Raw genomic sequence first — 115,343 nt, 5'->3', positions numbered from 1 at the left:
AGGAGATCCGGGCCGGGGAGTGCTTCCAGATCGTGGTCTCCCAGCGTTTCGAGCGGGCAACCGCCGCCGATTCCCTCGACGTCTACCGGGTGCTGCGCACGACGAACCCGAGCCCGTACATGTACCTGCTGCGGTTCGGCGACCACGACGTCGTCGGCTCCTCGCCGGAGGCGCACGTCAAGGTCACCGGGCGACGGGCGCTGCTGCATCCCATCGCGGGCAGCCGCCCCCGGGGCGCGACGCCGGAACGCGACGCGGAGCTCGCGGCGCAGTTGCTCGCCGATCCGAAGGAGCGCTCGGAGCACGTGATGCTCGTCGATCTGGTCCGAAATGATCTTGGTCGGGTCTGTGTGCCCGGTTCGGTGCGCGTCGTCGAGTTCGCCGCGGTGGAACGGTTCTCGCACATCATGCATATCGTCTCCACGGTGATCGGTGAGGTGGCACCGGAGCGCAGCGCCGTCGACGTGCTCACCGCGACCTTCCCGGCGGGCACGCTCTCCGGGGCGCCGAAGGTGCGCGCGATGGAGGTCATCGACGAGCTGGAGCCCACGCGCCGCGGCCTCTACGGCGGCGTGGTCGGCTATCTGGACTTCGGTGGCGACCTGGACACCGCCATCGCGATCCGCACCACCGTGCTGCGCGACGGCGTGGCCTACGTCCAGGCCGGCGCCGGGATCGTCGCCGACTCCGATCCCGACGCCGAGGACCTGGAGAGCCGCACGAAGGCGGCGGCGGTCCTGCGCGCGATCGAGGTCGCCGAGTCGCTGCGGCCTCCGGCATGAGCGCCGGCCTGCCGGCGGACTCCCCGCCGGCTGCCGTCGACGATGCCGGCGCGGCGCGGGCGGCCCGCCGCGGGCGCCGGGAGCGGGTGCTCGCCGTGCTCGGCTGCCTGCTCGGCGCGGGTCTGGTCCTGGTGTGCGGCGGGGCGACCTGGGTCTCCGCCCGGGTGGGCACCCCCCGCGGCGAGCGGGACGCCACCGCCGTGGCGGCGCCGCTCGCCGTGCACTGGACCGGCGGCGACATCGCCTCGGCGGCGACCGCACTCGCCCTCGTCGGCCTCGCCGCCGCGGTCGCGATCGTCGCAACCCGGCGGATCGGCCGGCCGGTCGTCGGCCTGCTGGCCGTCGCCGCCGGGATCGGCATCGCCTACGTGGCGGGGAACATCGGCTTCGATCCGCTGTCCGCCCTGCGCGACACCGACCAGGTCCGCCAGTTCACCCCCGGCGGGCAGGCAGAGATCAGCGGTGTGCACCGCACGGCCGCGCCCTGGCTGGCGATGCTCGGCGGCGTGCTGCTCACCGCCGCCGGTGTCCTCGCCGTCCTGCGAGGCCGCTCCTGGCCGGGGATGTCCGGCCGCTACCAGGCCCGCGAGGCCCGGCCGGTCGACGCCTGGGACGCGATCGAGCGGGGCCACGACCCCACCTGATCATCACTGGCCGCCGCGGCCGGACACGCCGGCACCGTCCGGCAGATCGGGATACGGGGGGAAGTCGAGATCCGGCGGCATGGCCACGGGTGCAAGCTGCGGAAGCGGGTCGGCCAGCGCGGCGAGAACCCGTGTGTGGCGGTCGAGGTCGGCCTCTACCATCGCCATGAGCGCGTCCATCCGAGCCAGGCAGCGGGCGAGCGCGTCAAGCTGCTCCACCCAGGCCGGTGCCGCGGCACTGGCCTGGGCGCAGTCCCCGGCCTGGGCGGGGGCCGCCGCCGGCCCGGCGCCGGCCACCCGGCGCGGCGGGGCCTGGTCGGGGACCGGGGGGATGCCCTGGATCAGCGGAAAGGAGGTGCGGCGAGTGTCCATGAGAACTCCCTCGATGTCGAACGCGTGTTCGACTATAGGGGATCGAAGGCGACTGGCGCCACTGCGCCGCGTGCACGGCGTGGCGCGGACCGCCGCAACCGCCGGCCGAGAGGCGGGCCGTCGTTGCCCGACTGTTGGCTACGTAGCGTTGCGGGTCGTAGCAAGTTGTGGGGGCCTCGGGTCGGGTCGCCGGGCCTGGCCTACCATCGCGGCATGACCGCGACAGCCGCGAGCGCGGGTCGATGAGCGTCCTCGCCGAGATCCTCGACGGGGTCAGGGCCGACCTGGCCGCCCGCGAGCAGCAGACCCCCCTCGCCGACCTCAAGCAGCGCGTGGAGCGCGTCCCCGATCCCAAGGACGCGCTCGCCGTGTTCCGCAACTCCCCGGTATCGGTGATCGCCGAGGTCAAGCGCAGTTCCCCGTCGAAGGGGAAGCTGGCGGCCATCGCCGATCCCGCGGCCCTCGCCCTCGACTACGAGGCCGGCGGCGCCGCCGCCATCAGCGTTCTCACCGAAGGGCGCCGCTTCGGCGGGTCGCTCGCCGATCTCGACGCCGTGCGCCGCGCGGTGGACGTCCCGCTCCTGCGCAAGGACTTCATCGTCTCGCCCTACCAGGTCTTCGAGGCGCGCGCGCACGGGGCGGACCTCGTGCTGCTCATCGTCGCCGCGCTCGACCAGCCCCGGCTGGTCGGCCTGCGCGAGCGGATCGAGTCGCTGGGCATGACCGCGCTCGTCGAGGTGCACGACGAGGCGGAGCTTGGCCGCGCGCTGGACGCCGACGCCCGGCTGATCGGCGTCAACGCCCGTGATCTGCGCACTCTGGAGGTCGATCGCGCCACGTTCGCCCGGCTCGCGCCGATGGTGCCCGCCGGCGTGCTCGCCGTGGCCGAGTCCGGCGTGCGCGGCCCACGCGACCTGCTCGCCTACGCGGCCGCCGGGGCCGACGCGGTGCTGGTCGGCGAGGCGGCGGTCACCGGCGATCCCCGCCAGACCGTCGCCGACCTCGTGGCCGCCGGGGCGCATCCGGCGGCCAGGGTCGGCCGCTAGCGGCCGGGGGCCGGCGGATCGACCGGCCTGTCGGTGCGGACCGATACAGTCGCACTGTGGCCACCCGAACCGCTGCTCAGCCAGCTCCCGCCGAGACCGCGACCTCGACGCCGTCCGCCGGCGCCGTCCGGGAGCAGGCGGAGAACTGGCAGGTGTTTCCCGATCCCGCGGGGCACTTCGGCCGGTTCGGCGGGCGGTTCGTGCCCGAGGCGCTCATGGCGGCCCTCGAGGAGCTGACCGAGGCCTATGACCAGGCCCGGGCCGACGAGGGCTTCGTCGCCGAGCTCGACGGCCTGCTCGCCACCTACGCCGGCCGGCCCACGCCGCTGACCGACGCTCACCGGCTCACCGAGCACGTCGGCGGCGCCCGCATCCTGCTCAAGCGCGAGGATCTCGCCCACACCGGCTCCCATAAGATCAACAATGTCCTCGGGCAGTGCCTGCTGACCAGGCGGATGGGCAAGTCCCGGGTCATCGCCGAGACCGGCGCCGGTCAGCACGGGGTGGCCACCGCCACCGCCTGCGCCCTGCTCGGCCTGGAGTGCGTGGTCTACATGGGTGAGGAGGACACCCGCCGGCAGGCGCTCAACGTCGCCCGGATGCGCCTGCTCGGCGCCGAGGTCGTCCCGGTCGCCTCCGGCAGCCGCACCCTCAAGGACGCGATCAACGAAGCGATGCGCGACTGGGTCGCCACTGTCGAGCACACCCATTACTGCATCGGTTCGGTGATGGGCCCGCATCCGTTCCCGATGATGGTCCGGGACTTCCAGCGCATCATCGGCGTGGAGGCTCGGGCCCAGGTGCTCGACCGCACCGGCCGGCTGCCCGACGCGGTCGTCGCCTGCGTCGGCGGCGGCTCCAACGCGATGGGCATCTTCCACCCGTTCATCCCTGACACCGACGTCGCCCTGATCGGTTGTGAGGCCGGCGGGGACGGGGTCGCCACCGGGCGGCACGCCGCGGCGATAGCCGGCGGCTCCTCGGGCGTGCTGCACGGCATGCGGACGTTCCTGCTGCAGGACGAGTTCGGTCAGACGCAGGTGTCCCACTCGATCTCCGCCGGCCTGGACTACCCCGGCATCGGCCCCGAGCACGCGCTGCTGCACGAGACCGGCCGGGCGAGCTATCGCGTCGTCGACGACGCCGCGGCGATGGCGGCGCTCGCGCTGGTCGCCCGCACCGAGGGCATCCTGGTCGCGATCGAGAGCGCGCATGCCTTCGCCGGCGCGTTCGACGTCGCTCGCGAGCTCGGCCCGGACGCGATCGTCGTGGTCAACTGCTCCGGTCGCGGCGACAAGGACGTCGACACGGCGGCCCGCTGGTTCGGCCTGCTCGACGACGCGGGCGGCGCCGCCGCCGACGTGGACCCGCGCGGCTGACGCCGGCGCACAGGCAGCCCTCGGGCCCGACGGAACGGACGCAGTACGGTGCAGAGTCGGTTGGACGAGTGTTTCACGGCCGCCCGCGAGGAGGGCCGATCCCTGCTGGTCGGCTACCTGCCGGCCGGCTACCCGACGGTCGACGGCGCGATCGCGGCCATGCGGGCGATGGTCGCGGCGGGTGTCGACGTCGTCGAGGTGGGCCTGCCCTATTCGGATCCGACCATGGACGGGCCGGTGATCCAGGACGCCGCCGACGCGGCGCTGCGCGGCGGGGTGACGACCGCGGACGTGCTACGCACCGTCGAGGCGGTCGCCGCCACCGGTGCGCCGACCGTGGTCATGACCTACTGGAACCCGATCGACCGTTACGGCCCGGCGCGATTCGCCGCCGATCTTGCCGCGGCCGGCGGGGCAGGGGCGATCACTCCGGACCTGCCGCCCGAGGAGGCGGCCCCGTGGCTCGCGGCGAGCGCGGAGCACGGACTGGACCCGGTGTTCCTCGTCGCGCCGAGCTCCTCGGACGCCAGGATCCGGCTGGTCACCGGGATCTCCCGCGGGTTCGTCTATGCCGCCTCCCTGATGGGCGTCACCGGCACCCGCGCTGCGGTCGGTACCCGGGCCGCCGACCTGGTCGCCCGCGTGCGGGCCACCACCGAGCTACCGGTCGCGGTCGGCCTCGGGGTGAGCACCGGCGCGCAGGCCGCCGAGGTCGCCGGGTTCGCCGACGGGGTGATCGTCGGCTCGGCGTTGGTCAAGGTTCTGGTGGACGCGCAGCGCTCGGGCGCGGGCGACGCCGCCGCCCTCGACGGCATCGGCCGGCTGGCCGCCGAGCTCGCCGAAGGGGTGCGCGCCCCCGTCCCGGCCTCGGCCTGACCGGAGTGGCGCCGCGGCCCCCCACCGGGTCGCCGCGGCCGCCGGGATAGCCTGACGACCGTGGTATTCGCCGCCATCCCCAGCCCCTCCCGCGGTGTGGTGCATCTCGGGCCGGTGCCGCTGCGCGCCTACGCCCTGATGATCATCATTGGCATCGTGGTCGCCGTCGTCGTCACCGGACGCAGATTGCGCGCCCGAGGCATGGACCCGGCGATCGCCGGGGAGATCGCCTACTGGGCCGTCCCCTTCGGGATCGTCGGCGCCCGGATCTACCACGTGCTCAGCACCCCGGACGCCTACTTCGGCGAGCACGGGCACGTCGCCGACGTGGTGAAGATCTGGAACGGCGGGTTGGGGATCTGGGGGGCCATCGCCGGCGGCGCGCTCGGCGCCTGGCTCGCCGCCCGGCGTCTCGGGATCAGCCTCGCCCTGTTCGCCGACGCCGCCGCGCCCGGGATCATCCTCGCCCAGGCCATCGGCCGCTGGGGTAACTGGTTCAACCAGGAGCTCTATGGCAAGCCCACCACGCTGCCCTGGGCGGTGCGCATCGACCCCGAACACCGGGCCGACCCGGGGGTGGCGACGTACCAGCCGACGTTCCTCTACGAGTTCCTGTGGAACCTCGTCGTGGCCGGCATCCTGCTGGTCGTCGACCGGCGCCACCGGCTCGGCCGCGGCCGGCTGTTCGCCCTGTACGTCGCGCTCTACACGTTCGGTCGGCTGTGGATCGAGATGCTGCGCATCGACACCGCGGACGAGATCCTCGGCCTGCGCGTGAACATCTGGACCTCCGCGATCGTGTGCGTCGGCGCGGTGGTGGCGCTGCTGGTCGTGCGCCGGCCGGTCGATCCGGACGTGTCACCTGAGGAGCAGCGGGCGTTGGGTCTCGTCCAGGAGCGTCCCCGGCGCCAGCCGACGGACGCCGGGGGCGAACCCGGCAGCGGAACCCGCACGGCCGGTGCCGCCGATGCCAGTCCCGCCAGTGCGGGCAGTGCCGCCAGTGCGGGCAGTGCCGCCAGTGCGGGCAGTGCCGCCAGCGCGGGCAGTGCCGCGCATGCGGTCCGTGCCCCCGCGAGAGAGGGTGGTGCCGAGGGGGCCGAGGACGCCTCCCGCGCAGAACAGCCGGTCGCGGGGGCCGAGACCGGGGCGGGCGCGGTGCCCTCGGGGCGGGCGCGGGTCGAAAGACCGCCCGCGACCTGAGCGTTTACGCCGCTGCCCCGAGCGGCGCGCACGAGTTCACGGCGCGGGGGCGCCGCACTACTCGGGCCACCCGTGGTCATGCCCGGAAATGTGACGTTATACGGCCGTGATCTCCTGGACATATATGATCACGGCGCATCGACGCGGCGCGTGGCACACTCGACAGGAGGCAGCCGGCGCTGGGCCAGCGCTGTCATGTCTCGTTTCACCTCGGACAGCGTCGTCCGCACCTCCTTCAGCCCTTGAAGATGGACAGGACTTCGCCGGATGCCGAGTGCGCAAGGTCTTTACGACCCCACCTTCGAACACGACGCCTGTGGTGTCGGCTTCGTCGTCGATGTGCGCGGNCGACGTAGCCATGAACTGGTCGACCAGGGCCTGACCGTGCTGCGCAACCTCGATCACCGGGGTGCGTCGGGCAGTGACCCGGACACCGGCGACGGAGCCGGCATCCTGGTCCAGGTCCCTGATCTGTTCCTGCGCGACGTGGTCGATTTCGCCCTGCCCGCACCCGGGCGGTACGCGGTGGGCATCGCCTTCCTGCCGCAGGTTGCGGGGGAGCGCGACGACGCGGTGCGCACGATCAGTCGCATCGTCCGCCAGGAGGGCCTGCGGGTCCTCGGCTGGCGCGAGGTGCCGACGGTCAGCCACATCGTCGGGCACGCGGCCCGCGAGGTGGAGCCGCGGATGCGCCAGCTCTTCCTCGCGCTGCCAGGCAGTCTGCCCGGCGCGGGAGCGAAGGGCGTGGCGAACGCGCAGGGGCCGGCCGAGGGCGGCGCCGACGACGGCTTCGACGTGGGTGACCTGGAGCGCCGGGCGTTCTGCGTGCGCAAGCGGATCCGGCGGGAGACCGGCGTCTACCTGTCCTCGCTGTCGTCACGGACCCTCGTCTACAAGGGCATGCTGACCACGCATCAGCTCTCGGCCTACTTCCCCGACCTCGACGACCCGCGGTTCGCCAGCGCCATCGCGCTCGTGCACAGCCGTTTCTCGACGAACACGTTTCCGAGCTGGCCGCTGGCACACCCGTACCGGTTCGTCGCGCACAACGGCGAGATCAACACGGTCCGTGGCAACCGGAACTGGATGCGGGCCCGCGAGGCGCTGCTGGCCAGCGACCTCATCACCGGCGACCTGGCCCGGTTGTTCCCGATCTGCGCGGACGGCGCGAGCGACTCGGCGAGCTTCGACGAGGTGCTGGAGCTGCTGCACCTCGCTGGGCGCAGCCTGCCGCACTCGGTGCTGATGATGATCCCCGAGGCGTGGGAGAACCACGCCGAGATGGATCCGGCGCTGCGGGCCTTCTACGAGTTCCACTCCACCCTGATGGAGCCCTGGGACGGTCCGGCGTCGATCGCGTTCACCGACGGCACGGTCATCGGCGCGGTCCTCGACCGCAACGGCCTGCGCCCGTCGCGCTACTGGGTGACCGACGACGGGCTGGTCGTGATGGCCTCCGAGGTCGGCGTGCTCGACATCCCGCCGCACAAGATCGTCCAGAAGGGCCGGCTCCAGCCGGGCCGGATGTTCCTCGTCGACACCGCGCAGAAGCGCATCGTCAGCGACGAGGAGATCAAGTCGGAGCTGGCGAACGCCGCCCCCTACGCCGAGTGGCTGCACGCCGGGCTGATCTCGCTGGATGACCTTCCCGACCGCGAGCAGGTCATCTACGGCCACTCCTCGGTGCTGCGCCGCCAGCAGGTGTTCGGCTACACCGAGGAGGAGCTGCGCGTCCTGGTCGCGCCGATGGCGCGCTCGGGCGCCGAGCCGATCGGCTCGATGGGCACCGACACCCCCGTCGCCGTGCTCTCCAGCCGTCCCCGGTTGCTGTTCGACTACTTCACCCAGCTCTTCGCGCAGGTCACCAACCCGCCGCTGGACGCGATCCGGGAGGAGCTGGTCACCAGCCTCGGGCGGACCCTGGGCCCGGAGGGCAACCTGCTCGCGCCGTCGCCGGCGTCGTGCCGGATGGTGCACCTGCCCTACCCGGTGATCTCCAGCGGCCAGCTCTCGAAGATCATCGGTATCAACGACGACGGGGACATGCCCGGCTTCGCTTCCGTGACCGTGCGTGGCCTCTACGACGTCGACGGGGGCGGGGCGGCGCTCGCGGCGCGCCTGGCGGAGATCTGCGCCGGGGTCAGCGAGGCCATCGCCGACGGCGCGCGCATCGTCGTGCTCTCCGACCGTGATTCCGACCAGCGCAAGGCGCCGATCCCGTCGCTGCTGCTCACCGCGGCCGTGCACCACCACCTGATCCGGGAGCGGACCCGGACGAAGGTCGGCCTCATCGTCGAGTGCGGCGACGCCCGCGAGGTGCACCACATCGCCCTGCTCACCGGCTACGGTGCCGCGGCGGTCAACCCGTACCTGGCGTTCGAGTCGATTGACACCCTGATCGCCGAGGGCGAGATCGCCGACGTGTCCCGGGAGCAGGCCGAGAAGAACCTGATCAAGGCGCTCGGCAAGGGCGTGCTGAAGGTGATGTCCAAGATGGGCATCTCCACCGTCGCCAGCTACACCGGCGCCCAGGTCTTCGAGGCGATCGGCCTGTCCCAGGAGCTGGTCGACGCCTACTTCGTCGGCACCCCCTCGCGCCTGGACGGCGTCGGGCTGGACGTCATCGCCGACGAGGTCGCCGCCCGGCACCGCCGCGCGCATCCGCGGGTCGCCTCGGAGCTCGCCCACCGCGGCCTGGAGGTCGGCGGCGAGTACCAGTGGCGGCGCGAGGGCGAGATCCACCTGTTCAACCCGGAGACCGTCTTCCTGCTCCAGCACGCCACCCGGACCCGCCAGTACGACGTTTTCCAGGAGTACACCGGCAAGGTCGACGGCCTGTCCCGGGAGAACTCGACCCTGCGCGGGCTGTTCGAGCTGCGCACCGGGGTGCGCCCGCCGGTGCCGATCGAGGAGGTCGAACCGGTCTCGGAGATCGTCAAGCGGTTCGCGACCGGCGCCATGTCCTACGGGTCGATCAGCGCGGAGGCGCACGAGACCCTGGCGATCGCGATGAACCGGCTCGGCGGCAAATCGAACACCGGCGAGGGGGGCGAGGACGCCCGCCGCTTCGTCCCCGACGCCAACGGCGACCTGCGCCGCTCGGCGGTCAAGCAGGTCGCCAGCGGCCGGTTCGGCGTGACCAGCGAGTACCTGGCCAATGCCGACGACATCCAGATCAAGATGGCGCAGGGGGCGAAGCCCGGCGAGGGCGGCCAGCTGCCCGGGCACAAGGTCTACCCGTGGATCGCGAAGACCCGGCATTCGACGCCGGGTGTGGGCCTGATCTCCCCGCCGCCGCACCACGACATCTACTCGATCGAGGACCTCGCCCAGCTCATCCACGACCTGAAGAACGCGAACCCGAAGGCGCGGGTGCACGTCAAGCTGGTCGCCGAGGTCGGCGTCGGCACGGTCGCCGCCGGCGTCTCCAAGGCACACGCCGACGTGGTGCTGATCTCCGGGCACGACGGTGGCACCGGTGCGTCCCCGCTGACCTCGCTCAAGCACGCCGGCGCCCCCTGGGAGCTGGGGCTGGCCGAGACCCAGCAGACGCTGCTGCTCAACGGGCTACGCGACCGGATCGTCGTGCAGGTCGACGGCCAGCTCAAGACCGGCCGCGACGTCGTCGTCGGCGCGCTGCTCGGCGCCGAGGAGTTCGGTTTCGCCACCGCGCCGCTCGTCGTCGCCGGCTGCGTGATGATGCGCGTCTGTCATCTGGACACCTGTCCGGTCGGAGTGGCCACCCAGAACCCGGCGCTGCGGGAGCGGTTCACCGGCAAGCCGGAGTTCGTCGAGGCGTTCTTCACCTTCATCGCCGAGGAGGTCCGTAGCTACCTCGCGGCCCTGGGCTTCCGGACCCTGCAGGAGGCCGTCGGCCGCGTCGACCTGCTCGACGCCCGCGCGGCGATCGAGCACTGGAAGGCGTCCGGACTGGACATCACCCCGCTGCTGCACAGCCCCGAGCGGCCGTTCGGCGGCTCGCTGAACTGCACCTCCAGCCAGGACCACGGACTGGACAAGGCGCTGGACAACTCGCTGATCCAGCTCTGCGAGGGGGCCCTCGACGACGGTCGGCCGGTCTGGCTGGAGATGCCGATCCGCAACGTCAACCGCACCGTCGGCACCATGCTCGGCTACGAGGTGACGAAGCGGTACGGCGCGGCCGGGCTGCCCGACGACACGATCCAGTTGCGCTTCACCGGGTCCGCCGGGCAGAGCTTCGGGGCCTTCGCCCCCAAGGGCATGACGCTGACGCTCGAGGGCGACGTGAACGACTACACCGGCAAGGGTCTGTCCGGCGGCAAGATCTTCGTGTTCCCGCCGAAGGAGTCGCCGCTGCGCGCCGAGGAGAACATCGTCGCCGGCAACGTCCTGCTCTACGGGGCGACGGCGGGAGAGGCGTTCTTCCGCGGGATCGTCGGCGAGCGGTTCTGCGTGCGCAACTCCGGGGCGACCGCGGTCGTCGAGGGCGTCGGCGACCATGGCTGCGAGTACATGACCGGTGGAACGGTGCTGGTCCTCGGCTCGATCGGGCGTAACTTCGCCGCCGGCATGAGCGGCGGCGTGGCGTACCTGTTCGACCCGGTCGAGGCCCGGATCAACACCGAAATGGTCGACGTCGAGGATCTGGAGGCCGCCGACGAGGCGGTCGTGCGCGACCTGCTCGTCCGCCATCGCCGGGAGACCGGCTCGACGGTGGCCGCGCGGCTCTACGCCGACTGGGAGAACGTGCGCGGCGCATTCCGCAAGGTCATGCCGCGGGACTACAAGCGGGTGCTCACCGCGATCCGCCAGGCCGAGGAGCAGGGCCTCGTGGCCGAAGACGTGATCATGGCGGCGAGTCGTGTCTGAGCGGCGCGCGGTGCGCGGCGGCCGGNCGGCCGCGGAGACGCTGATCGCACCGAAGGTGATCTCGCCGAAGATGATCGCGCAGGGGGCCGGGCGGCCCGGACGGATCCGACAGGAGTGTCATGGCTGACCCGACAGGCTTCCTCAAGCACCGCCGGGAGCTGCCGAAGCGCCGGCCGGTCGACCTCCGCCTCCAGGACTGGCGGGAGGTCTACCAGCCCTTTCCCGAGGAGCACCTGCGCGAGCAGGCCAGCCGGTGCATGGACTGCGGCATCCCGTTCTGCCACAACGGCTGCCCGCTGGGGAACATCATCCCCGAGTGGAACGACCTGACCCGGCGCGGGGACTGGCCTGACGCCATCGAGCGGCTGCACGCGACGAACAACTTCCCCGAGTTCACCGGCCGGCTGTGTCCCGCGCCGTGCGAGGCGGCCTGCGTGTTGGGCATCGGGGACGACCCGGTGACCATCAAGCAGGTCGAGGTCAGCATCATCGACCGGGCCTGGGCGGACGGCACCGTCGTGCCGGTGCCGCCGACGGTGCGCACCGGGAAGCGGGTCGCGGTCGTCGGCTCCGGGCCGGCCGGGCTCGCCGCCGCCCAGCAGCTCACCCGCGCCGGGCACGACGTCGTCGTGTACGAGCGGGCGGACCGGGTCGGCGGGCTGCTGCGCTACGGCATTCCCGAGTTCAAGATGGAGAAGAAGGTCGTCGACCAGCGGCTCGCCCAGATGGAGGCCGAGGGCACCTCGTTCGTGACCTCCTGCAACGTCGGGGTCGACATCTCCGCCGACGAGCTGCGTTCCTCCTACGAGGCGGTCGTGCTGGCGGGTGGCTCGACGGTCGGTCGCGACCTGCCGGTCCCCGGCCGAGAGCTCGGCGGCATCCACCTCGCCATGGAGTTCCTGGTGCCGGCGAACCGGGTCGCCCAGGGTGACCTGGCGACCTCGCCGATCTCGGCGAAGGGCAAGCGGGTCGTCATCATCGGCGGCGGCGACACCGGCGCGGACTGCCTGGGCACCTCACATCGCCAGGGCGCGGCGTCGGTGCACCAGCTCGAGATCATGCCGCGACCGCCGGAGCTACGGGCGCCGGCCAACCCGTGGCCGTCCTACCCGATCGTCTACCGGGTCTCCAGCGCGCACGAGGAGGGCGGCGAGCGGGTGTTCGCCGTCAACACCGAGCGGTTCCTCGGCGACGACGAGGGCAACGTGCGGGCGCTGCGCATGCACGAGGTCCGCTTCGTCGCCGGGAAGTTCGAGAAGGTCGAGGGCACCGACGTCGAGCTGCCCTGCGAGCTGGTGCTGCTGGCCATGGGCTTCACCGGCCCGGAGAAGCCCGGCCTGCTGACCGATCTCGGCGTCGAGCTCGACCCCCGGGGCAACGTCGCCCGCGACGCCGGCTGGTCGTCGTCGGTGCCCGGCGTGTTCGTCGCCGGGGACATGGGCCGAGGCCAGTCGCTGATCGTCTGGGCGATCTCGGAGGGGCGCGCGGCGGCCGCCGCGGTCGACCGCTACCTCATGGGCCGCACCGACCTGCCCGAGCCGATCACCCCGACCCGTCGCTGACGGTGACGGCTGCCTCCCGCGGGAGGCGGCCGTCGCGGCCGGTCCCGGCCGACATCATCGGTGCGGCCGCGTAGGCCGGAGGTTCGCAGCGGGTGACATTTCGCTGTGATGTGCCTTGCTCCGTGCCGGATCTGCCCTGATTGACCGAGATCTGCTGGGGGCATCGGCGCTGGTGGCGGTACCGTCCTGTCATATGAGGCTCGTGCTGCTCGGCCCCCCGGGCTCCGGCAAGGGAACGCAGGGCGCGCGCATCAGCGCCCGCCACGGCATCCCCGCGATCTCCACCGGCCAGCTCTTCGACCGGCAGATCGCCGCGGGCACGCAGCTGGGCCGCCGCGCCGAGCGGTATGTCCGCGCCGGCGAGCTCGTGCCTGACGAGATCGTCCTGGACATGGTCGCCGAACGGCTCGACGGCAGCGTGGACTGCGCCGTCGGCTTCCTGCTCGACGGCTTCCCCCGCACCTACCCGCAGGCGGAGGCGCTGGACCGGATGCTCGCCGCGAGCTGCGGCCCCCTCGACGCGGTCGTCGACCTCGACGTCGACATCGACGAGGTGCTCGACCGCATCCGTCGCCGCGCGCACACCGAGGATCGCGTCGACGACGCCGACGACACCGCTCGCCGCCGGCTGAAGGTCTTCGCGGAGGAGACCGCGCCGCTGCGCCGCTACTACGGTCGCAGCGGCCTGCTACGCACCGTCGACGGCGCGGGCACTCCCGACGAGGTTGCCGCTCGCATCGAGCGCGTGCTGGAGGACACCGCCCACCCCGAGCTGCACCACCCCGAGCTGCACCACCCCGGCTGACCGCTCCGGCGGGGGAGCTCCGATGAGCCCCCGGTTGCTGCCGCCCGCGATGACCGCGTCGGCGCGCGATATCTTGAACGCGGTGAGCCAGGGCGCGGATGAGCGGGAGCCGTCGGTACGGGCCGGGCGGGGCACGGGCGTGGCCGGGCCCTCGAACACGGGCCGCCGCCGCGCCGCGCACGTCGGTCTCGTCGCCCTCGTCGTGTTCTGCGGGCTGCCGCTGGTGGTCATCCTCACCGCGGCGCGGACCGTGCTGAACCCGGCCTTCTACTCCCAGTCGCTGGCCCGGGCGCACGCCTACGACCGCATCTACACCGAGGTCCTGCCCGACCCGGCGGTCGACACCCTGCTCGCCGGGCTGCCGATCGACAGCTCACTGGTCACCGCGAACCTGCGCACGGTGCTGCCGCCGGCGACGGTGCAGGAGATGACCGACGAGCAGATCACCCGGATCGTCGACTACCTGCGCGCCCGTACCGGCGACGTCGAGCTCGCGGTCGACCTGCGGCCGATCTTCGGGAACATCTCCGGCCTTGCCAACCGCTACATCGCCGGCGAGCTCGGCACCGGCACCAGCTACCGGGCCGCCTCCGTGCAGGACTTCACCCACGGCGTGCTGACCGCGCTGGACGACATCGCGGCGGGCCGCCCCCCGGCATCGCTGCCCAGCATCGAGCTGACCCCGCAGGACACCGACCGGATCCTGCCGCTCGTGCTCGACCGGGTGGACCCGGCGACCCGCGCGCGCGTCGGCCCCGAGCTGCGGGCGATGCTGCGCTCCGGTGACGTCGCCGGAGCGCTGGCGCTGATCGGACCGCAGGTCTTCCAGGGCGACGAGCGGGCCACCGCCCGGCTGCAGGCGTCGCTGCACGGCTCCACCCTCGACCTCGGCCTGCGCCTGTCGGACCTGCGCGACTCCCCGGCGATCACCGCGATCGACCGCCTGCACGACGTCGCCGCCACCCTGACCTGGGCGACCGCGCTACTCAGCCTGATCATGGCGGGCGCGCTGGCCGGCATCGTCGTGCTGGCCGGGCGGCGGGGGGTGTCGCGGGTCCGCGCGGCGGCCGGGGCGATGATCGCGGCCGGGCTCGGCGCGGCCCTGCTCGGGGCGGTGCTGCGCCTGACCCTGCCCAATCCGCTGACCTCGCTCGCCGGGCCGCGCTCGCCGCTGCCCCCCGGGGCGAGCAGGGTGCTCGTCGACTTCTCCCGGTACGCCTACGGGACGGTGGAGGGCGACTACCTGCGGGTCGTGGCCTGGACGCTCGTCGTCGGCCTCGCCGCCGCCGGACTGTCGTTGCTGGTCGCGGTGTCGGCCCGGTGGAGCCGGACCGGTCGCCGCCGCCGGGTCGCCACCGCGTTCGTCCTGGCCGTGCCCGTGATGGTCACCGTGACCTGGACCGCGTTCCCCGGCGCCGCCGCCGAGCCGCGCGAGCTGTGCGAGAGCAGCCCGTCGCTGTGCGACCGGCGTTACGACCAGGTGACCTACCTCGCGACCCACAACGCGATGGCGAACAGCGAGGACCGGTTCCTCGGTCCGTCCCAGGACCCGACGATCGTCCATCAGCTCGACTCCGGGGTGCGGACGTTGCTGCTCGACGTCCATCACTGGACGCCACCCGCGCAGGTCGAGACGTACCTGGCCACCCTGCCGCCGGCGACCCGCGCGGCGCTGGCACCGCTGAGCCGGGGCGCCGTGTCGACGCGGCCCGGCGTCTGGCTGTGCCACAACCTGTGTCAGCTCGGTTCGCTGGACTTCGTCGCGGAGCTCGGCCGGGTGCGGGACTGGATGGCCCGCAACCCGACCGAGGTGGTGACGTTGATCATCCAGGACGACGACGTCCCGGCCAGCGAGATCGCCGGCGGGGTCGCGGCGGCGGGGCTCGCCGGAATGGTCGCGACGCCGCCCGACGATCCCCACGGACGCTGGCCGACCCTGCGCACCATGATCGATTCGGGTCGGCGGCTGGTGGTCTTCACCGAGCGCCAGGACCTGCCGGGCACCTTCCTGCGCGGCTTCTACCGGTACGCCGCCGACACGCCGTTCGACGCGAAGCGGCCCGAGGACCTGCGCGACTGTGTGCGCAACCGGGGCGCGGCCGGCGCGGGGCTGCTGCTGATGAACCACTGGCTCACCGATGCCGCGCCCAGCCGGCGGGCCGCGCTGACCTCCAACGCCGCCGACACCATCGTCGGCAGAGCCGAGCGCTGCCGCGCGCAGCAGGGGCGGACGCCGACGTTCGTCGCGGTCGACTTCTCGACGATCGGCACGGCGCAGACCGCGGTGGACCGCCTCAATCGTCTCCCCGCTTCGGCCGCCTCCGCCGCCGGGGGCTGATACGGCGGCGGCGGTGATGGTGGGAGCATGGATCGGCCATCGTGCGTTGCAACCAGCGAGAAGACGCCTTCGTCGACCCACACCCGCGCAAGGGAGCTCAGGTGCCCATCTGGAACCAGCTTCGGCAGTCCGCCCAGACGATGCAGGGCCAGCTCGCCGCGAAGAAGAACGACCTGAAGAGCGGAGCCTTCCGCGATGCCAGTATGGCGATCTGCGCGCTGGTCGCGGCGGCGGACGGGACGATCGATCCGGCCGAGCGTCAGCGGGTCGCGTCGTTGATCATTTCCAACGACGTGCTCAACAACTTTCCGGCCGACGACCTCCAGCGACGCTTCAACGACTACGTCGGCAAGCTCCAGGCGGACTTCGAGTTCGGCAAGGTGTCCGTCCTGCAGGACATCGGCAAGACGAAGAAGAAGCCCGCCGAGGCGCGCGCCGTCATCCAGATCGGGATCGTCATCGGCGGGGCGGACGGCACGTTCGACAAGAGCGAGCAGGCCGTCGTGCGCGAGGCGTGCTACGCGGTCGGGATCAGCCCCGAGGAGTTCGATCTGTAGATCCGCTCCGGGGTGCGGCGGTCGCCGCGCGCCTATCTCGTCACACTTCCTCCCCTGCTCGCCGGCGGAGTTGGATGCTCGGGCACATCGCCCGAACGCGCTGACCTGCAAGTCAGCGGGTTGCCCGGGGAGCCGGCAGGCGGGCGCGGATGGCGGCGCCCACGTCCGCCCGGGTGCATCCCTGACGTGACGGCGCGTGACGAGGAGGATGCGTGGGTCCAGCCGATGCCCTGCTGGCGGCCGGGGCGGGTCTGCTGGCGGGAGCGGTCAACGCCGTCGCCGGCGGGGGTACGCTGATCGCCTTTCCGGCCCTGCTCACCACCGGGCTGCCGGCGCTGACCGCGAACATCACCTCCTCGGTGGGCCTGCTCACCGGCTATGCCGGCGGTGCGCTGGGCTACCGCCGCGAGCTCGCCGACCAGGTTGACCGGCTGCGGGCGCTCGGACCGCCCGCGATGCTCGGCGGGATCGTCGGCGCGGTCGTGCTGCTGGCCACCCCGTCGGACAGCTTTCGGGCCCTGGTCCCGTACCTCGTTCTGGTGTCCTGTCTGCTGCTGGCGGCGCAGACCCGGCTGGCCGCTGTCGTGGCGCGGCGGCGGGCCGCGGCCGCCCCGGCCACGACCGCCCCGCCGGTCCCGGCTGCCTCGGCGGCGGGAATCGGCGGGTCAGGGAACACGGTCACCTGGCCCACCCGGATCGGGATCTTCGTGGCCGGCGTGTACGGCTCCTATTTCGGCGCCGGGCTCGGGGTGCTGCTGCTCGGCGTGCTGGGGATCCTGCTCGTCGACGACCTCCAACGCACCAACGCGCTCAAGACGCTGCTCGCCTTCGGCGTGAACGCCGTGGGAGTCGCGGTCTTCCTCATCACCGCGAAGGTCGCCTGGGGATTCGCGGGCATCCTCGTCGTCGCCTCGCTGCTTGGCGGCCTGCTCGGCGCCCGGATCGCCCGGCGGCTGCGCCCGGCTCTCCTGCGTGCGGCGGTGATCACGCTGGGGGTCGGCGTGGCGATCGTGCTTATCATCCGGAACTGATCAGCGCCACGCGGGCCATCTCACCGCGGGCCATCTCACGGCCGGCCATCTCATCACGGGGCAACCGGCCGGACAACGTCCCGACCCGCGTCGGATAACCTTGCCGGTCCGCTCCTCGAATGACTCTCACGTCACTGTCACAATGGCAGCCCGACGAGCCGGGCCCGGCGGAGCCGTATTCGGCGCCCCCGCATAATCTGTGTACGCAGTGTTCCCGAGGAACGCTCACGTAACGGCAATCCTGTGCGGATGGCGCAACATTATCGCGCCGCTGAGCGTCTATCAGCGGGGCTGCTGCCAGGCGTGATCCGCGCGGGGTCGGTGGGTCCTGTCGCGCCAGGGGGTGGCGCGGTTTTGCGGTACGCCAGCGCGGTCGGTCTGAGTGCCGACGCGACGCGCGTGGCTGGTCCGCTGGGAGGGGTCTTGTGTTCGACGATGAACCGATTGCAGTCGGGCGGGCCGGCGCGGCGCGGCCGGGGGCGCCACGGGTGAGCGGCCGAGGCCCGAGCGGCCCGTCGGCCGGGGTTGCGCGCTGGTCGGACCGGGCGCTGGCGCTGTGCGCCCTCGCCGGGCTGATCGCCGCGGCTTCCGTGCCGCGCACCTGGGCGCGCGCGACCCTGTCGGACCGCGGCTCGGCGCTGCTCGTGGTCTCCAGATCGGGCTGGCAGTTGCGTCCGGCCGGGCCGCTGGTGGTCGCGTTCGGCCTGCTCACGGCCCTGGTCTGCGTGCTGGCGCACCGCCGCGGCCGGGCCGCGCTCGGTGCGCTGCTGGCCCTGCTCGGCGCCGCCGTCACGGGTCTCGCGCTGAGCCGGCTGCACGCCGCCGACCCGCTCGTGCACACGATCGGCCGACTGCGCATCGGTACGTTCCAGACCGACGAGCCGGTCGCGGCGGGCACCGCCGGCGCGGGTCTGTGGGTCGCGGCCGTCGCTGGCATCGTGGTGGTGCTGGCGGCCGCGGGCTGGCTGCAGCTCACCCGCCGGGCCGCGGCGGCGGCTCAGGCGTCGACGGCCGGCGGATGGGCAGGCTCCGTCGGAGCGACGCAGGCCGGCTTCGCCCCTGTCTCCGGGCCCGCGTCCGCCGAGGTGTCCGGTGTGGGTCCGGCGGCTCCCGGTGGGATCCCGGGCGGCAACGGTGCCGCGGAACGCGGGGTCGACCATGGCCTATGACTATGCGTCGTTCTCGACGCTCGCCGGACCGCTCCAGGAGCCCCCCGCCAGCGGGGAGTACCACGTCGCCTACCGCAAGATCATGGTGGGGCGCGCGCTCTACCAGGTGTTGCCGCAGCTCATCGCTACTGTGGGCCTGTCGTCGCTGTTCTTCGTCTGGCTGATCCAGCCGGAGCACTATCCGCACGCGAAGTACCTGCCGACCGCCGTGCAGGTCGGCAATGCCGTGATGTTCTGGCTGATCGTGGTCACGGAGGGTATTCGACTGCTGAACTCGATCACCCTGTGCTGGTCNGCGTACATCATGCGCAATCCGGTACCCGTGCGACCGCCGCGGGGTCTGCGCGTCGCCTTCACGACGACGATCGTGCCGGCGAAGGAGCCCCTCGACGTCGTCCGGGACACCCTCATCGCGGCCCGCAACATCCGCCATGACTCGACGATCGACGTCTGGCTGCTCGATGAAGGCGACGACCCGGCCGTGCGCGCGATGTGCGCCGAGATCGGGGTCAACCACTTTTCCCGCAAGGGTGTGGAGCGCTGGAACACCGCTCGCGGCCGGTTCCGGGCGAAGACCAAGCACGGTAACCACAACTCCTGGCTCGACGCGCACGGCGACACCTACGACGTGGTGCTCTCCGTCGACCCGGACCATATTCCGTTGCCGAACTTCGCGGAACGCATGCTCGGCTATTTCCGGGATCCGAACGTCGCGTTCGTCGTCGGCCCGCAGGTCTACGGAAACTTCCGTCATTACCTGACCCGCGGGGCCGAGGCGCAGAACTACATGTTCCATTCCGTCGTCCAGCGGGCGGCAAACCGGTTCGCCGCCGGGATGTTCGTGGGCACGAACCATGCCTACCGGGTCGAGACCTGGCGGCAGATCGGCGGCTTTCAGGACTCGATCACCGAGGATCTCGCGACGTCCTTCGCCGTCCACGGCGCCCGCAACCCGCAGACGAACCACCGCTGGACCTCGGTCTACACCCCGGACGTCATCGCCGTGGGCGAGGGCCCGGCCACCTGGACGGACTTCTTCAGCCAGCAGCTGCGCTGGGCGCGCGGTGCCAACGAGGTCCTCGTCACCGAGGCCGCCGGTCGGATGCGCAAGCTTGCCTGGGGCCCGCGGCTGCACTACGCCACGCTCATGCTGCACTACCCGACGGTCGCTCTGACCTGGATCCTCGGCATGATCCTCACCACGACGTACATGGCGCTCGGCTCCACCGGGGTGGTCCTGCACGTCTCGGCGTGGCTGGNGCTCTACATCGACGTGTTCGCCGCCCGACTGCTGCTCTACTTCTGGCTGCGCCGGTTCAACACCAGCCCGCACGAGGAGGCGGGCAGCGCCGGGATGTCCGGCATCTTCGTGTCGGTGCTGTGCACGCCGTTCTACTCGACCGCGCTGGTCGGGGCCGTCTTCCGGCGCAAGCTCGGCTTCGTCGTGACGCCGAAGGGCGACCAGGCGAGCCCGGACCGGCTGCTGACCTTCCGCAAGCACCTGTTCTGGGCGGCCTGGTCGGCCGGGTCGATCGCGGCCGCCGCCTCGCTCGGCCACCTGTACCCGGCGAACATGGTCTGGGTCTCGCTGTCGCTGGTGATCTGCCTGCTGCCGATCGGGTTGTGGAGCCTCGAACCGATCCTCGCACCGCGCCGTGCGGCGGCGCCGAACCCGCTGCCCGCCGCGCACGTGCCGGCGCCGCGCCGCGCGCCGCAGACCGTCGGGTCGGCCCGGTCCGCGCCCGTCCGCGCGGCCGCGGCCGGGTACCCGTCGGCCCTCGATCCGATCACCGAGGAGGTGCCGGCCGCCGTCGTCGCGGCGTTCGCCGACCCGGCGACGGAGCACGTGCCGATCCCCGCGGGGCTGGCCGGCGCCGGCGCGGCGGGCATCGGCAACGAGACCCTGACGATCGTCGGGTCGAAGGCCGCGGCCGCCGCGCCGGCGAGGGCGGCCGGCCGGGCGGGCGATTCCACGGGCGTGGACGGTCCCACCATCCTGCTGTCCGCCCCCGCGGCGGCCGCCGCCGCGGCCCGGGTGGCGGCCGGTGCCGGTGCCGGTGGCGTCGGCCTGGGCGGCAGCGGCGGCGCCAGCGCTCGCGCTGGCGGCGTCGATCAGGACACCGTCATCACCCGCACGCTGCCCGCTGCTCCCGAGGAGCGGGCGCCGCGGGGCCAAGACCGGCCCGTGGACGGGCGCGAGCGGCGCCGAGAGCGCCGGGCGGCCGAACTGCCCGCCGACCTGCCCGCCTACGCCGACGACGAGCCCGTCTACGCCGAGCAGGAGACCATGCTGACCCCGCGCAAGGAGCTGGCCGGGGTGTCCGCCGCGGGCGAGCTGCCCGCCTACGTCGAGGACGTCACGATGAGGCTCACCCCGCGCCGCCGCCGCGTCACCCTGGACGGCACGCTTGAGGAGCTGGGCTGATGGCCGACCGTCCAAGGCGGTCCGGATCGTCGCCGGATCCCGACCCGCCGACCGTCTCCGACCTGCACGCGCTCGGCGCACCGGCGCCGGCCGACGATCCGCGGATGGCCCCCGTCGTCGCCCGGCCGACGACCTCCCGGCGGCGTCGGCGGCTCCTGCAGGCGACGATCATCGTGCTCGTCGTCCTCGCCGGCAACTTCCCGTACATGGACTCCTGGGCGTCCGACCGATACGACGAGTGGCGCTCCCATCAGCCCGCGTACATGCGGGACAACGGGCGCTGGGACATCGTCGCGGACAGCGGCTCGCGGTCCATCCATGCCGCACTGCTGCGCACCGGCAAGGTTCTGTTGATGGCCGGCTCCGGCAACGACAAGAACAACTTCGACGCCAAGCGGTTCGAGACCATCCTGTGGGATCCGACGGCGAACAGCTTCCAGAAGATCTACACGCCGTGGGACGTCTTCTGCGCCGGTCACGCGTTCCTGCCCAACGGCGACCTGCTCATCGCCGGCGGGACGAAGGCCTACGAGGTGCTGGCCCAGGACGCCCCCGACGGCAAGAAAAAGGAATACGAGGGGCTGAAGGACTCCTACGTGTTCGATCCGATCAGCCAGCGGTACGTCAAGACCGGATTCCTGCAGCATGCCCGCTGGTACCCGACGCTGGTCACGCTCGCCAACGGTGCCGTCGTCGCCGTCTCCGGACTCAACGAGAACGGCGACATCGACCCGGGCAACACCGAGTCCTTCGACATCGCGAGCTCGGCCTGGATCGAGCATCCGGAGCTGGTCAAGGAATTCCCGACCTACCCGTCGCTGCTGCTCACCGCGGACGGGCGGCTGTTCTTCTCCGGCGCCAACGCCGGCTACGGGCCGGCGTCGCTGGAGGCGCGCCAGTCGGGGCTGTGGAACCTGACGAACAACCAGTTCCAGGCCGTTCCCGGGCTGCCGCTGCCTGAGGTCAACGAGACGGCCGGCACCGTGCTGCTCGCCCCGGCGCAGGACCAGAAGGTGATGTTCATCGGCGGTGGGGGCGTCGGCGACACCCAGGTGGCGACCGATCGCACCGCCATCGTCGACCTGTCCGCGCCGCAACCTGCCTGGCAGCGCGGTCCGGACCTCAGCTCGCCGAAGCGGTACCCGGGCGCCGTGCTGCTTCCCGACGACACCGTGCTGGTCTCCGGCGGGTCGCGGCGCTACCGGGCGAAGGACACCCTCACCGCCGAGATCTACGACCCGGCGACGAAGGCGTTCCGCCCGGTGGCCGACCCGCACGTCGGCCGCGACTACCACTCCGAGTACCTGCTGCTGCCCGACGGCCGGGTCGCGGTCTTCGGCTCCAACCCGCTCAGCGACGACAACACGTTCGACACCCGCGTCGAGGTCTACTCGCCGCCCTACCTGTACGCCGGNGAGCGTCCGGTGATCAGTGGTGCCCCGGGCACGATCACCCGGGGCACCACGATCACGCTGCGTGCCTCGCAGAAGATCGGCAAGGTCCGGCTGATGCGGCCCGGCGCCTACACCCACGTGACCGACACCGAGCAACGGTCGGTGGCGTTGCCGATCACGGCACAGGCGGACGGTACGGTCACCGTGAGCGTGCCGGACAATCCGAACGTTCTGCCGGGTGACTGGTACATGCTCTTCGTCGACAACGGTGCGAACGTGCCGTCGGTCGCGACCTGGGTGCACGTGACCCCCTGACGGCCGCCGCCGCGGCCGGTGGCGCCGGTCAGCCGGTCGGTCGGCAGGTCGGCCGGTCGGTCGGCCAGTCGGTCAGCCGGTCGCGGCGCGGTTGCGGCGGGGTCGCGGCCGGCGGGGGAGTGGGCCCCGCGGCGACCGCCCCACGCCGAGGTCGGCGAGGCCACCGTCGAGAGGAGTGCCTTCGTGCCGACGTCCAGGTCCCGGGCCGCCGTTCCCATGCCGCCGGGCGGCGACCGTGTGTGGCCGGGCTGGCCGCGACGGGCCCCTGCCCCGCGCGGCCAGGGAGTGCGGGGGTGGCGCCCGTGCGCCTGCGGCCGTCCCCGCGGGGTCGCGGCCGTCTTCGCACTGGTCGCGGCGCTGGTCGTCACGCTGGTCGGGTGCGGCCCGGGCGGCGGCGGGAAGTCGGCCGGCGGGGCCGGCGGTGCCGTGGGCGTGGGCGCTGTCACGACCGCGGTGCCCGCCCCGGATCCGACCCGCTGCCCCGCGGGCGGCGGCGCCGGGACGGGTCCCTCCCTCGCCGCTTCCTCCCTCCCCGCCGACGGGGCCGTCGCCCGGGGCCGCGCGCCCCGCGGCCCGTTTCTCGTCGACCTGGCCAGCCAGGCGGCGCAGCAGGCGCAGGCCCATCCGGCCGACGCCGCGGCCATCGCCCCGCTGGTCCAGACCTCGTCCGCCTTCTCGGTCGGCGACTGGATCACCGACGTCGTCGGCGAGGTCCACCGCCGGGCCGCCGCGGCTGCGACGGCCGGAGCCACCGCGGTGTTCATGGTTTACGCCATCCCGCACCGGGACGTGGGAGCCGGTTTCTCCGCCGGCGGGCTGCCCGACGCCGTCGCCTACCGCCAGTTCACCCGCCAGGTCGCCGCGGGCATCGGCGGCGCGGCGGCGGTCATCGTGCTCGAACCCGATGCGCTCGGGCAGATCGACCAGCTCGACGCCGCGCAGGCGGCCGAACGCTACGCGCTGCTGCGCGACGCGGTCGACGTGTATGGCACGCTGCCGGCGACCAGCGTCTACCTGGACGGCGCGAACTGCGGCTGGATCGCCCCGGCGGTCATGGCCGGGCGGTTGGCGCAGGCCGGGATCGCGCACGCCCGCGGCTTCGCCGTCAACGTGGCGAACTATTACCGCACCGAGGACGAGGCCGCTCGCGCCGAGGTCCTCTCCCGCTTCGTCGGAGGGGCGCACTACGTCGTCGACACCTCCCGCAACGGCCGCGGCCCGGCGGTCGGGCTGACGAACGCGTGGTGCAATCCGCCCGGACGCGGCCTCGGCGAGAAACCCACGACCAGCACGGGATATCCGCATGCGGACGCGTTCCTCTGGGTGAAGACGCCCGGCGCGAGCGACGGGGAATGCGGCCGTGGCGATCCGGCAGCGGGCACGTGGTGGCCGGAACAGGCCGCGGAGCTCGTGCGCAACGCCGCGGGCTGAACGCCGGCCGGTTATGCGCTCCCCCCGGACGGGGGAGGGAAGTCTCCCGGTACGGAAGATTGCCCGATACCCGCCGGAGTGTCGCCATTGTGGCCGTCGATATGCTCTTTTCCGACATCGGGGCACTGCGCGTCAACACCGCGCGGTCGCGTGCATTCGGAGGTCGCGTGTCGGACGCCTCGGGTCACCGCCGTCATCGTCGTCCCACCCCGTCGGCGGGGCGGGACGCGGCGGCCGCGGGCGCCCCACGGGGCCATCGTGGCCGGTTCTTCGCGCTGCTCTGGCCGTTGGCGGCGCTCATGGTGTGCGCCGGCTTCGGGCTCGAACAGCTCGTCATCGAGCCGGCCTACGGGTCCTCGGGCGGATCGAGCACGGTCGCCGCGCAGCCGGGCGTCGTCACCCTCACCCCTGCCCCGGCGCCGCCGGATCCGACGCCGGCCTCGCCGGGCACGGTCCAGGTGGCGAAGGCCGGCGTGGCACTCGCGCCGGCGGCCCATGCTACCCGGCCGGTGGCGTCGGCCAGCACGGCGGTCGCGGTGGGCGGGCTCACCGCCGCGGGCACCGGGGGTTCCGGCGCGCCGGCCGACGCCGCAGCGTTGCCGGCGGTCGTCGGTGCGACGGCCGGCGACCCGTTCGCCGCCGCGACCCTCTACGTCGATCCCGCCGGCGACGCGGCCCAGGCGGTGCGCACGCTGCGCCAGACCGATCCCGCCGGGGCACAGACGCTGTCCCGGCTGGCCGGCCGCTCCCACGCCGACTGGTTCGGCGACCCGGATCCCGCCACCGTGCGCACCCGCGTCGCCGACCGGGTTCGGGTGGTGCGGGCGGCCGGCGCGCTGCCCGTGCTCGTCGCCTACGCGATCCCGCAGCGCGACTGCGGCGGCGGCCAGTCGGCGGGCGGGGTCGCCGGCGAGTCCGCCTACCGGGCGTGGATCGCCGCCTTCGCCGCCGGCATCGGCTCCGGTCCCGCCGCGGTCATCCTGGAGCCGGACGCCCTGGCCCAGATCGACTGCCTGGCACCGGCCGCCGCCACCGCCCGGTACGCGATGCTCGGCTACGCCGTCGACCAGCTCGCCGCGGTCGGGGCCGAGGTCTACCTCGACGCCGGCAACGCATCCTGGCATTCGGCCGCCGACACCGCCGCCCGGCTGCGGCAGGCCGGCGTCGCCCGCGCCCGGGGCTTCGCCCTCAACGTGTCGAACTTCGACGAGACCGCCGACGAGACGGCCTACGGCGATGCGGTTGTCGCCGCCCTCGGCGGCACCGCCCACTACGTCGTCGACACCTCTCGCAACGGTCGGGGGCCGGCCGCCGACAACGCCTGGTGCAACCCGCCCGGCCGAGGCCTGGGCGTGGCCCCCACCGACCGGACGGGCAATCCGCGAGCCGACGCCTACCTGTGGATCAAGGTGCCCGGGGAGTCGGACGGCGCGTGCAACGGCGGTCCGGCCGCCGGCGGATGGTGGCTCGACTACGCCATGGGCCTGGCGAGCAGGGCCGCGTGACGACGCGCGGCGGGCCGTCGGGGCGGGGCCGCGCGGCGGTGCTGCTCGGCTGCCTCGTCGCGCTGCTCGGCCTGCTCGCCGCCTGCGGGCCCGCAGGCGGCTCGGGGTCGACGGCCGGGGGACCGGTACACCTCGACGACGTCGGCGGGGCCACCGGGGTGCGGGGCGTGCGCCTCGACCCCCCGGTGCGCCTGCCCGGCGTGACCCTCACCGACACCACCGGCCGGCCGTGGACCCTGCCGGCGGCCGCCGATGGCCGGCTCACCCTGCTGTTCTTCGGCTACAGCTCCTGCCCGGACGTCTGTCCCACGACGGTCGCCGACCTCGCCGCCGCGGTGGGTCTGCTCACCCCCGCGCAGCGCGCCCGGGTCCGGGTGGTCGTCGCGACAACCGACCCGGCCCGCGACACGGGTCCGGTCCTGCGCCACTGGCTCGACCAGTTCGACCGATCGTTCGTCGGCCTGACCGGGCCGGCCACGGCGGTGACCCGACTCGCCGACACGGCCGGCGTCACCTTCAGCACGCCGACGCCGGCCGCGGATGGCACGATCGTGGTGCCGCACGGCAGCCAGGTCACGGCGATCGGCCCGGACGGCGTCGCCCGCGTCGGCTACCTCGCCGGCACCGCCGTCGCCGACTACGCCCACGACATCCCGCTGCTGCTCGCGGGAGAGAGCTGAGCGCGGGGCCCGACCGCCCGGCGCCACGCGACGGTGGCGAGGGGAGCGGCCCGGATGCCGGACAGCACGCAGCCGGATACTTCTCGGCGGTCGGGTGCTTCCTGGCGGTCGGGTGCTTCCTGGTGGTCGGGTGCTTCCCGGCGGCGTGTTCTGCCGAGGTCGGGGACGTCGCCGTGGTCACCGGGGCGCCGGCCGCGACTGGCAGGGGCGCTCGTGGTGCTGGTCCTGGTGCCCGCGCTGGTCGGCTGCGGGTCGGGCGGCCGGACGCCGACCGGTGGCCCGGCCGACCGGCCACGCTATTTCGGCCCGGTGGCCCCGCCGGCGGGAGAGGGGTTCTACCGCCCGCCCGTGCCGCTGCCCGCCGGCCGTGCCGGGGATGTTCTGTGGTCGCGTCCCGTGCCGGCGGCGGGGCCGTTCGCCACGGCCGGCGCGCGGGTGGTCCAGGTGCTGTACCTGTCCAGTGGGGCGCTCGGTAGGCCGATCGCGGTCAGCGGCACCGTGCTCGTCCCCGTCCACCCGGCCGGCGACGCGCCGATCCTCGGCTACGCGCCCGGCACCCAGGGGCTCGGCGACGACTGCGCGGCGTCGAAGGGACTCGCCGTGGGCGTCAACCTCGCCGTCGGGGCGATCACCGAGGCGCTGGGCCGGGGGTGGATCGTCGCCGTGCCCGACTACGAGGGCCTCGGCACCCCGGGCGAGCACACCTACGTCGTCGGGCCGGCCGAGGGGCACGCCCTGCTCGACATCGTGCGGGCCACCCCGCGGGTCGCGGGGCTCACCGGCGCGGCACATCGGCGGGTCGGGCTGACCGGCTACTCGCAGGGCGGGGGAGCCGCGGTGTGGGCGGCGCAGCTCGCCCCCGCCTACGCGCCGGACCTGGACCTACGCGGGGTCGCCGCCGGTGGCGTGCCGGCCGACCTGGGGGCTGTCGGGCGCGCCCTGGACGGAAAGGGGGCTGCCGGGCTCGGTCTGGCGGCCGCGGTCGGCCTCGACGCGGCCTATCCGGACCTGCGGCTGAACGCGCTGCTGACCCCGTCCGGCCGCAGCGTGTTCGCCGCCGTTCGCACCGCCTGCTCGCTGGCCCTGGTCACCGGGTTCGCCGGCAGGCGGATCGCCGACCTGACGACCACCGATCCGATGACGCTGCCGCGCTGGCGGGCGCGGCTGGCCGAGAACACCCTGGGACGGGTGGCGCCCCGCATTCCGCTCTACCTCTACCACGCCACGTCGGACAGCCTGGTCGCCTTCGGCCAGGCGGCGCGCCTGCGGACGGAGTACTGCACCCGGCGGGTCGCGGTGACCTGGGCTCCCTTCCCCGGCGACCACATCGACGGGGTGGGGCGCACGCAGGAGGCGCTGCGGTTCCTCGCCGACCGCTTCGCCGGCCTCCCGACGCACGGGAACTGCTGACCCGCACACCGCCGCGCCGCGCCAGTTGCCGGATGCCATTCCCCGACCATTTCTTCGAATAGGGAGGCGGCGAATACGGGAAATGGTTGTCACTGTTCGGGGGATTCGTGATCTGCTCGCCGTCCACCGCCGCGATGGTTATCCACAGCTTTCATGTTGCCTCTGGCTGGCGGGTCGATTCTGTTGGATTCTCGGTTCATGACCTTTTCCCGCTCGGCCTCGACCCCGCCGACCCGACCCGTCGTCCGCCGCTACCCCGGTCTCGACCCCGCCGTCGCGCNGGCCCGCCGGCAGGGCGGGGTGATCACGTTCCGGCAGGCGATGTCCGTCGGCCTGACTCGCGGTCAGCTCCGCCAGCTCGTCCAGTCCGATCAGTGGAGCCACCCCGTCCGCGGTGCCTTCGTCGTCCCGGTCGTCCCCCTGAACGAGGACGTCGCCGGGCCCGGCGACGAGCGGCGGGGCTCGGGCTGGGCGCCGGAGCCGGCGCCGTTCGCCGACGAGCCTCCTGCGGTCGCCGAGAATGGATGGCACTGCGGGCACCTCGCCGCTCGTGGCGGCCCGCTCCTCCCGGTGCTCCCCGGTGGTGCGGTCCCCGCCGCCGCGGTCCCCGGTGACGCGGCCCCCGCTGGCGTCTGCCCGGGGGTGTTCGCGCCGCCTCCCTTTCCCCTGTCGGCGCGCGTGCGGGCGGCACTCGTCGGCCGTCCGCACGCGGTCGTCTGCAACATCACCGCCGCCCGGCTGCTCGGGTTTCCCGGTGGGGAGCCGGAGAATCCGGCCGAGCCCGTGCACCTGCTGCTGCCGCCCCGGCTCACGCGGGCGCAGCCGCGGGGAATCCGGCTGCATTTCACCGAGCTCGGCGCCGGCGAACAGGTCGACCTGGCCGGGATTCCCGTCACCTCGCCGGCGCGCACCCTCGCCGATCTCGTGCTCGCGGCGCCCAGCCGGGAGGCCGCCGTCACCGAGATGGACGCCGCCCTGCACAGCGGGGTCGTGCCGAACCTGCGTGCGGCCCGCGAGGCGGCGGCCGGGCGGCGGGGCTTCCGGCCGACGCAGGACTGGTGGGATCTGGCCGACGGGCGGGCGGAGTCGGCGCTCGAGACCCGGCTGCGGCTGCTGCTCGCCGACGCGGGGCTCGCGCCGCCCCAGTTGCAGTGGCCGGTCCAGGACAGCGGCGGCCAGGCGATCGCGAAGCTCGACCTCGCCTGGCCGGAGCACCGGCTCGACGTGGAGGCCGACACGTACACCACGGCGAGCTCCGCCGAGGCGTTCCACCTGGAGCGGCTGCGCGGCAACCTGCTCGCCGCCCGGCGGTGGGCGGTGCTGCGGTTCAGCGCGCTGGACGTCGCCTGGTACCCGGAGCGGATCGTCGCCGCCGTCGACCGGTTCCTCGCCTCCCCCACGGCGTGGGACGAGGCGGAACGGCAGGCCTCGTGAGTATTGCCACCATCCGGACAAAGGCGTGCAAGGACTTGTGACAGGAAGTACATTCCAAGCCGCCCGGGCGTCCCACGCCTACGATCCGGAACATGAGCGTTCCATCGGCCGGGCTGTCGCTGGCCGCAGACTTTCCGGAGGCCACCCGCGCCGAGTGGCAGCAGCTCGTCCTGGGCGTCCTGCGCAAGTCCGGCGTGGCGACCGAGTCGAGTGCCGCCGGCGAAGTCGAGGAGCTGCTGGCCACGCGGACCTATGACGGCCCGCTGATCCGACCGCTCTACACCGCCGACGACCTGCCCGCCGGCGGGGTGGGCCTGCCGGGCCTCGCGCCGTTCGTGCGGGGTGGTCGGCCCCAGGGCGCGGGCCCCACTGGCTGGGACGTCCGCGCCCTGCACGCCGGTCCCGACGCGAAGGCCGCCGCCGATGCCGTTCTCACCGACCTGGAGAACGGCGTCACGTCGCTGTGGCTGCGCCTCGGCTCCGGCGGGCTGCCGATCGGCGCCCTGGCCACGGTGCTCGGCGAGGTCTACCTCGACCTCGCCCCCGTCGTTCTCGACGCGGGCGCGCAGACCCGGTCGGCGGCCGAGGAGCTCTTCCGCCTCGCCGCCGCCCGCGGCGTGCCCGGCTCGCAGCTCGCCGGCAGCCTCGGCGCCGATCCGATCGGCCTGGCCGCGCGGGCGGGTCTGCCGGCGGACGGGCCGGCGGGGCTGACCGAGGCGGCGGCCCTCGCGGCGCGCTGCGTGGCCGAGTTTCCCGGCGTGCGGGCCCTCGTCGTCGACGCCCAGCCCTACCACCGCGCCGGCGGCAGCGACGCCGAGGAGCTCGGTGCGTCGCTGGCCACCGGGGTCGCCTACCTGCGCGCGCTCACCGACGCAGGGCTGAGTCTGCCCGAGGCCCTCGGGCAGCTCGAGTTCCGTTACGCGGTCACCGCCGACCAGTTCTCCTCCATCGCGAAGCTGCGGGCCGCGCGCCGGCTGTGGTCCCGGGTCGCACAGGTGTGTGGGGCCGAGCCGGCCGAGCGCGCCCAGCACCAGCACGCGGTCACCTCGGCGGCGATGATGACGCGGCGCGATCCCTGGGTGAACATGCTGCGCACCACCCTGGCCTGCTTCGGCGCCGGCGTCGGCGGTGCGGACGCGGTGACGGTTCTGCCGTTCGACACCCGCCTCGGCGTGCCCGACGACTTCTCCCGGCGGATCGCCCGCAACACCCAGACCCTCCTGCAGGAGGAGTCGAGCCTGATCCGGGTGATCGATCCGGCCGGTGGTTCGTGGTTCGTGGAGTCGCTCACCGCCGAGCTCGCCGAGGCTGCCTGGGCCTGGTTCACCGAGATCGAGCGGGCCGGCGGGATCGTCGCCGCCCTGCGCTCCGGTCTCGTCGCCGAGCGGATCGCGGCCACCTGGGCCAGGCGCGCCGAGGCGATCGCCCACCGGCGCGATCCCCTCACCGGCGTCAGCGAGTTCCCCAACCTGGCCGAGAGCCTGCCCGAGCGCGTTCCGGCCCCGGCCGAGGAGCGTCCCACCATCGACGGGACGCCCGGCCTGCCCGAGATCCACTACGACGCCGACTTCGAGGCGCTGCGGTCGCGTGCCGACACCCACGCCGAGGCGGCCGCCCGCCCGGTGGTGTTCCTGGCCACCCTCGGCAGTGCCGCGGCGTCGACCGCCCGCGCCACGTTCGCCGCGAACCTGTTCCAGGCGGGCGGGTTCGAGACCCCGACGTCCGGCCCGGGTACCGACCCGGCCGCGATCGCGGCGGCCTTCGCCGCCTCCGGCGCCGCGGTGGCCTGCCTCTGCTCGGGCGACAAGGTGTACGCCGAGCACGCCGCCGCAGTGGCCCGGGCGCTGCGCGACGCGGGCGCCCGCCAGGTGTGGCTCGCCGGTCAGCCGGGCTCGCGCGCCCAGGCCGACGCCGAGGCGGGCATCGACGGGTACGTCTTCACAGGATGCAATGCGGTCGCCGTGCTCCAGGCGACGCAGGCCGAGGCGGGAGTGCGCTGATGTCCGTGGACAGCTCGAACCGGCCCTCCGCCGCCATCCCGGACTTCTCCCAGGTGGAGCTCGGCGGCCCGCCGGCCGGCGCGGACACGCCCGAGGCCGCGTGGCGCACCGCGCTGGAGGCGGCGACCGGCAAGGACGTCGACGCCCTGACCTGGGACACCCCCGAGGGCATCGCGGTCAAGCCGCTCTACACTGCCACCGACACCGCCGGGCTCGACTTCCTGCGCACCTACCCGGGGATCGCGCCGTTCCTGCGCGGCCCCTATCCGGCGATGTACGTCACCCAGCCGTGGACGATCCGTCAGTACGCCGGGTTCTCCACCGCCGCGGCGTCCAACGCCTTCTACCGGCGCAACCTCGCCGCCGGCCAGAAGGGCCTGTCGGTCGCCTTCGACCTGCCGACCCACCGCGGCTACGACTCGGACCACCCGCGGGTCACCGGGGACGTCGGGATGGCCGGGGTGGCCATCGACTCCATCCTCGACATGCGCCAGCTCTTCGACGGCATCCCGCTGGACCGGATGAGCGTGTCGATGACCATGAACGGCGCGGTGCTGCCGGTGCTCGCGCTCTACATCGTGGCGGCCGAGGAGCAGGGGGTGGCTCCGGAGCAGCTCGCCGGGACCATCCAGAACGACATCCTCAAAGAATTCATGGTCCGCAACACCTACATCTACCCGCCGCAGCCGTCGATGCAGATCATCTCGGACATCTTCTCGTACACCTCGCAGAAGATGCCGAAGTTTAACTCGATCTCCATCTCCGGCTACCACATGCAGGAGGCCGGCGCGACGGCCGACCTGGAGCTCGCCTACACCCTCGCCGACGGCGTCGAGTACATCCGCGCCGGCCTGGGCGCAGGGTTGGCGATCGACGCATTCGCCCCGCGGCTGTCGTTCTTCTGGGCGATCGGGATGAACTTCTTCATGGAGGTCGCCAAGCTGCGCGCGGCCCGGCTGCTGTGGGCGCGGCTGGTCAACCAGTTCTCGCCGACGAGCTCGAAGTCACTGTCGCTGCGCACCCACTCGCAGACGTCCGGCTGGTCGCTGACCGCCCAGGACGTGTTCAACAACGTGGTGCGGACCTGCGTCGAGGCGATGGCCGCCACCCAGGGTCACACCCAGTCGCTGCACACCAACGCCCTCGACGAGGCGCTGGCGCTGCCCACCGATTTCTCCGCCCGCATCGCCCGCAACACCCAGCTGCTGCTGCAGCAGGAGTCCGGCACCACCCGGGTCATCGACCCGTGGGGTGGCAGCCACTACGTCGAGCGGCTCACCTACGACCTGGCCCGCAAGGCGTGGGGTCACATCAGCGAGGTCGAGGCGTCCGGCGGCATGGCGCAGGCCATCGACGCCGGCATCCCCAAGATGCGCATCGAGGAGGCCGCGGCGCGTACCCAGGCGCGCATCGACGCCGGCCGCCAGCCGCTCATCGGCGTGAACAAGTACCGGGTGGCCGCCGACGAGGCGATCGAGGTCCTCAAGGTTGACAACTCGGCGGTGCGTACCGAACAGATCGACAAGCTGCGCCGCCTGCGCGCCGAGCGTGACCCGGCCGCGGTCGAGGTGGCGCTGCACGCGCTCACCGCGGCCGCGGACGCCGCCCGCGACGGCCGTCGCGGTCCCGGCCTGGAGCAGAACCTGCTGGCGCTGNCCGTCGACGCGGCCCGCGCCAAGGCGACGGTCGGCGAGATCTCGGACGCGTTGGAGAAGGTCTACGGGCGCCATTCCGGCCAGATCCGTACCATCTCCGGGGTGTACCGGGACGAGGCGGGACCCGCCGGGAACGTCGCCGCCGCCCGCGAGGCCGCCGCCGAGTTCGAGCGCCAGGAGGGCCGCCGGCCGCGCATCCTCGTCGCGAAGATGGGCCAGGACGGCCACGACCGCGGCCAGAAGGTCATCGCCAGCGCCTTCGCCGACATCGGCTTCGACGTCGACGTCGGCCCGCTGTTCCAGACGCCCGCCGAGGTCGCCCGTCAGGCGATCGAGGCGGACGTCCAGATCGTCGGAGTGTCCTCGCTGGCCGCCGGGCACCTCACCCTGGTGCCCGCGCTGCGCGAGGAGCTCGCCGCGCTGGACCGGTCCGACATCCTCATCGTGGTCGGCGGGGTCATCCCCCCGGGCGACTTCGACGAGCTGCGGGCCGCCGGGGCGGCGGCGATCTTCCCGCCGGGTACGGTCATCGCCGACGCGGCGCTGGAGCTGCTCGCCACCCTGTCGGCGCAGCTCGGCCACTCCGCCGCCTGAACCGGTCGAGCTGTGGCATCTCTGGCAACGGCACCGCCGGCTATGGCCTGGCCGGCACCGGCGCCGCCGGCTATGGCGTCGCTGACGTCGTGACCCGGCGCATCGATCTGACCGAGTACGCGGACGGCGTGCTGGCCTCGTCGCGGACCTGGATCGCGCGGGCCATCACGCTGGTCGAGTCCAGCCGGCCCGACCACCGGGAGCTCGCCCAGCAGTTGCTGGTGACCCTGCTCCCGCACGCCGGCAAGGCGCGCCGCGTCGGCATCACCGGGGTGCCGGGCGTGGGCAAGTCGACGTTCATCGACGCGCTGGGCACCATCCTGACCGGGCGAGGCCACCAGGTGGCGGTGCTCGCCGTCGACCCGTCGTCGACGCGGACGGGCGGCAGCATCCTCGGCGACAAGACCCGGATGGCCGCGCTGTCGGTGGACCCCGCGGCCTTCATCCGACCGTCGCCGACCGCGGGCACCCTCGGCGGGGTCGCGAAGGCCACCCGGGAGGCGATGGTGGTCATGGAGGCGGCCGGCTACGACGTCGTCATGGTCGAGACGGTCGGCGTCGGCCAGTCGGAGACGACGGTGGCCGACATGGTCGACACCTTCCTGTTCCTGACCCTGGCCCGCACCGGCGACCAGCTTCAGGGGATCAAGAAGGGCGTGCTGGAACTCGCCGACGTCATCGCGGTGAACAAGGCCGACGGCCCGCACGAGCTCGACGCCCGCCGCGCCGCCCGCGAGCTGGCCGGGGCGCTGCGGATGCTGCAGGGCTCCTCGGGGCCGCGCGACTGGAACACCCCGGTGCTCACCTGCAGCGCCGCCGAGCGCACCGGCCTCGACACCGTCTGGGCGCAGGTGGTCAAGCATCAGGACACCCTCGACGCCTCCGGCGAGCTCGCCGCCCGCCGCCGGCGCCAGCAGGTGGACTGGACCTGGGCGATGGTCCACGACCGGCTGCTCGCCGAGCTGCGGGCGCACCCGCGCGTGCGGGAGATCGCCCCCGACCTCGAACGTCGCGTCCGCGACGGCACGCTCACCCCCGCCCTCGCCGCCGACGCGATCCTCGCCGCCTTCGGCGACCCTGCACCACCCTCCGGCACCGGGCGATAACTCCCACGCCGCCCCGCGGTTCGCTTTGGCTCCAGTTCCTCGCTGTCTTGCACCGGACACGAAGATTGCCTGGTCAAGCGTCTACGATGATCGCACCATCTAGAGGGGCGAGAGCTCCGGCGGTCGGGGGCGGTCCAGGAGCCCCGGGGTGCCTCGGTGATCGTGTGGTTTTCGGGAGTCGCGGTGAGTTATCAGCTCGGTATCGATGTCGGATCCGCGAACACGATCGTTGCGGTCACGGACGGCGGCTGGCCCCGCGTGCTCGAACTCGGCGGGCAGCGGCGGCTGCCGTCGGTGGTGTTCGCGCCACCGGGCGGCGGTCTGCAGTTCGCCCGCGCGGCGGCCCGGCGCGCCCAGGCCGATCCGGCCCGGTCGGCGACCGATCTGCTACGCCGGCTCGGCGACGGCGGCCCGATCCTGCTCGGCGGCGCCGCCTACAGCCGCGAGGGTCTGCTTGGCCGGCTGGTCGCCCATCTCGTCGGCCTGGCCGTTGATCAGCTCGGCGGGCTCCCGGACCAGGTGGTGGTGACCTTCCCGACGTTCTGGTCCCCGGGCCGGCGGGAGACCTTCACCGACGCGATCACCCAGCTCTCCGGGCTGGAGCTGCCGGTCGTGGCCCTGCCCGCGGCCGACGCGATGGGGACGCTGCTCGCCCGCAGCTCGGTGACCCAGACGGTCGACCTCGTCGGCTGGTACGACCTCGGCGCGGGCTTCCTTGACGCCGCGGTCCTGTCCTTCTCGCCGTTCGGGTTCCAGCTCGTCGGCGCGCCGGCGGGGCTGCGTCACGGCGCCGGCCTCGATCTCGACGAGCTGCTGGTGGACCGGGTGCTGGCCGTGGCCGGCATCGCGCCCGCGCACCTCGACCGGGCCGACGCCGCCACCCGTGTCGCGCTCGCCCGCCTGCGCCGCGAGGCCGCGCAGGCCAAGGAGGTCCTCGCCGAGGAGGACGAGGTCGACCTGGCGGTGGAGCTGCCCGGCATCGACGCCTCGGTCACGCTGACCCGCGGCGAGCTGGAGACGCTCGCCGGCCCGACCGTCGACGACACCGTCGAGACCTTCCGGCGGGCGTTGCGCTCGGTGCCGGCGGACCCCGCCGACCTTTCTCGCATCCTGATGTCCGGTGGGGTGGCGCATCTGCCGCTGGTGGCGCGCCGGCTGCGTGCCGCCTTCCCGGAAATCGGCCGGATCGAGCACCGCGCGGACGCGGACGTGGCGATGGGCGCGGCACTGATCGCCGCCGACCTCGCCGATCGTTCCGCCCGGGCCGGTGGGGCGGTGTTCGGTGCCGTGGGAGCGGCGGGCGCCGGGGCCATCGAGGAGCCGTACGACGTCACCGCGGTCATCCGCCCGCCGGACGCCTCCAGCCTCACGTCGCTGCCGCCGTTCCTCTCCGGGGGCGGGACGCCGCCGCCGGGGGCCGGTGCCGGCGGGGCAGCCGGCGAGGGCGGGGCGGCGGTCGCCGCCGGATCGTCGGACGGCGGGACTCCGGGCCCCTACGGGGCGGCGGGCGGTTCACCCGGTTTCGGCGAGGCCACCGTGCTCACACCGGACGCCGGTCGCGGTCATGGCGCCGCCGGCCTGCCGGGTGGGGGCGGCGGTGGTGCGCTCGGCCAGCCGGGCGCGGCCCCCGGTGCCTATGCCGCGGCCGCGAGCGCCGACGAGACCGGACTGCTCCCCGCGGACGCAGCGGGTGCGCCCGTGGGCGCCGCCGCGGACGCCGGGGGGTCGCATCGCGCCACGCAGGGAGGCGGCGGCGGGATCTTCGGGTCCCGTCGGGTCATGGTGGCCGCGGCGATCATCGCCGTCCTGTTCGTCGCCATCGGGACGACCGCCGGAGTCGTGCTCACGGGGCGCGACTCGGGTTCGGGCGGGGACTCCGTGGCCGCCGTCGGGGGAGCCTTCCCGACCACGGATCCGATTCCACCGTCGTCCAGTCCCACCTCCGAGCCGCCGGCCGCCACGAACCTCGTGCGGGTCGCGGGCTCCTCCGAGGTCGCCCCCATCACCGAGACCGCCTACAACGAGTTCCGCCAGACCCAGCGCAACGTCACCGTCAACATCGAGGCGACCAGCACCGAGGACGGTTTCGCGGCCCTGTGCAGCGGCAAGGCCGAACTCGCCGACGCCTCCTTCGAGCTCACCCCGGGAATCGTCAAGGATCCCGGATGCGCGAAGCAGGTCGTCGGGTTCGAGGTCGCGCACCACACCCTGCCGATCGTGGTCAATCCACAGAACACCTGGCTGCACTGCCTCAGCCTCAAGCAGGTCAAGCAGATCTGGGGCGCCGACTCGTCGGTGACCCGCTGGAGCCAGATCGACAGCTCGTTCCCGGACGAACCGATCGCGTTCGTCGGCCCGCCCCACGACTCGGTGCAGGCGGAGGTCTTCAACGCGACCATCAGTGACGCCAGTGACCGCTCCCGCGCCTACCGGCAGGTGGACCTGAGCGGGGTCGCCAACGACGTCGCCGGCGACCGGTCGGCCATCGGTTTCCTGGATTACCCCACCTACGAGACGTTCGGCGCCAGGCTGCGCGGAGTGGAGATCAACAACGGCGAGGGGTGCGTCGCGCCGACCGCGGTGGCCGTCGGCACCGGGCTTTACCTGCCGCTGTGCAAGCCGCTGTTCGTCTACGCCCGCACCGACGCGCTGCGTCGGCCGGCGACCGCCGCCTTCCTGCGCTACTTCCTGGAGAACGGTCGCAAGATCGCCTTCGACGCGCACTACGTGCCGCGCAGCGACGACACGGTCGGGGAGAACGTCGCCAGGCTGGAGAAGCTGACGACGGGGGTGGGACCGGTACCCGCCTGACCAGGCGACCGGCCCGCAGCGTGTGCGGGCCGGTTGATCTGCGTGGCAGGGTGGGGGACGCCGGCCGGGCGGTCGCACGGTGCGGCGAGCCTGCCGGCTCTCAGGTCACGGACTCTCAGATCACGGACTCTCAGGCGACGGAGTGGGTGACGGTGCAGGTGTAGGTGCCGACGATCACGTTCGTGGGAACGGCCACGGTGAGTGTCGGTTCCCACGAGACGGTGCTCGTGTCGAGATCCATCGTGGTGGCGGAGAAGGCGGTGCGGGAGGCGGCCAGCGTCACGGCACTCGTCGCGGTGGGCTGGCCGGGGCTGACCAGGGATGGCAGGCCGGTCGTGGCGGTGGCGGGGCCGGACCAGTAGATCAGCGACGCCCGGGGGATCGTCTCGTCGGACGCGCCGGTCCCGGTCGTGCAGTTCGTCGAGGTCACGGTGGCCGTCCAGGCGCCGACCAGAGCGGTGCTGGTGACGGTCGTCGTCGCCAGTTGGACGCTGAGCGGGTCGTCGCCGATCGCGTGCGAACCGAGGTTCGCCGTAGCGGGAGCGGTGATGGTCAGCGTCGCCTGGGCCGGACTGCCGGACCAGGTGACCAGCAGGATCACGAGGACCGTGAATGCCGAAAGCCTGCCTGTAGTCCGCCCGAGGCCGGGGAGGTTGCACCGCATCTCGACGACTCCTGACCGCATCCGCAGCACGATGCTGGCCTTGCTACCACGACGCACGAGGGTGGGTCTGGACCTCGGGGCCGGACGGGACGAGTCCGGCGGGGGCGGGGGCGAGCGGTGGCCGGGGAAGGCCGTCGAGACACGCGACTGTTGCTGTGTGTGTTCGTTCGCTACCTAGGGTGATAGCTTTCGCTGCGTGCCCGGCGGATCACATCTCTCGATACCGCAGCAGGGGCGCTCCGGCCTCACACAGGGGAGTAGTTACGTTGCGTAAGTCATCGCTGTTTCTTCTGAGCGCAGCCGCCGCGGCGGCCGCCCTTCTCGGCTCGGCGCTACCGGCCAATGCCGCGACCGCCGACACCGTGGTGACCCTGACCCTCACCGGAGGGGCCGTGAACATCACGGCTCCGGCCACCGCCACCCTGACCGGCGCGATCGGGACGACGCCCGTGTCGGGTCCCCTCGGGCTCGTCACGGTCACCGACACCGAGGGCACCGAAGCGCCCTCCTGGGTGGCCAGCGTGTCCACCACCAACTTCAACGCGCCGGTGGGTTCCGGCATCGCCCCGATTCCCGTCGCGAACATCCACTACTCGCCGGGCACGGTCACCCGCGTGAACAACACGGGAACCGCAAACGACGCCAACTTCACCGGCGAATTCGTCGCGGTCCCGACGGTGACGGCCACCGGCGGCCCCGGCATCAACTCGGCGTCATGGAACCCGACGCTGACGGTGGACATTCCGCCCACCGCCGTCGCCGGTACCAACTACACCGCCACGATCACCCACTCCACGGTGCCGTGATCGGGGCTACGGGATGAACAGAGGCACCCTCTTCGGTGCCCTCGCGGTGGTGGCCGGGATGCTCATCCCGGCCACCACCATTCCTGCCGTGTCGGCCGCGCCCCGCAACGGGACCGTCAACTCCGACGGGACGTTCGGGATCAGGCTGGTCGAGGTCACCGCGTCGCTGTGGAAGGATCCCCGGGCCAGGCAGTACATCGTCGATCACCTCAACCCGGGCACCACGATGCGCCGCCAGGTGGAGGTCGTGAACAACACCGAAGCCCCGATGCGGATCGAGCTGTACCCGGGGGCCGCGAGCCTCGGTGAAAGCTCGTTCCACTTCGCCGAGGGGCGCAAGCCCAACGAGCTGACCACCTGGGTCAGCCTGGACCGGAGCGCGATCGAGGTCGGCGCGCACTCCCGGGAGAAGGCCGTGGTGACTGTCGCCGTACCCCGGGACGCCTCGCCGGGCGAGCACTACGGCGTGCTCTGGGCGCAGGCGGGCAGCGCGGCGCCGAAGGGCAGCGGCTTCCAGATGGTCAACCGGGTCGGGATCCGGATGTACCTGGACATCGGCCCCGGCGGCCCGCCCGCCGCCGGCTTCACCATCGCCGCACTCACCGCGAGCCGTCTGCTCGACGGGCGACTGGCAGTCGGTACCGAGATCCACAACACCGGTGGTCGGGCGTTGGACATGTCCGGCGAGCTGACGTTGACCAAGGGTCCGGGTGGCCTGCAGGCCGGACCGTTCCGGGCGAACCTCGGAACGACGATCGCCCCTGGGGAGGTCAGCCCGGTCTCGTTCGCACTCGACGGGCAGATGCCGGCGGGCCCGTGGACCGCGACGGTGACACTGCACAGCGGGCTGGTCGAGCGGACCGCCACGGCGGTGATCCGTTTCCCTGACCGTCGCGGCGCCTCCGAACGGGTCCGAGTGAGTGGCGCCTCCACCCGCCGGGTCGCGGTCACGTCCGCGATCGTCACCGGCGGGTCGCTGTTCGGCGTCGGAATGCTGGTCATGCTCGCGCGCCGGTGGCGCCGACGCCGGTCGGCCTCCTGATCCGCGGTCGGCAGGTGATCAGCTCGCGCAGGCGTCGGACCAGGGGACGCCGGGGACGAATCGGCTCCACTCCGCCCGGCTCGGTGCCGCCCCCGGCTTCGCGCAGGCGCCCTGCCGCAGCCGCTGCGGGTCCAGCGTCCCGAGCAGGATCGTGCCCCTGTCGGTGGTCAGCGCGACGCTCCCCGCGGCGGTCGCGCTCATCGCCCGCACCGGCGAGTCCACGGTGCCCATGGGGATGAGCGCGGGCGCGGAAACGGCGAGATTCGAGTACGCGACGCTGCCTGCGCTGTCCGCGCTCAGCAACTGGTCGCCGGCGGCGAAGGCGACGGTGGTCACGGGCGCGGCGTGGCCGGGCAGGCGCTTCGCGACTCGCGGATGGTTCGGGTCGGCGACGTCGGACACCTGCAGGTTCTGGTCGTCGCCCCCGGTGGCCAGCAGCGTGCCGTCCGGGCTGAACGCCACCGTGTTGACGGCGCCGGTGTGGCCCGGCACCGAGCCCATCTGCGTGGGGTGGCGCGGGTCGCGCACGTTCCAGAGCTGGACGGTGCCGCCCACCCCGGCGATGGCGAGCACGGCCCCGTCGGGGCGCAGCGCCACCCCCGTCACCGGTCCGGACCGCCCGATCAGCAGTTGCAGGGAGGTGGGCCGGGCGGGGTCGGTGATGTCCCACAGCCCGACCGACCAGTCGACGCCGGCCGTGGCGAGCAGATGAGCCTTGGTGGACAGGGCCAGGCGGTGCACCGGAGTCGACTGGGTGCCGAGCGCGCCGAGCGGACGCGGCCTCGCCGGGTCGCTGACGTCCCACAGCCGGCCGGCGTCGGTGGCCCCGCCGGTCGCCAGCGTCCGGCCGCCGTTGTCGAAGATCACCCCGCTCGCGTGGTCGTCGGCCGAGCCCTGCGCGGCGACGGTCGGCCGGCCGGCGTCGTCGAGGCGCCACAGGTGTAGCCGGCCGGCGTCGTCGGTGCCGGCGAGTGTCGTGCCATCCGGGCTGAGCGCGAGGTCGGAGTACGCCGACGCGCCGGCGGGCACCCGTGTCGCGGTCGACTGCGCGAACGAGGCGATCAGCGCGTCCCGGGCCGCGGTGGTCGGGGCGAGCGTGTAGGCCGCGAGGCTGAGCCGTGCGGCGAGCTGCGGATCCTGGGCGCGACGTGCGGCGGCGTCGGTGGCCAGCCGCGTCGACGCGGCCGCTCGCTCGGCCGGGCTCGCGGCGCCCGGCCCGCCGCCGCCGCCCAGGACGATGACCGGAATCGCCACCGCGGCGGCGAGCAGGACCACCAGGGCGCCGGCGAGCACAAGCGCGCGGGGTCGGCGCCGGCGCCGGGTAGGCGGCGCGCTGTCCGGCGGACCACCCGGCGTCGTGGCTGCGCTGCCCGGTCCCTGTGCCGGCAGCGAGACGGATCCGCCTGGTGGGACGGATCCGCCTGGCGGAAGGGACGGCGTCGCCGGCTCACCCGCACCGGTCGCCGGGCCAGGGGAGCCGACCCGAGGTGGTGCCGAGCCCGGCGACCCGCCGGGCGGTGGGGTCCGAGGTGAGACCGGGGGCGGGAAGGCCAGCGGCGCCGGCGACATCTGGGTCGCCGGCATCGCCGCGGCCGGTGGACCACCGCCGGCCGCGTACGGCGGCACCGCCGTGCCGGGGCGGCCGCCCCACGAGGCGGTCGCGGAGACCGTGGCCTCCCCGCCCGGTCCCGTGGCGGGCGGAACCGATCCGCCGGACGCGGGTGCCCCCACCGAGCCGGTGAACCCTGCCCCCGCGATGCGCCCCGTAGCGCCTCCGGGACCCGCTGTGCCGGGTGGTGGCGCTGCCGGGCTCGGGGCTGCGGCGCCACGGCCACGCCGACCCCATCGCCGGGGCTGGGCGGCGGAGTTCTCGGCGGGCTCGTCCGGCGTTGCCTCCGGCGCCGGTCGAGCGGGCAGCGCCCCACCGCCGATCAGTGCCGTGCGCAGCTCCTCCGCGCTCGGGCGCGCCTCGGGGTTCTTCGCCATCGCGACCTCGATGAGGCCACGCAGTTCCCCGCTGACGCCGTCGAGCCGAGGCGGCTCGTTGATGATCCGGTAGAGGATCGCCTCCATCCGGCCGGTGCCGAACGGCGGCTGGCCGGTGGCGGCGAAGACCATGACCGCACCCCAGGAGAAGACGTCGACCGCCGAGGTGATCGGCGCGTCGAGAATCTGCTCGGGCGACATGTAGCCGGGCGTCCCGATGGCCTGGCGCACGTTCCGGCTGAGCTCGGTGTCGGCATTGAACTCGCGGGCCAGCCCGAAGTCGATCACCTTCGGGCCGACCGGGGACAGCAGCACGTTGCCGGGGGTGAGGTCCCGGTGCACGATCCCGGCGGCGTGGATGGCACTCAGCGCGGTGGTGACGCTGACGGCGAGCTGCTCGAGGTCGGCGGGCCGCATCGGCCCCCGGACCGAGACGTGCCGGGACAGCGTCGGGCCCTCGACGAACTCGGTCACGAGATACGGCTGCGGGCCGTGGGGGTCGGCGTCGAGCACGGCCGCTGTGGTGAACCGGCGCACCCGGCGCGCGCTTTCGGCCTCCCGGGCGAACCGGGCACGGAACTCGGGGCGCTGTGCGAGTTCCGGCCGGATCACCTTGATGGCCACCGCGGTGCCGTCGGGGGCCCGGCCGAGGAACACCGTGCCCATCCCACCCTGGCCGAGTCGGCCGATCACCTGGTAGGTGCCGAGGCGGCGGGGATCCTCGGGCTGCAGCGGGCGCGCCGTGTTCCCGGACAACGGCGGTGGTGTCGTCCCCGTCACCGTGCCCCACTCCCGCGGGGCCGCCTCGGCCCCGCATGCCCCGCCCCGCAATCACGGCACGCCGACCTCAGCGTCCGTCTGACTCCATGTTCATACCAGGTGATGATGTAGTGCAGTGTCTCCGGATCAGACCAACATTGACGTGTTCGCGACCGGTGAGCCGCCCTCTGGACGGCTACGCCGGTTTCACGGCCGGAACGCCGGCCGTCAGGTTCTGCACGATGGCGATGTTGTCACGCACCGTGGCGTCGTCGCGGGCGATGTAGTGCGCCTGGGACGTGATCTCCTTCTGGTTCTGCAGGTAGTACCGCAGGAAGGCGGCCACCGCCGGCTTGCGCAGCGATGCCTTGTTCGCGTACAGGTACAGCGGCTTGCACAGCGGCATGTACATGCCGGTGCCGGCGGTGAGCGCGTTCGGCTCGACGCAACCGCGGCCGGAGTCGAGCTTGATGGCGCGCACCGCCCGGTTCGTCGTCAGGAAGTTCGAGTAATCCATGAAGGCGATGGCACCGCGGTCGCCGTCGACCCGGGCTGGGATCTCGTCGAGTTCCCGGGTCTCGTAGGCACGGGTGTTCGTCGAGCTGCCGGTCATGCTGGCGAGGAACACCTTGGCGTGGACGGTCGACGCNGCGGGGCCGATGGGGGACAGCGGAACGTTCGGGAAGCTCGGATCGACCTGGTTCCAGTTGGTCACCGTTGAGTCCCGCGCCCAGATGCGGCCGACCTGGGCCGTGGTCAGGCACTGCGCCCAGGTGTTCTGCCTGCTCACCACGATCGGCAGCAGGTGGTGGGCGATCTCGAAGCCGGCGACCCGGGTCCCGCAGGCCTTGTCGGGCAGCGCGTAGGAGGCCCCGACGATGTCTGCCTGGCCGGCGCAGACCTTCTGGAAGCCGTCGTCCGTGTCGGTGCTGCCGACGCGGACGGTGACGCCCTTCGCCGACTCGCGGAACAGGCTGTACGCCGTTCCGGTGATCGCGGCCACCTCCGCCGAACCCGTCGTGATCACTGCATTGGGATCGACGGCGCCGCCGCCGGCGCCTGCTCCGCCGGCGCCCGCCCCGCCCGCGATCCCGGCCGCCCGTTCGGCCGCGCGCATCGTGTCGGCGGGTAGCTGGGGATGCTGATCAACCGTCGAGCGGGGCGGTGCGGCAGCGGTCACCGAGGTGCCGTCGCCCCCGCCGGTCAGAACCAGGCCGAGAGTGACGCTTCCGGCGATGAACACGACCAGCGCCAGCACGCCCGCCAGGAGCCGGCGCCTCGGCCGACCGCCCGCCGACCAGCGCCGACGTCCGCCGGCCGCGGACGCCTGGGCGCCCTCACCCGACGCCGCGGCCGCGATCCCGCGCGGGCCGGCCGGCGCTGTCGGGGTGCCGGAACCCGCCCGGGCGCCCTGCGCGGCCGGATCCGGCGAACCCGGATCGCCCGCGGCCCCGGCCGCGGCCGCGGCACCCATCAAGGCACCCCCGGCCGCCGACGCACCCCCGGGCATCGACCCGTGGGACGCGCCGCCGGCGGCCCGCCGGTCGGCCGGACCCGACGACTCCGCCCTCGGTGGCGGGGTGTGCCCGACGACGGGCGGCACGCTTGGCGGCGGGGTTGTCGCGAAGGCGGCCGGGCCGAGCAGGACTGTCTCCGAGCTCGCCGGCTCGGCCACGGCGTCGCGCGCGGCGAGCAGCGCCGCCCCGAGGGCGAACTCGCCGTCGTGGCGGATCTCCAGCCGGCCCACGTCCGGAAAGTGCTCGCCGAGCAACCGGCTGACCAGTGGTATTCGCGCACCCGGACCGTAGACCGCGAGCAGGCCGAGCGCGCCGGTGTCGCTCGCCGCGGCGCGCACCGCCCGGGCCAGCACGCGGACCGAGTCATCGAGCAACGGCCGGACGAGCGACTCGTAGTCGTCCCGGCTGACCTGAACGACGGTGGTCGTGTCGCCGGTGGGCACGGCGACGTCGGCGAACGTCTCCTCGGTCAGGACCTCCCGGGCCTCGGCGCAGGCCGCGCCGAGGCGGGCGCCGTCGGCCGACGCCCGCGGGCCGCCGCGCAGACGCTCGCCCGCGTCGCCGACCAGCCCGGCGACGTGGGCGTAGAGCAGGTCGTCAAGCATCGAGGTCGACACGTCGGCGAGCCCGACCGGGGAACCTACGGGCACGTAGCCGCCGGCCGTCGCGGTGAACACCGCCGCCTCGAACCAGTGCGACCCGAGCTGGTAGGTCGCCGCGCCGCGCCCGTCGGCCACGGGAGTGGTCTGCGAGAACAGGGCGGCCATCGCCTCCGTGGAGCTGCGGGCGACGACCGGCGTGGTGGTCTCCAGGCGGGCGATCGCGTCCGCGAGCCCCTCCTGCCGGCGCGCCGGCCAGGTCGCCGGGCTGGTCACGACGACCAGCTCCGGCGGTTCACCGCGCTGGGCGGTGGCTGTGCGGATCATCGCGTCGAGGAAGCGGGCGAGCAGTGCCGAGGCGGTGTAGCCGATCCCGCCGACGAGGATCGGCGTCGAGTCGCCGAGCCAGTGCACGAAGCCGTCGGCGGTCCGCTCCGGCTGGCTGGCTCGCAGCCGGACGGCTGAGCGCCCGACGCGCACCGAGCCGTCGGCGGCGAGATGGAGCACGGTCGGGATCTGCGGTTCGCCCTCGACGGCGATGGCGGACGGCCAGCCGTTCTCCGCGATGGCGGCCGTGGTGACGTCGACGCCGGGACTGATGCCGAGCTGGTATCGCACGCGTTCCCCCGAGGTGCCCGTTCTGCTTACCCCGGCACAATCCCCCGTCTGCGCCGAAGCGTGGCACGATCATAACCGTCCACACTCGGCGGATCGCCGGTAGCGGGGGATTGATCGCTCTACGATACGAATCGGATGCCGGGCCGCACCCGGCGCGCCCTGACCCGGGAGGCCGCGTGCTCCGCCGTGCCGCGAAGTTCGAGGTGACGCTGAACCCGACCGCGCAGTCCCTGCTTGCCCCGATGTCCGCCGAGCCTCGCCAGTTCCTGCTGGACCGGGCCCTGGACGAGTTCGTCGCCGATCTCGGCGCGCTGGACGAGGCGGCCGAAGCCATGGTGCCGGGCGCCGCCCGCCCGCGCATCGACACCGCCATCGACGCGGCCTCGCCCGCGGTGGTCGACGGCACCCTGCTCGTCTCCGGCCAGGAGGTGATGCAGACCTGGGAGGCGCCGCTGATGCGGGCCCTCGCGCAGGCGGTCACGAGGCCGGGGGGAGTGGTGCTGGAGATCGGTTTCGGTCTCGGGCTGTCCGCCGGATTCGTGCAGGAGATCGGGCCCGCCCACCACGTCATCGTGGAGGCGAACCCGCAGACCGCCGCGGTCGCCGAGCAGTGGGCGCGAGCCGACGGCCGGCGTGGCGTGGAGATCGTCATCGGGCGCTGGCAGGACGTGCTCGCCGGGCTCGGCCGGTTCGACGGCATCCTGTTCGACACCTATCCCATGGACGAGACCGAGGTCGACGAGTACGTCATGCGTGACGCGACCTTCGCCGAGCACTTCTTCGCGCCGGCCGCGGCGGCCCTGACCGACGGCGGCGCGTTCACCTACTACTCCAACGAGATCGACTCGGTCTCCCGGCGACACCAGCGCGCGCTGTTGCGCCACTTCCGCACGTTCGCGGTCGAGATCGTCGACGGCCTGCGCCCACCCGCGGACTGCAGCTACTGGTGGGCGCCCTCGATGGCCGTCATCGTGGCCCGTGGCTCACGGCGGTCCTGACCTGCGGCGGGGTCCTGACCTGCGGCGGGGTCCTGACCTGCGGCGGTCCTGACCCGCCCGCGGAGCCTCCCATCAGGCGGGCTGGTGCTCGGGCCGGTGACCGCCGCGGACCGCGTCGTCGCGGATCTTGCCAACCAGTTCCTCGAGGATGTCCTCCAGCGCGACGAGTCCCAGCACCGAGCCCTGGGCGTCGGTGACCCGGGCGAGATGGGCGCCCGACTGCTGCATCGTCGCGAGGGCCGTGCGCAGGCTGTCCTCGGCGCCGACATGCGCCAGCGGCCGGATCCACTTCGCCGCCACCGGGCTCGACCGCCGCTCCGGGCGGGTCTCCAACACGTCCTTCAGATGCAGGTAGCCGGTCATCTCGTCGCCGCCGTCCTGCACGGGGAAACGGGTGAACCCGGTGCGCGCGGCGAGCCGCTCGACCTGCCGCGGAGTGATCGTCGGCGGGACCGTGACCAGCCCGTCCGGCGCGAGCAGCACGGCGCGCGCCGTGCGCTCCTCGAACGACAGGGCTCCCGTCAGCAGCTCGTGCTCGTCCTCGGCGAGCAGGCCCTCCCGGTGCGACTCCTCGATGAGGCCGGCCACCTCGTCGCGGGTGAAGACGCTGGCCACCTCGTCCTTAGGCTCGACGCCGACGACGCGCAGCGACATGCCCGCCACCGCGTTCAGCAGCATGATCACCGGCTTGCCCAGCCGGACGACGCCGACCAGCAGCGGAGCCAGCAGCAGCACGGCCCGATCCGGCATGGCGAGCGCGATGTTCTTGGGCACCATCTCCCCGACGACCACGTGCAGGAAGGTCACCAGGGCCAGCGCGATCGCGAAGGACACCGGGTGCAGCAGCGCCGAGGGCAGCCCGGCCGCCTCGAAGGGGCCGTGCATCAGGTCCGCGATCGCCGGCTCGCCGAGCGCGCCCAGCCCGAGGGTGCAGACGGTGACGCCGAGCTGCGCGCCGGCGAGCATCAGTGACACGTTCTCCATCGCGCCGAGGGTGATCCTCGCCAGCCGGGAACCGGCCTGCGCCATCGGCTCGATGCTCGTCCGCCGGGCGGAGATCAGCGCGAACTCGGCGCCGACGAACAGCGCGTTGAGCACCAGCAGCAGGATCGTGGCGGCGATCGCCAGCAGGCCGCTCATCGTTGCGCCGCCCGCCCGAGCGCCTCGGGCGCGCCGCCCGCGGCCGGCTGGCGTGATCCGTCGCCGTGCGTCCGGGAGCCGGACCCGCCGCCACGCTCGCGCGGGCCGGTGGACCGCTCGCGGTGCCCCCCTGACCGATCGCGATCCCGCGTCCCCGTGGGCCGGTGCGTCGCAGCCGGGTCGTCCGCCATGGTGACCCCTCGCGGGGCCACCGGCTCCAGCCGGATCCGGTCCACCCGCCGGCCGTCCATCCGCTCGACGGTGTAGCGGACCCCCTCGACGGCCGCCGCGTCCCCCGCCCGGGGGATGCGGCCCAGCGCGCGGGCCACCAGACCGCCGAGCGTCTGGTACGTGTCGTCGGTCGGGATCGCGATCCCGGTGACGTTGCTCGCCTCCTCCGGACGAAGCAGGCCGGACAACAGCCAGCTACCGTCGTGACGGCGCAGGGCCCGGGGGGAGACCCGATCGTGTTCGTCGACGACGTCGCCGACGATCTCCTCGATCAGATCCTCGGCGGTGACCAGACCGTCCGTGCCGCCGAACTCGTCGACGACGATGGCCATCTGCAGCCCGCCGGCCCGCAGCGTCTCCAGCAGCGGCTCCAGCAGGAGTGTGGAGGGGACCGTGACCGGCGCGACCATGACGTCACGCACCGGTGTGTCCTCCCGGTCGTCCTCGGGGACGCCGACCGCGTTCTTGATGTGGATCACTCCCACGACGTCGTCGCTGTCCGCGCCGAGCACCGGGAACCGGGAGTGGCCGGTTCGCCGAGTGAGGGTGATGACCTCACTGATCGGCTCATCGGCGTGCACCGTGCGCATCCGCATCCGTGGGGTCATCACGTCCTCGGCGGTCCGGTCACCGAACAGCAACGAGCGCTGCACCAGCGTCGCCGTCTCCTGCGACAGGGTGCCGTGCTCGGCGGACCGCCCCACCAGCGAGAACAGTTCCTGGGCGGAGCGGGCCGAGGCCAGCTCCTCCTGCGGAGAGATGCCAAGCCGGCGCAGCACGGCGTTCGCGGTCGCGTTCAGGAAGCGGATCAGCAGCCCGGTGGCCCGGGTGAACATCCGCTGCGGCCCCTGCACCGCCTTGGCCGTACCAAGCGGATGAGCCAGCGCCAGGTTCTTGGGGACGAGTTCGCCGAACACCATCGTCACGGCGGTGGCGAGCACCATCGCGACCACCACGGACAAGGCGCCGGCCAGCCCGTCGGAGGCACCGAGCGAGGTCAGCGGCCCGCGCAGCAGCTCGGCGATGGCGGGCTCGGTCAGGAAACCGATCGCCAGGTTCGTGACCGTGATCCCGAGCTGGGCGCCGGACAGTTGGGTGGACAGCCCGCGCAGGGCGGCGAGCACACCCCGGGCACCCCGCTCGCCCCGGTCGGCGGCCCGCTGCACCGACGGCCGGTCGGCGGTGACGAGAGCGAACTCTGCGGCCACGAAGACCCCGCAGATGGCGACGAGCGCCAGGCCCAGCACCAGCAGAAGCGCCTCGATCATCGGTCGACCCCCGCGGGCGCTTCTCCACGCGTGGGCCGGCCGGAACTACATCCGGCGTCGTCGGAGTCCTTCATGATCCCTTCCGGTCGGTCCGGGTCGGCCCGGTGCGCTGGCCTTACCCGCGTCACGCGGGTTCAACGCGCCGGGCAGCCCGTCCGTTTCACGATGACCTGTCGTCGCCGGACGGTCCAGACCTCAGGGGGCGTTCGGTAGTAGATCACTGTGTGGTCCCGGGGACCGCGTGTCGACCAAGACCCCATCGCTCGGCCACGATCCGCCACGACCGTCGCCGGGTCCACGGGCGGTCGGCCACGAACGGCGGACTGGAAAGGCCGGTCGCGGGCCCGGGTGATTGCCAGGATGGGAGGAAGTGGCTCGGGTCCGACACGCACGAATTCCTCGAGTGTCACGGAGGGTGACAGCGGGAAGAAGGTGGGTGTCGTCGCCGGGTGCTGCCACCCAGCCGTCGGACTAGGAGGTCGCCATGCATCGGCTTCAGACACGGTCCGTGCCGATACCCGTCCGGCCCGATCGGGCGCCCGCGCTCCCGGCCGACCGCATGGCATCCCGGCCTCCCCGCCCGGGGGAACCAGGTTCGCGGCCGACGCCGGCGCCCGCGTCGCGGGCGGCGCTCCTCGTGGCGGCGGTGACCCTGCTGCTGGCCGCCGGCTGCGCTGGGAGCTCCGCGGGCGGGAAGGCCCCCGCCACGGTGACCGCGCCTCGCGGTGGTCCGCCAGCCGGATGGTCGCCTGCCCTGACGACGCCTGCCCCGACGACGCCTGCCCCGACGATGCCCGCCCCGACGACGCCGGGCACGCGCGGGCCGGCTGCCCAGACCGCGGCTGAGCTGGGCGCTGCGGGGACGACCGGTGCCGGCGCGGCGGCCTCGGCGTCGAGGACGCCGGCCGGGAGTGTCACCGCGCCGGCTGGCGGGCTGTGCCCCACCGCCCGGCTGGCGGTGCGCTCCGCTGACGGTGAGGGCGCGGCCGGCAGCACGTACGAACACCTGGTGCTGACCAACGCCGGCACCACGTCCTGCGTGCTGCGCGGCTTCCCCGGCGTCTCCTACCTCGACGCCGCGGGCCGTCAGGTCGGCGCGGCCGCGGTTCGGTCGGGTCCGGCGGGCCAGGTCGTCCGGCTGGCCCCCGGCGCCTCGGCCAGAGCGACCCTGCGCACCGTGCATCCCGGCATCCAGGAGGGCTGCGACGAGCCGGCGCAGAGGACACCCGTCGCCGCCTTGCGGATCTTCCCTCCGGCGAACACGACGGCCCTGCGGCTGGCGCTGTCCGATGTCTCGGCGTGCAGCAGTCCGGCCGTGCAGCAGTTGTCGGTGACCGCCTTCACCCGCTGACGCGTCATCGGCTGACCGCCGCCGCACCCACCGAGGGCGGTGGTCAGCCGGCGGCCGGGTCGGCCGCTCCCACGGTGCTCAGGGCGATGTCGACATAACGCCTGCTGATCTCCGTCGGCGTGAGTGGCCCGTCCGGGTGGTACCAGCCGGTGATCGAACGCAGCATGCCGAGCAGCGCTCGGGAGGTGTCCGCGGGGCTGGTCATCCGGAACACCCCACTGCTGTTGCCGTCGACGAGGATGTCGAGCAGCAGGGTCTCGAGCTCCTTGCGCTTGGCAGCGTAACCGCGGCGGTTGGCCGGCTCCAGGTAACGCAGCTCGGAGTCGAGGACGGCCATCCGCACCCGGTGCGCCATGAAGAGCGTCATCGACTCGACGAACGCGACGAAGCGGGCACGGGCGGGCGCGCTCTCGCCCACCTCGGCGAGCGCGGCGCGGGCCCGGCCGAGCGCATCCTCGATCCCCAGGTCCAACAGCGCCACGAGGATGCCCTGCTTGTTGGCGTAGTGGTAGTAGAGCGCGGGCACGGTGACGCCGGCACGGCGCGCGATGTCCCGCACCGTCGTGCCGTGGTAGCCGTGCTCGTAGAGGGCCTCCATCGCGCCCTGCAGGATCGGGGTGAGCTGGGGCGGGGCGAACTCGCGCCAGTTCGCCGCCGCCAGCACGGGTCCTGCCGTCACGATGGGCCTCCCGGGTGTGGCTGGTCCTGACCAGTGTGGACCGGCCGTCCCACGCGCGGATCCGGACCGTGCGCAGGGTGACCGAACCGCCGCGAGCCCGCGTCCTCGGGGCGGATCGATCGACGAGCCGGTGCCGTCGACGGGCCAAGCCGCCGACGGCACCGCGTCACCAGGTCGGCCGGAGCCGTTTCGGACGTCCGAGCCGCTCCGGACGTTAGAGCCGTTCGGACGCCCGAGCTGTTTCGGACGTCAGAGCCGTTTCGGACGTCAGAGTCGCTCGATGATGGTGGCGTTGGCCATGCCGCCGCCCTCGCACATCGTCTGCAGGCCGTAGCGGCCGCCGGTCGCCTCCAGGTAGTTGACCATGGTGGTGAGCAGGCGGGTACCCGACCCGCCCAGGGCGTGGCCGAGCGCGATCGCCCCGCCGCGCGGGTTGAGCTTGGCCGGGTCGGCCCCGGTGTCGCGGGCCCAGGCCAGGGGCACCGGCGCGAATGCCTCGTTCACCTCGAAGGCGTCGATGTCGTCGATGGACAGCCCGGACCGCTGGAGGGCCTTGCGGGTCGCCGGGATGGGGGCGGTCAGCATGAGCAGCGGGTCGTCGCCGGCCAGGGCGAAGGTGTGGAACCTGGCCCGCGGCCGCAGGCCGAGCTCGTTGGCCTTCGTCTCGCTCATGATCAGCACTGCGGAGGCGCCGTCGGTCAGCGGCGACGAGTTACCCGGCGTGATGCTCCACGTGATCTCCGGGAAGCGGGCCGCCCACTCCTCGGTGTAGAAGGAGGGCTTGAGCTGCTGCAGGCCCTCGAAGGTGGTCGTGGGTCGGACGGTCTGGTCGGCAAGGTGCTGGGTCTTTGTGCCGTCCGGCAGGGTGATCTCCACCGGGACGATCTCGTTCGCGAAGTCGCCGGCCGCCGCCGAGGCCGCGGCGAGCTGGTGCGAGCGGGCGGAGAAGGCGTCCAGGTCCTCGCGGTTGAGCTTCCAGCGCGCGGCGATCAGTTCGGCACCGATGCCCTGGTTGGCCAGGCCCTCCGGGTAGCGGGCGCGGAAACCCGGGCCGTTGGGGTCCTGGCCGATGACCGCGGAACCCATCGGCACCCGGCTCATCGACTCCACCCCACCGGCGATGACGACGTCGTACGCCCCCGCGATGACGCCCTGCGCGGCGAAGTGGGCGGCCTGCTGGCTTGACCCGCACTGGCGGTCGATGGTCGTGGCGGGCACCGACTCGGGGAAGCCCGCGGACAGCAACGCGGTGCGACCGATGTTCAGCGACTGTTCGCCGACCTGGCCGACACAGCCCGCGATCACGTCGTCGACCAGCGCGGGGTCGAGGTCGTTGCGCGTGACCAGCGCCTTGAGCACGGTGGCCAGCAGCTCCACCGGGTGGGTCTCGGACAGCGCCCCCCCGGGCTTGCCGCGACCCGACGCCGTCCGGACCGCATCGACGATGACTGCGTTTTCCATGGGATCTCCCTCGTCACCAGCGTGGCGGACCGATCCGCCGCGCTGCCCGTGTCGCCCACCCGATGTCCAGCGCTCGCTTGGTTGTCTAGCGCTCGCTAAGTAGACCCTGCCATGGTCCGCTCCGAGGTGCGCGGTCCTGCCGCCCTGGCCAGGATCGCACCGGGCGGGTCGTGCCGGGTTCCGCCTGGCGATCGTTCGAGTCGACGCTACGAGCCTGCTCTTGATGGGTCAACAAGCAGATTGGAGTGACAATTCCATATCTGCCGGCGTGGCGCGAGCGACCGGTCCGCCGCCGGGCCGGGCTGGGCGACCGTGAGCACTGCGTGAGCGTTCAGCGGACCAGCCGCGGCGGACGGTCACCGGTGGCGGTGCCGGGGAACACGTCTCCGCCGGCGGGGATGGCGGCCGAGCCGGGTGGGTCGCCCGTGACACAGGGCGGCTGGGGATGCGCGCGTTCCACGGCGGTGACGCGGTCGGCGATCCACCCGCGCAGGCCGGCGATGTCCACGTCGTGCGGCGGGTGCTCGGCGTAGGGCGCCAGGTTGTCCGACGCGCGAACCAGCACGGCCACGCCACCTCGGACGTTGCCGCGGGCGAGATGAGTCATTCCCACGGCCAGTTGGGTCAGCCCGCGCCACAGACCGCGTTCGTCGTCCGCGGCGGCCTTCCAGGCAGCCTCGAGCGCCTCGTGCGCCTGAAAGGGGCGGCCGGTGTCGAGCAGATGCTGGGCGGCGGCGAGCGCGGCGCCCGGGGGCAGCGGGTTCGGCAGGCTCAGGGGCGCCACGCCCGCCGCTCCGTGCGGTAGGGGCCGGCCGAGAGCGTCGCGGGGGCGCTCGGCGGGTCGGGTCGACGGCGGTTGCGGTTCGGCACCGCCGCGTTCGCCCGCGGCCGCGCCTGGTCCATCCGGGCGGGGCCCCTGGTGCGTGGGCCTGGTGGACTCTGCCTTGGCGGGCACCGGCCCGAGGTCTCGTGGTCTGGTCATCCCCGTCAGTGTGACCAGGCGGTGGGACTCTGTCGCCCGCGATGGTTCCGGGTGGCGCTCACCACTCGTCCGACTGGTGCCGGTGCGGCCGTGGCCCGTCTCGGCGGGAGAGCCGGGACGGGCCACGGGAGGAGTCGTGCTGGTTACGGGTGGGGGTGCGAGGCGCGAAGGATCAGGCGCTCAGCCTCAGCGGCCGGCGGCGGCGCGCAGCGCGTCGGCGCGGTCCGTGCGCTCCCAGGCGAAGTCGGGCAGCGGTCGGCCGAAGTGACCGTAGGCCGCGGTCTGGCGGTAGATCGGCCGCAGCAGGTCGAGGTCGCGGATGATCGCCGCGGGCCGCAGGTCGAAGACCTCGGTGACGGCCCGAGTGATCTCGGCCACCGGCACCGTCTCGGTGCCGAAGGTCTCGATGAACAGGCCCACCGGCTCGGCCTTTCCGATCGCGTAGGCGACCTGCAGCTCCGCCCGGCGGGCCAGGCCCGCCGCGACGACGTTCTTGGCTACCCAGCGCAGCGCGTAGGCGGCCGACCGGTCGACCTTGGATGGGTCCTTGCCGGAGAAGGCGCCGCCGCCGTGGCGGGCGTACCCGCCGTAGGTGTCGATGATGATCTTTCGGCCGGTCAGGCCGGCGTCACCGATCGGCCCGCCGATCTCGAACCGGCCGGTCGGGTTGACGAGCAGCCGGTAGCCGTCCACCTCCAGCCCGAGGTTCTCCTCGGCCAGCCGCTTGAGCTCCGGCGCGATGACCTGATCGCGGATGTCCGGGATGAGGCGGGTCGCGAGGTCGACGTCCGCCGCGTGGTGCGCGGAGACGACGACGGTGTCCAGTCGCACGGGCCGGTCGTCTTCGTCGTACTCGATCGTCACCTGGGTCTTGCCGTCCGGGCGCAGGTAGGGCAGCACGCCCTCGTGACGAACCTGGGACAGCCGCTGAGCGAGCCGGTGGGCCAGGGTGATCGGCAGTGGGAGCAGGTCGGGCGTCTCGTCGCTGGCGTAGCCGAACATGATTCCCTGGTCGCCGGCGCCCTGCTGGGCGAGCGCGTCCTCGCCGCCCTCGACCCGGGCCTCGTAGGCCTGGTCGACGCCCTGGGCGATGTCGGGGGACTGCGCACCGATCGAGACCAGAACGCCGACGGTGGCCCCGTCGAAGCCCGTCGCGGCGTCGTAGCCGATCTCGGTGAGGGTGCGCCGCACCACCGAGGTCACGTCCACGTGGGCAGAGCTGGTGACCTCGCCGGCCACGTGGACGTGCCCCGTGGTCAGCAGCGTCTCGACCGCGACCCGGGAGCTCGGGTCGGCGGCCAGGTAGGCGTCGAGCAGGGCATCGCTGATCTGATCGGCCAGCTTGTCGGGATGACCCTCGGNTACGGACTCCGACGTGAACAGGCGGCGGGACATGCGGGACCTCGTTTCGATGCATCGCGGGAAGAAAGGAGCTGGCCGTGGCTGAGTCGGGCCCGATGGACTGCGGGGCCCGCCACGGGGAGATCGGTGGAGCGTGGCCGGGCCGCTTCGGCCGATCAGCGGCCGGCCCGACCATGTGGATGAACGGACAGCCCGGCGAACCTCGTCCGAGTAGGGCATCCGGCTGGCCCCGGGGACGGTGGGGCGCGGGGGCCGGACGGATCGCGCCCGCGAGAGGACGCTCATGTGAAGCTGGGCTGGCCGAGGGAGTCGCGCGGCGAGGGTGACCGGCCCCGCGCGGCGACGGCGGGGCATCCGGACACCGACGGACCTCAGGAACGCGCTGAGTGCACCGCCCGGGGCGGGGAGACCCCCGCGCGGCTCAGCGCGCGGTACAGATGGCGGAGCTCACGAGGGCGAAGTCGACGTGACCACGCGTGACGAGGACGGCCGAGCACTGCACGCGGTGATCTCATCACGGGCGCCGCAGCGGCGTCAACCGTGCCTGGCCGTGGGCGTGCCTTGTCTCACCGAGGCCGCCATGCCAGAGTGGGATCATGCCGAGCCCGGACGACCCGACGTCCCGGGTCCCGGCCGGCCGGCGGTGACGATGCGCCGCCGGGTCCCGCTCGTGCGCCGGCGGGCGGTCGATCTCATGCGGGTCGCCAGCCGTCTCTGTAACTGACCCGTCGCTGGTTCATGGCGCCGCGCCGCCATCCAGCCGCGATCGGGCGCCCGGCTCTGAGCGGGCCGGCGTCCGTCGCACTCCTACTTACTGTCATGTGGCGTCCCGCCTCGTGGGTCGGTCGTCCCCGTCGGGACCGGGTCGCCGTGCGGAGGTGGCGTGCTCATGTCCCAGGCCGATCGTGTGTCCCAGACCGATCGTGTGCCCTTGTCCGTACTCGATCTGTCGCCCCGGTCGGAGGGCGCGTCCGCGGGTGACGCGTTGCGTAACACCCTCGACCTCGCCCGTCGCACCGAGGAGCTCGGCTTCCACCGATACTGGCTCGCCGAGCATCATCTGGTGCCCGGTGTCGTCTCCTCGGCACCGGCGGTCGTCATCGCGCTCGTGGCCGATGCCACGACCCGGATCCGGGTCGGCTCGGGAGCGGTTCAGATGGGTCATCACACGGCGGTGACCGTCGCCGAGGAGTTCGGGACCCTCGCCCAGATCCATCCGGGCCGGATCGACCTCGGGCTGGGGCGTCCCGCCGTCGACCGGCTGTTCGCCCCGGCGGACGGCGACGGCCCACCATCCGGGTCGGACCAGCCGGCCGCCGTGTCTGGTGGGCCCGTGTCTGGTGGGGCCGTGTCTGGTGGGGCCGCGCCTGGCCGCGCGGCGACCGTCGTCGACGGGCTGTTGGTGCCGGCGCCGCCCCGGATGCGGCTGAACGCCGACCGGCTGCGCCGCCAGTTCGCACTCGTCGGCTACCGGCCGGGCGCGGGGGACGAGTACGGCCAGCAGGTCCGCGACATCCAGGCGTTCCTGCGGGGCGACTACCGGACCGCCGAGGGCGAGCACCTGACGGTGCCGGCTGCTGAGGGTGCCGACCTGCAGATCTGGGTCCTCGGTTCCAGCCCGGGCGCGAGCGCCCGGACGGCCGGCGAGCTGGGACTGCCGTTCGTCGCGAACTACCACGTCTCGCCGTCCTCGGTGCTCGAGGCGGTGCAGGCCTACCGGGACGCCTTCGTCCCGTCGGAGTCGTTCGACCGGCCCTACGTGATGGTCTCGGCGGACGTGGTGGTCGGCCCGGACGAGGACACGGCCGCCGAGCTCGCCTCGCCCTACGGACTGTGGGTGCTGAGCATCCGGTCCGGGCAGGGGGCCCGTCCCTTCCCGAGCCCGGCGCAGGCGGCGGCCTACCCGTGGACCGCGGAGGAACGCACCCTCGTCGCGGACCGGGTCGAGACCCAGTTCGTCGGCGGCCCCGCCACTGTCGCGCGCAAGCTGGAGACGTTGCGGAAGGTGACCGGGGCTGACGAGTTGATTATTACGACGATCGCGCACGATCATGCGGACCGGGTGCGCTCGTATGAGCTCCTCGCCGGCGTGTGGCAGTGATCGTCCGGGGAGCCGCCGGCCGGGGGTCCGGGGTCGGCATCGCTTTGCGTCGTTCCTGACTGCTGGTTAACGTGGACCTCGTCGCGTGGCACCGCTGGCGGTGATCGCAGCCGGTGGATGTCCGGCCCACGCGGGTGACGGAGGAGGCATCGTGTCCGGCGACTGGTCTGGGAGCGTGGTGGCGCCGCGTCCTCGGCCGGGCGGCGGGATGCACGAGCTCACGCACCGTCGGCACATCGACACCTGCCGGGTCAACGCGGCCGCCTGTACCCGCTGACGTCCCCAGCCTCCCTGACCTTCCCGCGCCCCGGGTTCGCCGGCGCCGCCCGCCCCTCGGGCCGCACCGTCGCCGGACCAGAGCCCGGACCCGATCCGTGAACCGGCGGCGGGAGGTCGTCGACACCGGCAGGAACGGCGTTGGTCATGACCGATCCCCTTGCATCATCCGAACACCCGGATCCGCCGGGCCGGCCCGATCTCGCGGGCCAGCCCGAGCCCACGGGACGCCCGGCGGCCGGTCGGGCCGCGGGATCCGTGCGGCTCGCCTCACCGCGGGGGCTCGCGGCGACCAGCTTCACGCTGCGCGAGGCGCACGTCCTCGACGCGACCGGCCGTTTCGGCGAGCCGCTTGACGTGGCGGTGCGCGACGGCGTCGTGCGGGCCCTCGGACCGCGGCTCGCTGTCGACCCGGACGCCGTCGACGTCGACGCCCGCGGGCTGTGGCTGATGCCCGGCGTCGTCGACTGCCACGCGCATGTGACCCAGTCGACCTACGACCAGTTCGAGCTGGTGACGGCCCCGCTCTCCGCGCGATACCTGCAGACGGCCGACGCGCTGCGGGCGTCGTTGCAGGCTGGCGTCACCTATCTGCGCGACGCCGGCGGCGCCGACGCCGGTGTCCGCGACGCGCTGGTGGCGGGCAGTGTGCCGGGTCCGCGGCTCGCGGTCTGCATCGTCGCGCTGAGCCGTTCCGGGCGCCACGGGGACGGCGGCATCCTCGGCCCCGGGCTGGAGTCCGCCGACGACGTCCTCGGACCCGAGTATCCGGGCCGGCCGCCGCACTCGGTCGTCGGGGCCGGTGGCCTGCCCGCTGCGGTGCGTGGCGTCCTGCGCGCCGGCGCCGACTGGGTGATGATCTACGCCAGCGGTGGGGTGATGTCCGCGCGCCCGGGCAGTCCGGACTTCCAGTTCGGCCGCTCGGAACTGACCGCCGCGGTCGCTGAGGCGGCCCGCTACGGCCNTCCGGTGATGATGCACGCCCTGGGCGAGCGGGCGGTCGAGGCGGCGGTCGCCGCCGGCGCACGTTCCGTCGAGCACGGCCTCGGGCTGAGCGAGCGGGCGGCTGCGGCGATGGCCGCCCGCGGGGTCACGCTGGTGCCGACCCTGACGCCCTACCGTGACCTGGCCGCGCTGGCGACCACCGGCCTGCTGCCGGGCTGGGCGGTGGATCGGGCCGAGGCGACCGCGGCCTCGCTCACCGAGACGATCGCCGTGGCCCGCGCGGCGGGGGTTCCCATCGCGCTGGGCAGCGATGCCCGCCATCGCACCCGCCACGGTGCCAACCTTGCCGAGATCAGCCAGTTGCGACGGGCGGGGCTCACCGCCCCCGAGGCGTTGCTCGCGGCGACCGCCACCGGGGCGAGGCTGTGCGGGGTGGGGGATCGGCTGGGGCGGATCGCCGTCGGCTACACGTTCGACGCGATCCTGCTCGACGAGGATCCGGCGGAGCTGAGGATCTTCGAACGCCCGGACGCGGTCAGCGGCGTGTTCCTCGGTGGCCGCCCGGTACTGGCACATCCGCGGCTGCCCGCCTCGATGACGGCCTCGGCTGCGCCGCCCGTGCGCCCGGTGCCGGACGGCGCAGACCGCGCCGCCGCCGGCCCGCGGGTGCTCCCGTCGGGGCCCGCCACCGGCTGACCGGGGTGCGACGGCGCGCCGGGACCGTGTGTGCCAGTCACCTGCACCGGAAAGCCAACCGGCCTTCTTCGGACGTAGTTCCCTGTCAAGTTTCCGACTATTTCCGAAGTATTCGGCGGAGGCTGTCCGCCGAGATGCGGATCCGCTTTCGAAAGCTATCGTCGGAGGAGCCCGGCCAGGCAGAAACAGCCGTCTGCCACGGGCTTCCCGGTATGGCGGATGAGCCGTCGCCCGCACCTCGGAGGTGTCCGATGCAGCACGCCGAAATGATCAACGAGAACATGCGGAAAGCTATCGAGGAGTGTATGTCATGCTCTGCGCTGTGTGAGGAGACAATCTCCTACTGCATGGACATGCCCGGCACGATGATGGACGCTGCGGACATGCGGCTCATGATGGACTGCGCGGCGGTCACCAGGACCTGCGCCGACTTGATGTGTCGGATGTCGCCGTTCCACGCCGAGATGTGTGCCATGTGTGCACGGGTCTGTCGTGCCTGCGCCGAGATGTGTGAAAAGATGCCGCGCGACGCCCAGCTCGCCCGCCTTGCCCGGGCCTGCCGGTCCTGCCTGGACAGCTGCAACGCGATGGCGGGTGCCGCTGCCTGACCTGCCCGCGGGTCCGTCGCCGGCCTGTGGCGTCCTCGCGCCGCGTCGCCCTCACCGTTCCCGCTGAGCCTGTGTGACTTCCGTGTTCTCGCATGGCTGTGGTGGACGCGCCGCCCCTGCGTCTCGGATGTCCATCTCGGAGGTCGGAGTCCGTCTCGAGCACGCGACGTGGCGGACTCCGGCGACCCGGCGGTGTCGGTCGTGGTCCCCGGGGCACCTGCGCCCATGTGCTCCAGGCCGGTCTCGCCGCCGGCGGGAGCCGTTTTCGAGCATCACCCCGTCGTCCTCCGGGGCCCAGGCGGAAGCGCTGGGCCCCGGAGGCGGCCGACGGAAACATTCCGGTAGTCAGCATTAAGTATGTTGACATCCGATCGGAGCGCCGCCAGAATCCGACCATGCCTCATCCGGCGCGACGGCCGACCGCTCTGGTCATCCGTGGCCACATCGACTTCCTGCGTGTCGCTTCCGCGGTCTGTCCGGTCCGGGTGCCTCGCTAATCCATCCTTGCCGGCGCGCCGTCAGCGTTTCCCGGCGCCTCACCAGTGCTTCGCCGTCGCGCCATCGCCGCTGCCTCCACAGCCGCGCGGCCTGGCTGCGCCGGTCGGGCTTCCGCAGCCTCGCACGCGCTATTTTCGCCGTGCTGGAGCGCGCCGCCATCCGCGTCCGGACGGCTCTGATCGGAGCATGTTGTGTCCATTCCCCTCTCGTCGCCTCCCTCCCATCCGCGTCCGCGTGGCTACGTCGGCGGTCCTGGTTCCCGCTACTGGCCGAGCAGCGATCNGACCCGGCGTGCGGGGGCGAACGTGGTCCTCCTTCCCGGCCGTGGGGAATCCGCCGAAATTTTCGAGCACCTTGCCTTTCGGCTGGCACTCGACGGCTACCAGGTGACGTTTCTCGACCATGGGAGGGACAGCGTCCTCGCCCTGGGAGAGGCGCGCGAACCGGGACTTCCGTTCGTTCTACTCGGCTCGGACAGCGGCGCCCTACGTGCGCTGGTCGGGGCCGCGTCGCCCGCCGTTCGCCCGGACGCGCTCATCCTGGTGGACCTGCCGCTGCTGCACCGCGCGGTCGCCGGAGAGCCGCCGGACCAGCCGATCCCACGGTCGCTTCCGGACCTGCCCATCCTGCTGCTGCATGGCGAGGATGACCGGGTGACTCCGTTTCCGCTTGTTCGTATGGCGACGCGGACCGCCCGCGGGGCCAGGCTCGCGTCCCTGCCCGGTGGCCGGGGCGTGCTGTCCGGCCCGGGCCGCCGCGCCGCCGGCGCGCACATCCTGCTCTTCCTGGAGAACCTGCGGACGCGGCGGCCGGCCCCCGCGCCGCGGTCCGCCTCGCCAGCCTGACCGCACCGCACGCGTCCTGACTCGCCGGGCGGCGCGCCGGTTCCCGCGTCGCCCGGTGGCCCCTCGCCCTCTCGTGGCCCCTCGCCCTCTCGTGGCCCCTTGCCGTCCGGTTCGTCGGGTCGTCTCGCCGCCCGTTCACCGCCGAGGTCGTTCGTTTGTCGCCCCGCCGCCGTGAGTCTTGAATCCGGCGCTGCCGGTCCGGCGTCGGCGTGGGTTCCGGTGCTGCCACCGCGGTGCGTCCCACGCGGCGGGTGGTGCCGCGTGGGGTCCTTCCGGCCCTCGGTCCCGGCCTCCTCCTCCGATCGCGTCCCATCTTGCCCGGGGCAGACCGGGGCGTACCTCCGACATCCGATGATCCTTTTCATCGTCCGAAGGTTCGGTTGATGTCCGAGTGTTGCGGTCTCGCAGCACTATGCACGCACGGTGACGGACGCGCGCCGAAATTCGTGCATAACTAGTACTTGTCACTACGGTACGTAGTTCGCTACGGTTGCCGGGCACTAGTTGCTCCGGGCCGACGCCGAGTTCTGCCCACGGTCCGGGGTCCCTCCAAGACAGCTTGGGCAGAAGCGGGGGAACCAGGTTCCTCCGGGTGGCCCCGTCACGGCCGCCCTCGGGGTTAAGTCGCCTCCACGGAGACGACCGGGCTCCCCGGCCCGAACCCGACAGCTAACCTCGCAGGCGTACGGGAAGGATTCGACGTTGCCTGTGTATCGGGAACGCTCGGCTGCGGTCTCGATGACCGCCCTGGCGACCTGCGCTTTCTATGACGCGCCCTCGCCACGATGGGCGCCGTTCTCGCCCTGACGCAGCCGCGGGAACGTGCCATCGGCCGGTGCTCGCGGGCCGAACATGCGCGCGCATGGCATTACCGGCCCGCCTGACGGACCGCACGGGTCGCCGTCGGCGGTCGGCCGCGATCCCCGGACCGCCCGCATCGGGCGGCCAGGCGTGATGCGGCCGTCGCGCTGATCGGGCTGGAACTCTCACCAATCTCGGAGCTCGCCCCCGCCGTTTCTTTGCGCCGTTTGGCCGGGTGCAGCTTCGAAACCAGATAGTCCGTGCTGCCCTTATCTGGTGAGTGAGAACCGCTCCCCTCCGTTGAGCGGAAGCCATCACCGATTCCACACCTGTGTTCGACGACACCGAAATGAGATGTCAAAGAATGGCTAAGGGAAAGCATCGGAAGCGTTCCACCCGGCACCGTGGCGCCGTCATCGCCGCCGCCGGCGTGATCGGTGCCGGAGCCAGCATGCTCGCCACCGCGAGCCCGGCGAGCGCCGCCACCGGCTCCGTCTCGGACGTGACGATCGCCAGCGCGGCGGCGAATGCGGGCCTCGCCGGCTGCCGCGGCGTCCCGCTGTCCACCTGGGTGGCGGTCGCTCTCGCCGAGTCCGGCGGCAACACCTTCGCCCACGCCACGGTCGGTGAGGACTCCCGCGGACTCTGGCAGATCAACATGCGTGCGCACGCCGGCTGGGTGGGCAGCCGCAACCTCTACGACCCCGCCACCAACGCCTGGGCGGCGAAGCGAGTCTGCGACAGCCAGGGCCCCGCGGCCTGGACCACGTACGCCCGCGGCATGCACAACCGGTTCCTGGGGCGTGGCCAGGCCGCGGCGGCCGCCGTCTCCGGCGGCGTGAGCGTCCGCACCGTCTCCTACGCCGCGCCCGCGGCGCCCGCGCCCGCGGCGCCCGCGCCCGCGTCGGCGTTCCCGACCGGGTATCCGTCGCTCGCCACCGGCATCGGCTACCGGCAGGACGTCCAGCAGGTTCAGCGGAAGCTGGCCAACCTCGGTTACCCGATCCAGGTCGACGGCCAGTTTGGCTACCAGACGAACCACATGGTCAAGGACTACCAGCTCAAGCACGGTCTGCTGGTGGATGGCGTCGTCGGGCCCCAGACCCGCGCCAGCCTCGGCATCTGAGGAATCGCAGGGCGGCCGCGGCGCCGCCGGGTGACGCTCCCGAGCCTCACCCGGCGGCGCTGTCGTGTGTGGCAGCCGGGCGTCGTCGCATCCCGCGGCGAGGACGCATCCCGCCGCGAGGACGCATCTCGCCGGAGGAGAGGACTATCCGCCGGTCGAACGGGGTATTCCCTGCACCGGCCCAGACGGGGCCGCCGGTCCCCGGGCGAGGTGTGGAACGGGGCCCGATCAGCGAGGATCTCCGACCGACGAGGATCATCATGGTCGACGAGCTCGGAACCGTTGCGGGCCCGATCGCCCGTCCCGGCGTCCGGACTCCCGGCGAACCAGGTCACGGCTCCCGGTGGTCCGGCTCCGCGGCGGCGGCGCCCGGGCCCGGGTCCGGTGTCGTGTTTGCCGTGCTGGGCCCGCTTGAGGTCTGGCGTGGGCCGGGGGAGCGNGTCCGCATCGACCAGCGCAAGAAGCGGGCGCTGCTGCTCACGCTGCTTCTGCACGCCGGACGGTGGACCTCGGTGGAAGAGATGTGTCTGGCGCTCTGGCAGGACGATGCGCCCAGGTCTGCCCTCGGCAACATCAAGACCTACCTGTCCGAACTGCGGCACACGCTGCCCACGCCGGTCGGGGATCCGGCCGTGCCGGCGTCGATCAGGGCGGTGGGCCCGCGGGCCGCGGTCCTTCGCCGACCGGCCGGCCCCGGACGCATCGAGAGTCGCCCAGGGGAGTATCGCCTGATCGTCGCCCCCGACGAGATCGACGTCGTCCGCTTCGAGCAGGCAGTCGAACGCGGCCGGGTCGCGGCCCGCGCCGACGCGCCTGCCCAGGCCGCCGAGCTGCTGGAGCAGGCGCTCGGATGGTGGCGCGGAAGCGCGTTCGACGAGTTGCCGGCCGAGGTCGGTGGCGCCGAGAGCCTCCGCTTGGAGGAGGCCCGGTGGTCGGCCCGCGAGGCGCTGATAGACGCGCGCCTCGCACTCGGTGAGCACGACCAGGTGCTTCCGGCGTTGCGCGCGCTCGCCGTGGAGTACCCGACCCGCGAGCGTCTCTGGGCGCAGCTCCTCGTCGCCCTGGAGCGCAGCGGTCGCCGGGCCGAGGCGCTGCGTGAGTACCGCGGCCTGTACCGGCGGATGGTCACCGAGCTCGGGATCGAACCCGGTGCGGAGCTGCGCCGGGTCCATCAGGAGGTTCTGGACCCGGAGCGCGGCTGGCCGCGGTCCTCCTCGGAGCCGACGGGCATGCCGGCACCGCTGAACCGCCACTGAACGTCCCGCGGGAATCCCCTTGGGCGTGGGACCGCTCCGTCCGGTCCGCTGATCTGCGGTAGCGCTCGCAGGAGCGGGGCCGGCCCATCCGCCGGGAGGCGGGACACCTTTTGGATGCCGACCGTCGCGCGGCGGACTTTGCCTTCTGCCCGCCACGCGGAGGAACGCGAACAGGGAGGGCACCCATGACGGCGACCTGTCCCAGCGCCTGGCGGCGGCCGGTTGATCTGCGGCAGCGGCCCCGGGCCGGGAGCGCGATCGCGCCGGTGGCGGATTCGATGCTGGCGGGCTTCTCCACTGAGCCCCTGGGGCTGTGGTGACCACGCCCATCACGGCTCGGCGGCCGGGCCACGACGCCCGGCTCGCGTCACCCCGGCCGAGCTGCTGGTTTGTCGCCCTGTCGGACCGGGATCCGGTGGTGCTGCCTGCCGCGGTCCGTCGGGTGCTGCGATACCCCTCGGGGCGGCCGTGGCTCGTCGGCGACTGGCCGGACGACGCGATGGTCAGCGCGGCGACCCATCGTGCCCGGATAGCACTGGTCGGCCGAGTCGAGGCGAATTCCAGCCAGCTCCTACGCCTGCTGATGGCCGCCCGGGATGTGCATTCCCTCGACGTCGCGCGCGCCGTGGCCGGGGACTACCACGTCATCGCCGAGATCAACGGGCAGTGCAGGCTCCAGGGCAGCCCGACCGGCACGCGGCGGATCTTCACCGCGTTGTCCGGGGGGCAGCACGTCGCCGCGGACCGCGCCGACGTCCTGGCCGAGCTGGCCGGCAGTGAGCTGGACCGCACGGCGCTGGCCCTGTCGCTGCTTGATCCATTCCCGCCATATCCGCTTGACGACCTCGTCCCGTGGGAGTCGGTCGAGACCGTGCCACCCGACCACTACCTGTTCCTGGATCGTGATGGACGGGTCGAGCGGATGCGCTGGTGGCGGCAGCCGGCGTCGGTGCGTTCGCGGGCCGAGGGCGCGCCGATCCTGCGAGCGGCCCTCGCCGAGGCGGTGTCCGTGCGGGTGGCAGCGGGACGCACCGTCAGCGCCGACCTGTCCGGCGGGCTGGCTTCGACCGCCGTGTGCTGCCTGGCGGCCCGCGGCCCCGCCGACATCGTCGCGGTCACCCGGATCGCCCAGGACCCCGATGGCAACGATGCACGCTGGTCAGCCGACGCGGCGGTCTCGCTGCCTGGTGTCGCTCGGGAGATTCTGCCCGCAAGCGAGCTCCCGCTTGTCTTCGACGGCATCGCCTCCGCCGATGAGGCGCTCGACCGTCCCTTCGTCGGCCTCGTGGATCGGGCGAGGATGCGGGCGGGCCTCGACCGCGTCGCTCTCTACGGTCCTCGCCTGCACCTGACCGGCTTCGGCGGTGAGCAGGTCGCGCAGGGGGCGCCGAACTACCTGTCTCGACTGGCTCGCCGACGGCCCTGGACCACGTTGCAGCACCTGCGCGGCTTCCGTGCCCGGGAGGGCTGGCCGTGGGCCGCGAGCCTGCGGATGATGCGCCGTCGGGACTACCGCGACTGCCTGTTCGACCTGGCCCGGGCCCTCGACCAGGCTCCGCTCGGGGGAGGCCCCGCGCGGCCCGAGTCCCCCCATGCGGCGGCGGCCCTGGACTGGACGCTGCCGCCGATCGTCCCGGGCTGGCTGACCCGCGCCGCCCTGAGGCTCATCGCCGAGGCCGTCGCCGACGTGGCTCGCCGAGACGCCCCCCTGGCGCCGACGCGGGACGGACACGCCGACCTGTTCGCGATCCGGGCCGCCGCGTCCGCCTTCCGGCTGTTCGATCAGATGGCCAGCCCGGTCGGCCCGCCGCTGAGCGCGCCGTTTCTCGACGACCGGGTCGTCCGCGCCGCGCTCGCCGTCCGGGCGGAGGAGCGCGCCTCTCCCTGGGAAAACGAGCCGCTGCTCAAGGAGGCGATGCGGCAGGTGGTACCGGCGAACTGCCTGCTTCAAAAGATCTCTGGCGGCGCCGACGCCGAGCAGGGCCGGGGGTTGCCTGCGAATCGTGGCGTTCTGGTCGGGCTGTGCGAGGACTCGCCGCTGGCCGACCTCGGACTCATCGAGCCGGAGGCGCTCCGGGAGGCGTGCCGGCAAGGGGCCGCGACGGACCGCCGGCTCCAGGCCCTCCGACCGACCTTCGCGGCCGACGCGTGGCTACGTACCCTCGCCGGCCGCTGCGGCTGAGCGCAGGCGGGTCGCGGGCGCCCCGGCGCCGGCACGGATGGCCTGGGAGATCTGCCGAAGATCGACGGACCAGCGGGAGTGGACATGGTGATGTTGCGATCCGACGTGGTGCGGGCGCCGACCGAGTACGGTGCCGTGCTTCTGCACACCGAAGACGGGCGGTACTGGACGCTCAACCCCTCGGGTGATCTAATTCTCCGCGTCCTGTTGGACGGGGGAGACGTCGCCGCCGCCGTGCGGGAGCTGTGCACGACCGTAGAGGTCGATCCGCAGGTCGCGCGCCGCGATGTCGAGGGTCTGCTGGCCCAGCTCGCCGACGTCGGCCTGATCGAGCCGGAGTCCGAGGCTCGCTGGTCGCCCGAGGTCGAGGCGGGATGCCCCGGCAACGATGCGGGCAGGCCGGAGGCACGGCGGTGACGGCGCCGATGGTGGTCGAACGATCGGAGATCGCACTGCGCCCCGGGCGTCGACTGGGGGCGATGGCCGCGGTCGGGGCGGCACGGCTGCTCGCTACTCAGTCGCCGGCACGCATCCGTCGGGTGCTGGGCCGGCTTGGCGAGGGCGCTCGGCCGGCGGACTACGCCAGCGCGCTCGCCGCACGCCAGGCGGTGATGGCCGTGAGCCTCACCTGTCGGGAGGAACGAGGCTGCGTTCCCCGTTCGATCGCCACCACCCTGCTGTGCCGGATGACAGGCAGCGTGCCGACCTGGTGCGTCGGGGTGCGAACCGTCGCGCCGTTCGCCGCGCATGCGTGGGTCGAAGCGGACGGTGTGATCGTCGGTGAGTCGGTGCCGCCCGGATACCTGCGTGCGCTGCTCGCCGTCGGGCCGGGGACCGAACCGTGGTGAGGGGGCTGGCCGAGCTCTGGGCGTTGTTGCGTGGGCACGGACGGCCCGTGGTGATCGCCACGGTGCTGACCGTGATCGGTACCGGCGTCGGAGTGCTCCAACCACTGCTCGTGATGAGGGTGATCGACGCCGCGCAGGCCGGTGGTATCCCGTTGTGGCTGGTCGGGTCGCTTCTGGGTCTGTTCGTCTGCCAGGCGATCATTGACACCGTCGGGCACTACCTGCTGGAACGAGCCGGTCAGGGGATCCTGCTCGGCCTGCGCCGACGGCTGATCGGCCATCTGCTGGNGCTGCGGGTGCAGATCTTCGACACCCGTCGGATCGGGGACCTCATCTCGCGGGCGAACACGGACACCACTGTGGTTCGGGAGGCGGTGGCCTACAGCTTCACCTCGCTCGTCACCAGCCTGATCGGGGTGGCCGGCGCCGTCGCCCTGATGGTGTGGCTCAATCCGTGGCTGTTCCTGCTCGTCCTCGCAGTGGTCGCGGTGGCCGGGGTGGTGGTCCTCGGTGCGCTGTCTCGCATCCGAGCGGTGTCCGAGCGTGGGCAGGCGAGCGTGGGAGGCATGACCGCGGACCTGGAACGGGCCTTGGTCGCGATCCGTACCGTGCGGGCGAACCGGGCCGAGGCCCGCGAGGCCGAGCGAATAGGCGATCACGCCTCCGCCGCTTACCAGGCAGGTATCCGCATGGCAAAGCTGGACTCGATCATTGCGCCCGCCATGCAACTGGCCGTGCAGGGCAGCGTCCTGGCCGTCCTGCTGGCCGGTGGGGTGCTGGTGGCTCGGGGCTCGGTCTCGCTCGGCAGCCTCGTCGCCTTCCTCCTCTACGCGACCTACCTGGTCATGCCGTTGTCTCAGCTCATCGAATCCGCCGCCACGATCCAGCGCGGGCTCGGGGCGCTCGCGCGGGTCAACGCCGTGTTCGCACTGCCGCGGGAGGACGACGACACCGTGTTGCGCGGTCCGCTGCGCACGATCGCGACCGCCTGGCCCGCCGGGTTGACACCGCCCGCCGTGGCCCTGCTCGCGCAGGGGGCGTCGGGGCAGGCTCAGGTCACGTGCTGCCCCTCGCCGGAGCAGGCGGCCGGAGCGGCTGGAGGGTCTGGAACGGCTGGAGGGGCTGGAGGGGAACGGCCCGCGGTGGCCGCAGCGCGGGGGACGGTGGGTGAGGGCGACCGGGCGGCGGCGATCGAGCTGCGAGAGGTGCATTTTGCCTACACCACGACGCCGGTGCTGCGTGGAGTGTCGTTCCAGGTGCCCCGGCGGGGCCACGTCGCGCTGGTCGGAGCCTCGGGAGCTGGCAAGTCGACCGTTCTCGAACTCGTGGAGCGGTTCTACGATCCGGACGAGGGGCAGATCCTTTTCGCGGGCCGAAATGTCCGTTCCATCTCCCGCAGCAGTGCCCGGACCTGGGTGAACCTGGTTGAACAGAACACGCCGGTGCTGCACGGCACCCTGCGGGACAACATCGTTTACGCGATGCCGGACGCGGCCGAGGACGAGATTGCGCAGGTGGTGGCGACGGCTGGATTGAGGGACCTCGTCAACCGGCTGCCTGATGGGCTGCACACCGCGGTAGGCGATCACGGCGTGCTGCTCTCCGGCGGCGAGCGGCAGCGGGTGGCGATCGCCCGTGCGCTGCTGCCGAACCCCGCCGTACTGCTGTTGGACGAGCCGACCTCGCAGCTCGATGCCGTCAACGAGCGTGTGCTGACCCAGGCGATGCGCCGGATCGCCGCCGAGCGCGCCCTGCTCGTCATCGCGCACCGCATCTCGACGGTCCGGGCGGCCGACCGCATCATCGTGCTGGACGAGGGCCGGGTGATCGCGGAGGGCACCCACGACGAGCTGATGGCGACCAGTGCGTTCTATCGGGGGCTCGCCACAGCCCCGCCGGCGCGGCCTGCGGGAGCGGCGGGAGACCGGACCGCGCGCGACGAGCAGCGGCGGCCGCCGGCAGGTCCGTTCGGACCGCCGCCGACGGAAGGCGGTGACAGCCACCCGGGGTCACTCAGTCCGCTGGGGCGCCGTCGGGCAGGGCGTCGTGCCGTCGTGGGGTGAACGGGCCGGGCATCCCTCCTCGGAACCCCGTCCCTGCTCCACCCGGCCTCGATCTCACCAGTGCCGCTATCGCGCCGCCGGAGGGGCCAGGGCGGACTTGCGGACCTTGCCCATGGGATTGCGAGGTAGCTCGGTGACGAAGTGGATCTCTCGAGGCCGCTTGTGGACGGACAGTTCCCGGGCCACGAAGTCGGTGAGGTCTCCGGCCGCAGACCTGCTGCTCCTCCCGCCATCGAGCAGATCGGGGGCGACAACGAAGGCGGCGATCCGCTGGCCGAGATCGTCGTCGGGGAGGCCGATGACGGCGGCCTCCCGCACCTCCGGATGGGCCAGGAGCGCCGCCTCCACCTCACCCGCGCCTATGCGATATCCCCCGGACTTGATGAGGTCGGTCGACCGCCGTCCGACGATCCGGTGGTGCCCGTCCGGCGCGATCACCGCAGCGTCACCGGTACGGAACCAGCCATCGGTCGTGAAGGTGTCGGCGGTGACCTCCGGGCTGCCCAGGTAGCCCCCGTACAGGGTCGGCCCCTGGACCTGCAACTCGCCGATGCTCTGCCCGTCGGCCGGCAGCGGAGCGCCGGTCTCGTCGTCGACGAGCCTGGTGCGTACGTCCTTCAGCGGCGGGCCTACCCAGCCGGCGCGGCGCTCGCCATCGGCGCGGCTGCTCGTCGTGATCAGCGTCTCGGTCATCCCGTATCGCTCTATGGGTGCCAGGCCGGTGAGCGTGGCGAGCCGATTCAGAATCGGCGTCGGCAGGGGTGCACTGCCGGAGACGAGCAGCCGAGCCGTGGCCAGGGCCCGGGCGCTGACCGGGTCGTCGCAGACCCGGGACCAGACGGTCGGCACGCCGAAGTACAGGCTGCCACCGGCCGCCGCATACGCGGTCGGTGTCGGCCGGACGGTGTGGACCAGTCGGCTGCCGACCCGCAGCGCGCCGAGAACACCCAGGACGAGTCCGTGCACGTGGAACAGCGGCAGCCCGTGCACGAGGGTGTCTTCCGGGGTCCAGGCCCATGCCTCGGCGAGGGCGTCGAGGTCGGCGGCGATGGCCGCGGCGGGCACCATCACGCCTTTGGGTGCTCCGGTCGTGCCGGAGGTGTACAGGATGAGCGCGGGCGGGGCGGTCGTGATCCCGACCGGTTCATCGACGCTCGCTGCGCTCGCGGGCGCCCTGTTCGTGGCGGACGCCCTGTTCGTGGCGGACGGCAACGCCGTGCGGGCGGTGGGATCGACAGGCACCACCGGGATTGCCAGGTCGTCCCAGTCCGGGCTGCCGAGCAGCAGCTCGGCGCGCGAGTCCCGCAGGATGTGGCCGCGCTCCCGCGGCCCGGAATCCGGTGGCACCGGGACCGCGGGCACCCCGGCGAGCAGACATCCGACGACGGACACGACAGTGGCCATCGAGGCCTCGGCGTGCACCGCGACGGTCCCGGCTCCCGCGACGCGACCGGCGACGGTCGCTGCGGCCCCCAGCAGCTCGGCCCGGGAGAGGACCACATCCCCGACCTGCACGGCAGGAGCATCGTGATCGACGTCCAGGGGTGGGAACAGCAGCGTCACGTCCGGATCCTCTCGCCGCATCGGGAACCGCAGTCCGCGTCTCAGAGCTGTGGACATTTGGAGCTGTGGACATTCAGAGCTGTGGGCATTCAGGGCTGCGGGCATCTCTGGGGCTGTGGGCATGGTCCCGGNGGCTTACCGCGATGGCTACCCCCCACGACGGTACGGGCTGTCGCGGTGGCGGAGCCCACGGTTTGTCAGACCTGGAGGCCGGGCCGCAGCCGGTGCTGATCCGGCACACGCAGCCGGCTTCGTGGTCCGGTCGACCCGTGGGCCTGTGGTCCGGCGCGGGACTACGCTGGCGTGCTGTGTCAGATCCAGCGTCGGTGTCGGGTTCGGTGTCGGGTCTGGTGTCGGAGTCCGAGCCCTCGTCCGACCCGAGGTCCGCGGATCCGTGTGTATCAGCGCGGGTGACCGTCGTCGGTGTGGGCGCGGACGGCTGGACCGGCCTGTCCACGGCGGCGCGTGACGCCGTCCGCTGCGCCGACGTTCTGCTAGGGGCGCAGCGACAGCTCGATCTCATCCCGGAACGGGCCGGTGGGCACCGGATCACCGCGCGCAGGGTGACCTGGCCGTCGCCGCTGCTGCCAGCCCTCGCCGACCTGCTCGCGGAGCACGGCATACCGGTGGCCGGGACGAGCGGCGTCGACGCAGACACGGGCGCACAGCCCGGCGGCGATCCCCGGCGTCCCGCGGCGCGAAGCTCGAACCCTGTCGGCGACGTCTGCGTCCTCGCCAGTGGCGATCCGATGTTCCACGGGATCGGCACCACGCTCGTTCGCCTGCTCGGGGCGGATCGGGTACGGGTGTTCACCCATCCCTCGTCGGTGTCCCTGGCCTGCGCCCGTCTGGGTTGGGCCATGGACGGGGTCGACGTCGTGAGCGCGGTGGGCCGCCCGTTGGCTCAGGTACACGCCGCGCTCGCGCCGCATCGCCGACTACTGGTTCTCAGCGCTGACGGGACCACGCCCCTCGCGCTCGCTGATCTGCTGGTCGACCGCGGCTACGGCGCGAGCCCGATGACGGTGCTGGAACGGCTCGGTGCGGCCGACGAGGCTCAGCAGCGGGCGACCGCCCATGAATGGGCGGTCGCGTCTGCCGTCTGGCGCGACGCCGCCTCTTCCCACCAAGGCAGCACGGTAGGCAGCCCACTAGGCAGCAGGGACGACAGCCCGCCGGGGCCGAGCAGCGAGCCGACGGTGCGGGCACTGCGCCCCCCGGCCGACCTCAACGTGGCCGCCGTCGAGCCGTGCCCCGGGCCCGGGGCCGCCCACCGGCCGCGCTCACCCGGGTTGCCCGACGACGCGTTCGAGCACGATGGTCAGATCACCAAACGTGAAATCCGGGCGGTCACCCTGGCCAGGCTCGGTCCTGTTCCCGGCGAGCTGCTGTGGGACGTGGGGGCGGGCTCCGGCAGCATCGCCATCGAGTGGATGCGCGCCCATGCCACCTGCCGGGCGATCGCCATCGAGCCCCGCGTCGATCGAGCGGAGCGTATCCGTCGTAATGCCACGAGTCTGGGAGTGCCCGGGCTGCAGGTCGTCGCGGGCCGGGCCCCGCAGGTCCTGGCGGGGCTGCCGGCACCCGATGCGGTCTTCGTCGGTGGCGGTGTCACGGCTGTTGGGCTGCTCGAAGCCTGCTGGGCGGCGCTGCGAGGCCGCGGCCGGCTCGTCGTCAACGCGGTGACCCTCGAGTCCGAGGCGGTGCTCGCGGCCTGGTACGCACGGCGGGGCGGGGACCTGATCCGTCTGTCGGTAAGCCGAGCGTCACCGGTCGGTGGCTTCACCGGGTGGCGCTCGGCCATGCCGGTCACCCAGTGGACGGTCTGGCCGGGTGACCACGCCGCGGACAGCGGCTGCTGATCAGCCGAGCAGATCCAGGACGCAGCGGTCGGCCGGCCCTCCCGGTATCGCGTGATCGGGTGCAGTCAGGTGCAGCCGCCAGTGGCGGTCGGCGCCCGCCGCATCGCCGATCTCGACGAGGTCGACAAGTGTGGCGTGGATCTGCCGGGTGGCATCGACGCTCAGCCGATTGTCGGTCGCCCGGTCGACGGCCGCCGTCGGCGCGGGCGATGCGTCGGGACTCGCGCCGACGGCCGCGTGCCCGTGCTGGGCGTTGGTCAACTCGACGAGATGTTGCAGCATGCCGGTGACCACGGACAGGGACTTGTTGCCGGTGAGCTCGACCACGGCCAGGTGAAAGGCAGCCTGCGCCGCCGCGAGCGCGGCCGGATCGTCGGCGACCTCGTCGGCCTCGGCGAGGATGCCGCGCAGGACCGACACGTCTGCCGGACTGTGCCGCTCGGCGAGCAGCGCCGCGCACGGTGGCTCGATGACGGCGCTGGCCTGATGAACGTCGCCCAGGGTGGCGCCGCGATGTTCGAGGACGAGGCCGGCATAGCGGGCGGCAACCGTTGGACTCGGGAGGTGAACCCGTGCCCCGCCATGGGCCCCGCGGCGCACCGAGATCAGCGCCTCCGCCTCGAGGACCCGAAAGGCCTCGCGCAGGGTGGGCCGGGAGACGCCGAACTGCGTCATCAGGGTGGGTTCGGGGGGAAGCGCATCACCCTCGGTGAGTTCGCCGCGGATGATCCTCCGTCGTAGTTGGCTGGCAACCAGCTCCGCGGTCTTGGGGACACGGACCCGCCGGCCCACCGGTGCCGCGCTCACCGGGACCGAACCGGTGGGCGGAGGAACTCGCGCGATCGGATCGTCGTCGGCCGGGCGGGAGCCCGGTGGCTCGGTCGCCGCCTGGCCGCCGACCGGTGCGGATGGTGCCTGCGATGAGCCTGGGCGGGATGCCGCCGGGGCGGCTGGCCGGGCCATGAGCGGTCCTCCTGCGAAGGCGCGCGTCGGTCGCCGATCGGTGATCGTCGAGTATCAGTGGACTGTGCGGGCTGTTTATGTTAACAGACGCCTTTCGCCCGGATTGCCGGGCGATCGCCGGCGAGGTTGTGGCTGCGGTTGTCGGAGGGACGTGTCCGGCTTCGGTCTGCAGATGGTCGCCCGGCTGCTCGAAGGTGATATCCCTCTCGCGCGGCGGTGAATACAACGAGCGCCCCGACGAGTCCGGCTGTGGTACGTGTGGTCCATGGGCATCGTCTCGCCGGGCTTTCACGGCCGCCGGCGGTCTGGTCGTCCCCGCCTTCCACCAGGTCAGTACCTGGAAAAAGGGTTCCCGGTCCTCTCCGCGGGGCCGACTCCGCGGGTGGCGCGCGACCAGTGGGAGTTCGTGATCACCAACGAGGTCGGACGCCGGTATTGCTGGAGCTGGCCGGAGTTTCTGGCCCTGCCGAGCGAGACGCCGACGGTCGACATCCACTGTGTCACCCAGTGGTCCAAGCTGGACACGGTGTGGCAGGGCGTCTCGCTGGACGTGTTGCTCGCCGATGTCGAGACCTCGGCGGACTTCGCCGTCGCCTACTCCTACGGTGGCTACACCACCAATCTGCCGCTCGACGATCTGTTGGACGGGCGGGCCTGGATCGTCCATCGCTGTGATGGCGACGACCTGGCCCCCGAGCATGGTGGCCCGGCTCGCCTGCTCGTGCCCCACCTGTATTTCTGGAAGTCCGCCAAGTGGGTCCGCGGCATCCGTCTCCTGCCCGAGGACGAGCCGGGCTTCTGGGAGGCCGCCGGATATCACGAGCGCGGTGATCCCTGGCTCGAACAGAGGTACCGCGGCGACTGACGGATCTGCGGGGGATCGGTCGTCCCGGTGACGGTCGACGGGGGTAGCGCAGGGCAGAAAGGCGGGATGGGGATGTGACGGGGCCGTTGCGGGAGCCGGCGGGTCGGCCGACGGCGGCTGGCCGGATACCCTGGCGCGTCGCCCGCCTGGTCGAGGTACGCGACGAGACGCCGAGCGCGCGGACTCTCGTGCTCGAGGTGCCGCAGTGGCCGGGGCATCTCGCCGGTCAACGGGTTGATGTGCGCCTCACCGCTGAGGACGGCTACACCGCGCGCCGTAGCTACTCGCTGGCGGCTCCCACCGACGGTTCGCGCGTCGTCCTCACAGTTCAGCGGGTCGCGGATGGCGAGGTCTCGCCGTACCTCACGCAGGTTTTCGCCGTCGGCGACCCGGTGGAGATCCGCGGCCCGATCGGCGGCTGGTTCGTCTGGCGTCCGCAGGACCGAGATCCGGTGCTCCTCGTCGCCGGCGGCTCGGGCATCGTTCCCCTGATGGCCATGGTGCGGGCTCGCGCCGCCGCGGCGAGCCGGGCGCCGTTCCGGCTGGCGTACTCGGTGCGCACGCCGGGCGACGCCTACTACTCGGAGGAACTGCGTCACCGCGCCCGAGCCGACCCGGGCCTCGACCTCACGCGGGTCTACACGAGGGCGACGCCGCCGGACTGGCCGAACCCGCCGCATCGCCTCGGTCTCGCCGAGCTGTCCNCGGTCGCGTGGCCCGCCGCGTTCGCGCCGACGTGCTACGTCTGCGGGCCGAACGGCTTCGTCGAGTCCGTCGCGGACATGCTCGTCGCACTCGGCCATGACCCGGCTCGAGTCAGGACCGAACGATTCGGCCCGAGCGGGCGCTGAGGCCGGCCGCAACCCGCTGACGGCCGTGGCGCCGGTCCACCTGGTCGCGTCCGGCGCATCGCGGTACCACGACTGCCGCGGCAGAGGCCGGGGTTCGGCGTCGTTACGCCCGGCGACAGGGAGGCGTCACCCGCCACCGGGCCGGTGCAAATGTGTACCCGGCGAAGTAATTTCCTGACGCTGGGCACCAGTATCTGGGAATATCGTCAGGGATCTGCCTGATTGTGGGGTCCGTCTTGCTTTAGGTACGCGATTCCGTCGTATGGTCTATCGGCATCCCACTGGCCTCATCGGGGTGGGCCGGTTGGCGGCGTTGGCCACTCCGGCTCACGGAGGTGCCCTCGCCGGGCGGATGCGTGGACCACCGGGCAGAGCGGGGGAGCGGTGAGATGAGCGGCAATGCCAGGTGCGATGTGGGGACACCGGATGAGTAGCGGCGACCACGGTCCTGGGTCGTCTGACGGCGAGCCGACGGCGGGCATCCGGACCGGAGCCGACCGCTCGGAGCCGCGTGTCTCCCGTCGACGACTGTTCGCCTGGTCGGCTTCGAGCGCGGCGGGCATCGTGCTGCTCACCGCAGCCGAGCCGGCGCAAGCGGTCGGGGGAGCGTCCCGAGCGGGCCAAGGTGCCGTTCGCCCCGCAGGCCAGCAGACTGCCGGCGGCTCCGGCGCCGCACGCGGATCGGGAATGGCCGGGGGTCCCACTGGTCCCGCTGGCACCGCTGGCACCACAGTCACCCCCCCGGCGGTGGCGGCTTCGAAGGCGCCCGCCTACCGCATCCACGACCTGCGGCCGGATGCGCCGACGGATTCCGTAGCGCTGACTATCGACGATGGTCCGCATCCGGTGTGGACCCCCCGGATCCTCGATGTCCTGCGCCTCAACCGGGTCTCGGCCACCTTCTCGGTGGTGGGCGCGCAGGCGGTGGCGAACCCGGAGCTGGTGCGTCGTATCGTCGCGGAAGGCCATTCGCTGTGTAACCACTCGATGACCCATCCGCAGCCGTTCAGTCGCCGCACACCGGATCAGATCCGTATCGAGATGACCCGTGCCCAGTCGGCGATAGTCGACGCGGGCGCTGAGCCACCTCGGCTGTTTCGCGCGCCGGGGGGAGACTGGTCCCCGGCCGTCCTCGCGGCTGCGGCCGGCCTGGGCATGACCTCCCTGGGCTGGGACGTGGATCCCCGGGACTGGGCGCGTCCGGGAACCGCGTCCATCCGACAGTCCCTGGGCAGCGCCCGTCCCGGCGACATCCTGCTCTGCCACGACGGCGGCGGAAACCGCGCGCAGACCGTGGCGGCCCTGCGACGGGTGCTGCCCCTGCTACGGGCGCGGGGGCTCTCCTTCGTTCCACTTTGACCGGCCGTCGGCCGTCGGCCGCCCGGTCGGCCAGTGCTCCGCAGGGCGCTGACCAGGTGGTTCGGTGACCATCTTCCGGGGCACCCTCCCTGCTGTAGGGCGAGGAGAGGGAGCAACCGATGGCTGACGTCGTCAACGCGGACGCCCGCGGGCTGGGCGCCTGGCACATCCCCCGCAGCCGTGGCGCTGTCACCGGCCTGCTGCTGATGCTCCTGGGTATCTGGGGGGCGCTCATTCCCTTTGTCGGCCCTTACTTTGATTTCGCGTTCACCCAGGATGACGCCTGGACCTGGACCTCCGCGCGGTTCTGGCTCGAGGTACTGCCGGGCATCGCGGCGTTCGTCGGCGGTCTGTTGCTGCTGGCGAGTACCAACAGGGGAACCGCTGCGCTCGGAGCCTGGCTGGCGATCGCCGCCGGAGCCTGGTTCATCATCGGTCCAACCCTTGCGGGACCGTGGCACCTCGGTTCGATCGGGGCGCCTCTCGGCGGGTCCGTGCGGCAGGCTGTCGAGTGGATCAGCTTCTTCTACGGACTGGGCGCCGTAATCCTCTTCCTGGGCTCGACGGCCTGGGGCAGGTTGAGCGTCCGCGGAGTCCGTGATGTCGCCGCGGCCCGTCGGCGCCGCGAGCGCACGACACTGCGCTCGCGTGGCGCCCGCGAGGAGACGCTGGCGCCGCCCGTGTCCGAGCCGCAGGTGTACCCGAGTGACCGTCCGTCAGCTCCCGCGTCCGGGGAAGGAACGCCGGCCGGGGTCGACTCGGCGGGATCGGCCCTTCCGGCGGGCGGACACACTGCCCTTGGGCGCCGTCGACGCCGCGACCACAGCTGAGGCGAGCGATCCGCGCCGGCGCCTCGCGTCGCCGCGGGAACGTCGTCCGGCGCCACGTCGGCACGCGTGCTGGTATGCATGTCAAGGTGACCCGTGACGACATGGTCGACCTGCGAACCAGGGCGACGGCGGCGCTGGCCGGCTTCCCGCGGCAGGGACTGCCTGCCGCGGGGCGCCGCCTCGCCGCCGTCGCGGTGGCTCTCGGCGAGGACGCGCAGGGCCGACCCAGCTTTCTGCTCACCCGCCGGGCCGCCCGCATGCGGACGCACGCGGGGCAGTGGGCGTTGCCCGGCGGTCGGGCGGAGGACGGCGAGGATGCCGCAACCGCCGCACTCCGCGAGCTCGCCGAGGAGGTCGGTGTCGAGCTACCGGCAGAGGAGGTTCTCGGCACCCTCGACGACTACGCGACCCGATCCGGTTTCGTGATGACCCCGGTGGTGCTCTGGGCGGGTTCGAGGTTGCAGGTCACCAGCCCGGAGGCTCGAGAGGTCGCCTCGGTCCACGTCGTACCGCTCGACGAGCTGGACGTGCGGCCGCGCTTTCTCACCATTCCCGAATCCGACCGGCCCGTCATTCAGCTTCCGTTGCTCGGCAGCCTCATCCACGCCCCGACGGGCGCCATCCTCTACCAGTTCGCCGAGCTGGTGCTGCGCGGCCGGCATACCCGGGTCGCCGAGTTCGAACAGCCTGTCTTCGCCTGGCGCTGACCTACCCCGTGAGATTCCGGGTTCCGGACGATGCTCATCCCAGGCAGGTCCTGATCCAGCGAGGTCAGTGGGCGGGCAGGCCGTTCACGGCCCTGCGGGCGGGTCGGAATCGAAGGCGCTGACCGGGCCGGCACTGCGCGGCCAGCGGAAGATCCTCCGCTACGACGACGCCCAGGACGGGGTAACCGCCCGTGACGGGATGATCGGCGAGAAAGATCACCGGCTGGCCGCTCGGGGGAATCTGAATGCCGCCGGCGACGACCGCCTCGGAGGGCAGCTCGGCGGTGATGCGCCGATGCATCGCGGGACCGCGTAGCCGGACACCGACGCGATCGCTGTCGGTCGTGACTTCGTAGGTCTTCGTCCACAACGTCGAAACCGCCTCCGTGGCGAACCAGTCTGCACGCGGACCGGACAGCACCTGAAGCTCGGGCTCGTCGACGTAGCGGGCATGCGGCGCGAGATCGACCGTCGGTGGATCGGACTTCTCCCGGCCGAGCGGAAGGCGAGCACCGGCCACCAGTGGTTCGGGCCCGATGCCGGCGAGGGTGTCTCGGGACCTGGAGCCCAGCACGGCCGGTACGTCCACGCCACCGCGGATTCCCAGATACGTGCGCACGCCCCGGGCGGGGGTGCCGACCCGAAGCAGCGCGCCCGCCTGCACGTCGACCGGCGCGTACATCCCGATCTCCCGGCCCGAGAGCTCGAGCGGGCAGGGCGCGCCGGTGACGGCGATCATTCCGGGGTGGGTGAATCGGGCGATCAGCCCACCATAGGTGAGTTCGATAGCTGCCGCGCCGGTCAGGTTGCCCACCAGCCGGTTCGCCAGGAGCAGGCTGGGGCGGTCGACGGCGCCGGATCGGGTGATTCCCAGGTGCGCGAGTCCGGGCCGGCCAAGGTCCTGCACGGTGGCAAGCGGCCCCGAGGCCACGATCGCGATCTCGCCGGACGGTTCCCCTGATCCCGTCACGCCCCCACCGCCTGGGCTACACCCACCGCGACGAAGCGCACCGGGGTGCCTGGTACGAGCAGAGCGGGCGGATCGCGCGTGAGGTCGAAGACGGCCAGATCCGTCTGGCCGATCAGATGCCACCCGCCGGGCGAGGCGCGGGGGTACACGCCGGAGAACTCGTCGGCGATCGCGACGGCGCCTGCCGGCACCCGCGTGCGTGGGCTGTCCCGGCGGGGAACCCGCAGGCCAGGATCCAGACCGGCGATGTAGGCAAAACCCGGCGCGAAACCGCAGAACGCAACCCGGTGTTGGCCCTGCAGGTGCCGTCCGATGATCTGTGCCGGTGTCAGCCCCGTGAGTCGCGCGAGGTCGTCCAGATCGGGCCCGTCGTAACGCACGGGAATGGTCACGGTCGCCGGTGAGTCCGCCGCCGCCGTGCCGATCGGGTTGGCGGCGGCAGGGTCTCGGCCGTCCCCGCCGGCAACCACCGCGCATGAAGCGGCCGGCGTGTCCCGACCGGGCGCGTCGGGAGCGGGCGCGTCGGGAGCGGGGGCGTCGACGGGCTGCGGCTCCCGGTCAGCCGGCGCGGGTGATAGCCCATGCAGCAGGGCCCGGAGCCGGGCTGGACCGGTGGCCGCCGGGTCGAAGGCGATGAGGACGGTACGCGCTGCGGGCACCAGGTCGGTGACCCCCGGCGGAGGGTCCCGTCGTAGCCGTCCATAGAGGTCTTCGGCCTCCCGCAGGTTCGCAACCTCGACGAGCAGTGCTTCGTCCCCGCAGGGCAGGATGCGCATCACGGTCCCTTCAGCAGAACGGCGACAGCGCGACACCAGCGTCGTGCAGAGCACGGCGCAGCCGCCTGACCACCTCCACGGCGCCGGGGGTGTCGCCGTGGACGCACAGGGATCGGGCAAGTATCCGTACCGGTGTGCCCTGCTCGCTGAGCACAGTTCCCTCGGTGGCCATCCGTACGCCTCGAGCCACCACGGCGTCCGGATCGTCCAGTACGGCCCCGGGGCTACGGCGGGAGACGAGCGTGCCCGCTGGCGTGTAGGCGCGATCCGCGAACGCCTCGCCGACTGTCACGAGGCCGGCGGCGGCGGCCTGCCGCAACCAGACCGAGCCTGGCAGACCGAGGACCGGCAGCGTCGCGTCGTATCCACGGACCGCGTCGACCACCGCCTGCGCCTGGCCCTCGTCGGCGACGATCGTGTTGTAGAGCGCCCCGTGCGGCTTGACGTAGCGCACTCGATCGCCGGCGACCCGGGCGAAGGCGTCGAGCGCGCCGAGCTGGTAGGTGACATCGTCACGCAGGTCGGCCGGATCCATGTCGATGCGTCGCCGACCGAATCCGGCGAGGTCCCGATAGCTGACCTGAGCGCCGATACGTACCCCGAGTCGGACAGCGTGGTCGCAGGTCCGTCGCATGGTCGCCGGATCCCCGGCGTGAAAGCCGCACGCCACGTTGGCGCTTGTCACCAGACCGAGCAGCGCCTCGTCGTCGGTGAGGCGCCAGACGCCGAAGCCCTCACCGAGGTCGGCGTTGAGGTCCAGGTAGCGCCCCGCGGAAGCAGCCGCTCGCTGGCCGGCGGACGGTCTCTCGGCGGCCGGCACCGTCGTGGAGCCCGCCACGTCGGCGGCGACTGCAATACGGTCCCGTGGACCTTCCTCGAGTTGATGGGCAGCTCCCGCGTCGGCCATGCCCTCGATTGTTCACCATGCCGGCCCGCTGTCCCGCGCTGATCACCGGTCTCGGACGGAAGCTCGGACCTGGTGGCCGGTCCTCTGCACCGAACGGTTCGGAGTAGTCGGAGGACGGCGGACTGTCGACCCGATGCGGCGCACGGACGAAGGACGGCTTCCTTCGCCCGCCCTTGAAATCCGTGTCATCGCGCGAGATTTTGGTCGGGTGGCCACTTTAGAAAATACCAAGATCTCCACCTCTTTTTCTTGTTGCAGGTTCACCATCGCAGCCACTTTACCTCGGCCGCTTCCTCGCGTGGCGATCGGACCCGATCGAATCGTGGCGATGGTCGAGACCGCCATGATCTGACGCCTTATTTGAAGGTGTGGCGACCAGAACGCCAAATTACTGAGACGAGATCGACATGGGGGTGTGCGTGAATTACAGTCGGCCGCATGACCTCGATCACTGACTCTTTTGTTTCGCCGCTCGGCTTCGTCGCCGGGATGGCTGCTGTCCATACTTCTGTCGACGGCGTTCTGGACGCGCCGCTGTGGCCGTTGTCCGACACAGAGCTGGCGCTTGCCGTGGATGAGAGTGCCGCCGCGCTCTCGCGGCTGGCCGCCGTGCGACTCCAGCTCGTCCGGGAGGTGCAGGGACGCGGTCTGGCTCTGCGGGTCGGAGCGGAGAGCACGCAGGAGTGGCTGCGGGAGCGACTGCGGGTCCGGCCGGTCGACGCGCGCCACCTGCTCGATCTCGCAGCCGCCTTGGACGGTCCGTTGACGGCGACGGGCTCCGCGTTGGCGGAGGGCAGGATCACCGTCGAGCAGGCACTGGTGATATTCCGAGCGATGCGCTCGGTGCCGGCCCTGACGACCCCCGACGTCGTCGCGGATGCGGAGGCCTGCCTGATCGAACAAGCGGCGATCTTCGATCCCACCGAGCTGACCAGAATCGGTCAGCGCATTCACCAGCGAGTCTCTCAGCCCGCCGCCGGATCCAAGGACGCCGATCCACCTGAGGCCGATCCACCTGAGGCCGATCCACCTGAGGCCGATCCACCTGAGGCCGATCCACCTGAGGCGGGTCCACCTGAGGCGGGTCCTCCCACGTGCACGACCGGCGGCTCTGATGGGGCTGCCCCGGGCGACTCGGCCCCTGCCCCCGGCGCCGGGAGCCGCGACGACGCCGACGACGCCGACGGCTGTGCCGATGGCGACGCAGTGAGCGACGACGCAGTGAACGAGGACGTAACGACGGGCCCGGCCCACAAGAGCGCTGCGGACGGCGCGCCCGACGGCGGTGTGCCGCCGATTCAGGGCAGTGACCATGGTCGGCCCGCCGCCGGCACCACGACAACGGCCCCGCCGGAGCACACGCGCGCCCGACGGGGCCTGTGGCTGACAGATCTACCCGAGGGCATGACCCGGCTCGACGGCGAGCTCGACGCCCAGTCCGCTGCGACGCTCCGTTCGGCGTTGGAGCAGCTCACTGGAGCGGACGCCGCTACGGATGACCACGCTGCCGCACCCCGACGGGTCGATGCCCTGCTTGAGATCGTCCGGCGTGCGCAGATGGCCGCGATGTTGACAGTGACCGGAGGGTCGACTGCCGACCTGGCCGATGCCGTCTCGTGGGCCGTCCTGAGGGCGAGCGGAAACCCGCCACCGGACTCGGGAACCGCTGGCCATTCGATACCCGTTATGCCGCCGAAGCTGGCCATGATGTTTCGGAGTGGGCAGGTCGGGTCGCAGCTGACCGCCGTCCACGCCGATGTCGAGAAGTGGCGCCGGAGCGCCCGTCAGCAGCTTCGCCAGGCAGCGGGCGCAGGCGACAGACTCTGTGTCGCGCCGGGATGCGACCGCTCGGCCAGATGGTGCGACGGGCATCTTCTTCGGGCCTGACGCCACGGCCCCGAGCGTCGCGGCTCTCCCCGGCGGCTGGCCAGGGTCTGCTGTGCCGGCGCCCCGCTGCCCGCTGATCACTGCCGACGCGTTGATGCTCCGATCGTTCGTGGTCCCAGGTATTCGTCTGAAGGACCGGCCGGGCCGGCCGGGAGCGTGACACCTGAAATCGGTTGGCCGACCTTGGCGGAATCCCGGTACACGGCCAATGCCTTCAGCCCCTTACGCCATCCGGCGTACAACAGGGCAGCAACATCGTCGACCGTGGCCGACGCCGGGAGATTGACCGTCTTCGAGATCGCCCCGGACAGGAATGGTTGTACGGCGGCCATCATCCGGACGTGGCCCATCGGATCGATGGCCCGTGGACCGAGGGCGCAGTCGAAGACCGCCTGATGCTCGGGGAGTAGCCCGGGAGCATCCACGGCATGACCGTGCGCCGCGATGAAGCTCACGATGCGGGCCACCGCGGCCCGCGGATACCCGAGGGCGTGCAGTGCCGTCGGCACCGTCGTGTTCACGAGACGCATTGCCGAGCCCGTCGCGCTCTTCCTGACCTTGACGAGAGCGAGATCGGGTTCGATTCCCATCGTGGCGCAGTCCATCGCGAGGCCGGTCGTCCCGGTGGGGGCGATCAAAGTCAGATGGGCGTTGCGCCAGCCGTACCGCTCGCCGAGAAGTATCGCCCGCTTCCACTCCAGTCCTGCCTGCGGGAGGACCTGCTCGTGGATGCTCTCCTCCATGGATCGCCGGGCCGCAGGCGGCTGGCGGATCGCGGCGTGTGCGGCGGCATGACGGGCCACCACCCGGCGATGAGCCGCGGCGTTCGCGGTGAAGCCGGTGTAGGGCCCGAGTACCGCGGCGATCTCCGCCGAGCGTCGATATGCCGTCGCTGACATCAGCGAAGTGATCGCGGCCGCGGTGGTCCGGCCCTCCTCGCTGTCGTAGGCCTGACCGATGGCCATGAGCAGCGCACCGAGGTTGGCGTGGCCGACGCCGAGCTGACGAAAGGAACGGGTGACGCCGCCGATCTGTTGGGACGGTACCTCGGCGAAGCACAGCGAGATGTCCATAGCGAGCACCACCAGTTCGACGGCGGCGGCAAAACTCGTCGCGTCGAAGCGGCGATCCCTGCCCAGGAACCGCAAGAGGTTCAGCGACCCCAGGGTGCACGAGGAATTGTCCAGGTGCATGTATTCGCTGCAGGAGTTGCTGGCACTGATCCGGCCACTCGCGGGACAGGTGTGCCAGCTATTGATCGTGTCGTCGAAGTGCAGTNCCGGATCGGCGCATTCCCAGGCGGCCTGCGCAATCATGCGGAAGATCTTGCGGGCGGAGACCGTTCTTACGGTCTGCCCGTCGCCTCGGGCGCGCAGCTCGATGGTTTGGTCCGCCGCAACGGCGTGCATGAAGGCGTCGCTGACCCGCACCGCGTTGTTGGCGTTCTGGAACTGGACGGAATCGATGTCCCGGCCGCCGACGTCCATGTCGAATCCGGCGTCGCGCAGGGCGCGGATCTTTCGCTCCTCGCGTGCCTTGCACTCGATGAAGTCGACGATGTCGGGATGATCCACGTCGAGGACGACGATCTTCGCGGCTGGCCGAGGGGCTCCCCCCGAGCGGATGCTCCCCGCCGATGCGTCAGCCCCACGCATGATGCTCACCGGACCCGGCGCGGGGCGCCCCGAGGGCAGCAGCTCCGCCGTAGATCGCAACCGAGAGAGGTTCACCCCCGAGCCGGCGCCGCCCCGGAAGAGCAACGCCTCGTCGCGATACCAGCCAAGGACGGAGTCAAGACTGTCGTCGGCGGCGAGGATGAAGCACGAGGCGACCTGTTGGGGCAGGTCGGTACCCACGTTGAACCACACCGGGCTGTTGAAGCTGAACGCCTGATGGAGTAGCAGCCAGATCAGCTCGTGTTCGAAAATTTCCGCGTCGTCGTCGGACGCGAAGTATCCGTGCTCACGGCCGGCGTGAACATAAGGACGCACCACCCTCTCGATGAGCTGCCGCAGGGACCACTCCCGTTCCGTGCTGCCTGGTGCGCCGTGGAAGTACCTGCTGGCTACGATGGTCGCCGCCGCGGCCGACCAGAACGAGGGAAACTCGACTCCGCGCTGCTGGAAGTTGGCCGAACCGTCCCGCCAGTTGGTCGTGACGACGTCCCGCCGGTCCCATCGGACCTCGTCAAAGGGATGAACGCCTGGCGTCGTGCGGATGCGATTGATGCGCAACCCGCGCGCGGCCTCCGATCCCCTGTCGACCGGCGACCCGGGGTCGACGGCCCCCTGCCTTCCGACGTCGGCGCCCAGGCCGAGGCTCGGGGGGGACTGTGGATCGGCGTACAGCGCCGCCGGCGTGTCGAGCATGGTGCTCCTCGCGTCTGATGGGCACGCTGGTGCGAGTCGGTTCGTCTCACCGGCGAGCCGCGCCTGTGGACGGCGGCCTCGACGACGCCAGGCAACGGGGCGATGGTCACATACACCGCAGAGGGTCGAGCAGGGGCCCACGGGTGAATGTGACTCGTGACACAAAAGTCGGTGTCCGGTTCCTGGCTCGGCATCGCCTTTCGCCAGGCAGCGGGGATAATCGCGCCATGGAGGAGGCGCCGACGTCTGGGGGGATGTGGTCCGGCTCAGGGAGCCCGTCGCGGTCCTCCGAGCGCACCAAGCCCACGGGTATGACCGAATCCTGTTCGCTGGCAGAGACCGGGAGGTGGAATCGGTTGCGGTCGCCGGCGGGTCGGGACGGGCGTCAAGTGTCGGCCGCGGTGCCGATAGATCCGTTCCGGCACTCCCGAGGGCCTGCGGACGCGCCCATCGTGGTCGTGGAGTACGCCGACTTCCAGTGTCCCTACTGCGCCCAGGCGGCACCCGTCCTGCATGAGTTCGCCGAGATGTCGGAGGGCCAGGTTCGGCTCGTTTTTCGACACTTCCCCGTCTTCGACATCCATCCCTACGCCCTCACCGCGGCGCTTGCTGCGGAGGCCGCTGGTCTGCAGAGTCGGTTCTGGGAGATGCACGATCTGCTCTTCGCCCGACAGGACCGGCTTGCCGACAAGTTTCTCCACGCCTACGCTGCGTCACTCGGTATCGACGGGGATCGGGTCATCGGGGACGCTGCGCAACCCTTCGGGGATGCTGTGGAGGCCGACTACGCACGCGGGATCGAGCAAGGAGTGCGCGGCACGCCGACGATCTTCATCAACGGCGAGCCCTATCGGGGGCGCACCGAGATCGCCCCGCTGCGCAAGGCGGCGAGTCTGTCACTTCGCCGGCACCGGCGCGCGCCATGGTCGCGGAGGTAGGCGGGGTACGGGTTCGTCGGTCATCGGCGAGCACAGTGGCATCCGCTCGCCGAGCACCCGAAGGATGACGGTTCCGGCGAGGGCAGCCACGAGCGAGCCGGCGAGAATGCCGATCTTGGCTTGTTCCTGCAGGGCCTCGTCGGTGAATGCCAGTTCCGTGATGAACAGCGAGATGGTGAAGCCGATGCCTGCCAGGGTAGCCGCGCCGAGTAGGTGCCCGTACCGCACGCGACCGGGCAGTTGACCAAGACCGGTCCGGATCGCCATCACGCCCGCCACGGAGATCCCGCAGGCATTTCCGGCGATCAAGGCCGCCGCCACGCCCAGCGTCACCGATGACGCCGCCGCCGTCCGCAGGGCCGAGCCGTCCAGGTGAACGCCGGCATTCGCCAGTCCGAACACGGGAACGACGACGAACGCGCTGATGGGGTGTAGCACGCGCTGCAACCGGTCGTTGGCCGGCACCGTTGCCTTCGCCGCCGCCACCGCGAGGCCGACTCTGGTGGCGTTGGAGTCCTCCTGCAGGGCCCGGACGTAGATGGGTACCTCTTCGACCTGGTCGGGGCGGGGTGGGATAGCGGGAACGAGAAGGCCCACGAGAACGCCCGCCAGCGTCGCGTGGACGCCGGAGACGTGGATCGCACCCCAGAGCACAAGCGACGCGAGAATGTACGGGGGAAGCTGCCACACCCGCAGCCAGCGTAGGGCGAGGATCGCCAGCACCGTTGCGCCCGCGACTGCGAGACCGGCGAGATTCACATGGTCCGTGTAGAAGATCCCTACTACGGTGATCGCGCCGATATCGTCGACGATCGCGAGGGTGAGCAGGAACAGCCGAAGTCGGTCGGGACACCGGGGGCCGAACAGGGCGAGGATCCCGATGACGAACGCCGTGTCGGTGGACATCGGGATGCCCCACCCGCTCGATTCCGGCCCGGATCGGTTCAAGGCGAAGTAGATCACTGCTGGTAGGGTCAGTCCACCGATCGCGCCGAGCGCGGGCACGGCGATCGTGCGCCGGTCGCGCAGCTCGCCCGTCGTGAACTCGCGGCTGATCTCCAGGCCCACGACGGCGAAGAAGATCGCCATTGCGCCGTCGTTCACCCAGTGGTGCAGCGTCATGTCGAACCCGGCGTCCCCGAGGCGAAGCTCCGCCGTGGTGCTCCAGAATCTGTCGTAGCTGCCCGACCACGGGGAGTTTGCCCAGGTGAGGGCGGCGACCGCGGCGAGTAGGAGGAGTACGGCCCCGCCGGCTTCGGTCGCGAGGAATTCCCGTACTGATGGGGCGACCTGCGGCAAGCGCACCCGAAGCCCGGGGCCTGGCCGCGGCGGCGCAGTCACAGTCCGGATCCCCGATCGTGCAGGGTGGCCTCCACCGCCGAGCCGTCGACCGTCTCCTGCTCGAGAAGCAGAGCGCTCAGCGCGTCGAGGGCGTAGCGGTGAGTGGACAGCAGGTCGATGGCTCGGGCCTCGGCCTCCCGCAGGAGCCGGGCGACCTCGGAGTCGATCAAACGCTGAGTCTGTTCCGAGTACGGCCGGCTCACCAGTTCCTCGCCGCCGAGGTACTGCGGATTCTGACTGCCGTAGCCGACGGGGCCGATCGCGCTGGACAGGCCGAACTCGCGCACCATCCGGGTGGCGAGCTGCGTCGCGCCGGTCAGGTCCGACGATGCGCCCGTGGAGCCGTGCCCGAACACGACCAGCTCGGCGGCACGGCCTCCCAGCCGCACGGCGAGGCTGTCGAGGAGATAACCCTCCGAGTAGAGATGCCGCTCGGCCTCAGGCAGTTGTTCGGTCACCCCGAGAGACATTCCGGCAGGCAGGATCGTCACTTTCGCCACCGGGTCCGCGTGTNCGCACAGTGCCGCGACCAAGGCGTGCCCGGACTCGTGCACGGCCACGGACTGCTTCTCGTCCGGCAGCAGCGCGTTCGAACCGTCGCGGCGGCCGAGCAGGATGCGGTCCCGAGCCGCATCCAGGTCTCCGGCGGTGACGACCTGCCGGCCGTCTCGCACGGCGTGGATGGCCGCCTCGTTGAGAAGGTTCGCCAGATCCGCGCCGGAAAATCCGGGGGTACCGCGAGCGACGCGGTCGAGGTCGGCATCGGGAGCAAGGGTCTTGCCGCGGGCGTGAACGCCCAGGATCGCCAGGCGTTCGGCCTGGGTAGGCAGCGGAACCGTCACCTGGCGGTCGAATCGGCCGGGACGCAGCAGCGCGGTGTCGAGGGTTTCCGGCCGGTTCGTCGCGGCCAACACCACGACACCCGAATCCTGCTCGAAACCGTCCATCTCCGCCAGCAGCTGGTTGAGGGTCTGTTCCCGTTCGTCGTTGCCGCCGATGGCGTTGCCGCCCCGCCGGCCGCCGATCGCGTCGATCTCATCGATGAACACGATGGAGGGGGCGCGCTTGCGTGCCTCGGCGAACAGGTCACGCACCCGAGATGCGCCGACTCCGACGAACATCTCGACGAACCCGGAACCGGTGATCGACAGAAACGGCACATCCGCCTCGCCTGCAACGGCCCTGGCGAGCAGGGTCTTCCCGGTGCCGGGCGGACCGACCATCAGCACCCCACGGGGGCCATGCGCGCCGACCCGGCTGTAGTGCTCGGGGCTGCGGAGAAAGTCGACAACCTCGCCGATCTCCTGCTTTGCTCCCTCGTAGCCGGCGACGTCGGAGAAGCGGGTCGTCGGCCGCTCCGTCTCGGTGATCTTTGCCTTGGACCGACCGAACATGCCGAGGCCGCCGATGCCGCCGCCGAGCCGGCGTGCCTGCCGGCCTGACCAGACGAAGAAGCCGATCAGGAAGATCAGCGGCAGGAAGCTCAGCACGACCGACCCGAACGAGGTCCCGGTTCGGGTCCCGGTGATCTGCACACCCTTCGCCCGCAACCGACCTTCGAGATCGTCCGTGTTGAGAGCGGTCGGAATCTGGGTGGTGAAGTCCCCGCCGGTCTTCAGAGTGCCATCGATCCCGCCGTGATCATCCACGGATATCGACCGGACCGCCGCCGCGTTCACCCGGTCCACGAACTCCGAGTACTTCAGGGACTCCGGCCGGGTGGCGAACAGGCTAGGTCCGAACAGCAGCAGGAGGGTGATGATGACGCCGAGTGGAAGGAGAACCCGGCGCCAGCTCGGCATTGGCGGCGGCGCGGGTTTGGGCGGAGTATCCTTCGGCGGTCCCGGTCGCGCCTGGGTGGAAGGATGAATGGCCCCGAGGCGGACCGGCGAGATCAACTGGTACTCCTGACGTCGGAATAGGCCTGTTGGGCACTTTGTACCAGCGTTGACTCCCGCGTTCACCGTGATCCGGCCCTCGTCCTCCGCCCGGGATCAGAGTCCGGCGCGCGCGCCGATCCGTTCGCGTTCCCGGTAGCGGCTCGCGCGGTAGACCCCGAGGATGCGGTAGTCCGCGTAGAACGACAGTTCCTCGAACGCGCTGGCGACGGTGGAGTCCTCGGGGCTGCCTTCGATATCGGCGAGGAACTGGGTGGCCACAAACTCACCACCCACCATGTAGCTTTCCAGCTTCGTCATGTTGACGCCGTTGGTGGCGAACCCGCCGAGTGCCTTGTACAGTGCGGCCGGACGGTTGTGGACCTTGAAGACGAACGTGGTCACGATTGGTCCGATCCCGGAGGCGGCACGGAGGTTCTCGCCGGAGAGGATGAGGAAGCGTGTCGTGTTGTGCTCCTCGTCCTCGAGATCCGCACGCAGGATCTGGAGCCCGTACGCCTCGGCCGCGAGCCGGGAGGCGATCGCCGCCCGGGATGGATCGCCCGCTTCGCTGATCTCCCGTGCGGAGCCCGCGGTGTCGGCGGCGGCGACGGCGACGAGTCCCAGCTCGCGCAGCCCCTCGCGACACTGGGCGAGTGCCTGCGGGTGGCTGTGCACCGTCTTCACATCGTCGAGGGACGCGCCGGGTATCCCGAGCAACTGGTGGCGGACGGGGAGAAAGTACTCGCCGATGATGTGCACCGCGGGCCTGGGCAGCAGGTGGTGGATGTCGGCGACCCGACCCGCGGTGGAGTTCTCGACCGGAATCATCGCGAGGTCTACCGCACCGTCCTCCAGCGCGGCGAAGCACTCGTCGAAGGTCTGGTAGGGGACCGCGTCGTAGTCCGGATAGACATCCCGGCAGGCGATGTGCGAGTTGGCTCCCCGCTCACCCTGGAACGCGATCCTCTGTCGTGCGGTCATACCAAGACCGTACCGGGCGGTCAGGGCTGGACAGCAAGCGCTCGCAGGAGCGTGCGCGACTCGGTCTCGGGCGGTAGCAGGCGGATCCCCGCGTGGAGCAGCACCACGCCACGACGGCCGACGAGTACCGGATCGAGCAGGATCTCGCCGATGGCCGGAAGTTCCTCCGCGAGCCGGGCGACCCGGTGCAGGAGATCTGCCAGAGCGTCGGTATCGGCGGCGGGCGCGCCGGACCCCCCGACCAGCAGCACGCTGCCACGGATCTCGTGGATCAGGTCCTCGGCGTCCCGGTCCGTCAAGGGCAGGGTGCGTGCCAGCGGATCGACGAGCAGGTCCGCGACGGCGCCGCCCAGTCGAAGGGAGAGCAGCGGGCCGACGGTCGGATCCTGACGCAACCGTACGACGGTGGATACCCCGGCAGGTGCCATCGGTTGCACGAGCATGTCGCCGGAGCCGACTGCGGCCCGCACGGCCCGCCAGGCACCCGCGAGCTCATCCGGGTCACCCAGGCCGAGTTGGACAGCCCCGACGTCGAGCCTGCTACGGAAGCGTTCATCGGAGATTTTGAGGGCCACCGGCCAGCCGAGTGCCTCCGCCGCCGCCCGCGCCTGCGCCTCGTCGGCGACGCGAATACTGGGCCATGCCCGCAGCCCGACCCCGGCCAGCAACGTGGCCACAGCCGGTTCCGGCAGCCAGGTGCCGTTCTTCGGGTGGCGTTCGACCTCCGCGCGGGCGCCGTCCGGGTCGATGTGGTCCAGCGCGGGCACCCGGCCGTGATCCCGCGCACGCCAGGCAGCATGGTCGGCGGCGCGCGAGAGTGCCAGCGCGGCCGATTCCGGTGAGGAGTACGACGGCACCGAGCCTCGGCCGGCAGAGCCGCTCGGGTCCGCTACCGCGAGCGCGGCGGGCATGCCGTCCTGACCGAGGTAGGAGGCGAGCACCGGCAGGCCGCTGTCGGCCGCAACCTCCCGCACCGCGGCTCCGAGCCGGTCAACCTGAGCGTGTGGGGTCACCAGCGCGATGATCGCATCGACGTCGCCCGAGGCCGCGACCAGGCGCAACGCGGCGTCGAACCGCTCGGGATCGGCCAGCGGACCGAGGTCGACCGGATTGGTGGCGTACCGGTGGCCGACGAGAGCGGCGAGATCGGACCAGGTCTCCTTGGACAGTGAGGGGACCTCGAGTCCGTAGGTACGGCAGGCGTCCGTGGCGAGCGCCGCGAGCGCGCTGCTTGTTCCCACGATGCCGACCCGTCGTCCGGCAGGCAGTGGTTGATGGGCCAGTAGCTGCACGACGTCGAAGAGCTGGTTCAGGGTGTCGGCGCGGACCACTCCGGCACTGGTGAAAAGCGCGTCCACTCCCGTGTCCGCGGACTCCTGACCGCTCTTCAACGCCACGACGGGCTTGTGCCGACCGAGCTGACGAGCAATCCGGGCGAAGCGCCTCGGATTGCCGAAACTCTGCAGATGAAGCATGATCACATCAGTCCGTGGATCGGACTGCCAGTACTCCAGGAGGTCGTTCGTCGAGACGTCGGATCGGTCTCCGGCGGAGACGAAGGTGGAGAATCCCACCGCGCGGCGGGCGGCGTCGGTGAGGAACGTGCCGGCCAGGGCGCCGGACTGGGTGAAGACGCCGACCCGGCCGGCCGGGGGTTCCCCGACGGCGAAGGTGGCATGCAGCCGGGTGGTCGGCGCGGTGTTGATGACACCCATCGCGTTCGGGCCGATCAGGCGCATGCCGCCGTCCCGGGCGATCCGGATGGCGTCCGCCAGCAGGGCCCGGCCCTCGTCCCCGCCGTCCGCGAAGCCGGCCGACACGACGATGACACCGCGGACCCGCTTCTGCGCGCAGGCCCGCAGAACCTCGGTCACCCGTTGCGCCGGCACCGCCACGACGGCCAGGTCGATCTCGGCGGGCACCGCATGCAGATCCTGGTAGGCGTAAACCGAGGCGACATGGCTCGCCGCGGCGTTGACGGGATAGACCGCTCCGGTGAACCCGCTGTGGAGCAGGCGGCGGAAGACCTCGTGACCGACCGTTCCGGGCTCGCGACTTGCCCCGATGACGGCAACCGCCCGAGGGTGCAGCAGCCGGTCGATGCTTCGGGACCCGTCCGGATGGTCCAGACCGCCGCCGACTCGTCCCCGGCGCGACCGAGTACCGCTCGGAGGGCCGTCTCCCGGTTCCACCGGGTAGCTCACGCGGATCTGGGTGTCGTCCGCGGGGGTGAGGTCGAAGCCGATCGAACGCAGAACCTCCAGAACCCGTCGACTACTCACCGGCACGTCCGCGACAAGCCGGCGCACACCGGCCTCCCCGGCGGTGTCGATGAGGATGTCGATGAGCAGCGTGCCGAGCCCTCGTCCCTGATGAGGGTTCTCGACGAGGATTCCGAACCGTGCATCGCCGACGTCGCCGATCTTGCTGTACTCGACCAGCCCGACGATCTCGTCGCCGACGAACGCGCCGAGCACCGCGGACGCCCGGCTGCCGGGCGAGACGACCCGCCCGGCCAGCAGCGCGGGATCCCCCGCGGCGCCGGCGAGATCCGGATCGTGGGGATTCGCCTCGCTCAGGCGCAGGTGGAAGGCACTCAGTCGGCCGGCGTCATCGGGGCCCAGCGGCCGCACCGTGACCGACCCGCCGTCGGCAAGCACGACGTCCTCGACACGGCGGTCCTGCTCCGCCTTCACGCTCGTCGGACTGGGCCCGCCGCCCGGCGGGACCAGGGGAGTCCCCGCCGGCCGTCCGGTCGGCGGGGCTACTGGCCCTGCGGCCCTGTGGGCGGGGGGGAGAGCAGGTGTCGACCGATCTGGCCGGGAAGCTGCCACGATGCGTCCTCCCGGGGCTCAACATCCGCTCGTCGCCAGGCGGTTACGTCTGGCCATGCGCGGCAGGGACCCCACATCTCCAGGCCGGACCGCGAGGAGCGACCGCGGCCACCCGCCCCATTTCATGATCCTCTTTGTGTTCCATCGTAATACCTGGTGGCGACGGCGGCCTCGGTCGGTTCGCATAGAGGCCTGATCGCATAGACCCCGGATCGCGCAGGCGAGGTCCTGCCGCGCAGGACGACCGTGCGCTGCCTGACCCTGAAGCGGCTCCAGAAGGTCCTTGTTGTGCGTGGCGGCATGGCTCCGGAGCGGCTATCGCTGCACTGCGATGTGACGAATGACACGGATGGCTCGATCTCGCATCCGCCCACCCGCGCGGACATGGTGCACCTGATCGAGGTGGCCCGAACGGACGGCCCGCGCCGCGATGGCGAGCTGCGGGACTCGGGCGCCGGTAATCGTCCGTGCCGGCGTTCTGCGTGCTCCGGACCCGGCCGAATGCCGAAGGGGGGACGCGAGACAATATGCGACCGGACCGGACGGATGGTCCGGACGGGATGGTGACGTGCAGAGGTTCGACGATCACTGGGTTGTCTCCGCGGGCGATCTTGTTGACGATCTCGAATGCGGGCACCGGGTCGGGCTTGCGCATGCGCTGGCCACTGGCCTGCTGTCCGTCGGCGACGAGAGTGTCGGCGGCGCGGATGTCGGCAGCCCAGGTCGGCTTGTCGCCACCACCCCCGTCGCCCAGGTGGTGCCCGAGGGCGCGACAGGTGGCCTGAGTGGACGGTTGCGGGTCAGCGCCCCGGATCTGACCGCGGTCCGGCATGGCGAGGCCCACGAACGACGTGTGCTGGCGCATCTCCGCCGGTGTTTCGGAACCGACGGGGTGGTGGAGATCCCTCGTCCGGCGCCGACCCCCGACGCTCTCGCCGAGGCCAGCGAGCGGACGCGCCGCGCGCTCGCCGCCGGAGCTCCGGTGGTCTACCAGGGTGTGCTGTTCGACGGCTCCTTCCAGGGCCGGCCGGACTTCCTCGTCGCGGCGCACCGCGACCCGAGAACCGGCGCACACAGCGGGCCCGCCCAGCCGGGTCACTACGAGCCCTACGATGCCAAGCTCGCCCGGCAGGCCCGGCCCGGGGCTGTCCTGCAGCTCGCCGCGTACGCCGTGGCGATGCCATCGGTCGGTGTGGCAGTGCCGCGCATGATGCACCTCCTGCATCCCGCGCGGGAATCGGGCATGGCTGGCGCCGGCGCGCCGACGGAACCGGGCTGTGCCGGGGGTGGGCGCGGCGGGCGGGATGATCGGGCGGGCGCCGTCGGCATGGTGCGTTCGTTCCGGGTCGATGACGTCGTGCCGATGGTCCGCCATGCTCGCAGCCGCCTCGATGCCCGGCTGGCCGCGCCGGCGGTTGTTTCCGACCCGTCGTGGGCGCAGCCCCGTCCGGAGTGCGCAAGCTGTGCCTTCTCGGAGCATTGCACCGAGGGTCGGGCAGCGGCCCGCGATCTGTCCCTGGTCGCGGGGCTGCGGACCGAGCAGCGGCGCGTGCTGCGCGGGGCGGGCATCACGTCCGTCGAGGAGCTCGCCGCCGCGCGCGACGAGCAACGGCCGGCGGCGATGTCCGCCGCGGCGTTCGCTGGACTGCGCCTTCAGGCCGAATTGCAGGCGGCGCAGGATGCGACCCGCAGCGCGGACGACCCGTTGGGGACGGTGACCGTGCGGATGGTCGATGTGGCGGGCCTTGCGTCACTCCCGGTGGCGGACCCGGCCGACATCTACTTCGACATGGAGGGCGATCCGTATGCGTTGGACGCCGCCGGTCTGGAGTACCTCTTCGGGGCCGTCACGCTGACCGAGCCCCCGAGCGGGTGTAGTCCGGTCGCTGCCGAGGCGGAGGCCTTCCGAGCGTTCTGGGCGCATGACCGGCACGGCGAGCGGCTGGCGTTCGAGTCCTTCGTCGACTGGGCCGCGGCGCGGTTGCGCGAGCATCCTGGCGCCCACATCTACCACTACGCGCCCTACGAGCTCAACGCGTTGCGGCGGCTGGCGGCACGGCATGGCACGCGGGAGCGGCAGGTCGACGAGCTGCTCGCCGGCAACCGGCTGATCGACCTCTACGCGGTGGTCCGGCGCAGCCTGCGGATCTCCCAGCCGTCCTATTCGATCAAGTATCTCGAGCCGCTGTTCTTCCCGGACGCGCGGCAGGCGGCGGTGAAGAACGCCGNGGACAGCATCGTGGCATACGAGTCCTTCCTGGCGTACCGGGCCGCGGGGGAGACGGCCGAGGCCGATCGGGTGCTTGCCGAGATCGCCGAATACAACCAGGTGGACTGCGTGTCGACCCACCGGTTGCACCGCTGGCTGCTCCGGCTGCGCCAGCAAGAGGGGGTTGCGGCCCGGGGGAGCGTCGCGGTGGATCCAGGCGCTCTGGGAGCCGATGTTCCGGGCGCGGTCGAGCCGGCGTCGCTCGCCGGTGACGACGATCCTGACGCCCTCGTCGACGCGCTGGTTGCGGGGCTGCCCCCCGAGCCGTCGGCCTGGTCGGCCGACCAGCGGGCTCGGGCCCTGCTCGCCGCGGCGGTGGGCTATCACCGGCGGGAGAACAAGCCGGCCTGGTGGACCTACTTCGCAGCGTTGATCGCCGATCGGGTGAGCCTGGAGGCGGCTGACGACTGTGCCGTGCCGACCGGGTGGGCCGTGATCGAGGACTGGGAGGAGCCGTCAGGGCGGCGGCGGCGCAGCCGCCGGCTGCTGCAGGCGCGCGTCGACCCGAACCGTCCGCATCCGTTCGACCGGGGCGAGTCCGTGCGGCTGCTGTACCCGGGTCCGCCGGGCGCTGCCGGCGGGACCACCGACGCCGTGGTCGAACGGGCCGAGCCGCACGTGCTGCTCCTGAGGGAGAGCGTGGCACCGGACGCGGTCAGCCGCGCGCTGCCGACGGCCGTGCTGCCCGGCGCGCCGGTGCGGCCGGAACCGAAACCCACCGCGGTCCGTGAGCTTGCCCGCCGGGCCGTCGCCGCGCTGCCCGGCCGCCTGCCCGAGGAGTCGGCGACGGACCTGCTGCGTCGCGAGCCGCCCCGACTCATCGGCCCGACCGCCGGCCTACCGGTGCCCGAGGACGGCGACGACCAGGTCACCGCCGTCCTGGCCGCGGTCAGCGCCCTCGACGGTTCGTATCTGGCCGTGCAGGGGCCGCCCGGTGCCGGCAAGACCTATCTGGCCGGCCGGCTGATCCAGCACCTGATCGCGCAGGGCAAGTCAGTGGGAATCTGCTCGACCAGCCACAAGGCAATTGAAAATGCAATGCTCGCCGCCACCGGTCAGCCCCCGCCGCCCACCGCCCACGCCGAGTCGGACGATGTCAATGGTGCCGAGGGCGCTGGCGGCCTCGAGGGTGCTGATGGCGCCTTGCCGTGGCGTCCGCTGGTCGCCGCGGCCAAGAAGCAGCGCTCCGGCGCGCCGGTTGAACCGGCGCACCGTCCACCCTGGGACACGCCGCGCGACCTGCGGGCGCTGGCGGCGTGGCGGGAGGCCCATCCGGACGGCCACCTCGTCGGCGACACCGCCTGGGCCTTCGCCAACCCGACGCTCGCGGCCGTGCCGTTCGATGTCCTGATCATCGACGAGGCGGGGCAGTTCGCGCTGGCCGACACCCTCGCGGTGGCCCCAGCGGCCCGCAACCTGGTCCTGCTCGGAGATCCGCAGCAGTTGCCGCAGGTCGTGGCGGGCATCCACCCCGAGGGTGCTGACGCCTCTGCCCTGTCACACCTGCTGGGCGACGCCGAGGTGATCCCACCCGCGCTCGGCTACTTCCTCGATCGGACCCGCCGGCTACACCCGGCGGTGTGCGCGCCGGTGTCCGCCCTCGCCTACCGTGGCCTGCTACGGTCCCACCCGATTGCCGCGACCCGCGCCGTCACCGGCGTGCCTGCCGGACTGTATCTGCACGACGTCGTCCACACCGACAACGGCACACGCTCCGACGAGGAGGTGTCTGCGGTGGGTGCAATCGTTCGACACCTGATGGATCGGCTGATCATCGACGGTGAGGGTTCCCGCCCGCTGGCGGGGGCGGACGTGCTCGTGGTCGCCCCGTACAACCGCCAGGTCCGAGCGATCGAACGTGCGCTCGAGGCCGCCGGTCTGCCGGGCGTGCGGGTCGGCACGGTGGACCGGTTCCAGGGTCAGGAGGCGGCGGTGGTGGTCACGTCGTTGACGACCTCCAGCGCCGCCGAGGCGCCACGCGGGCTCGACTTCCTGCTCTCCCGCAACCGGCTCAACGTCGCGTTGTCCCGGGCGCAGGTGGCGGCGGTTCTGGTGATGTCGCCGGCGTTGCTCGACAGCTCTCCACGCAGCGTCGCGGAGCTCCACCTGCTCGCCGGGTTGGCCCGGCTGCGGGCGATGGCCTGCACCGACCTGTTCGCGGTGCCGGCTCATCGTCCCGGCGAGCCGACGGCGGCTGCCGCGGGGGACGGCGCGCGGGACGGCGGTCCCGGGGCCGGCGTCCCCGAGCCGGTGACCGAGGGCGCCCGCGTAGCCGGTGGGCCGCGCACGCAGATGCATCTGCCCTTCTCCTGAGGTTGGGTTCCAGTCGGGAAAATCCGTTACGCGCGAACAGGCCCCGACTCTCGGACAACATTCGGCGTCATGCCGTTTGTGCACTTATTTGTGCTTATCGTAAAACGGGTGCTACGATTCCCTTCGTCTTCTACAGGTCGGGGAAGGGGACGCTCGTGACAGTGGACGTGTCGGCCCCCAGTCGCGTGCAGACAGTCCTGCCGCGGGCGATCGCCCGGCTGCGCGCTTCATCGGGAGCCCATCTCACATTCGGTGGAATGGTCACACCACATTCCGGTCGTTTGACCGTCACTAACGTGGACGGACCCGCACCGAGCGGACTGCTCGGTCACTCCGTCCCACCTGGGACGGGAATCGGCGGGCAGGTGGTTCGGCATTGCCGCCCGGTCGTCATCAACGACCCGGCTGCGGCGAGAAGGGNTTTTCGCTCCACTGCCCCAACGATCGAGAGCAGTGAGCTGGGAGCGATTCTCGCTGTGCCGGTCTGCATGGACAGCGTGGTGGTCGCCGTGCTGTATGGAGCCATGCGGACCGAGGCGCCGTTCACCGAGGCCGCGATTCACGCGGCCATCGCCACGGCTCGACTGATGGAACGCGAGCTGGGCGCAGTCGCAGCGCGTACAGAGCCGCTGTCGACGGCGGTGCCACCAGGGCATCGTGCGCCGGCTACCAGAGCGGTGGGCGCCGTGCCGCTGCCGCGTTCGCCCGGCCAGCCGCAGGAGAGTCTGCGGCTGGCCTACCGGGAGCTTCAGGAGGTCACCGAACATGTGGCCGACCCGTTGCTGCGTGGCCGGATCGGGGGCGTATCGGAGCTGCTGCGCGGGCTGTTGGACCAGGAGGCGAAGGTCGGCGGCCGGTTGGCGTTGACCCCGCGTGAGCTTGAGGTGCTGGCACAGGTCGCACTCGGCCTGTCCAACGTCGAAACCGCGCGGCGTCTCACCGTGTCACCGGAGACGGTGAAGGCATATCTGCGCAGCATCATGCGCAAGCTCGGGGTCCGTAACCGGACCGCGGCGGTGCACGCTGCTCGCCAGCTGGGCATGCTTCCCTGACACGGCGGCGGGGCTCCCGGGCTTCGTCCGGGAGCCCCGCTGGTCGGGCGAATCCGCCCTGCTGAGGTGGCGCGCAGCCTGCGCCAAAGCCGCGAGTGGGACTGCTCCCGCTCTGAGGACGCCTCATCCCGCGCCGGCGGATCCGGGATTCACCGGATCCGCCGGCGCAGGATGGGTCGACGGTCGGACGTGCCGACAACGGAGCGGACGGCGCTGCACCGTCGGCCAAACCAGTGATCTTTCGGCCCACGGCAGGGACCGGCGTACCCGATGGCCGCGCTGGTCGTCGTGCAGGCGCGGGGACTCCTCCCGGGCCGGTCGGCTCCACTCGGGTAGTCATGATGGCAGGCCCGGCGGAGAGTGCCGAATGGCACGAGCCGGGGATCGTCCGGCCTGTGCCGGGGCAACCGGCGTCGTCGCCTGCCCGGACGCCCCGAGATCGCCGGCGGCGCCGCGGGGTTCCGCAGACCCTGAGATCGACGGGCCGACCGGTACCACCGGACCTTCCGGTGGACCCGGCGCCGGGGCCCACGTTCCCGCCATCAGCGCGCGGCGGTCGCCGGATCGGGATCCGTCAGGCGGGCAGGCGGGAGCGCGCAGGAACTGTCCCACCCCTCACTCGGATGCGGAGCCTGGACCGCGCCTCGGTGCTCTGGCGCGGGTCGGTCGGAATCAACCTGGCACAGGGTCACCTCCACCTGCGCGGCCCGAAGGTGCCCGAGCGGTCGGTAACGGACCGACCATGGTCGTTACCATCCCCGGTGCACCCACCTGTCGCCGAACCCGGAGGTCCGCGGGGGAGTGGACCCAGGGCGGCCGGGCTTCCCGGTGTCGGAAACCCGTCGGCGGTGGCCCGACCGTCCGTCGGTCTCGTTGAAGTGGCCGCCTGGAATCCGTAGCGTCGGCGTCCGTCCGCGAGGTTCACGCGGGCATGCGCGGGGCCGGTGCGGCCCGCTCCGCCGCACCGGCCCCGCTTCGTCCATTCCGCCGCACCGACCAGGGAGATGCGGCGGAATGGACGGTCTGTTGTCAGCCGATCATCGGATGGTCATCGGCTGACGAGTCCCAAGGAGGCCTTGAAGCGCTCGGCGTAGATGTCCGCCTGGCGCTGCCCGGACAGTTCCTGGATGGACCTCATGATCTGCTCGGTCGCGGCCCGCTGCGCCAGCCCGGTCCGTTCGCCCGTCATGCGCGGGAAGTTCAGCGGCGTGCCGAACCGGACCTGGACGCGTCCAGCGCGGGGCAGCCGCCGGTCCATGGGCAGGACCTGGAAGGTACCGATCAGCCCCACCGGGATGACGGGCACACCGGTCTCCAGCGCCAGCCGCGCCACGCCGTGCTTGCCGCGGTACAGCCGACCGTCCGGTGAGCGGGTCCCCTCCGGAAAGATCCCCAGCAGGCCGCCCCGGCTCAGCACACCCGCGCCGGCCTGCAGCGCCGCGGTCGCCTTCCGGCGGTTGCCGCGGTCCACGGCGATCTGACCGGTCGCGGCGACGAACATCTTCCCCGCCATACCCTTCAGGCCCGGCGTGGTGAAGTACTCACTCTTCGCCAGGAAGGTGATCCGCCGGTTGGACGCGATCGCGAGGAACGCGGCGTCGAGCACCGAAAGATGGTTGCCGGCGATAATGGCAGGACCATCAGTCGGAATGTTCTCGAGACCTTCGACCAGTGGATGCCAGAAGACTTGGCATATCGGGCTCAGTACCTTCTTCATGCAGGCGTAGGAGATTCTCGACCAGGCATCGACCCGGTGCGTCGCCGGGACCGCGATCGTGGTGCCCCGCTGTGCGGGCACGAGTTGCGGAACCGCGGTGTCGACCTGTCGAACCATGGTCTGAGCCTGAGGCATTGCCGTACCACCTTCGAGATTGGCCCCCCGGCATTCCCTCCCGTCAGTGGTACGCCGCCGGAGCCGATCCCCCTCACGCGATCCGCTCGACCACAGATCTGGATTCCGGGTACTGAATGCCGCCCCGTCGACGACCACACCTTTCCTTACCCCCGTACGGGGGTATTTCGGAATCGAGGACCTCCAGGAGGTCTAGTTTTGAGGTAGCGACCCGGGACGTCCTCGCCGTGCTGCACGTCCGGCCACGCGGTCGTCTCGGCGCCGTCGTGCGATCACCGGGCTGCCGGGAGATCCACCGTTGCGGGGGATCCTCGAAGGGAGCGTCATGCCGTCGTTCGCCGATTCGGCGCAGCAACGCGAATCCCGGACTGACCGGGTGGCGTATGCCGCGCTGCCACGCGGACGCGATGAGGAAGATGAATGGGTGGGTCATCTACCTGCGGAAACAGGAACCGGTGGCGCTGGCCCACCGCGAGTGTCGCGCCGGGTCATGGCCTCGGTGGCCTCCATGGCCGGCGTTCCCGCTCCTCCGCGTTCCCTGTTCACGGTCGCGGCGGACGCGGCCGTGCTGCACCGTGGCCGGCTGCTCGCGGCGGCCTGCCTGCTCGTGGTGGTCCTGCTGCCGTGGAACGCCGGGATCTACCATCAGCTCGCCACCGGCGGCTTCTACGCGCCGGGGGACTCCTCGACCCAGGCCGAGCAGCTCCTCGATGCGGAGTTTCCCGACGCGCCCCCAAATGTCGCCGTCATGCTCACGTCGGACGCCGGGATCGACGGCCCGACGCCCGTCCACCTCGGCCGCGAGCTCACCAGGCAGCTCGCGGCGGAGAACGGGGTGACCTCCGTCCTGTCGTACTGGCCGAACGGCTCCGAGGCGGGCAATCCGCTGCTGCGCGCGAAGGACGGTCGCTCGGCGCTCATCGTGTTCCGACTCACCGGATCCGAGGATCACATCCAGGATCGCCTGAGCGTGCTGCACGAGCGGTACTCCCACGTGGGGCCGGGCGTGCAGGTCCGCTTCGGGGGCGCCCCGGCGGTCATGCGAGATGTCACCGAACGCAGCCGGGTCGACCTGGAGCGCGGAGAGACGACGGCTGCCCCGCTGGTTTTCCTCGTTCTGCTCTACGCCTTCGGGACGGTGGCGGCCGCCCTTCTACCGGTGCTGGTCGGCGTGGTGTCAGTGGTGTCGAGTCTGGCACTGTTGCGGCTGGCCGCGACGCTCACCGACGTCTCCGTCTTCTCGGTGAACCTGACCACTGCGCTGGGCTTCGGCCTTGCGGTTGACTACAGCCTGTTCATCCTCCGACGGTTCCGGGAGGAGCAGGACCGTGGCCTGTTCCCGGGCGCGGCGCTACGCCGCACGCTGGAGACGGCCGGGCGCACGGTGTTCTTCTCCGGCGTGACCGTGGCGCTGTCGCTGACCGCGGCCCTCGTCTTCCCGCTCTACTACCTGCGCTCGTTCGCCTTCGCCGGCATTATCGTCGTCGTGACCTCGGAGGTCGCGGCGCTACTCGTGCTGCCCGCAGCGCTGATGGTCCTGGGGGACCGCCTCGATCGTGGGGACATCCGCGCGGCGTTGTCCCGGCGGCTAGGCACCGGTGGGCGCCGCCCTGTCGGTACCCGCCGCGCGGGTGGTCACCGCTCGCGGGAGGTCTCCGCTGCCGGCCGTGGCTGGACGGCACTGGCCCGCAGGGTCATGCGCCGGCCACTGCTGTATGGCGGCGCGGCCGTCGCCATCCTGTTGATCTGTGCCGCGCCGCTGCGCCACCTCAATCTGGCGTTGGCCGACGACACGGTGCTGCCGGCCACCGCGGAATCCCACGTCGTGAACGACGCGATGCGCGACGACTTCATCGTCTGCCTGCCCTGCCAGATTCCCATCGTCGTGCCGGGGGTGGACGCGCGCGACCCGGTCAACGCTGCCAAGCTGACCGATTACGCGACTCGACTGTCCGCGCTCCCGGGTATTGCTCGCATCGACACCGTGACCGGCAGCTTCATGCAGGGAAAGCGGATCGGTGAGGTACCCAAGGCGCCGACGGGATATGTGGGCACCCACGGTGGCGCCTGGCTGTCGGTGTGGCAGGGCGACACTTCTCCGGTGTCCAAGGAGGCGAAAGACCTGGTCCGGGAGCTGAAGGCGACCCCGGCCCCCTTCGGTGTCCTCATGGGTGGTCTTGCTCCCCATTTCCTGGACACCTCGCGCACCATCCTGCACCGACTTCCCGTCGCCTTCGCGGTTGTGATGGCCGCCACCTTCATCCTGTTGTTCCTGTTCACCGGCAGTGTGCTGCTTCCACTCAAGGCGATGTTCCTGAACTCGCTCAACCTCGCCGCGACGATCGGCCTGCTCGCCTTCGTCTTCCAGGAGGGTCACCTTCGCGGCCTGGTCGGCGACTTCCAGGTCTCGGGAACGCTTGAGATGACGAGCCCCGTGCTGATGTTCTTCATCGCCTTCGGGCTGAGCATGGACTACGAGATCTTCCTGCTCGCCCGCATCCGTGAGGAATACCAGCGCACCGGCGACAACAAGGAATCCGTGGCCATCGGTCTGGGAGTGACCGGCCCGCTGATCACCAGCGTGGCGCTCGCCCTCGTGGTGGTCATGGTCGCGCTGTCCACCTCCCACATCAGCATGATCAAGCTCGTCGGGGTGGGCCTGACCGTCGCGATCACGCTCGACGTCACCGTCGTGCGGGCGATCCTCGNTCCGGCGTTCATGGCTCTCGCCGGCAAGTACAACTGGTGGGCTCCGGCGCCGCTGCGGCGCCTGCACGACCGCTTCGGTCTGCGCGAGGACTCCGGCGAGGCGGCTGTCGGCGTCGGTCCGGGTGGCGGCCCGCACGCGGTGCCGGGGCAGTCCGGGCTGGCCGAGGTGAACGGCGTGGCCGCGCCGGCCGGCCGTGGGGGCGGGTACGGCGTGTTGGCCTATGGTCTGCCCGGCCCGGGCTCATCGGGGTCGACACACCCGGGCGCGGGGCGGGGCGGGGCGCCGGGGCGGGGCGGGGCGCAACTGCCCGTCGGCACGACCGATCGGCCGGCCGGTGTCGCCGGTCCCGAGGACGGCGATCGTCGGCTCCCGGCGGTGCCGTCGTATGCGGCCTACGTGACCAACAGCGGCCCGGCCACGGGCGGACAGCCCGACCCGGGGGTCAGGATGACCACGAAGATCACATATCAGCGAGGGCGTGCTGAGGCCGCCCGGTGGGACAGGCCCGGGACCGCCCAGGCGCCGACCTGGCACTACTTCCTGCGTAACCGCTGGCGGGCAGACGGCTCCGCTCCACAGATCGTGACCGGGACACGCGGGTTCGTCATCGATGGCATCCAGGTGGACGACCCCACGGTCCTCGACGCGGACGCGCACCGCTGATACACGGATAGCCCGTCCGGGCCAGCCTCTGGCCGGAGACGGCCCCGCGTCCACTCCCGGCCGGCCGTACCGGGCTGCTCCGGGCCCCTCCGCGCCTGGTCCGCGCCCGACCGCGCCGGCTGGCCTGCTGGCGGGCCCGGCCAGCCAAGGCTATCGGCCGGACCCGCGAGCCCGTGCCGTCTCGCGGCGGTTGGCCTTCTGTACCGCGCCGACGAGCTCACTCTTCGACATCTTCGACCGACCTGGAATGCCCAGCTCACGGGCGATCGCACGCAGATGGGCGAGGGATGCGTGCGCGTCCACACCCTCTGCCGTTTCCCCGCCCGCCAGGGAGTCAGGCGGCTTCCTGGCAGCCTGTGTGTCCGAGGGCCCGGGCCGCGCCTTCGGCTCCCAGTGATCGCCGACCTTCTCGTGGGTGTGCTTGAGGGCGGCGAAGGCCGCTCGATGCGCACGCTGGCCCTCGCCGTACGTCCGGACCGCCGAGTCGTGGGTCTTCTTCCAGGTCCGGACGGCTTTGTCGGCCGAACGGGCGATCGTTGACGGCACCTCGGCGCGCATCCGGTCGGCCTGCGCTTGGGGATTCTCCCGCTTTCTCACGGCCATAGCCCTCGTCCTCCCTACGGCTCCTGTCGCTGGGGACGGCCTTCCCGCCACACGCCGACTCAACGGCCCAAGGAGAAGGGGACTTCTCGGCCGCTGCAGCGGCCCGTACGCCGCCCAGCAGGTTGCCACTCCGTCCGGGCAGCTCCGGGTGCATCCCGGCGGGCCGGTCGGGGGCGATCCGGAAGACCACGTGGCCTGGCTCGAACCGGCCGGCGCTTCGATACACAGGGTGATGCTCTGACTGTCGTAGCGTGCCCGCTGACCCGACCGCGTGAACACGGAGGACGCCATGCCCGCCGCCGATCCGCCCCGCCGCCTGCGCGACCCGGCCCCTCCCTCCCGGCGCAGGATCCTCGTCCTGGCCGGTGCGGGCGTCGGGGGGTGGGCGGTCATGGAGTTCGCTGGCGCTCCGGTGGCGGCGAGCACCGTCGGCCTGCCGGCCGCGGCCGCCGCGGGCCCGATGGGCCCCGCGGGTACCCGAGTGGTACTCATCCCGCGGACGCTGAGCGCGATGTCAGTGGGAACGGGCCCGGCGAGCCCGGCCTTTCGCATCGGCTACCTGGCGGTCCGCTGGAGCCGTCCCAGCGGCACGGGCCCCGGGGCGGCGGTCGGGCGAGGGAACGAAGGTGCCGCGATCCGCCTACGGCGGGCGAACGGTGGATACGGTTCATGGAGCCCGCTGACTGTCGGCTGCCCCGCGGAGCGGGACGACCGACCGGCCGGAGCCTCCTCCGCTCATGCGGTCCTGATGGGGGCCAGGACCGCCACCGGCTACGAACTTCGGGTGCCGCAGGGAGCCTCCGGAGTGGCCGTCACGGCGCTGAACACGACGTCCGGCCCGTGCCGGCGACTGACGGTTCCCGATGTGACGGCCCAGGCCGCCCTCGCCGCCGTGGCCGGACTGGCCGTCGCGGCCGAATCGAGGAGCCCGGCGCGGGCCCGAGCGGTGCCACGGCCGCGGCGCGCACCCCTCGCTGCGGCGGGACCGGTTCCGGCGGCCGGACCCGAGCCGGCGGGCCAGGCTGCTGCGCCGCAGTCCGCATCCACCGCATCCACCGCACCCGGGGGTTCGGCGCCGTCGGCCCTCGGCCTGCTTTACCTGCCTCGAGCGGCCTGGGGCGCCGATGAGTCGCTGCGGCTCGATCCCGCCACGGGCCAGCCCTGGCGAACGACCTACCATCCGGGCCAGGTGATCACCGTGCACCACACCGTGACGCCGAACGACGATCCGGACCCGGCCGCGACCGTGCGGGCGATCTACCATTTCCACACGGTGGAGCGCGGCTGGGCGGACATCGGCTACCACTTCCTCATCGACGAGGCGGGCGCCCTCTACGAGGGACGCTGGTCCGGGACCGACGGGGTTCCCGGCCACCGTCCGGACGGCCAGGTGGTCACCGGCGCGCACGTCGGCGGATTCAACGCCGGCAACGTCGGAGTCGCGCTGCTCGGCGACCACCGGACCCGGGCCCCGACGGCAGCCGCGCGCCGCTCGCTCGTGCTGGTTCTGCAGGCGCTTTCCGGCGCCCACAGCCTGAACCCCGTCGGCAGCGTCGACTACGTCAATCCGGTAGGCGGCGCCCGACGCCGGGTGCCGGCGATCAGCGGGCATGGTGACTGGATGGCCACCGAGTGCCCCGGAGCGGTCCTGTACACGGCGCTGGACGCCGTCCGTCTGGAGGTCGCCCAAGCGCTCCTGTGAGCCGACCGCGTCTGGAGTGTCGGGTCCGGGGTGTCGGATCCGGAGCGGGCCGCATGACCCAGGCCGGTCGGCCGGGCGGGCTGGGTCATGCGGCTGGTTGAGGGATCAGGCACGCCAGCCGGCGTAGACGGCGAACCGGCCGTTCTTGACGATGCAGTCGACCGGATCGAAGCCGGCCCCGGTCAGCCAGGCGAGCTGGTCGGCGAGCGGCGCGCAGCGGTCGAAGGCCATCCGGCCCAGGGCGGCCTGCCATTCCGCGTCGTCCGAGCCCGCCGCCCGCGCATGCCGCTCGTGCATCTCCTCGTACTGGCGGGTCAGGGCCGGGGCCGGCCCGGCGACCTGCTCCAGGTTCACGAAGAGACCGCCCGGACGCAGTGCTGTGTGCACCCGTCGGAACAGGTCCCGCTTGCCGGGATCGTCGAGGTGATGGATGGCGAGCGCGGAGACGACGGCGTCGTAGGGGCCGGGCGGCAGCGCCGTGGAGAGGTCGGCCACGGTGGCGGCCTCGACGTTTTTAGTGGACAGCCGAGCCTGCGCCTTGGCGAGCATGGGGGCGGCGCCGTCGAACAGGTGCAGGCGTACCCCGGGCGCCGCGGCGACCACGGCGATGGCCAGCAGGCCGGTTCCCGCGCCGAGGTCGAGCACCCTGGGTCGAGTCCCGCCAAGCCGCGCCACCAGGTCGCCGACCGTCCCGTACAGCAGGTCGAACGAGGGGACGAGGCGGCGACGCTCCGCGTCGTAGGTGGCAGGATCCCAGACGGGTGTCTCAGAATATGAGATTGCTGTCTCACTCATTGGACAAGCGTACGACGTGACCCGACCAGCCCGCAGTCGATCCGCCGCGGGCGCGGTACTCGCCCCCGCCAGCCTGGCGCTCGCGCGGGCGGGGGCGGGTACCGCCAGTGCTCAGAACGCGAGGCTGATGCCCGTTCGCCGGCCGCCCTTGGTCAGGCGGGCATACGCGGCCGCCCCCTCGGCGGCGGGGTAGGTCTCCACCTCGCGGAGCGCGATCTCCCCCCGCGCGATCGCGTCCATGATCGTGGCGAGCGTCCGGCCGTCCCCGTGGACGTTCAGAGCATGAGTGGCCACCCCGGCCCGTGGCGCCGGGGTCGAGGGCGGGGTGAGCCCGACGAAGGCGCCGCCGGGCCGGACCAGATCGATGATCGACTCGCCGAGCAGGGCGGCATCGACGACGCCGTCCACCCCGTCGGGGAGCACCGCGCGCACGGCGGCAGCCGGCTCGTCGGTGCGGGCGACGAAGATCTCCGCGCCCAGTCGCCGGACCGCCTGCTCGTCCTCGGGTCCGGCGATCGCCACGACGCGCGCTCCGGTGCCGGCGGCGAACTGGACGGCGAAGGCGCCCACGGCCCCCGCCGCCCCGGTGACGAGGACGGTGGCACCCGCCCCCCGGTGCAGCTCCGTCACCGCCTGATGCGCCGTGAGCGCGTTGAGCGGGACGGTCGCGGCCAGTGCGGGAGCCATCGCGGGCGGGCGCGCGGCAAGGAGGTCGGCCGGCAGCACGACCTGCTCGGCGTGGGCCCCGCTCCGCGCACCGACCCAGTCGATCAGGGCGACGACCGCCGTGCCGACCGGCCATCCCGTCACCCCCGCACCGAGCGCGTCGACGACACCCGCCAGCTCCCACCCGGCGATTACCTGCGGCGGCTGCTGGGTGGACAGCGCGGCGAAACCGCCGGCGCGGATGAAGGGATCGACCGGGTTCACCCCCGCGGCCTCGACCCGGACCCGGACCTCCCCCGGGCCGGGCTCCGGCGTCGCAAGCTCCGTCAGGGGCAGCGGGCTGGTCTCGCCGTAGGCCGGGATCATGAGCGCTCGCATCGGTTGTCCTCCGGTTCGGTGCCGCAGCGGGTGCCGCGGCGGTGGTCCGAACGCTACGAGCGTGAGTATCCTTTAGGTAGTAGTTACCCGAGAGTTCCCTAGTTTCCTGGAGGAATCTCTATGGCAACCCGGACGGCGGCGCAGCGGCGGGCCGAGGCGAAGGAGGCCTACGACGCCTTCATGGCGGCCTGCCCGTCTCGCAAGGTGTTCGAGACGCTCAGCGACAAGTGGGTCGGCCTGGTGCTGGCCGCGATCTCGGCGGGACCGCGCCGGTACGGCGAGCTGAAGACGGAGATCGCCGGGGTCAGCCCGAAGATGCTCACCCAGACCCTGCGGACGTTGGAGCGCAGCGGGTTGATCGACCGGACGGTCACCGCGTCGGTTCCCGTGCGCGTCGACTACGAGCTGACGGCACTCGGCCGTGACCTCTATCCCCTGATCACGCCCCTCAAGGCCTGGGCCGAGAACAACGTGGACGCGATCCGCGCGGCGGAGCAGGCGTACGACCTGCGTACCTCCGCGCGGCAGCCGACGGCCGTCACGGGTGCGACGGCCGTCATGGATCCGGTGGATACCGGTGCGCTCAGCGCACCTCGGTGAGGGTGCCCTTCTCGACCGAGTAGACGAACCCGCGGACCGAGTCCTTGTGCGGAATGAAGGGGCTGGCCGTGATGCGGGCGATCGACTGCCGGACGTCGTCCTCCAGGCTCGTGAAGGTCTCGACGGCCCACGGTGGGCGAATGCCCGTCTCCGCGGCGATCTGCGCCTTGAACGCCTCGTCGGTGAACGTGAGCATGCCGCAGTCGGTGTGGTGGATGAGGATGATCTCTCGGGTTCCCAGCAGCCGTTGGCTGATGGCGAGCGACCTGATCTCGTCGTCGGTCACCGCCCCGCCCGCGTTGCGGATCACGTGTGCGTCACCCTCCGTCAGGCCCAGCACGCCGTAGACGTTCAGCCGGGCGTCCATGCACGCCACGACCGCGACCCTCAGCTTCGGGGGCAGCGGCAGGTCTCCGGCGGTGAAGTCGCGGGCGTACTGGGCGGCGTTGCCGAGTAGGTCGTCGGTGGCGGTCATCTCGATGCTCCAGACGGAGTTCGGGCGGCCTGCCGCATGGCTGGCGGTGGTGCCGCGATGAAGGTGGGCGGCATTGCATGATCCGCGGCGCGGCAGACCCGCGATGCTTCGGCCAGGGACGACGCCGAGCGATGCTCGACGGGCCGTGCGCGGGTGCCGGGGTGGGGCCCGTCAGGCGAAGGAAGCCGAGCGGCCGCTGGAACAGAGGGCGGTGGAGACGAGCAGCAGGTCGACGTGCCGTCTGTGCACCAGCGGAGGCGGAGTCGGCATGTACGAACCGAAACATGAGGGAGACCGTTCCGCCAACCATGAGGATAAGTGACCCATGTCACATCCCCATCGTGGGGCTGAACACACTCGCCGGTCATGGCGTCCGAGCGGTCGGCAGCGAGCCGACTCGCGGTCCCATCGCGGCGTCAGGCGCCGAGATGCTCCGTCAGGAATCGTTCGATCCGGACCCAGGCATCGGCCGCGGCGACCGGCTCGGGCCCGATTCCGGCGGTGCGCAGCACCGGGTGCAGGAGCCGCGGGCCGCTCGGGGTGCCGTCCGGCCGGGCGCTGAGGAACGCGTGCCCGGCCGTCGGGTACTCCTTGACGTCGTGCGGGACGCCGGCCCGGTCCAGTGCCGCGGAAAGTCGGCCGGCGGCCCCGCGTAGGGTCCGGTCCCGGCCGCCGTAGCTCGCCACCACCGGGCACGCCGCCCGCAACGAGGCGTCGAGCTTGCGGGGAAGTGGACCGTAGTTGATCGCCGCGACCTCGAAGCCCCGGCCCGCGCTGAGCAGGGCGAGGCCGCCACCGAGGCAGAAGCCGATCACGCCCACCCTTCCGTTGCATGCCGGCAGGGCGGTCAGCCACCGCCGTGCCGCCTCGATGTCGTCGAACGCCCGTCCGCTGCCGGAGGACATCGCCCGCACCGTGGCCACCAGGCAGCGGCGGGCGCCGCCCGCGCTGAACAGGTCCGGGGCGAGGGCGAAGTATCCGAGGCCGGCGAGGCGGTCGGCGATCGCGCGCACGGTCTCGTCCAGACCCCACGCCTCGTGCAGCACGATCACGCCGGGACGCAGGACACCCTTGGCGGGCGGCGCGTCACCGGGGGCCAGGGCCGGGCCGACGGCGGCCGGTCGGGCCAGGTACGCGCTGAGGCCCGGGGAGATGTCCAGAACGTCAGCAAATCCTGACAAGTTGACCGTCGTCACGATGTCCACCCCTCGTCCGCCGGTCGCGCGGGCGACACGGTACCGCGCTTCGCGGCGTGCGCGGGGTTGGTCGTCCCGGCTCGGCCGTCGCGGCGGCGGATCGCCCGGCGAACGCCATGGTTGAACGTGCTGTGCTGCACGTCACATTATGTGCTCTTGACCGAGGAAAGCCGACCTACTCAGAGTGAAAAGGGTGCGCACCTCGCTGCTGTTGACGTGCCGCCGCTGCATCGATTTCGGACGCGCCGAATCCAGCCGCTGTCGTTGATGCGGAGGTAACCGGCGTTTCCGCGTGAGCCGGGAGCCGGAAGCCGTCCGTGCGGGGTGTCCGGAATCCTTCGCCTCCAACCCAGGCCCAGCGCCTGCGGCTCAGGCCCCACGACCGCCGCGAAAGTTCTGCGCCTGCAGCTCGAAAGCCCTGCGCCCGCCGTTCGCCTGCCGGTTCCCATCGTCCGCCGGTTCCCATCGTCCGAGGAGTGCCCGTTGCGTCTCGTGCAGGATTGCGCCCGATGACCCCCCGCCCACCGCTGCACCTCGCCCTCGCGCTGGACGGGGCCGGCTGGCATCCGGCAGCCTGGCGGGAGCCGCGCGCGCGGACCGCGGAGCTGTTCGACGCCCGGTACTGGACCGACCTGGTCCAGGAGGCCGAGCGTGGCCTGCTCGACTTCGTCACGATCGAGGACTCCCTCGGCCTGCAGTCGGACCGGTTCGACGGTCCGGACGCCCGGACCGATCGGGTTCGCGGCCGACTCGACGCCGTGCTCATCGCCGCTCGTGTCGCCCCGCTGACCTCGCGGATCGGTCTCGTCCCGTCGATCGTCGCCGGGCACACCGAGCCCTTCCACATCTCCAAGGCCATCGCGACGCTGGACTACGTCAGCTCCGGGCGGGCCGGGGTCCGGGTGCGGGCCGGCACCGGCGGAGNCGAGGCCGACCTGTTCGGCCGGCGGACGATCCCCGGGATCGCGGCGGCGGACCTGGAGCGGCCCGAGGTCGTCGCGCTGATCACCGAGTTGTTCGACGAGGCGGCTGACTATGTCGAGGTCGTGCGCCGGCTCTGGGACAGCTGGGAGGACGACGCCGAGATCCGCGATGTCGCCACCGGTCGGTTCGTCGACCGGGACAAGCTGCACTACATCGACTTCGCGGGACGCTGGTTCAGCGTGCGCGGGCCCTCGATCGTGCCCCGCCCGCCGCAGGGCCAGCCGCCGGTGACCGTCCTCGGTCACGGCACGGTGCCCTACCGACTCGGGGCGCGCCAGGGCGACGTCGTCTATGTGACGCCTCGCGACGCCGACGACGCCCGCCGGATCGTCGAGGAGATCCGGGCCGAGCAGGACGCGGCCGGTCGGGGCGGCGAGACCGTGCACGTGTTCGCCGATCTGGTCGTCCACCTCGCCGACTCGGCGGCACAGGCCGCCGACAACCGCGCCCGGCTCGACGAGTGGGCCGGCGAACCCCAGGTCAGCGACGCGCTCATCGTCGCCGGTACCCCCGGGGAACTCGCCGATCTCCTGCTCGACTGGCAACCGGCCGGGCTGTCGGGCTTCCGGCTGCGTCCGGCGGCCATCCCGTACGACCTGGAGGGCATCACCTGGGGGCTCGTCGGCGAACTCCAGTCCCGCGGGGCGTTCCGCACCGCCTACGAGGCCACCACACTGCGGGGCCTGCTTGGCCTGCCCCGACCCGCCAACCGCTACGCCGCAGCCGCCGCAGCAGCAGCCGCCGCCGCCGTCTAGTCGGCCGCCGTCCAGCCCGCCGCCGGCAGAGCCGGCAGCCGGCAGCCCTGCACACACCAGCGGAGGACCTCCATGAGCAGGCCGACCAAGCAGATCCACCTGGCGGCGCACTTCCCCGGGGTGAACAACACGACGGTGTGGAGCGACCCCGCGGCGGGCAGCCAGATCGAGTTCAGCTCGTTCGCCCACCTTGCCCGCGCGGCAGAGCGTGCCAAGTTCGACTTCTTCTTCCTCGCCGAGGGCCTGCGTCTGCGCGAGCAGAACGGCCGCATCCACGACCTGGACGTCGTCGGCCGGCCCGACACGTTCACCGTGCTGGCTGCGATCGCGGCGGTCACCGAACGCCTGGGGCTCGCCGGCACCATCAACTCCACCTTCAACGAGCCTTACGAGGTCGCCCGGCAGTTCGCCAGCCTCGACCACCTCTCCGCGGGGCGGGCCGCCTGGAACGTCGTCACGTCCTGGGACGCCTTCACCGGGGAGAACTTCCGCCGCGGCGGCTACCTCGCGGAGCAGGATCGCTACGAGCGGGCCCGGCGCTTCCTGCACACGGCCTGGGAGCTGTTCGACTCCTGGCACGGCGACGAGATCGTCGCGGACAAGGACACCGGGCAGTTCCTGCGCGAGCCGCGGCCGGGGACGTTCGCGCACCACGACGACTTCTTCGACATCAGCGGCCAGTTCAACGTCCCGCGCAGCCCGCAGGGCCGACCGGTGATCTTCCAGGCCGGCGACTCCGAGGCCGGCCGGGAGTTCGCCGCCTCCTCGGCGGACGCGATCTTCAGCCGGCACAGCACGTTCGAGGACGGTCAGGCGTTCTACGCCGACATCAAGGGCCGGCTCGCCAAGTTCGGCCGCCGGCCCGACCAGTTGGTGGTCCTGCCGGCGGCGACGTTCGTCCTCGGCGACACCGACGCCGAGGCGCGCGAGCGGGCAGAGGTGATCCGCCACCAGCAGGTCAGCGGGGCGACGGCGATCCTGTTCGCCGAGCAGCTGTGGAACCGCGACCTGTCGGCCTACGACCCGGACGGGCCGGTCCCCGAGGTCGACCCGCTGCCGGGGGAGAACACGATCTCCAAGGGGCGGGCCAGCGTGCGGATGTTCGACGACCGGCTGGCCACGGCGCGCCGCTGGCGCGAGCTGGGTGAGGCGAAGAAGCTCTCGCTGCGCGAGGTGGTCATCGAGGTCACCGGGCGGCAGTCCTTCATCGGCTCGGCGGCTACGGTCGCCGAGACCATCAACCGGTTCGTCCAACAGGACGCCAGCGACGGCTTCATCCTCGTCCCGCACATCGTCCCCGGGGGGCTGGACGAGTTCGCCGACCAGGTCGTGCCGCTGCTGCAGGAACGAGGCGTCTTCCGCGCCGAGTACACCGGCACGACCCTGCGCGAGCATCTCGGCCTGGAGCTGCCCGGCTGAACCGGCTCCGGGTGAGGGCGCCGGCCGGGGTGAGGGTGCCGGCCGGGGCGAGGGTGCCGGCCCCGGCCGGAGGTGGTGTCTGCTGAGCCCCGGCCGGGGCCGGTTCAACCGGTGAGTACGCGCAGCCCGCCCGCGGCGAGCGCCGGCACGGCCTGGCCGACGAGGTCGAAACCCTCTCCGACGGTGTTGCCGGCGAGATGCCGGGCGTGGATGCCCTCGGCGATCACCACCAGCTTGAAGTAGCCGAGCGCCAGGTAGAAGTCCATGTTCACGATGTCGCGGCCGGACTCGCGCGCGTAGATCTCGATCATCTCGTCCCCGCCGGGCATCCGGTCGCTCGCTGCGGCAGCCGAGCCGCCGAGCACGGGATCGAAGTCCGGGTCGCGGTAGACGACGGTGAGACCCAGGTCGGCCAGCGGGTCACCGAGGGTCGCCATCTCCCAGTCCAGCAGGGCCCGCACGGCGCCGATGTCGTCCGGGTCCAACACGAAGTTGTCGATGCGGGCGTCGCCGTGCACGATCGACGCGGCACTCTCCGCCGGGACCGCGGTGGCCAGCCGGCCGTGCAGCGCGTCGAGGTCCGGCAGCGGCCGGGTCCGCACCCGCTCCCACTGCCCCCACCAGCGGTCGACCTGACGGCGCAGGTAGCCTTCGGGCCGACCGAACCGCTCGAGCCCGACGGCGAGGTAGTCCACGGCGTGTAGCCGGGCGAGGGTGCGCAGCAGGTTCTCGGCGCAGCGGCGCACGTCGGCGTCGGAGTAGGGGGCCAGGTCGGCCCGGCTGCGCAGGACCACCCCGTCGACCAGGGAGACCATCGCGAACGGCACCCCGAGCACGGCGGGGTCGTCGCAGTAGACGACCGCCTCGGCCACCGGGATCGGGGTCTGGCGCAGTGCGGCCACCACCCGGTACTCGCGTCGCATGTCGTGCGCCGAGGGCGTCAGGTTGCCCAGCGGGGGCCGGCGCAGCGCCCAGTGGGCGGCGTCGTCCCACACGTGGTAGGTCAGGTTCGACCGGCCGCCGCTGAGCAGCGTGGCACGCAGCGGCCCGGACCGGCCGGGGACGGTGGCGTCGAGGTAGGCGGCCAGCGCCGCCAGGTCCAGGCCCGGCGGGGAGACCAGCCCCTCCTCGGCGCCGTGCGGGGGATCGAGCGCGGTCATGAGGCCGACTCCAGGGCGCCGGTCGCCTTGAGCCGCTGCTTGACCGCGCGCCGGGCGAGCGCCCAGCGATGGGTCTCCGACGCTCCGTCGTAGATGCGAAAGGCGCGGACCTCGTTGAGATAGCGGCCCAGCAGCAGCTCGCCGGAGACGCCGGCGGCGCCGCAGAGCTGGATGGCCCGGTCGACGACCCGCCAGATCGCCTCGGCGACGAACGTCTTGGTCATCGCGGTGGACTGCGCCGCGCGCTGGCCCTGATCGAGCTCCCAGCAGGCCTGCAGGATGAGGCTGCGAGAGGCGGCGATGTCGATCTCCGAGTCGGCGATCATCTGCTGCGCCATGCCGAGCTCGACGAGCTTCGAGCCGAACAGGCGGCGTTCGGCGATCCGGTCGATGGCGATGTCCTGGGCTCGGCGGGCGATGCCGAGCCAGCGCATGCAGTGCGTCATCCGGGCCGGGCCGAGGCGTACCTGCGCGTACGCGAAGCCCTGGTCGAGCTCGCCGAGGATCGCCGAGTCCGGCACCACGCAGTTGTCGAAGATCACTTCGCAGTGACCGCCGATCATGGCCTGGTCGAGGGTGTCGACGTGCCGGACGACCTTCAGGCCGGGATTGTCGGCGTCGACGAGGAACATGGTCGCGCCGCCGACGGTGCCGACCTTGCCGGAGGTCCGGGCGAAGCAGATCGCGTAGCCCGCGCCGTCCGCGCCGGTGGAGAACCACTTGTGGCCGTCGATGCGCCAGCCGTCGTCGACCCGGACGGCGGTCGTCGACAGCGCCGCCGGATCCGA

At 72.3% G+C, this 115,343-nt stretch carries 74 protein-coding genes, 17 pseudogenes and 1 riboswitch (2 of these 92 running past the window's edge); of the genes and pseudogenes, 60 read left to right on the top strand and 31 right to left on the bottom strand.

What is annotated here, in order from left to right; genetic code table 11:
* On the top strand, window positions 1-782 hold the 3' portion of the coding sequence (locus UK82_RS02615; RefSeq protein WP_055406181.1) for an anthranilate synthase component I. 757 nt of this gene lie to the left of the window's left edge; only the last 782 of its 1,539 coding nucleotides appear in the window; its start codon lies off the left edge, out of view; it ends in the stop codon at window positions 780-782.
* Window positions 779-1,426, top strand: a complete 648-nt coding sequence (locus UK82_RS02610; RefSeq protein ID WP_044884470.1) for a Trp biosynthesis-associated membrane protein — start codon at window positions 779-781, stop codon at window positions 1,424-1,426. Before UK82_RS02615 ends, UK82_RS02610 begins: the two co-directional genes overlap by 4 nt.
* Window positions 1,427-1,429: 3 nt before the next feature.
* Here the strand turns inward: UK82_RS02610 and UK82_RS02605 are convergent, their stop codons facing one another.
* Window positions 1,430-1,798, bottom strand: coding sequence for a hypothetical protein (locus tag UK82_RS02605; protein WP_044884471.1), 369 nt, complete (start codon window positions 1,796-1,798; stop codon window positions 1,430-1,432).
* A gap of 242 nt (window positions 1,799-2,040) precedes the next feature.
* Between UK82_RS02605 and trpC the strand changes: the two genes are divergently transcribed.
* The 23 genes and pseudogenes from trpC to UK82_RS02495 all read left to right on the top strand — a co-directional run bounded on the left by trpC (window position 2,041) and on the right by UK82_RS02495 (window position 37,372).
* Complete coding sequence (gene trpC / locus UK82_RS02600; protein ID WP_044884472.1) at window positions 2,041-2,844, top strand: indole-3-glycerol phosphate synthase TrpC; 804 nt, start codon at window positions 2,041-2,043, stop codon at window positions 2,842-2,844.
* Window positions 2,845-2,900: 56 nt separating this feature from the next.
* Window positions 2,901-4,223 carry a tryptophan synthase subunit beta gene (gene trpB / locus UK82_RS02595; protein WP_055406180.1) on the top strand — a complete coding sequence of 441 codons (1,323 nt, stop codon included), beginning with the start codon at window positions 2,901-2,903 and terminating at the stop codon, window positions 4,221-4,223.
* Window positions 4,224-4,271: 48 nt separating this feature from the next.
* The gene (gene trpA, locus UK82_RS02590; RefSeq protein WP_055406179.1) at window positions 4,272-5,099 is read left to right on the top strand and encodes a tryptophan synthase subunit alpha; all 828 of its coding nucleotides are present in this window, start codon (window positions 4,272-4,274) and stop codon (window positions 5,097-5,099) included.
* A gap of 60 nt (window positions 5,100-5,159) precedes the next feature.
* The gene (gene lgt, locus UK82_RS02585; RefSeq protein ID WP_055406178.1) at window positions 5,160-6,299 is read left to right on the top strand and encodes a prolipoprotein diacylglyceryl transferase; all 1,140 of its coding nucleotides are present in this window, start codon (window positions 5,160-5,162) and stop codon (window positions 6,297-6,299) included.
* A 348-nt stretch (window positions 6,300-6,647) separates the two neighbouring features.
* The coding region (gene gltB, locus UK82_RS02580; protein ID WP_236705410.1) for a glutamate synthase large subunit at window positions 6,648-11,150 on the top strand (4,503 nt) is incomplete at its 5' end.
* A 119-nt stretch (window positions 11,151-11,269) separates the two neighbouring features.
* Window positions 11,270-12,712, top strand: coding sequence for a glutamate synthase subunit beta (locus UK82_RS02575; RefSeq protein WP_044884477.1), 1,443 nt, complete (start codon window positions 11,270-11,272; stop codon window positions 12,710-12,712).
* A gap of 193 nt (window positions 12,713-12,905) precedes the next feature.
* Entirely contained in the window at window positions 12,906-13,517 is a 612-nt protein-coding gene (locus UK82_RS02570) for an adenylate kinase (protein ID WP_055406176.1), read from the top strand.
* A 22-nt stretch (window positions 13,518-13,539) separates the two neighbouring features.
* Window positions 13,540-15,855 carry a hypothetical protein gene (locus tag UK82_RS02565; protein WP_236705409.1) on the top strand — a complete coding sequence of 772 codons (2,316 nt, stop codon included), beginning with the start codon at window positions 13,540-13,542 and terminating at the stop codon, window positions 15,853-15,855.
* Window positions 15,856-15,956: 101 nt separating this feature from the next.
* Window positions 15,957-16,412 (top strand): tellurite resistance TerB family protein, encoded by a 456-nt coding sequence (locus tag UK82_RS02560; protein WP_044884479.1) that lies wholly within the window; start codon window positions 15,957-15,959, stop codon window positions 16,410-16,412.
* A gap of 212 nt (window positions 16,413-16,624) precedes the next feature.
* Window positions 16,625-17,443, top strand: a complete 819-nt coding sequence (locus UK82_RS02555) for a sulfite exporter TauE/SafE family protein (RefSeq protein WP_044884480.1) — start codon at window positions 16,625-16,627, stop codon at window positions 17,441-17,443.
* Between the two features lie 488 nt (window positions 17,444-17,931).
* Window positions 17,932-18,612 carry a hypothetical protein gene (locus tag UK82_RS02550; protein WP_236705408.1) on the top strand — a complete coding sequence of 227 codons (681 nt, stop codon included), beginning with the start codon at window positions 17,932-17,934 and terminating at the stop codon, window positions 18,610-18,612.
* 295 nt (window positions 18,613-18,907) lie between these two features.
* Window positions 18,908-19,871 (top strand): annotated as a pseudogene (locus tag UK82_RS35140) (glycosyltransferase family 2 protein); the annotation flags it as partial.
* A 1,270-nt stretch (window positions 19,872-21,141) separates the two neighbouring features.
* Window positions 21,142-22,451, top strand: a pseudogene (locus UK82_RS42225) (galactose oxidase); the annotation flags it as partial.
* 1 nt (window position 22,452) lies between these two features.
* Window positions 22,453-22,746, top strand: a 294-nt coding sequence (locus UK82_RS35135; protein WP_236705407.1) for a galactose oxidase early set domain-containing protein, incomplete at its 5' end; no start/stop codon positions are given.
* Window positions 22,747-22,929: 183 nt separating this feature from the next.
* A complete protein-coding gene (locus UK82_RS02535; protein ID WP_044884533.1) occupies window positions 22,930-24,177 on the top strand; it encodes a glycoside hydrolase family 6 protein in 1,248 nt (415 codons plus the stop codon).
* Between the two features lie 167 nt (window positions 24,178-24,344).
* Window positions 24,345-25,682, top strand: coding sequence for a glycoside hydrolase family 6 protein (locus UK82_RS02530; protein ID WP_236705406.1), 1,338 nt, complete (start codon window positions 24,345-24,347; stop codon window positions 25,680-25,682).
* Entirely contained in the window at window positions 25,679-26,362 is a 684-nt protein-coding gene (locus UK82_RS02525) for an SCO family protein (protein WP_044884483.1), read from the top strand. The genes UK82_RS02530 and UK82_RS02525 overlap by 4 nt, the downstream gene beginning before the upstream one ends.
* A 213-nt stretch (window positions 26,363-26,575) precedes the next feature.
* Window positions 26,576-27,772, top strand: a complete 1,197-nt coding sequence (locus UK82_RS02520) for a lipase family protein (protein ID WP_236705405.1) — start codon at window positions 26,576-26,578, stop codon at window positions 27,770-27,772.
* A 1,526-nt stretch (window positions 27,773-29,298) separates the two neighbouring features.
* Window positions 29,299-31,206: a methylmalonyl-CoA mutase subunit beta gene (locus UK82_RS02510; RefSeq protein WP_044884485.1), complete on the top strand. Its 1,908-nt coding sequence runs from the start codon at window positions 29,299-29,301 to the stop codon at window positions 31,204-31,206.
* Window positions 31,206-32,861 (top strand): annotated as a pseudogene (scpA, locus tag UK82_RS02505) (methylmalonyl-CoA mutase); the annotation flags it as partial. The gene UK82_RS02510 and the pseudogene scpA, both read left to right, overlap by 1 nt.
* 1 nt (window position 32,862) lies before the next feature.
* Window positions 32,863-33,455: cobalamin-dependent protein (locus UK82_RS35130; RefSeq protein WP_236705404.1), on the top strand; the 593-nt coding region annotated here is incomplete at its 5' end.
* Window positions 33,456-33,544: 89 nt separating this feature from the next.
* Window positions 33,545-34,561 carry a methylmalonyl Co-A mutase-associated GTPase MeaB gene (gene meaB / locus UK82_RS02500; RefSeq protein WP_044884487.1) on the top strand — a complete coding sequence of 339 codons (1,017 nt, stop codon included), beginning with the start codon at window positions 33,545-33,547 and terminating at the stop codon, window positions 34,559-34,561.
* A gap of 183 nt (window positions 34,562-34,744) precedes the next feature.
* Window positions 34,745-37,372 carry an Hsp70 family protein gene (locus UK82_RS02495; protein WP_044884488.1) on the top strand — a complete coding sequence of 876 codons (2,628 nt, stop codon included), beginning with the start codon at window positions 34,745-34,747 and terminating at the stop codon, window positions 37,370-37,372.
* A 130-nt stretch (window positions 37,373-37,502) separates the two neighbouring features.
* Here UK82_RS02495 and UK82_RS02490 read toward each other — a convergent pair whose 3' ends face one another.
* Window positions 37,503-38,093: a hypothetical protein gene (locus UK82_RS02490; RefSeq protein WP_152989787.1), complete on the bottom strand. Its 591-nt coding sequence runs from the start codon at window positions 38,091-38,093 to the stop codon at window positions 37,503-37,505.
* Window positions 38,094-38,302: 209 nt separating this feature from the next.
* On the opposite strand from UK82_RS02490, the gene UK82_RS02485 reads away from it, so the two are divergent.
* Together UK82_RS02485 and UK82_RS02480 are read left to right on the top strand one after the other, a co-directional pair.
* The gene (locus UK82_RS02485; protein ID WP_055406172.1) at window positions 38,303-38,842 is read left to right on the top strand and encodes a hypothetical protein; all 540 of its coding nucleotides are present in this window, start codon (window positions 38,303-38,305) and stop codon (window positions 38,840-38,842) included.
* A gap of 13 nt (window positions 38,843-38,855) precedes the next feature.
* Window positions 38,856-39,884 (top strand): hypothetical protein, encoded by a 1,029-nt coding sequence (locus UK82_RS02480; protein WP_055406171.1) that lies wholly within the window; start codon window positions 38,856-38,858, stop codon window positions 39,882-39,884.
* Window positions 39,885-39,902: 18 nt separating this feature from the next.
* Here UK82_RS02480 and UK82_RS02475 read toward each other — a convergent pair whose 3' ends face one another.
* From UK82_RS02475 to UK82_RS02470, 3 genes and pseudogenes are all read right to left on the bottom strand, one after another.
* Window positions 39,903-42,650, bottom strand: a complete 2,748-nt coding sequence (locus UK82_RS02475; RefSeq protein ID WP_055406170.1) for a WD40 repeat domain-containing serine/threonine protein kinase — start codon at window positions 42,648-42,650, stop codon at window positions 39,903-39,905.
* Window positions 42,651-42,825: 175 nt separating this feature from the next.
* Window positions 42,826-43,278: pseudogene (locus UK82_RS35125) on the bottom strand (phosphate ABC transporter substrate-binding protein); the annotation flags it as partial.
* A gap of 1 nt (window position 43,279) precedes the next feature.
* A partial coding sequence (locus tag UK82_RS02470) for a substrate-binding domain-containing protein (RefSeq protein ID WP_236705428.1) occupies window positions 43,280-45,072 on the bottom strand: 1,793 nt, incomplete at its 3' end.
* A gap of 467 nt (window positions 45,073-45,539) precedes the next feature.
* Between UK82_RS02470 and UK82_RS02465 the strand changes: the two genes are divergently transcribed.
* On the top strand, window positions 45,540-46,361 hold the full coding sequence (locus UK82_RS02465; RefSeq protein ID WP_044884492.1) for a class I SAM-dependent methyltransferase: 822 nt from the start codon (window positions 45,540-45,542) through the stop codon (window positions 46,359-46,361).
* Between the two features lie 72 nt (window positions 46,362-46,433).
* On the opposite strand, the gene UK82_RS02460 is transcribed toward UK82_RS02465, so the two are convergent.
* Both UK82_RS02460 and UK82_RS02455 read right to left on the bottom strand, forming a co-directional pair.
* The gene (locus UK82_RS02460; protein WP_044884493.1) at window positions 46,434-47,501 is read right to left on the bottom strand and encodes a hemolysin family protein; all 1,068 of its coding nucleotides are present in this window, start codon (window positions 47,499-47,501) and stop codon (window positions 46,434-46,436) included.
* Entirely contained in the window at window positions 47,498-49,000 is a 1,503-nt protein-coding gene (locus tag UK82_RS02455; protein WP_044884494.1) for a hemolysin family protein, read from the bottom strand. Before UK82_RS02455 ends, UK82_RS02460 begins: the two co-directional genes overlap by 4 nt.
* Before the next feature lie 637 nt (window positions 49,001-49,637).
* Here UK82_RS02455 and UK82_RS02450 point away from each other — a divergent pair.
* Entirely contained in the window at window positions 49,638-50,351 is a 714-nt protein-coding gene (locus UK82_RS02450; RefSeq protein WP_236705403.1) for a DUF4232 domain-containing protein, read from the top strand.
* Window positions 50,352-50,394: 43 nt separating this feature from the next.
* On the opposite strand, the gene UK82_RS02445 is transcribed toward UK82_RS02450, so the two are convergent.
* The 4 genes and pseudogenes from UK82_RS02445 to metK form a co-directional block, all read right to left on the bottom strand.
* Entirely contained in the window at window positions 50,395-51,030 is a 636-nt protein-coding gene (locus UK82_RS02445; RefSeq protein ID WP_044884496.1) for a TetR/AcrR family transcriptional regulator, read from the bottom strand.
* Between the two features lie 267 nt (window positions 51,031-51,297).
* A complete protein-coding gene (locus UK82_RS02440) occupies window positions 51,298-52,491 on the bottom strand; it encodes an acetyl-CoA C-acyltransferase (protein ID WP_044884497.1) in 1,194 nt (397 codons plus the stop codon).
* Window positions 52,492-52,822: 331 nt separating this feature from the next.
* Entirely contained in the window at window positions 52,823-53,275 is a 453-nt protein-coding gene (locus UK82_RS02435; RefSeq protein WP_055406168.1) for a DUF309 domain-containing protein, read from the bottom strand.
* Window positions 53,276-53,659: 384 nt separating this feature from the next.
* Window positions 53,660-54,834, bottom strand: a pseudogene (gene metK / locus UK82_RS02430) (methionine adenosyltransferase); the annotation flags it as partial.
* A gap of 890 nt (window positions 54,835-55,724) precedes the next feature.
* Here metK and UK82_RS02425 point away from each other — a divergent pair.
* The 11 genes and pseudogenes from UK82_RS02425 to UK82_RS02380 all read left to right on the top strand — a co-directional run.
* Entirely contained in the window at window positions 55,725-56,936 is a 1,212-nt protein-coding gene (locus UK82_RS02425; RefSeq protein ID WP_055406215.1) for an LLM class flavin-dependent oxidoreductase, read from the top strand.
* Window positions 56,937-57,359: 423 nt separating this feature from the next.
* Window positions 57,360-58,176, top strand: a pseudogene (locus UK82_RS41935) (amidohydrolase family protein); the annotation flags it as partial.
* A gap of 1 nt (window position 58,177) precedes the next feature.
* Window positions 58,178-58,853: amidohydrolase family protein (locus tag UK82_RS35115; RefSeq protein WP_236705402.1), on the top strand; the 676-nt coding region annotated here is incomplete at its 5' end.
* 251 nt (window positions 58,854-59,104) lie between these two features.
* On the top strand, window positions 59,105-59,461 hold the full coding sequence (locus UK82_RS02415) for a four-helix bundle copper-binding protein (protein ID WP_044884502.1): 357 nt from the start codon (window positions 59,105-59,107) through the stop codon (window positions 59,459-59,461).
* Window positions 59,462-61,312: 1,851 nt separating this feature from the next.
* Window positions 61,313-61,502: riboswitch (cyclic di-AMP (ydaO/yuaA leader) on the top strand.
* 467 nt (window positions 61,503-61,969) lie between these two features.
* Window positions 61,970-62,731, top strand: a complete 762-nt coding sequence (locus UK82_RS02405; RefSeq protein ID WP_044884504.1) for a peptidoglycan-binding protein — start codon at window positions 61,970-61,972, stop codon at window positions 62,729-62,731.
* Window positions 62,732-63,171: 440 nt separating this feature from the next.
* Window positions 63,172-63,987: AfsR/SARP family transcriptional regulator (locus tag UK82_RS02400; protein ID WP_236705401.1), on the top strand; the 816-nt coding region annotated here is incomplete at its 5' end.
* 316 nt (window positions 63,988-64,303) lie between these two features.
* Window positions 64,304-66,169 (top strand): asparagine synthase-related protein, encoded by a 1,866-nt coding sequence (locus UK82_RS02395; protein WP_044884540.1) that lies wholly within the window; start codon window positions 64,304-64,306, stop codon window positions 66,167-66,169.
* 90 nt (window positions 66,170-66,259) lie between these two features.
* Window positions 66,260-66,586 (top strand): lasso peptide biosynthesis PqqD family chaperone, encoded by a 327-nt coding sequence (locus UK82_RS02390; protein WP_236705400.1) that lies wholly within the window; start codon window positions 66,260-66,262, stop codon window positions 66,584-66,586.
* A complete protein-coding gene (locus UK82_RS02385; RefSeq protein WP_044884505.1) occupies window positions 66,583-67,017 on the top strand; it encodes a lasso peptide biosynthesis B2 protein in 435 nt (144 codons plus the stop codon). Before UK82_RS02390 ends, UK82_RS02385 begins: the two co-directional genes overlap by 4 nt.
* Window positions 67,011-67,305: pseudogene (locus UK82_RS35110) on the top strand (ABC transporter ATP-binding protein); the annotation flags it as partial. The gene UK82_RS02385 and the pseudogene UK82_RS35110, both read left to right, overlap by 7 nt.
* 1 nt (window position 67,306) lies before the next feature.
* A partial coding sequence (locus UK82_RS02380) for an ABC transporter ATP-binding protein (RefSeq protein ID WP_236705399.1) occupies window positions 67,307-69,080 on the top strand: 1,774 nt, incomplete at its 5' end.
* A gap of 66 nt (window positions 69,081-69,146) precedes the next feature.
* Here the strand turns inward: UK82_RS02380 and UK82_RS02375 are convergent.
* A complete protein-coding gene (locus UK82_RS02375; RefSeq protein WP_396230437.1) occupies window positions 69,147-70,664 on the bottom strand; it encodes an acyl-CoA synthetase in 1,518 nt (505 codons plus the stop codon).
* Window positions 70,665-71,053: 389 nt separating this feature from the next.
* Between UK82_RS02375 and UK82_RS02370 the strand changes: the two genes are divergently transcribed.
* Window positions 71,054-72,505 (top strand): bifunctional cobalt-precorrin-7 (C(5))-methyltransferase/cobalt-precorrin-6B (C(15))-methyltransferase, encoded by a 1,452-nt coding sequence (locus UK82_RS02370; RefSeq protein ID WP_044884507.1) that lies wholly within the window; start codon window positions 71,054-71,056, stop codon window positions 72,503-72,505.
* Here UK82_RS02370 and UK82_RS02365 read toward each other — a convergent pair whose 3' ends face one another.
* Complete coding sequence (locus UK82_RS02365) at window positions 72,506-73,468, bottom strand: GntR family transcriptional regulator (RefSeq protein WP_152989786.1); 963 nt, start codon at window positions 73,466-73,468, stop codon at window positions 72,506-72,508.
* 265 nt (window positions 73,469-73,733) lie between these two features.
* On the opposite strand from UK82_RS02365, the gene UK82_RS02360 reads away from it, so the two are divergent.
* The 6 genes and pseudogenes from UK82_RS02360 to UK82_RS02340 all read left to right on the top strand — a co-directional run bounded on the left by UK82_RS02360 (window position 73,734) and on the right by UK82_RS02340 (window position 78,080).
* Window positions 73,734-74,333, top strand: coding sequence for a sulfite oxidase-like oxidoreductase (locus UK82_RS02360; protein ID WP_044884508.1), 600 nt, complete (start codon window positions 73,734-73,736; stop codon window positions 74,331-74,333).
* A gap of 74 nt (window positions 74,334-74,407) precedes the next feature.
* A pseudogene (locus tag UK82_RS02355) lies at window positions 74,408-75,037 on the top strand (FAD-binding oxidoreductase); the annotation flags it as partial.
* Between the two features lies 1 nt (window position 75,038).
* Window positions 75,039-75,184, top strand: a pseudogene (locus UK82_RS35105) (oxidoreductase); the annotation flags it as partial.
* Window positions 75,185-75,931: 747 nt separating this feature from the next.
* The gene (locus tag UK82_RS02350) at window positions 75,932-76,543 is read left to right on the top strand and encodes a polysaccharide deacetylase family protein (RefSeq protein ID WP_236705396.1); all 612 of its coding nucleotides are present in this window, start codon (window positions 75,932-75,934) and stop codon (window positions 76,541-76,543) included.
* A gap of 119 nt (window positions 76,544-76,662) precedes the next feature.
* Window positions 76,663-77,373, top strand: a complete 711-nt coding sequence (locus UK82_RS02345) for a hypothetical protein (RefSeq protein WP_044884509.1) — start codon at window positions 76,663-76,665, stop codon at window positions 77,371-77,373.
* Between the two features lie 74 nt (window positions 77,374-77,447).
* Window positions 77,448-78,080, top strand: coding sequence for a CoA pyrophosphatase (locus UK82_RS02340; RefSeq protein ID WP_082121779.1), 633 nt, complete (start codon window positions 77,448-77,450; stop codon window positions 78,078-78,080).
* 64 nt (window positions 78,081-78,144) lie between these two features.
* Here the strand turns inward: UK82_RS02340 and UK82_RS02335 are convergent, their stop codons facing one another.
* The 3 genes from UK82_RS02335 to UK82_RS02325 are packed head-to-tail and all read right to left on the bottom strand — an operon-like array spanning window position 78,145 to window position 80,733.
* Window positions 78,145-79,050 (bottom strand): biotin-dependent carboxyltransferase family protein, encoded by a 906-nt coding sequence (locus UK82_RS02335; RefSeq protein WP_082121780.1) that lies wholly within the window; start codon window positions 79,048-79,050, stop codon window positions 78,145-78,147.
* Window positions 79,047-79,826 (bottom strand): allophanate hydrolase subunit 1, encoded by a 780-nt coding sequence (locus UK82_RS02330; protein ID WP_044884510.1) that lies wholly within the window; start codon window positions 79,824-79,826, stop codon window positions 79,047-79,049. Before UK82_RS02330 ends, UK82_RS02335 begins: the two co-directional genes overlap by 4 nt.
* Before the next feature lie 10 nt (window positions 79,827-79,836).
* A complete protein-coding gene (locus UK82_RS02325; RefSeq protein ID WP_236705394.1) occupies window positions 79,837-80,733 on the bottom strand; it encodes a LamB/YcsF family protein in 897 nt (298 codons plus the stop codon).
* A gap of 438 nt (window positions 80,734-81,171) precedes the next feature.
* On the opposite strand from UK82_RS02325, the gene UK82_RS02320 reads away from it, so the two are divergent.
* Window positions 81,172-82,620 carry a DUF222 domain-containing protein gene (locus UK82_RS02320; protein ID WP_055406163.1) on the top strand — a complete coding sequence of 483 codons (1,449 nt, stop codon included), beginning with the start codon at window positions 81,172-81,174 and terminating at the stop codon, window positions 82,618-82,620.
* A gap of 77 nt (window positions 82,621-82,697) precedes the next feature.
* Here the strand turns inward: UK82_RS02320 and UK82_RS35100 are convergent.
* Together UK82_RS35100 and UK82_RS35095 are read right to left on the bottom strand one after the other, a co-directional pair.
* A pseudogene (locus UK82_RS35100) lies at window positions 82,698-83,898 on the bottom strand (ribonucleoside-triphosphate reductase); the annotation flags it as partial.
* 1 nt (window position 83,899) lies between these two features.
* A pseudogene (locus UK82_RS35095) lies at window positions 83,900-84,989 on the bottom strand (ribonucleoside-triphosphate reductase); the annotation flags it as partial.
* A 356-nt stretch (window positions 84,990-85,345) separates the two neighbouring features.
* On the opposite strand from UK82_RS35095, the gene UK82_RS02310 reads away from it, so the two are divergent.
* Window positions 85,346-85,927 (top strand): DsbA family protein, encoded by a 582-nt coding sequence (locus tag UK82_RS02310; protein WP_082121785.1) that lies wholly within the window; start codon window positions 85,346-85,348, stop codon window positions 85,925-85,927.
* Here the strand turns inward: UK82_RS02310 and nhaA are convergent.
* From nhaA to UK82_RS02290, 5 genes and pseudogenes are all read right to left on the bottom strand, one after another.
* Window positions 85,886-87,268 carry a Na+/H+ antiporter NhaA gene (nhaA, locus tag UK82_RS02305; protein ID WP_044884512.1) on the bottom strand — a complete coding sequence of 461 codons (1,383 nt, stop codon included), beginning with the start codon at window positions 87,266-87,268 and terminating at the stop codon, window positions 85,886-85,888. The two genes, UK82_RS02310 and nhaA, sit on opposite strands and share 42 nt — an antisense overlap.
* Window positions 87,265-87,781: pseudogene (locus UK82_RS35090) on the bottom strand (cell division protein FtsH); the annotation flags it as partial. The gene nhaA and the pseudogene UK82_RS35090, both read right to left, overlap by 4 nt.
* A 1-nt stretch (window position 87,782) precedes the next feature.
* Window positions 87,783-89,166: ATP-dependent metallopeptidase FtsH/Yme1/Tma family protein (locus UK82_RS02300; RefSeq protein ID WP_396230436.1), on the bottom strand; the 1,384-nt coding region annotated here is incomplete at its 3' end.
* 96 nt (window positions 89,167-89,262) lie between these two features.
* Window positions 89,263-90,129: a prephenate dehydratase gene (locus tag UK82_RS02295; protein ID WP_044884514.1), complete on the bottom strand. Its 867-nt coding sequence runs from the start codon at window positions 90,127-90,129 to the stop codon at window positions 89,263-89,265.
* 20 nt (window positions 90,130-90,149) lie between these two features.
* A complete protein-coding gene (locus tag UK82_RS02290; RefSeq protein WP_220386365.1) occupies window positions 90,150-92,825 on the bottom strand; it encodes a GNAT family N-acetyltransferase in 2,676 nt (891 codons plus the stop codon).
* 568 nt (window positions 92,826-93,393) lie between these two features.
* Between UK82_RS02290 and UK82_RS41930 the strand changes: the two are divergent.
* From UK82_RS41930 to UK82_RS02280, 4 genes and pseudogenes are all read left to right on the top strand, one after another.
* Window positions 93,394-95,191: pseudogene (locus tag UK82_RS41930) on the top strand (TM0106 family RecB-like putative nuclease); the annotation flags it as partial.
* A gap of 1 nt (window position 95,192) precedes the next feature.
* Window positions 95,193-97,545 (top strand): DEAD/DEAH box helicase (locus tag UK82_RS35080; RefSeq protein ID WP_236705391.1); only part of this gene is annotated, 2,353 nt, incomplete at its 5' end.
* A gap of 155 nt (window positions 97,546-97,700) precedes the next feature.
* Window positions 97,701-97,965 (top strand): annotated as a pseudogene (locus UK82_RS35075) (helix-turn-helix transcriptional regulator); the annotation flags it as partial.
* Between the two features lies 1 nt (window position 97,966).
* On the top strand, window positions 97,967-98,597 hold a 631-nt coding region (locus UK82_RS02280), incomplete at its 5' end, for a LuxR C-terminal-related transcriptional regulator (RefSeq protein ID WP_236705390.1).
* Between the two features lie 1,048 nt (window positions 98,598-99,645).
* On the opposite strand, the gene UK82_RS02275 is transcribed toward UK82_RS02280, so the two are convergent.
* A complete protein-coding gene (locus UK82_RS02275) occupies window positions 99,646-100,587 on the bottom strand; it encodes a 1-acyl-sn-glycerol-3-phosphate acyltransferase (RefSeq protein WP_236705389.1) in 942 nt (313 codons plus the stop codon).
* 187 nt (window positions 100,588-100,774) lie between these two features.
* On the opposite strand from UK82_RS02275, the pseudogene UK82_RS02270 reads away from it, so the two are divergent.
* Window positions 100,775-103,157 (top strand): annotated as a pseudogene (locus UK82_RS02270) (MMPL family transporter); the annotation flags it as partial.
* Window position 103,158: 1 nt separating this feature from the next.
* Window positions 103,159-103,822 (top strand): annotated as a pseudogene (locus tag UK82_RS41300) (MMPL family transporter); the annotation flags it as partial.
* A gap of 150 nt (window positions 103,823-103,972) precedes the next feature.
* Here the strand turns inward: UK82_RS41300 and UK82_RS02265 are convergent.
* Complete coding sequence (locus tag UK82_RS02265) at window positions 103,973-104,425, bottom strand: ChaB family protein (RefSeq protein ID WP_173667225.1); 453 nt, start codon at window positions 104,423-104,425, stop codon at window positions 103,973-103,975.
* A 271-nt stretch (window positions 104,426-104,696) separates the two neighbouring features.
* Between UK82_RS02265 and UK82_RS02260 the strand changes: the two genes are divergently transcribed.
* The gene (locus tag UK82_RS02260) at window positions 104,697-106,127 is read left to right on the top strand and encodes an N-acetylmuramoyl-L-alanine amidase (RefSeq protein WP_236705388.1); all 1,431 of its coding nucleotides are present in this window, start codon (window positions 104,697-104,699) and stop codon (window positions 106,125-106,127) included.
* A 105-nt stretch (window positions 106,128-106,232) separates the two neighbouring features.
* On the opposite strand, the gene UK82_RS02255 is transcribed toward UK82_RS02260, so the two are convergent.
* Window positions 106,233-106,922 (bottom strand): trans-aconitate 2-methyltransferase, encoded by a 690-nt coding sequence (locus tag UK82_RS02255; protein ID WP_044884519.1) that lies wholly within the window; start codon window positions 106,920-106,922, stop codon window positions 106,233-106,235.
* 111 nt (window positions 106,923-107,033) lie between these two features.
* Complete coding sequence (locus UK82_RS02250; protein ID WP_055406158.1) at window positions 107,034-107,966, bottom strand: NADP-dependent oxidoreductase; 933 nt, start codon at window positions 107,964-107,966, stop codon at window positions 107,034-107,036.
* 120 nt (window positions 107,967-108,086) lie between these two features.
* On the opposite strand from UK82_RS02250, the gene UK82_RS02245 reads away from it, so the two are divergent.
* Entirely contained in the window at window positions 108,087-108,566 is a 480-nt protein-coding gene (locus UK82_RS02245) for a helix-turn-helix domain-containing protein (protein ID WP_044888433.1), read from the top strand.
* Here the strand turns inward: UK82_RS02245 and UK82_RS02240 are convergent.
* Together UK82_RS02240 and UK82_RS02235 are read right to left on the bottom strand one after the other, a co-directional pair.
* Window positions 108,550-109,041: a carbonic anhydrase gene (locus UK82_RS02240; protein ID WP_044888434.1), complete on the bottom strand. Its 492-nt coding sequence runs from the start codon at window positions 109,039-109,041 to the stop codon at window positions 108,550-108,552. The two genes, UK82_RS02245 and UK82_RS02240, sit on opposite strands and share 17 nt — an antisense overlap.
* A gap of 416 nt (window positions 109,042-109,457) precedes the next feature.
* Entirely contained in the window at window positions 109,458-110,237 is a 780-nt protein-coding gene (locus UK82_RS02235; protein ID WP_242422976.1) for a dienelactone hydrolase family protein, read from the bottom strand.
* Window positions 110,238-110,746: 509 nt separating this feature from the next.
* On the opposite strand from UK82_RS02235, the pseudogene UK82_RS35070 reads away from it, so the two are divergent.
* The 3 genes and pseudogenes from UK82_RS35070 to UK82_RS02225 all read left to right on the top strand — a co-directional run.
* Window positions 110,747-111,161 (top strand): annotated as a pseudogene (locus UK82_RS35070) (LLM class flavin-dependent oxidoreductase); the annotation flags it as partial.
* A 1-nt stretch (window position 111,162) separates the two neighbouring features.
* A partial coding sequence (locus UK82_RS02230) for an LLM class flavin-dependent oxidoreductase (protein ID WP_236705386.1) occupies window positions 111,163-111,976 on the top strand: 814 nt, incomplete at its 5' end.
* 72 nt (window positions 111,977-112,048) lie between these two features.
* Window positions 112,049-113,395 (top strand): NtaA/DmoA family FMN-dependent monooxygenase, encoded by a 1,347-nt coding sequence (locus tag UK82_RS02225; protein WP_044888437.1) that lies wholly within the window; start codon window positions 112,049-112,051, stop codon window positions 113,393-113,395.
* A gap of 104 nt (window positions 113,396-113,499) precedes the next feature.
* On the opposite strand, the gene UK82_RS02220 is transcribed toward UK82_RS02225, so the two are convergent.
* Window positions 113,500-114,555 (bottom strand): phosphotransferase family protein, encoded by a 1,056-nt coding sequence (locus UK82_RS02220; RefSeq protein WP_044888438.1) that lies wholly within the window; start codon window positions 114,553-114,555, stop codon window positions 113,500-113,502.
* Window positions 114,552-115,343 carry the 3' portion of an acyl-CoA dehydrogenase family protein gene (locus UK82_RS02215; RefSeq protein ID WP_044888439.1) on the bottom strand. Its footprint extends 423 nt past the window's final position, so 792 of the gene's 1,215 nt are visible here — the last part of the coding sequence; the start codon falls outside the window, past its right edge; it ends in the stop codon at window positions 114,552-114,554. The genes UK82_RS02220 and UK82_RS02215 overlap by 4 nt, the downstream gene beginning before the upstream one ends.

This window comes from Frankia sp. ACN1ag (assembly GCF_001414035.1).
GTDB lineage: Bacteria > Actinomycetota > Actinomycetes > Frankiales > Frankiaceae > Frankia > Frankia torreyi.
Note: the sequence above shows the minus strand (reverse complement) of the source record. Positions and strands in the feature narration are given on the sequence as shown.

Coding starts and splice junctions, on each gene's coding strand:
- UK82_RS02455 (WP_044884494.1), bottom strand. CDS start 49,000: ATGATCGAGGCGCTTCTGCTGGTGCTGGGCCTGGCGCTCGTCGCCATC.
- UK82_RS02330 (WP_044884510.1), bottom strand. CDS start 79,826: ATGCGCATCCTGCCCTGCGGGGACGAAGCACTGCTCGTCGAGGTTGCG.
- UK82_RS02360 (WP_044884508.1), top strand. CDS start 73,734: ATGGGCATCGTCTCGCCGGGCTTTCACGGCCGCCGGCGGTCTGGTCGT.
- UK82_RS02440 (WP_044884497.1), bottom strand. CDS start 52,491: ATGGAAAACGCAGTCATCGTCGATGCGGTCCGGACGGCGTCGGGTCGC.
- UK82_RS02405 (WP_044884504.1), top strand. CDS start 61,970: ATGGCTAAGGGAAAGCATCGGAAGCGTTCCACCCGGCACCGTGGCGCC.
- UK82_RS02365 (WP_152989786.1), bottom strand. CDS start 73,468: ATGGCCCGGCCAGCCGCCCCGGCGGCATCCCGCCCAGGCTCATCGCAG.
- UK82_RS02390 (WP_236705400.1), top strand. CDS start 66,260: ATGTTGCGATCCGACGTGGTGCGGGCGCCGACCGAGTACGGTGCCGTG.
- UK82_RS02480 (WP_055406171.1), top strand. CDS start 38,856: ATGAACAGAGGCACCCTCTTCGGTGCCCTCGCGGTGGTGGCCGGGATG.
- UK82_RS02250 (WP_055406158.1), bottom strand. CDS start 107,966: ATGCGAGCGCTCATGATCCCGGCCTACGGCGAGACCAGCCCGCTGCCC.
- UK82_RS02345 (WP_044884509.1), top strand. CDS start 76,663: ATGGCTGACGTCGTCAACGCGGACGCCCGCGGGCTGGGCGCCTGGCAC.
- UK82_RS02570 (WP_055406176.1), top strand. CDS start 12,906: ATGAGGCTCGTGCTGCTCGGCCCCCCGGGCTCCGGCAAGGGAACGCAG.
- UK82_RS02415 (WP_044884502.1), top strand. CDS start 59,105: ATGCAGCACGCCGAAATGATCAACGAGAACATGCGGAAAGCTATCGAG.
- UK82_RS02320 (WP_055406163.1), top strand. CDS start 81,172: ATGACCTCGATCACTGACTCTTTTGTTTCGCCGCTCGGCTTCGTCGCC.
- UK82_RS02240 (WP_044888434.1), bottom strand. CDS start 109,041: ATGACCGCCACCGACGACCTACTCGGCAACGCCGCCCAGTACGCCCGC.
- UK82_RS02575 (WP_044884477.1), top strand. CDS start 11,270: ATGGCTGACCCGACAGGCTTCCTCAAGCACCGCCGGGAGCTGCCGAAG.
- UK82_RS02565 (WP_236705409.1), top strand. CDS start 13,540: ATGAGCCCCCGGTTGCTGCCGCCCGCGATGACCGCGTCGGCGCGCGAT.
- trpC (WP_044884472.1), top strand. CDS start 2,041: ATGAGCGTCCTCGCCGAGATCCTCGACGGGGTCAGGGCCGACCTGGCC.
- UK82_RS02510 (WP_044884485.1), top strand. CDS start 29,299: ATGAGCGTTCCATCGGCCGGGCTGTCGCTGGCCGCAGACTTTCCGGAG.
- UK82_RS02245 (WP_044888433.1), top strand. CDS start 108,087: ATGGCAACCCGGACGGCGGCGCAGCGGCGGGCCGAGGCGAAGGAGGCC.
- UK82_RS02325 (WP_236705394.1), bottom strand. CDS start 80,733: ATGGCCGACGCGGGAGCTGCCCATCAACTCGAGGAAGGTCCACGGGAC.
- UK82_RS02340 (WP_082121779.1), top strand. CDS start 77,448: ATGCATGTCAAGGTGACCCGTGACGACATGGTCGACCTGCGAACCAGG.
- UK82_RS02255 (WP_044884519.1), bottom strand. CDS start 106,922: ATGAGTGAGACAGCAATCTCATATTCTGAGACACCCGTCTGGGATCCT.
- UK82_RS02460 (WP_044884493.1), bottom strand. CDS start 47,501: ATGAGCGGCCTGCTGGCGATCGCCGCCACGATCCTGCTGCTGGTGCTC.
- UK82_RS02375 (WP_396230437.1), bottom strand. CDS start 70,664: ATGCGGCGAGAGGATCCGGACGTGACGCTGCTGTTCCCACCCCTGGAC.
- UK82_RS02605 (WP_044884471.1), bottom strand. CDS start 1,798: ATGGACACTCGCCGCACCTCCTTTCCGCTGATCCAGGGCATCCCCCCG.
- UK82_RS02265 (WP_173667225.1), bottom strand. CDS start 104,425: ATGGCCGTGAGAAAGCGGGAGAATCCCCAAGCGCAGGCCGACCGGATG.
- UK82_RS02220 (WP_044888438.1), bottom strand. CDS start 114,555: ATGACCGCGCTCGATCCCCCGCACGGCGCCGAGGAGGGGCTGGTCTCC.
- UK82_RS02295 (WP_044884514.1), bottom strand. CDS start 90,129: ATGACCGCACGACAGAGGATCGCGTTCCAGGGTGAGCGGGGAGCCAAC.
- UK82_RS02425 (WP_055406215.1), top strand. CDS start 55,725: ATGTCCCAGGCCGATCGTGTGTCCCAGACCGATCGTGTGCCCTTGTCC.
- UK82_RS02225 (WP_044888437.1), top strand. CDS start 112,049: ATGAGCAGGCCGACCAAGCAGATCCACCTGGCGGCGCACTTCCCCGGG.
- UK82_RS02610 (WP_044884470.1), top strand. CDS start 779: ATGAGCGCCGGCCTGCCGGCGGACTCCCCGCCGGCTGCCGTCGACGAT.